General features: G+C 62.5%; 110 protein-coding genes (2 of these 110 only partly in view). 55 read left to right on the top strand and 55 right to left on the bottom strand.

Features of this window, described 5'->3' with window-relative positions; all coding sequences use genetic code 11:
• From proC to E4M07_RS20520, 3 genes are all read right to left on the bottom strand, one after another.
• A protein-coding gene (gene proC / locus E4M07_RS20530; RefSeq protein ID WP_136660261.1) for a pyrroline-5-carboxylate reductase crosses the window boundary here: on the bottom strand, positions 1-749 show its 5' portion. 67 nt of this gene lie to the left of the window's left edge; the window shows 749 of its 816 coding nt (coding positions 1-749); the start codon lies at positions 747-749; its stop codon lies off the left edge, out of view.
• A 28-nt stretch (positions 750-777) separates the two neighbouring features.
• The gene (locus E4M07_RS20525; protein ID WP_136660260.1) at positions 778-1,278 is read right to left on the bottom strand and encodes a YbjN domain-containing protein; all 501 of its coding nucleotides are present in this window, start codon (positions 1,276-1,278) and stop codon (positions 778-780) included.
• Positions 1,279-1,605: 327 nt separating this feature from the next.
• The gene (locus E4M07_RS20520; RefSeq protein WP_136660259.1) at positions 1,606-1,920 is read right to left on the bottom strand and encodes an accessory factor UbiK family protein; all 315 of its coding nucleotides are present in this window, start codon (positions 1,918-1,920) and stop codon (positions 1,606-1,608) included.
• 139 nt (positions 1,921-2,059) lie between these two features.
• Here E4M07_RS20520 and lgt point away from each other — a divergent pair, with 139 nt between their 5' ends.
• The 6 genes from lgt to E4M07_RS20490 all read left to right on the top strand — a co-directional run bounded on the left by lgt (position 2,060) and on the right by E4M07_RS20490 (position 7,798).
• Complete coding sequence (gene lgt / locus E4M07_RS20515; RefSeq protein ID WP_136660258.1) at positions 2,060-2,920, top strand: prolipoprotein diacylglyceryl transferase; 861 nt, start codon at positions 2,060-2,062, stop codon at positions 2,918-2,920.
• Complete coding sequence (locus E4M07_RS20510) at positions 2,917-4,029, top strand: class I SAM-dependent methyltransferase (RefSeq protein WP_136660257.1); 1,113 nt, start codon at positions 2,917-2,919, stop codon at positions 4,027-4,029. Before lgt ends, E4M07_RS20510 begins: the two co-directional genes overlap by 4 nt.
• Positions 4,030-4,107: 78 nt before the next feature.
• Positions 4,108-4,908 (top strand): peptidoglycan editing factor PgeF, encoded by an 801-nt coding sequence (gene pgeF, locus E4M07_RS20505; RefSeq protein WP_136660256.1) that lies wholly within the window; start codon positions 4,108-4,110, stop codon positions 4,906-4,908.
• 19 nt (positions 4,909-4,927) lie between these two features.
• A complete protein-coding gene (locus tag E4M07_RS20500; protein ID WP_136660326.1) occupies positions 4,928-6,061 on the top strand; it encodes a Xaa-Pro peptidase family protein in 1,134 nt (377 codons plus the stop codon).
• A 25-nt stretch (positions 6,062-6,086) separates the two neighbouring features.
• A complete protein-coding gene (locus E4M07_RS20495) occupies positions 6,087-6,731 on the top strand; it encodes a hypothetical protein (protein ID WP_136660255.1) in 645 nt (214 codons plus the stop codon).
• A 134-nt stretch (positions 6,732-6,865) separates the two neighbouring features.
• Positions 6,866-7,798: a ribose-phosphate pyrophosphokinase gene (locus tag E4M07_RS20490; RefSeq protein ID WP_136660254.1), complete on the top strand. Its 933-nt coding sequence runs from the start codon at positions 6,866-6,868 to the stop codon at positions 7,796-7,798.
• A 3-nt stretch (positions 7,799-7,801) separates the two neighbouring features.
• Here the strand turns inward: E4M07_RS20490 and E4M07_RS20485 are convergent, their stop codons facing one another.
• Entirely contained in the window at positions 7,802-8,359 is a 558-nt protein-coding gene (locus tag E4M07_RS20485) for a TetR/AcrR family transcriptional regulator (protein ID WP_169054318.1), read from the bottom strand.
• Positions 8,360-8,624: 265 nt separating this feature from the next.
• On the opposite strand from E4M07_RS20485, the gene E4M07_RS20480 reads away from it, so the two are divergent.
• The 7 genes from E4M07_RS20480 to E4M07_RS20450 all read left to right on the top strand — a co-directional run bounded on the left by E4M07_RS20480 (position 8,625) and on the right by E4M07_RS20450 (position 13,512).
• Complete coding sequence (locus E4M07_RS20480; RefSeq protein ID WP_136660252.1) at positions 8,625-9,104, top strand: YHS domain-containing (seleno)protein; 480 nt, start codon at positions 8,625-8,627, stop codon at positions 9,102-9,104.
• Between the two features lie 240 nt (positions 9,105-9,344).
• Positions 9,345-10,031, top strand: a complete 687-nt coding sequence (locus E4M07_RS20475) for a 50S ribosomal protein L25/general stress protein Ctc (RefSeq protein WP_136660251.1) — start codon at positions 9,345-9,347, stop codon at positions 10,029-10,031.
• A 33-nt stretch (positions 10,032-10,064) separates the two neighbouring features.
• Complete coding sequence (gene pth, locus E4M07_RS20470; protein WP_136660250.1) at positions 10,065-10,778, top strand: aminoacyl-tRNA hydrolase; 714 nt, start codon at positions 10,065-10,067, stop codon at positions 10,776-10,778.
• A 3-nt stretch (positions 10,779-10,781) separates the two neighbouring features.
• A complete protein-coding gene (gene ychF, locus E4M07_RS20465; RefSeq protein WP_136660249.1) occupies positions 10,782-11,885 on the top strand; it encodes a redox-regulated ATPase YchF in 1,104 nt (367 codons plus the stop codon).
• Positions 11,886-11,939: 54 nt separating this feature from the next.
• The gene (locus E4M07_RS20460) at positions 11,940-12,527 is read left to right on the top strand and encodes a hypothetical protein (RefSeq protein WP_136660248.1); all 588 of its coding nucleotides are present in this window, start codon (positions 11,940-11,942) and stop codon (positions 12,525-12,527) included.
• 38 nt (positions 12,528-12,565) lie between these two features.
• A complete protein-coding gene (locus E4M07_RS20455) occupies positions 12,566-13,048 on the top strand; it encodes a MaoC family dehydratase (RefSeq protein WP_136660247.1) in 483 nt (160 codons plus the stop codon).
• Positions 13,045-13,512, top strand: a complete 468-nt coding sequence (locus E4M07_RS20450) for a MaoC family dehydratase (RefSeq protein WP_136660246.1) — start codon at positions 13,045-13,047, stop codon at positions 13,510-13,512. Before E4M07_RS20455 ends, E4M07_RS20450 begins: the two co-directional genes overlap by 4 nt.
• A gap of 7 nt (positions 13,513-13,519) precedes the next feature.
• On the opposite strand, the gene E4M07_RS20445 is transcribed toward E4M07_RS20450, so the two are convergent.
• The 4 genes from E4M07_RS20445 to E4M07_RS20430 form a co-directional block, all read right to left on the bottom strand.
• Complete coding sequence (locus E4M07_RS20445) at positions 13,520-14,008, bottom strand: DUF2867 domain-containing protein (RefSeq protein WP_206057327.1); 489 nt, start codon at positions 14,006-14,008, stop codon at positions 13,520-13,522.
• Between the two features lie 101 nt (positions 14,009-14,109).
• Positions 14,110-15,171: a lipocalin-like domain-containing protein gene (locus tag E4M07_RS20440; RefSeq protein ID WP_136660245.1), complete on the bottom strand. Its 1,062-nt coding sequence runs from the start codon at positions 15,169-15,171 to the stop codon at positions 14,110-14,112.
• The gene (locus tag E4M07_RS20435) at positions 15,161-17,563 is read right to left on the bottom strand and encodes an ABC transporter permease (RefSeq protein ID WP_206057326.1); all 2,403 of its coding nucleotides are present in this window, start codon (positions 17,561-17,563) and stop codon (positions 15,161-15,163) included. The genes E4M07_RS20440 and E4M07_RS20435 overlap by 11 nt, the downstream gene beginning before the upstream one ends.
• On the bottom strand, positions 17,560-18,216 hold the full coding sequence (locus tag E4M07_RS20430; RefSeq protein ID WP_136660244.1) for an ABC transporter ATP-binding protein: 657 nt from the start codon (positions 18,214-18,216) through the stop codon (positions 17,560-17,562). The genes E4M07_RS20435 and E4M07_RS20430 overlap by 4 nt, the downstream gene beginning before the upstream one ends.
• 171 nt (positions 18,217-18,387) lie before the next feature.
• Here E4M07_RS20430 and E4M07_RS20425 point away from each other — a divergent pair, with 171 nt between their 5' ends.
• Entirely contained in the window at positions 18,388-19,167 is a 780-nt protein-coding gene (locus tag E4M07_RS20425) for a hypothetical protein (RefSeq protein WP_136660243.1), read from the top strand.
• 50 nt (positions 19,168-19,217) lie between these two features.
• On the opposite strand, the gene E4M07_RS20420 is transcribed toward E4M07_RS20425, so the two are convergent.
• From E4M07_RS20420 to E4M07_RS20385, 8 genes are all read right to left on the bottom strand, one after another.
• A complete protein-coding gene (locus E4M07_RS20420; protein WP_136660242.1) occupies positions 19,218-19,781 on the bottom strand; it encodes a septation protein IspZ in 564 nt (187 codons plus the stop codon).
• Between the two features lie 141 nt (positions 19,782-19,922).
• A complete protein-coding gene (locus E4M07_RS20415; protein WP_169054317.1) occupies positions 19,923-20,474 on the bottom strand; it encodes an adenine phosphoribosyltransferase in 552 nt (183 codons plus the stop codon).
• 98 nt (positions 20,475-20,572) lie between these two features.
• Positions 20,573-21,409 (bottom strand): cytochrome c1, encoded by an 837-nt coding sequence (locus E4M07_RS20410; RefSeq protein ID WP_136660241.1) that lies wholly within the window; start codon positions 21,407-21,409, stop codon positions 20,573-20,575.
• Positions 21,410-21,435: 26 nt separating this feature from the next.
• A complete protein-coding gene (locus tag E4M07_RS20405; protein ID WP_136660240.1) occupies positions 21,436-22,731 on the bottom strand; it encodes a cytochrome b/b6 in 1,296 nt (431 codons plus the stop codon).
• 15 nt (positions 22,732-22,746) lie between these two features.
• Positions 22,747-23,313, bottom strand: a complete 567-nt coding sequence (gene petA, locus E4M07_RS20400; RefSeq protein WP_136660239.1) for a ubiquinol-cytochrome c reductase iron-sulfur subunit — start codon at positions 23,311-23,313, stop codon at positions 22,747-22,749.
• A 196-nt stretch (positions 23,314-23,509) separates the two neighbouring features.
• Positions 23,510-25,381 (bottom strand): ABC transporter ATP-binding protein, encoded by a 1,872-nt coding sequence (locus E4M07_RS20395; RefSeq protein WP_136660322.1) that lies wholly within the window; start codon positions 25,379-25,381, stop codon positions 23,510-23,512.
• Between the two features lie 91 nt (positions 25,382-25,472).
• Positions 25,473-27,788, bottom strand: a complete 2,316-nt coding sequence (locus E4M07_RS20390) for a mechanosensitive ion channel family protein (RefSeq protein ID WP_169054316.1) — start codon at positions 27,786-27,788, stop codon at positions 25,473-25,475.
• A gap of 181 nt (positions 27,789-27,969) precedes the next feature.
• Positions 27,970-29,829, bottom strand: coding sequence for an ABC transporter ATP-binding protein (locus E4M07_RS20385; RefSeq protein ID WP_136660237.1), 1,860 nt, complete (start codon positions 29,827-29,829; stop codon positions 27,970-27,972).
• 466 nt (positions 29,830-30,295) lie between these two features.
• On the opposite strand from E4M07_RS20385, the gene E4M07_RS20380 reads away from it, so the two are divergent.
• The gene (locus tag E4M07_RS20380; RefSeq protein ID WP_169054315.1) at positions 30,296-30,760 is read left to right on the top strand and encodes a tRNA (cytidine(34)-2'-O)-methyltransferase; all 465 of its coding nucleotides are present in this window, start codon (positions 30,296-30,298) and stop codon (positions 30,758-30,760) included.
• A 15-nt stretch (positions 30,761-30,775) separates the two neighbouring features.
• On the opposite strand, the gene E4M07_RS20375 is transcribed toward E4M07_RS20380, so the two are convergent.
• Positions 30,776-31,036: a hypothetical protein gene (locus tag E4M07_RS20375; RefSeq protein ID WP_136660235.1), complete on the bottom strand. Its 261-nt coding sequence runs from the start codon at positions 31,034-31,036 to the stop codon at positions 30,776-30,778.
• 168 nt (positions 31,037-31,204) lie between these two features.
• Between E4M07_RS20375 and hemF the strand changes: the two genes are divergently transcribed.
• Positions 31,205-32,116 (top strand): oxygen-dependent coproporphyrinogen oxidase, encoded by a 912-nt coding sequence (gene hemF / locus E4M07_RS20370; RefSeq protein ID WP_136660234.1) that lies wholly within the window; start codon positions 31,205-31,207, stop codon positions 32,114-32,116.
• Positions 32,117-32,234: 118 nt separating this feature from the next.
• A complete protein-coding gene (locus tag E4M07_RS20365) occupies positions 32,235-33,392 on the top strand; it encodes an ABC transporter substrate-binding protein (RefSeq protein WP_246660530.1) in 1,158 nt (385 codons plus the stop codon).
• A 26-nt stretch (positions 33,393-33,418) separates the two neighbouring features.
• On the opposite strand, the gene E4M07_RS20360 is transcribed toward E4M07_RS20365, so the two are convergent.
• The 4 genes from E4M07_RS20360 to E4M07_RS20345 form a co-directional block, all read right to left on the bottom strand.
• The gene (locus E4M07_RS20360) at positions 33,419-36,223 is read right to left on the bottom strand and encodes an EAL domain-containing protein (RefSeq protein WP_136660232.1); all 2,805 of its coding nucleotides are present in this window, start codon (positions 36,221-36,223) and stop codon (positions 33,419-33,421) included.
• Positions 36,224-36,258: 35 nt separating this feature from the next.
• Positions 36,259-37,020 carry a FecR family protein gene (locus tag E4M07_RS20355; protein ID WP_246660529.1) on the bottom strand — a complete coding sequence of 254 codons (762 nt, stop codon included), beginning with the start codon at positions 37,018-37,020 and terminating at the stop codon, positions 36,259-36,261.
• Between the two features lie 154 nt (positions 37,021-37,174).
• Positions 37,175-39,013: an HTTM domain-containing protein gene (locus tag E4M07_RS20350; protein WP_169054314.1), complete on the bottom strand. Its 1,839-nt coding sequence runs from the start codon at positions 39,011-39,013 to the stop codon at positions 37,175-37,177.
• 81 nt (positions 39,014-39,094) lie between these two features.
• Positions 39,095-39,646, bottom strand: a complete 552-nt coding sequence (locus tag E4M07_RS20345) for a cysteine hydrolase family protein (RefSeq protein ID WP_136660229.1) — start codon at positions 39,644-39,646, stop codon at positions 39,095-39,097.
• A gap of 87 nt (positions 39,647-39,733) precedes the next feature.
• Here E4M07_RS20345 and E4M07_RS20340 point away from each other — a divergent pair, with 87 nt between their 5' ends.
• On the top strand, positions 39,734-40,666 hold the full coding sequence (locus E4M07_RS20340) for a GlxA family transcriptional regulator (RefSeq protein WP_136660228.1): 933 nt from the start codon (positions 39,734-39,736) through the stop codon (positions 40,664-40,666).
• A gap of 40 nt (positions 40,667-40,706) precedes the next feature.
• Here the strand turns inward: E4M07_RS20340 and E4M07_RS20335 are convergent, their stop codons facing one another.
• Complete coding sequence (locus E4M07_RS20335) at positions 40,707-41,234, bottom strand: dual specificity protein phosphatase family protein (RefSeq protein WP_206057325.1); 528 nt, start codon at positions 41,232-41,234, stop codon at positions 40,707-40,709.
• 105 nt (positions 41,235-41,339) lie between these two features.
• On the opposite strand from E4M07_RS20335, the gene E4M07_RS20330 reads away from it, so the two are divergent.
• From E4M07_RS20330 to E4M07_RS20315, 4 genes are read left to right on the top strand one after another with little or no spacing between them, the layout of a single operon-like run.
• On the top strand, positions 41,340-41,765 hold the full coding sequence (locus E4M07_RS20330; protein ID WP_246660526.1) for a PaaI family thioesterase: 426 nt from the start codon (positions 41,340-41,342) through the stop codon (positions 41,763-41,765).
• Between the two features lie 57 nt (positions 41,766-41,822).
• Positions 41,823-42,461 (top strand): TetR/AcrR family transcriptional regulator, encoded by a 639-nt coding sequence (locus tag E4M07_RS20325; protein ID WP_136660227.1) that lies wholly within the window; start codon positions 41,823-41,825, stop codon positions 42,459-42,461.
• 51 nt (positions 42,462-42,512) lie between these two features.
• Complete coding sequence (locus E4M07_RS20320; RefSeq protein WP_136660226.1) at positions 42,513-43,319, top strand: crotonase/enoyl-CoA hydratase family protein; 807 nt, start codon at positions 42,513-42,515, stop codon at positions 43,317-43,319.
• A gap of 43 nt (positions 43,320-43,362) precedes the next feature.
• A complete protein-coding gene (locus tag E4M07_RS20315; RefSeq protein WP_136660225.1) occupies positions 43,363-44,502 on the top strand; it encodes an SRPBCC family protein in 1,140 nt (379 codons plus the stop codon).
• Positions 44,503-44,532: 30 nt separating this feature from the next.
• Here the strand turns inward: E4M07_RS20315 and E4M07_RS20310 are convergent, their stop codons facing one another.
• Genes E4M07_RS20310 through E4M07_RS20295 form a run of 4 tightly spaced genes read right to left on the bottom strand, consistent with a single transcriptional unit; the run spans position 44,533 to position 47,691 of the window.
• Positions 44,533-45,195, bottom strand: a complete 663-nt coding sequence (locus E4M07_RS20310; RefSeq protein ID WP_136660224.1) for a DUF6348 family protein — start codon at positions 45,193-45,195, stop codon at positions 44,533-44,535.
• Positions 45,192-46,454, bottom strand: a complete 1,263-nt coding sequence (locus E4M07_RS20305) for a CCA tRNA nucleotidyltransferase (RefSeq protein ID WP_136660223.1) — start codon at positions 46,452-46,454, stop codon at positions 45,192-45,194. The genes E4M07_RS20310 and E4M07_RS20305 overlap by 4 nt, the downstream gene beginning before the upstream one ends.
• Positions 46,451-47,083 (bottom strand): CoA pyrophosphatase, encoded by a 633-nt coding sequence (locus tag E4M07_RS20300; RefSeq protein ID WP_136660222.1) that lies wholly within the window; start codon positions 47,081-47,083, stop codon positions 46,451-46,453. The genes E4M07_RS20305 and E4M07_RS20300 overlap by 4 nt, the downstream gene beginning before the upstream one ends.
• The gene (locus tag E4M07_RS20295) at positions 47,080-47,691 is read right to left on the bottom strand and encodes a DUF1285 domain-containing protein (RefSeq protein WP_136660221.1); all 612 of its coding nucleotides are present in this window, start codon (positions 47,689-47,691) and stop codon (positions 47,080-47,082) included. The genes E4M07_RS20300 and E4M07_RS20295 overlap by 4 nt, the downstream gene beginning before the upstream one ends.
• 180 nt (positions 47,692-47,871) lie before the next feature.
• Here E4M07_RS20295 and E4M07_RS20290 point away from each other — a divergent pair, with 180 nt between their 5' ends.
• From E4M07_RS20290 to E4M07_RS29575, 5 genes are all read left to right on the top strand, one after another.
• Positions 47,872-48,888: a MoxR family ATPase gene (locus E4M07_RS20290; protein WP_136660220.1), complete on the top strand. Its 1,017-nt coding sequence runs from the start codon at positions 47,872-47,874 to the stop codon at positions 48,886-48,888.
• Positions 48,889-48,894: 6 nt separating this feature from the next.
• Positions 48,895-49,815 (top strand): DUF58 domain-containing protein, encoded by a 921-nt coding sequence (locus E4M07_RS20285; RefSeq protein ID WP_136660219.1) that lies wholly within the window; start codon positions 48,895-48,897, stop codon positions 49,813-49,815.
• A complete protein-coding gene (locus E4M07_RS20280; RefSeq protein ID WP_136660218.1) occupies positions 49,809-52,625 on the top strand; it encodes a DUF4159 domain-containing protein in 2,817 nt (938 codons plus the stop codon). Before E4M07_RS20285 ends, E4M07_RS20280 begins: the two co-directional genes overlap by 7 nt.
• Complete coding sequence (locus tag E4M07_RS20275; RefSeq protein WP_136660217.1) at positions 52,626-54,692, top strand: hypothetical protein; 2,067 nt, start codon at positions 52,626-52,628, stop codon at positions 54,690-54,692.
• 279 nt (positions 54,693-54,971) lie between these two features.
• Positions 54,972-55,067 (top strand): SEC-C metal-binding domain-containing protein, encoded by a 96-nt coding sequence (locus E4M07_RS29575; protein WP_246660525.1) that lies wholly within the window; start codon positions 54,972-54,974, stop codon positions 55,065-55,067.
• A gap of 120 nt (positions 55,068-55,187) precedes the next feature.
• Here the strand turns inward: E4M07_RS29575 and E4M07_RS20265 are convergent, their stop codons facing one another.
• Positions 55,188-55,727, bottom strand: coding sequence for an N-acetyltransferase (locus E4M07_RS20265; RefSeq protein WP_136660216.1), 540 nt, complete (start codon positions 55,725-55,727; stop codon positions 55,188-55,190).
• 237 nt (positions 55,728-55,964) lie between these two features.
• Between E4M07_RS20265 and E4M07_RS20260 the strand changes: the two genes are divergently transcribed.
• The gene (locus tag E4M07_RS20260) at positions 55,965-56,948 is read left to right on the top strand and encodes a glutathione S-transferase family protein (protein WP_136660215.1); all 984 of its coding nucleotides are present in this window, start codon (positions 55,965-55,967) and stop codon (positions 56,946-56,948) included.
• Positions 56,949-56,954: 6 nt separating this feature from the next.
• On the opposite strand, the gene E4M07_RS20255 is transcribed toward E4M07_RS20260, so the two are convergent.
• The gene (locus E4M07_RS20255; RefSeq protein WP_246660524.1) at positions 56,955-57,455 is read right to left on the bottom strand and encodes an NUDIX domain-containing protein; all 501 of its coding nucleotides are present in this window, start codon (positions 57,453-57,455) and stop codon (positions 56,955-56,957) included.
• 51 nt (positions 57,456-57,506) lie between these two features.
• Between E4M07_RS20255 and E4M07_RS20250 the strand changes: the two genes are divergently transcribed.
• Positions 57,507-58,406 (top strand): metallophosphoesterase, encoded by a 900-nt coding sequence (locus E4M07_RS20250; RefSeq protein WP_136660318.1) that lies wholly within the window; start codon positions 57,507-57,509, stop codon positions 58,404-58,406.
• Positions 58,407-58,432: 26 nt separating this feature from the next.
• Here E4M07_RS20250 and E4M07_RS20245 read toward each other — a convergent pair whose 3' ends face one another.
• The 6 genes from E4M07_RS20245 to E4M07_RS20220 form a co-directional block, all read right to left on the bottom strand.
• Positions 58,433-59,062, bottom strand: a complete 630-nt coding sequence (locus tag E4M07_RS20245; RefSeq protein WP_136660213.1) for a hypothetical protein — start codon at positions 59,060-59,062, stop codon at positions 58,433-58,435.
• 133 nt (positions 59,063-59,195) lie between these two features.
• Positions 59,196-59,987, bottom strand: a complete 792-nt coding sequence (locus tag E4M07_RS20240) for an alpha/beta fold hydrolase (RefSeq protein ID WP_169054313.1) — start codon at positions 59,985-59,987, stop codon at positions 59,196-59,198.
• 45 nt (positions 59,988-60,032) lie between these two features.
• Positions 60,033-61,748, bottom strand: coding sequence for a 2-isopropylmalate synthase (gene leuA, locus E4M07_RS20235; RefSeq protein ID WP_136660211.1), 1,716 nt, complete (start codon positions 61,746-61,748; stop codon positions 60,033-60,035).
• A 138-nt stretch (positions 61,749-61,886) separates the two neighbouring features.
• Positions 61,887-62,099 (bottom strand): hypothetical protein, encoded by a 213-nt coding sequence (locus tag E4M07_RS20230; RefSeq protein ID WP_136660210.1) that lies wholly within the window; start codon positions 62,097-62,099, stop codon positions 61,887-61,889.
• Positions 62,065-64,242, bottom strand: coding sequence for an anthranilate synthase (locus E4M07_RS20225; protein WP_136660209.1), 2,178 nt, complete (start codon positions 64,240-64,242; stop codon positions 62,065-62,067). Before E4M07_RS20225 ends, E4M07_RS20230 begins: the two co-directional genes overlap by 35 nt.
• A 213-nt stretch (positions 64,243-64,455) precedes the next feature.
• Positions 64,456-64,914: a MarR family winged helix-turn-helix transcriptional regulator gene (locus E4M07_RS20220; RefSeq protein WP_169054312.1), complete on the bottom strand. Its 459-nt coding sequence runs from the start codon at positions 64,912-64,914 to the stop codon at positions 64,456-64,458.
• A gap of 179 nt (positions 64,915-65,093) precedes the next feature.
• On the opposite strand from E4M07_RS20220, the gene E4M07_RS20215 reads away from it, so the two are divergent.
• Both E4M07_RS20215 and E4M07_RS20210 read left to right on the top strand, forming a co-directional pair.
• Positions 65,094-65,411, top strand: a complete 318-nt coding sequence (locus E4M07_RS20215; RefSeq protein WP_136660207.1) for a hypothetical protein — start codon at positions 65,094-65,096, stop codon at positions 65,409-65,411.
• Between the two features lie 130 nt (positions 65,412-65,541).
• Entirely contained in the window at positions 65,542-66,705 is a 1,164-nt protein-coding gene (locus E4M07_RS20210) for an adenosylhomocysteinase (RefSeq protein ID WP_136660206.1), read from the top strand.
• Positions 66,706-66,711: 6 nt separating this feature from the next.
• On the opposite strand, the gene E4M07_RS20205 is transcribed toward E4M07_RS20210, so the two are convergent.
• Entirely contained in the window at positions 66,712-67,320 is a 609-nt protein-coding gene (locus E4M07_RS20205) for a TetR/AcrR family transcriptional regulator (RefSeq protein WP_246660523.1), read from the bottom strand.
• A 196-nt stretch (positions 67,321-67,516) separates the two neighbouring features.
• On the opposite strand from E4M07_RS20205, the gene E4M07_RS20200 reads away from it, so the two are divergent.
• Both E4M07_RS20200 and E4M07_RS20195 read left to right on the top strand, forming a co-directional pair.
• Positions 67,517-67,921 carry a hypothetical protein gene (locus E4M07_RS20200; protein ID WP_136660205.1) on the top strand — a complete coding sequence of 135 codons (405 nt, stop codon included), beginning with the start codon at positions 67,517-67,519 and terminating at the stop codon, positions 67,919-67,921.
• A gap of 29 nt (positions 67,922-67,950) precedes the next feature.
• Positions 67,951-68,397, top strand: coding sequence for a nuclear transport factor 2 family protein (locus E4M07_RS20195; protein ID WP_136660204.1), 447 nt, complete (start codon positions 67,951-67,953; stop codon positions 68,395-68,397).
• 61 nt (positions 68,398-68,458) lie between these two features.
• Here the strand turns inward: E4M07_RS20195 and E4M07_RS20190 are convergent, their stop codons facing one another.
• Both E4M07_RS20190 and putA read right to left on the bottom strand, forming a co-directional pair.
• Positions 68,459-70,138 carry a formate--tetrahydrofolate ligase gene (locus tag E4M07_RS20190; RefSeq protein ID WP_136660203.1) on the bottom strand — a complete coding sequence of 560 codons (1,680 nt, stop codon included), beginning with the start codon at positions 70,136-70,138 and terminating at the stop codon, positions 68,459-68,461.
• Between the two features lie 198 nt (positions 70,139-70,336).
• On the bottom strand, positions 70,337-73,444 hold the full coding sequence (gene putA, locus E4M07_RS20185; RefSeq protein ID WP_136660202.1) for a bifunctional proline dehydrogenase/L-glutamate gamma-semialdehyde dehydrogenase PutA: 3,108 nt from the start codon (positions 73,442-73,444) through the stop codon (positions 70,337-70,339).
• A gap of 112 nt (positions 73,445-73,556) precedes the next feature.
• Between putA and E4M07_RS20180 the strand changes: the two genes are divergently transcribed.
• Entirely contained in the window at positions 73,557-74,018 is a 462-nt protein-coding gene (locus E4M07_RS20180; RefSeq protein ID WP_136660201.1) for an Lrp/AsnC ligand binding domain-containing protein, read from the top strand.
• A gap of 42 nt (positions 74,019-74,060) precedes the next feature.
• On the opposite strand, the gene E4M07_RS20175 is transcribed toward E4M07_RS20180, so the two are convergent.
• The 8 genes from E4M07_RS20175 to E4M07_RS20140 form a co-directional block, all read right to left on the bottom strand.
• Positions 74,061-75,185 carry a DUF2333 family protein gene (locus E4M07_RS20175; RefSeq protein WP_136660200.1) on the bottom strand — a complete coding sequence of 375 codons (1,125 nt, stop codon included), beginning with the start codon at positions 75,183-75,185 and terminating at the stop codon, positions 74,061-74,063.
• Positions 75,178-76,479, bottom strand: a complete 1,302-nt coding sequence (locus E4M07_RS20170) for a DUF6638 family protein (protein WP_136660199.1) — start codon at positions 76,477-76,479, stop codon at positions 75,178-75,180. Before E4M07_RS20170 ends, E4M07_RS20175 begins: the two co-directional genes overlap by 8 nt.
• 11 nt (positions 76,480-76,490) lie before the next feature.
• Complete coding sequence (locus tag E4M07_RS20165; RefSeq protein WP_136660198.1) at positions 76,491-78,407, bottom strand: AAA family ATPase; 1,917 nt, start codon at positions 78,405-78,407, stop codon at positions 76,491-76,493.
• Between the two features lie 3 nt (positions 78,408-78,410).
• Positions 78,411-79,556, bottom strand: coding sequence for a hypothetical protein (locus E4M07_RS20160; protein WP_136660197.1), 1,146 nt, complete (start codon positions 79,554-79,556; stop codon positions 78,411-78,413).
• 2 nt (positions 79,557-79,558) lie between these two features.
• Entirely contained in the window at positions 79,559-80,647 is a 1,089-nt protein-coding gene (locus E4M07_RS20155) for a hypothetical protein (RefSeq protein WP_136660196.1), read from the bottom strand.
• 377 nt (positions 80,648-81,024) lie between these two features.
• Positions 81,025-81,414, bottom strand: coding sequence for a cytochrome c family protein (locus E4M07_RS20150; RefSeq protein ID WP_136660195.1), 390 nt, complete (start codon positions 81,412-81,414; stop codon positions 81,025-81,027).
• Between the two features lie 127 nt (positions 81,415-81,541).
• Positions 81,542-82,129 carry a thymidine kinase gene (locus E4M07_RS20145; protein ID WP_136660194.1) on the bottom strand — a complete coding sequence of 196 codons (588 nt, stop codon included), beginning with the start codon at positions 82,127-82,129 and terminating at the stop codon, positions 81,542-81,544.
• Between the two features lie 159 nt (positions 82,130-82,288).
• Positions 82,289-83,194 (bottom strand): LysR family transcriptional regulator, encoded by a 906-nt coding sequence (locus tag E4M07_RS20140; protein WP_169054311.1) that lies wholly within the window; start codon positions 83,192-83,194, stop codon positions 82,289-82,291.
• Between the two features lie 122 nt (positions 83,195-83,316).
• On the opposite strand from E4M07_RS20140, the gene E4M07_RS20135 reads away from it, so the two are divergent.
• From E4M07_RS20135 to add (E4M07_RS20110), 6 genes are read left to right on the top strand one after another with little or no spacing between them, the layout of a single operon-like run.
• Entirely contained in the window at positions 83,317-84,345 is a 1,029-nt protein-coding gene (locus tag E4M07_RS20135) for an extracellular solute-binding protein (protein WP_136660192.1), read from the top strand.
• A 15-nt stretch (positions 84,346-84,360) separates the two neighbouring features.
• Entirely contained in the window at positions 84,361-85,407 is a 1,047-nt protein-coding gene (locus E4M07_RS20130; RefSeq protein ID WP_136660191.1) for an ABC transporter ATP-binding protein, read from the top strand.
• Positions 85,404-86,252, top strand: a complete 849-nt coding sequence (locus tag E4M07_RS20125) for an ABC transporter permease (RefSeq protein ID WP_136660190.1) — start codon at positions 85,404-85,406, stop codon at positions 86,250-86,252. The genes E4M07_RS20130 and E4M07_RS20125 overlap by 4 nt, the downstream gene beginning before the upstream one ends.
• Positions 86,252-87,085, top strand: a complete 834-nt coding sequence (locus E4M07_RS20120; RefSeq protein ID WP_136660189.1) for an ABC transporter permease — start codon at positions 86,252-86,254, stop codon at positions 87,083-87,085. Before E4M07_RS20125 ends, E4M07_RS20120 begins: the two co-directional genes overlap by 1 nt.
• Positions 87,082-88,161 (top strand): adenosine deaminase, encoded by a 1,080-nt coding sequence (gene add / locus E4M07_RS20115; protein ID WP_136660188.1) that lies wholly within the window; start codon positions 87,082-87,084, stop codon positions 88,159-88,161. The genes E4M07_RS20120 and add (E4M07_RS20115) overlap by 4 nt, the downstream gene beginning before the upstream one ends.
• A complete protein-coding gene (gene add / locus E4M07_RS20110) occupies positions 88,154-89,209 on the top strand; it encodes an adenosine deaminase (RefSeq protein ID WP_169054310.1) in 1,056 nt (351 codons plus the stop codon). The genes add (E4M07_RS20115) and add (E4M07_RS20110) overlap by 8 nt, the downstream gene beginning before the upstream one ends.
• 68 nt (positions 89,210-89,277) lie before the next feature.
• Here add (E4M07_RS20110) and E4M07_RS20105 read toward each other — a convergent pair whose 3' ends face one another.
• The 4 genes from E4M07_RS20105 to betI form a co-directional block, all read right to left on the bottom strand.
• Entirely contained in the window at positions 89,278-92,355 is a 3,078-nt protein-coding gene (locus E4M07_RS20105; RefSeq protein ID WP_136660186.1) for a hypothetical protein, read from the bottom strand.
• Positions 92,352-93,686 (bottom strand): hypothetical protein, encoded by a 1,335-nt coding sequence (locus E4M07_RS20100; RefSeq protein ID WP_136660185.1) that lies wholly within the window; start codon positions 93,684-93,686, stop codon positions 92,352-92,354. The genes E4M07_RS20105 and E4M07_RS20100 overlap by 4 nt, the downstream gene beginning before the upstream one ends.
• 1 nt (position 93,687) lies before the next feature.
• Positions 93,688-95,055: a hypothetical protein gene (locus tag E4M07_RS20095; protein WP_136660184.1), complete on the bottom strand. Its 1,368-nt coding sequence runs from the start codon at positions 95,053-95,055 to the stop codon at positions 93,688-93,690.
• A gap of 183 nt (positions 95,056-95,238) precedes the next feature.
• A complete protein-coding gene (gene betI / locus E4M07_RS20090; RefSeq protein WP_136660183.1) occupies positions 95,239-95,829 on the bottom strand; it encodes a transcriptional regulator BetI in 591 nt (196 codons plus the stop codon).
• Positions 95,830-96,031: 202 nt separating this feature from the next.
• On the opposite strand from betI, the gene E4M07_RS20085 reads away from it, so the two are divergent.
• The 8 genes from E4M07_RS20085 (at position 96,032) to E4M07_RS20050 (ending at position 103,106) form a co-directional block, all read left to right on the top strand.
• Positions 96,032-96,955, top strand: a complete 924-nt coding sequence (locus tag E4M07_RS20085) for a choline ABC transporter substrate-binding protein (RefSeq protein ID WP_246660528.1) — start codon at positions 96,032-96,034, stop codon at positions 96,953-96,955.
• 122 nt (positions 96,956-97,077) lie between these two features.
• Positions 97,078-97,917 (top strand): choline ABC transporter permease subunit, encoded by an 840-nt coding sequence (gene choW, locus E4M07_RS20080; RefSeq protein ID WP_136660181.1) that lies wholly within the window; start codon positions 97,078-97,080, stop codon positions 97,915-97,917.
• Positions 97,914-98,969, top strand: a complete 1,056-nt coding sequence (choV, locus tag E4M07_RS20075; protein WP_136660180.1) for a choline ABC transporter ATP-binding protein — start codon at positions 97,914-97,916, stop codon at positions 98,967-98,969. Before choW ends, choV begins: the two co-directional genes overlap by 4 nt.
• 60 nt (positions 98,970-99,029) lie before the next feature.
• A complete protein-coding gene (locus E4M07_RS20070) occupies positions 99,030-99,791 on the top strand; it encodes an SDR family NAD(P)-dependent oxidoreductase (protein WP_136660179.1) in 762 nt (253 codons plus the stop codon).
• 3 nt (positions 99,792-99,794) lie between these two features.
• The gene (locus E4M07_RS20065) at positions 99,795-100,826 is read left to right on the top strand and encodes a CaiB/BaiF CoA-transferase family protein (RefSeq protein ID WP_136660178.1); all 1,032 of its coding nucleotides are present in this window, start codon (positions 99,795-99,797) and stop codon (positions 100,824-100,826) included.
• A 6-nt stretch (positions 100,827-100,832) separates the two neighbouring features.
• Positions 100,833-101,594, top strand: coding sequence for a DUF2470 domain-containing protein (locus tag E4M07_RS20060; protein WP_136660177.1), 762 nt, complete (start codon positions 100,833-100,835; stop codon positions 101,592-101,594).
• 64 nt (positions 101,595-101,658) lie between these two features.
• On the top strand, positions 101,659-101,991 hold the full coding sequence (locus E4M07_RS20055; protein WP_136660176.1) for a metalloregulator ArsR/SmtB family transcription factor: 333 nt from the start codon (positions 101,659-101,661) through the stop codon (positions 101,989-101,991).
• A gap of 29 nt (positions 101,992-102,020) precedes the next feature.
• A complete protein-coding gene (locus E4M07_RS20050; RefSeq protein WP_136660175.1) occupies positions 102,021-103,106 on the top strand; it encodes an FAD-binding oxidoreductase in 1,086 nt (361 codons plus the stop codon).
• On the opposite strand, the gene E4M07_RS20045 is transcribed toward E4M07_RS20050, so the two are convergent.
• A complete protein-coding gene (locus E4M07_RS20045) occupies positions 103,103-104,446 on the bottom strand; it encodes an MFS transporter (RefSeq protein ID WP_169054309.1) in 1,344 nt (447 codons plus the stop codon). The two genes, E4M07_RS20050 and E4M07_RS20045, sit on opposite strands and share 4 nt — an antisense overlap.
• Positions 104,447-104,561: 115 nt before the next feature.
• Between E4M07_RS20045 and E4M07_RS20040 the strand changes: the two genes are divergently transcribed.
• Positions 104,562-105,530, top strand: a complete 969-nt coding sequence (locus E4M07_RS20040; RefSeq protein WP_169054308.1) for a nucleoside hydrolase — start codon at positions 104,562-104,564, stop codon at positions 105,528-105,530.
• 6 nt (positions 105,531-105,536) lie between these two features.
• On the opposite strand, the gene E4M07_RS20035 is transcribed toward E4M07_RS20040, so the two are convergent.
• From E4M07_RS20035 to E4M07_RS20025, 3 genes are all read right to left on the bottom strand, one after another.
• Positions 105,537-106,331, bottom strand: coding sequence for an SDR family NAD(P)-dependent oxidoreductase (locus tag E4M07_RS20035; RefSeq protein ID WP_136660172.1), 795 nt, complete (start codon positions 106,329-106,331; stop codon positions 105,537-105,539).
• A 1-nt stretch (position 106,332) separates the two neighbouring features.
• Positions 106,333-107,364, bottom strand: a complete 1,032-nt coding sequence (locus tag E4M07_RS20030) for a phosphotransferase family protein (protein ID WP_136660171.1) — start codon at positions 107,362-107,364, stop codon at positions 106,333-106,335.
• 71 nt (positions 107,365-107,435) lie between these two features.
• Complete coding sequence (locus E4M07_RS20025; protein WP_136660170.1) at positions 107,436-108,260, bottom strand: SDR family oxidoreductase; 825 nt, start codon at positions 108,258-108,260, stop codon at positions 107,436-107,438.
• Positions 108,261-108,427: 167 nt separating this feature from the next.
• Between E4M07_RS20025 and E4M07_RS20020 the strand changes: the two genes are divergently transcribed.
• The 5 genes from E4M07_RS20020 (at position 108,428) to E4M07_RS29155 (ending at position 112,516) form a co-directional block, all read left to right on the top strand.
• Positions 108,428-109,762: an FAD-binding oxidoreductase gene (locus E4M07_RS20020; protein WP_206057324.1), complete on the top strand. Its 1,335-nt coding sequence runs from the start codon at positions 108,428-108,430 to the stop codon at positions 109,760-109,762.
• Positions 109,763-109,854: 92 nt separating this feature from the next.
• Entirely contained in the window at positions 109,855-110,709 is an 855-nt protein-coding gene (locus tag E4M07_RS20015; protein ID WP_136660169.1) for an AraC family transcriptional regulator, read from the top strand.
• A gap of 81 nt (positions 110,710-110,790) precedes the next feature.
• The gene (locus E4M07_RS20010; protein WP_136660168.1) at positions 110,791-111,216 is read left to right on the top strand and encodes an SRPBCC family protein; all 426 of its coding nucleotides are present in this window, start codon (positions 110,791-110,793) and stop codon (positions 111,214-111,216) included.
• Positions 111,217-111,218: 2 nt separating this feature from the next.
• On the top strand, positions 111,219-111,776 hold the full coding sequence (locus tag E4M07_RS20005) for a DUF4287 domain-containing protein (RefSeq protein WP_136660167.1): 558 nt from the start codon (positions 111,219-111,221) through the stop codon (positions 111,774-111,776).
• Positions 111,777-112,018: 242 nt separating this feature from the next.
• Positions 112,019-112,516 carry a cytochrome c gene (locus E4M07_RS29155; RefSeq protein ID WP_169054307.1) on the top strand — a complete coding sequence of 166 codons (498 nt, stop codon included), beginning with the start codon at positions 112,019-112,021 and terminating at the stop codon, positions 112,514-112,516.
• Between the two features lie 40 nt (positions 112,517-112,556).
• Here the strand turns inward: E4M07_RS29155 and E4M07_RS19995 are convergent, their stop codons facing one another.
• Positions 112,557-113,369, bottom strand: a complete 813-nt coding sequence (locus E4M07_RS19995) for an SDR family NAD(P)-dependent oxidoreductase (RefSeq protein ID WP_136660165.1) — start codon at positions 113,367-113,369, stop codon at positions 112,557-112,559.
• Positions 113,370-113,407: 38 nt separating this feature from the next.
• Entirely contained in the window at positions 113,408-113,710 is a 303-nt protein-coding gene (locus E4M07_RS19990) for a DUF1330 domain-containing protein (protein ID WP_136660164.1), read from the bottom strand.
• Between the two features lie 121 nt (positions 113,711-113,831).
• Between E4M07_RS19990 and E4M07_RS19985 the strand changes: the two genes are divergently transcribed.
• Positions 113,832-114,429, top strand: partial view of a LysR family transcriptional regulator gene (locus E4M07_RS19985; RefSeq protein ID WP_136660163.1) — the 5' portion only. It continues 308 nt past the right edge of the window; only the first 598 of its 906 coding nucleotides appear in the window; the start codon lies at positions 113,832-113,834; its stop codon lies off the right edge, out of view.

The following is a 114,429-nucleotide window of genomic DNA, read 5'->3' as shown; positions in this document are numbered from 1 at the left end:
TGCAGCCCGTCCTCGCGCATCAAAACATCGAGCGCCGCGGCGGTCGTGCCGCCGGGGGACGTGACGCTCTTTCGCAGGGCGGCGGCATCGTCATCCGATTGATGCAGCAATTCGCCGGCGCCGGCGACGGTCGCGCGTGCCAGTCGCATCGCCACATCAGCGTCAAGACCGGCCTTGCGGCCGGCCTCCGCCATGCATTCGACAAGGTGAAAGATATAGGCCGGGCCACTGCCCGAGAGGGCCGTCACGGCGTCGATCTGGTCCTCGGTCTCGACCCATTCGACCGGTCCCGTAACGAGAAGCAGCGCGTGTGCGGACGACCGCTGTTCGTCGCTGACCTTTTCATTGGCCACCGCAGCGGTGATCCCGCGGCCGATCATCGCCGCCATGTTCGGCATCGACCGCACCACCGCGACATCGCCGAGATGACGGGTCATCGTCCCGATCTTCGTTCCGGCGGCGATGGAGACGCAAACGGTGTCCGGCCCGATAAGCGGTTTCAGCCCCGGCAGGACGACGCCCATCAACTGCGGCTTGACCGCGACAATCAGCGCTCCGGCCGTGACGTCTTCCGGGACCGCCGGGCAGTGGCGGATCCCTTCCGAATTCAGGAGTTCGATCATCGCCGGCGGGGGCGACGGATCGACAACGATGATCGCGCCCGGTTCAATTCCGGACGCGAGCCATCCGCGCATCATCGCACCACCCATGTTGCCGGCGCCCACAAGGACGACGGGACCGGATGTCATGATATCGGACCTCCCTGGTCTGTGTCTGTCAGGCCTCTCCGACGGTCTCGAAAAGAACCGTTTCGGTGGCGCTTTTGGCGTCCATACCTGACCAGATCACAAACTGAAAGGCCTGAAAGTACAATTCGCAGGTTTCCAGCGCACTCGACAACAGCACCTCGACCTGCTGGTTGGTGGGCTCGGCGCCACCCGACAAGAGCAGCGATTGCCGGAAGATAACCACGTCCTCCTGCTGCCAGAAGTCGAAATGACCCATCAGGATCTGCCCGTTGAGCAGGTGCAGAAGCGTGACCACTTCGCTGACCCGGTTCTCCGGTACCTTGATGTCGAACGCACACGCCAGATGGAGGGCCTCGAAATCCTCCATCCAGGAAAAGGAAACGTGGTATTCCGACCAGCGCCCCTCCACGGTCATGGCGATCTCGTCTTCGCCCGACCGTTCGAAAGACCAGTCGTTGTTGGCCGCGACGTACTCAATCATGTCGACAGGATTGAGCTCGCGTTCATATTCAAATTCAATAAGGCTCATGCCGCACCTATTCTCCCCGAATCTCAATGTTCACAGGCGCAATAAATCCTCGCCGCGCCCACGCTGAACCCGGAAACAACTCACGCACTCTACAAACTAAAAACCGACCGCCTGCTACTCGCCCACTAAGGCAGTCAAATTCCGCTTCGAATCATCTTTTAAAATCAGTGTATAACGGCAGAGTCACAGCGCCACCCCTTAATTGGCGGCGCATTGAATTCCGATGTGGATACGCGGTGAATCATTTCCGCAGAACCCGAGTCTAAGGGATTCTGGGCAAAGGTTTTTTCGGATCGGGCTTTTTTGCGGCCGGCTACGGCAAAAAAGTTACGAAGCTTTGCCGGCGCCGGAGCTTTTTTTGCGTGTCGGCTTGGGTTTCGCGGTTCCCCCGAGTTCGGCCACGCGTTTTTCAAGGGCGTCGATCCGTGCCGAAAGCGCCTCGTTCTCGTCGCGCGCGCGGGCTGCCATTTCCCGCACGGCTTCGAATTCCTCGCGCTGGACGACATCCATGTTGTTTAGCACCCTTTCGGCCTGGGCGCGCAACGCCGTCTCGACCTCGTCGCGCAGGCCCTGGGCGGCGCCCGCCGCATCCGTCATGAGCCTGGCAAAGTCATCAAGAATTCGATTGGGGCCTGTGGTCATCTTGCTGTCTCGCTTTTGCTGGTAACGCAACATCCTTCATTGTAGTGAGTTAAGGATTCGAGCCGGGCGACGCAACCCTTGACCGCAGGAGCGGCCACCGGCATGTTCCGGCCCGTCCGCACACAGTTTTGGATCCGTCATGAACCCAGTCCACGCCGCACTACCGTTTCCCGATATAGACCCGGTGCTGTTTTCCATCGGCCCGTTGGCCGTTCACTGGTACGGCCTTGCCTATGTTGTGGGCATATTGCTGGGCTGGCGCTACGCGCGGACGCTGGCCGGCGCCGACAGGCTCTGGTTCAACGGGCAGCCGGCCATGCGCGTCGCCGACATTGACGACTTCCTGATCTGGGCGGCGGTCGGCATCGTCCTCGGCGGCCGGCTCGGCTACATATTTTTCTACGATTTCGCCGCGTTCTTGCAGAACCCGTTGCGCATGTTCGAGATCTGGAAGGGAGGCATGTCCTTCCATGGCGGGCTCCTGGGCACGATCATCGCCATGATCCTGTTCGCCCGCAACCGGGGCATATCGGTCTGGAGCCTGTTCGATGTCATCGCCGCCTCGGCGCCGATCGGGCTGTTCCTCGGGCGCCTGGCGAATTTCGTCAACGGGGAGCTCTGGGGCCGGGTCAGCGACGTTCCCTGGGCGGTCGTTTTTCCCACCGGCGGTCCCGATCCGCGGCATCCGAGCCAGCTCTACGAGGCGGTGCTCGAGGGCCCGGTGCTGTTCTTCGCGCTCTTCCTGCTGATGTTCCGCTTCGGCAAGCTCAAGCGCCCGCGCTATGTCGGCGGCGCATTTCTGCTTGGCTACGGCGCATCCCGCATCCTTGTCGAATTCTTCCGCGAGCCGGACGCCCATATCGGCTACCTGTTCGGAGGGTGGCTGACGATGGGCATGATCCTGTCGGTTCCCATGATTGCGGTCGGCCTCATCGCCATGGCCTATGCGAAACCGCCGGCGCAAGCGACTCCCGTTCGCGACAGCGGTAGCGGCCATTGACGACACCGCTTGCAAAGAAACTGCGACGCATGATCGCGGCCGCCGGTCCGATCAGCGTCGCGGACTACTTTTCCGCCTGTCTCGGCGATCCCGAATTCGGCTACTACCGGACCCGCGATCCCTTCGGAGCCGCCGGCGATTTCACCACGGCGCCGGAGATCAGCCAGCTGTTCGGCGAACTGATCGGCATTTTCCTGATTGAGGCCTGGAAGGCGCACGGCCGGCCGGCCGGGACCCGCCTCGTCGAAATCGGCCCCGGACGCGGAACACTGATGGCCGACGCCCAGCGCGTCATCGACAGGCTTGCACCGGAACTGGCGCAGTCGGCCACCGCGCACCTCGTCGAGACCAGCGAGAAGCTTGAGGCAATCCAGCGCGAGACGCTGGCCGGCGCTCAAATCAAGTGCCACTGGCATACCGCGGTCACGGATGTCGCGGATGGCTTTACGCTGCTTTTCTGCAACGAGCTGTTCGACGCACTGCCGATCCGCCAGTTTGTCAACACTGAGGACGGCTTCCGCGAACGGCTCGTCACCGTCGGCGACGACGGTGCCCTCGCCTTTTGCGCAGGCGCCGCGACCATCGATCGCGACACGCTGCCGGGGCACGCCGTTGCCGGCGACATATTCGAGATCGCACCGGCGCGCGAAGCCGTCATGGCCGAGATTGCCGCACGCCTGAGACGCTGCGATGGCACCGCTCTCGTTATCGACTACGGCCATCTGGAAAGCGGCTATGGCGACACCTTGCAGGCGGTCAGAAAACAGGAATATGCCGGCGTACTCGACGCGCCGGGAGAATGCGACCTGACAAGCCATGTGGATTTCCAGGCCCTTGGCACCGCCGCCGCCGCCGAGGGCGCTAAAGTCTGGCCGCCCATGAACCAGGGCGGTTTCCTCCTGGCTCTCGGCCTGCTTGAACGGGCCGGTTCGCTCGGTGCCGGCAAGAGCCCCGACGTTCAGCAGGAAATACGCCGCTCGGTCGAACGTCTGGCCGGCACGGGACAGGGGCAGATGGGTAACCTTTTCAAAGTGTTGTGCATAAGCGGCGCAGACGTCGCCATCGCACCTTTCAACAGCCTCGCCGGCCCGTCCGGCGGCCTGTCTTAAAAGCACTCGATTCCTATGATTGACAGACAAGTCCAGTTTGATCACCATCCCGCCGGATGAAAAGCCGTGAGGCCCGCCATGCTCGACCGTGAGCGACCCGAACCGATCACCAGCCCGCTTTTGGACGAAAGCTGTGCCGGTACAGACATCCGCCACGGGTTTTTCACGCGGCGCGGCGGCGTATCCCGGGGCATCTACGAGGGCCTGAATGTCGGACTGGGTTCCGGCGACGAACGGGCCCATGTTGTGGAAAACCGCACCCGTGTCTGCAACTGGTTTCCGCTTCCGCCGGAGCGGCTGGCGACGCCGCACCAGGTCCATTCATCCGACGTCGTCATCGTCGACAAGTCCTATGATGGCGCTCGGCCGAAAGCCGACGCCATGGTGACGGCCGCTCCCGGCATCCTTGTCGGCGTTCTTACCGCCGATTGCGGTCCCGTCCTGATGGCCGATCCGCAGGCGGGCGTGGTCGCCGCGGCCCACGCCGGCTGGCGCGGCGCCTTCAACGGGATCATCGAGAACACCGCTACCGCAATGGAACAATGCGGCGCCCGGCGCGAGCGCATCGCCGCCTGCATAGGTCCGAGCATCAGCGGCCCGAACTACGAGGTCGGCCCCGAATTCGTCGACCGTTTCGTTCGGGAAAACACGGACAACGGCGCTTATTTCACTCCCTCGACACGAGAAAACCACAGTTTTTTCGACCTGCAGTCCTTCATCCTCGACCGTCTGGCTGCGGCCGGAATTGCCGCGCAGCCGAGCGGTCACTGCACCTATGCGGATGAGGGCATGTTTTTTTCATTCCGCCGCACCACCCACCGCGGCGAGCCCGACTACGGGCGCCAGATTTCAGCAATTGGCATTGTCGATGGAGGATGAATTGACCCAGCACTTTGACATGGAAGAATTCCGCTGGCGAAAACGCCGCCTACTCGACGCCATGCAGGACAACGAGCTCGACGCCATGCTGCTTTTCGCCCAGGAAAGCATGTATTGGCTGACCGGATACGACACGTTCGGCTTCTGTTTCTTCCAGACATTGATTGTTAAGTCGGACGGATCGATGCATTTGCTGACCCGTTCGGCCGATTTGCGCCAGGCGCGCCATACATCGATCATCGAGAACATCTCGGTCTGGACCGACCGCGCCAATGCCGATCCGACCATGGAGTTGAAAAACCTTCTGAACGACATGGATCTGCTCGGCTGTCGCATCGGCGTGGAGTACGACACACACGGGCTGACCGGCGCCAATGGCCGCAAGCTCGACAACCAGCTGCAGTCCTTCGGCGACCTGGTTGACGCATCCGGTGTGGTTTCCCGGCTGCGGCTGATCAAGAGCCCGGCGGAAATCGATCACATCAAGACCGCAGCAGGCCTTGCCGACGCGGCACTGGACGCGGCGCTGCCGCTGATAAAGCCCGGTGCCGACGAAGCCGACATCCTGGCCGCCATGCAGGGCGCGGTCTTTTCCGGAGGCGGCGACTATCCCGGCAATGAGTTCATCATCGGCTCGGGCCGTGACGCGCTGCTGTGCCGCTACAAGTCCGGCCGCCGCACGCTCGATGAAAACGACCAGCTCACCCTGGAATGGGCCGGTGTCTTTGCGCACTACCATGTCGCCATGATGCGCACGGTCATCATCGGAAAACCGACGGAACGGCATCTCGAACTCTATGACGTTTGTCGCGAGGCGCTCGAGGAAATTGAACAGGTTCTGCGTCCGGGCCACAATTTCGGCGATGTGTTCGCTACCCATGCGAAGGTCATGGAGGACCGTGGTCTGACCCGGCACCGGCTCAATGCGTGCGGCTATTCACTGGGCGCCCGTTTCACGCCAAGCTGGATGGAACGCGAAATGTTCTTTTCCGGAAACGAACAAAACATCAGGGCGGATATGTCATTGTTTGTGCATATGATTATTATGGACTCTGAATCCGGCACAGCCATGACGCTCGGACACACCTATTTGACCACAGAAGAGGACCCGGCGGCGCTTTCAGCCCACAGCCTGGATCTGATTGTCAAATAGCTGATCGGTCGGAAGAGGTTGTAACTTGCGTAGGAAAACTGTTGGCATAGTTCTGGTTACCCTGTTTGCGCTGCAGCTCGCCGGCTGCACGACGAGCGGGCTGACGGATGCCTCCTGGCTGCGCCCGAAGGCCGATGTGGGAACCCAGGACCCGCTGACTCCTGTCAATCCTGACGATCCGGCCCAGCCGGTCGAGCCGATCGGGTCCGACCAGCCGGCCATTCCGACGGAACAGACAACGACGAACTCGACGCCGGTCCCGTCCACGTCGACGGCAAACCTTGCAAGGCAGAACAGCGCCTCGACCATCAGTTTCACGCCCGTCATCGGCGCGCCGGTCGGCGCCGTGCAGCCGCTGTCGCGGCAGCTCGGCTCGGAGGCCCGCGCCCGCGGCCTGGTCATCCTCAATTCCGGCGACGGCAACAGCAATCACATCCTGAAAGGGTACTTTTCAGCCTTCACCGACGGCGACAAGACGACCGTCGCCTTCGTCTGGGACGTTCTCGACCGCAGCGGCACCCGTCTCCACCGTATACGCGGCCAGGAGGTCGCGCAGGGCACGGCGGCGGATCCGTGGGACGTCGTCCAGGACGCCACGATGGAGGCGATAGCCGCCCGCACCATCGCCGACTATGTCGCCTGGAGCATCCAGCCCGGTTCCGGCGGATAGCCGCCGCGGTGCCGGAGCGCACAAGAAGTCGCTGATTTCTGGGTAAAATTCACGAATGAACCGGATCGCCCTTGCAATCGTGCGCGGGACCGCTAAAACGCCGGCCATCGGGGTACCAGCACAGGCAGCGCGCCATGAAGCTTTTTTCGGGCAATTCGAACAGGGTCCTCGCAGAAGCCATCTGCAATTATCTCAACATTCCTCTCGGCAACGCGACGGTCAGGCGGTTCGCCGACCAGGAGATTTTTGTCGAGATCAAGGAGAATGTTCGCGGCGAGGACGTCTTCATAATCCAGTCGACCGCATACCCTGCGAACGACCACCTGATGGAACTGCTGATCATGACGGATGCGGCCCGGCGCGCATCGGCCAGGCGCATCACCGCGGTGCTTCCCTATTTCGGCTATGCGCGACAGGACCGCAAGCCCGGCGCGCGCACGCCGATTTCGGCCAAGCTGGTCGCCAACCTGATCACCGAGGCCGGAGCCAACCGCGTTTTGACGCTCGACCTGCATGCCGGCCAGATCCAGGGATTCTTTGACATCCCGACGGACAATCTCTTCGCAGTCCCGATTCTCGCCCGCGACATCAAGGAAAACTACGACGTCTCGAACATCATGGTCGTCTCGCCCGACACCGGCGGCGTTGTGCGCGCGCGTGCCCTGGCAAAACGGCTCGATTCGCTTCTTGCGATCGTCGACAAGCGCCGTGACCGGCCGGGCGAGTCGGAAGTCATGAACGTTATCGGCGATGTTTCCGGCAAGGACTGCATCCTGATCGACGATATCGTCGATTCCGGCGGCACGCTCTGCAATGCGGCGGAGGCCCTGCTGGAAAACAATGCGACGAGCGTCACCGCCTATATCACGCACGGCGTCCTGTCCGGCGGCGCGGTTGCACGGGTCACGGCCTCTAAGCTAACGGAACTGGTGATCACCGACTCCATCCAGCCGACAACGGCGGTTCAGAACGCCCACAACATCCGCGTCATCACCACCGCCAACCTCATCGGCGAGGCGATCAGCAGGACGGCTGCGGAGGAATCGGTCTCCAGCCTGTTCGACTGATCGTCAGGCGATCCGGCGGTTGAGCAACTCGCCGAGCAGGTTTTTCCAGTCGGCGTTGCGGTCGCCCGTCTTGCTCATGGCCTGAGCGCCGAGATAGAGCCTCGTGATAATCGCCGCCTTGCGATGCCTGGATTCCGTGTCATACGGGTTGAGTCCCGGGACATCGCCGAGCGCATCGTAGATTGCCGCCTGCAACCTGTTCGACATGGCGGCCGTCTTCTTTGCCACGGCAGGATCGTGCGGCCCGAGTTCAACCATGGCATTGCAGACGAAACATCCGCGCGGCGCGACGCTCTCGCCGCATCCGGTCTGCTCGAAAAGGCGCAAGATGCGCGCCGCACCGTCGCCGATCGAGCGGTCGCACAACAGTTTGACGGCGGAACCGATACAGGTACGGTCATAGTGGTCAAGCGCCGCGAGATAGGCTGAGTGCTTGTCTCCGAACGCCTTGTAGAAGGATCCCCTGGAGACGCCCATCGCATGCAGCAGCTCGGGCAGGTTGGTCGCCGCATATCCCAGCCGCCAGAATATCTGCATTGCGCCGTCTACGGCGGTGTCCATGTCGAATTCACGTGGGCGGGCCATGGTCGCGCAGTTCTGCTGTTACCTGTCGTAATTAGGGCTTTCTATCAGTCATAAGAGCGCAGCACGATTTTTCAATCAAGTTCCGCTCACATTCATTTGTTTTGTACCAATTGGTTCCTAATTATACAACTCCCCTCAGCCGGAACCCGTCCAACCCTTTCCGGTCCCGAAACCGGCCTTGGCGGCGATCCGCCGATGCCGGTTTCGAACCCGCCGAAAACCACGAACCGAGGAGATCGACATGTTCAAAGTCCTGAAAACCACCCTGGCCGGCGTCGCCCTTTCCGCCGCGCTCCTGACATCCGCGCTCGCCGCAGGCGTCGACGTCAACGCCACCACGACGGGCCTTGCCCTGCGCGGCTATGACCCGGTTGCCTATTTCACAAAAGGCGCGCCGACACCGGGCGACTTCCAGATCACCGCCGAGCACAACGGCGCCACCTACCGCTTCGCAAATGAAGAGAACAAGGCGCTCTTCGTCGCCAATCCGGATGCCTATGCGCCTGCCTATGGCGGCTACTGCGCTTTCGGCACGGCGATGGGCTTCAAGTTCGACGGCGATCCCGAACTGTGGCGCATTGTCGACAACAAGCTTTACCTGAACCTGGCACCCGGCATCCAGGAGCGCTGGGAAGCCGACCGCGCCAACCTGATCACCGCGGCCAACGAGAAGTGGGACACGATCTCGGACAAGACTCCCGAGGAACTGCAGACGCAGTAAACGGTCCTCACCGGCACAACACGGTCCGCGGTGTTCCTCCCTCCGCCCGGACCAAAGCGAGCGGCGCCTTTTCGGCGCCGCTTTGCGCTTGCATCGCACAAAACCCTCCGCTATATAGCGCGCGTCCGCGTAGACACCCTTGGAGGCAACGCGGACGGGGCGGCCTGTGGCCGCTCGATGTTTTTGCGGACAGTAAAAGTGTCCGGGAAACACTCCAGATGTACCTCGAAAGGACAAGCCATGAGCAATTATGAGCTCGTTGCCGAGGCGCGCGATCGGGTTGGTAAGGGGTCCGCCCGCGAACTTCGCCGCAACGGTAAGATTCCCGCTGTTATCTACGGCGGCAAGGAACCCCCGGTTTCCATCGCCCTTCCCTACAAGGAAGTGACGATGAAGATCCACAGCGGTGGCTTTCTGACCACCATCGCCACGATCGATATCGACGGCAAGAAGATCCAGGTCCTGCCGAAGGACTATCAGCTCGATCCGGTCCGCGATTTCACCATGCATGTCGATTTCCTGCGCATTTCGAAGGACACTGTTGTCACCGTCGAAGTGCCGATGCAGTTCATCAACGAGGAAGAGTCGCCCGGTCTCAAGCGCGGTGGCGTTCTCAACGTCGTCCGTCACGCGGTCGAAGTTGTCTGCCCGGCCAACAACATTCCGGAGAACTTCATCGGCGACCTGACTGACCTTGATCTTGGTGACGGCATCCACATCTCGAACATCACCCTGCCCGACGATGTCGAACTGACGATCACCGACCGCGACTTCACCATCGCGACAATCGCTGCACCTGCCGGCCTCAAGAGTGAGGAAGAAGAGGAACAGGAAGGCGAAGAGGCGCTCGAGGGCGAAGGCGAAGAGGGCGTCGAAGGCGAAGGCGACGGCGAAGAGGCTGCCGAAGGAGGCGACGGCGAGGAATAATCGCCGCCTGCCGCATTACGGAGACCGGTGCAAATGCTGCTCGTCGCAGGCCTTGGCAACCCCGGCTCCCGTCATGCCAAGAATCGCCACAATATCGGTTACATGGCGGCGGACGCGATTGCCCGCCGCCATTCCTTTTCGAACTGGTCGAAAAAGTTCCGCGGCGAGATCGCCGAGGGTCAATTGGCCGGCGAAAAGGTGCTTCTCATCAAGCCGCAGACCTATATGAACCTCTCGGGCGAGAGCGTCGGCGAAGCGATGCGGTTCTACAAGCTGACGCCGTCGGATCTCATTGTCATTTACGATGAGCTGGACCTGCAGCCCGGCAAGGTGCGGATCAAGACTGGCGGCGGCCATGGCGGCCACAACGGTATCAGGTCCATCGACTCCCACTGCGGCAAGGATTACCGGCGCCTGCGGCTCGGCATCGGCCATCCCGGCCACAAGGAACGCGTCAACAGCCATGTGCTCGGCGATTTCGCCAAGGCCGACGGTGAGTGGGTCGAGCAACTGCTGGACGCTGTCGCCGACAATTTTCCGATGCTCGTCACCGGGGATGAATCGGGATTCTTGAACAAGATCGCGGTGGCGCTCGGAAACGGGACCCGGCAGGACGGCAAGGCCAAGGCGAAACCGCAAAAGGGCCAGTCGCATATTCGCGCCGCGCGGCAAAACGCGCCGGCCGAGGCTCCGAAGACGGGACCGATGGCGGATATGCTGAAAAAACTCTTCGGTAACAAGGAATAGGAAATGGGTTTCAAATGCGGCATCGTCGGCCTGCCCAATGTGGGCAAGTCCACACTGTTCAACGCCCTGACCAAGACGGCCGCTGCCCAGGCCGCCAATTATCCGTTCTGCACGATCGAGCCCAATACGGGCGAGGTCGCGGTTCCCGATGCGCGCCTCCGTGCCATCGCCGAGATCGCCAAATCGAAAGAGGTCATTCCGACCCGGATCTCCTTTGTGGATATTGCCGGCCTCGTGCGCGGCGCCTCCAAGGGCGAGGGCCTCGGCAACCAGTTCCTCGCCAATATCCGCGAGGTTGATGCGATCGTTCACGTGCTGCGCTGTTTCGACGATGACGACATCACCCATGTCGAGGGCAGGATCGATCCGGTCGCCGATGCCGATACGATCGAAACCGAACTGATGCTCGCCGACCTCGAAAGCCTGGAACGGCGCACCGAGCAGACGCGCAAGCGCGCGACCGGCAGGGAAAAGGACGCGCTTCTCATCCTGCCGATGATGGAAAAGGCCCTCGAACTGCTGCAGAACGGCAAGCCGGTGCGCCTGCTGCTCGACGGCATCGCGGCTGAGGATCTGCGGCTGCTTCAATCACTCAATCTTCTGACCTCCAAGCCGGTACTTTACGTGTGCAATGTCGACGAGGCGCATGCGGCCGGCGGCAACGGGCAGACCGAGGCGGTCGCCCGCATGGCCGCCGAGCAGAACGCACAGATCGTCATCATTTCGGCGGAAATCGAGTCCCAGCTCGCACAGCTCGATTCCGAGGAAGCGACCGAGTTCCTGTCGGAACTGGGCCTTGAGGAGCCCGGCCTCGACCGACTGATCCGCGCCGGATACACGTTGCTCGACCTGATCACCTTCTTCACCGCAGGCCCGAAGGAAGCGCGCGCGTGGACCGTCAAGCGCGGTGCCAAGGCGCCGCAGTCGGCCGGTGTCATCCACACCGATTTCGAGCGCGGCTTCATTCGCGCCCAGACCATCGCCTACGACGATTTTGTCGCCTATGGCGGCGAGGTCGGCGCCCGCGACGCCGGAAAGGCCCGCGACGAGGGCAAGGAATATGTCGTCCAGGACGGCGACGTGATGCTCTTCAAGTTCAACACGTAAAGTCGCGTCAACACCTGTTGCAACGCCAGCACCGGCGTTGCAATGTTGCCATCCATGAACACCCAGACCCATGTGCTGCTGGCCGCCGCCATCCTGGCGAAACCCGGCGAGCCGGCCCGCAACACGGCGGTCATTGCCGGCGCGCTGGTGCCCGATCTCGCCATTTACACGCTGTTTGTGTGGTCGAAATTCGCCGGCGTCCCCGAGCGCACCGTGTGGTCCGAGCTTTACTTTCAGCCGCCCTGGTCGGACGCGGTCACCGTCGGCAATTCCGCGCCGCTTTATGTTCTCGTACTTCTGATCGGCCTTGTCGCATCGAGATGGCTGCGCCCGGCGGCGCTTCTGACATTCTTCGCCCTCGCCGCGCTCATTCACCTGGCCACCGACCTGCCCGTCCATGTCAACGACGCCCACGCCCATTTCTGGCCGTTCTCCGACTGGCGCTTCCGTTCGCCGGTTTCCTACTGGAACCCGAGCCACAACGGCAATCTCTTCGCGCTGGTCGAGATCGGCATCGGCATCCTGTTGAGCTTCATCCTTTGGCGGCGTTTCCACGCGCTATGGGTCCGCGCGCTGCTGGTGCTCGCAGTCATCGCATATCTCGGCCCGCCGCTCTATTTCGGCGTGATCGCGCAACTTTGAGGCTGACAAACCGCACGGATCGCGGCATAAGGTCAACCATGAACAATCAACAGGACCCAGCGAAGAAACTCGCCTTCGAGGACTTCAAGCCCGGAAGCCGGTTCGAACTCGGCCCCTATCCGGTCAGCGCCGGGGAAATTATCGCCTTTGCCAGCGAATTCGACCCACAGCCCATGCATCTCGACGAGGCCGCCGGAAAGGCGAGCATCCTTGGCGGCCTGTCGGCCTCCGGCTGGCACACCTGTTCGATGATCATGCGCATGTTCATCGACGGTTATATCGGCAATTCCACGTCCCAGGGCGCGCCGGGTGTCGACAGCTGCGAATGGAAGCGTCCGGTGCTCGCCGGCGACACGCTGCGCGGCACGTCAACGGTCCAGTCTTCGAGGCGCCTTGAGTCGCGCCCTGGTATCGGCGCCGTCGCCTTTCGCCACGAGATCTACAACCAGCGCGGCGAGCTGGTCTGTGCGTCGGAGAACTCCGGTTTCTTTGCCTGTCGGGACGAAGGGGAAAGCCGATGAGCGGTCTCGACGCATTCGAAATCGGCCGGCGTGCGGACCTGGGCACCTACACCTTCACCCCGGAAGCGATTATCGCATTTGCAAAAAAATTCGATCCGCAGCCCTTCCATCTGGACGAAGAGGCGGCCCGACATTCGTTGCTTGGCGCCCTGTGCGCCTCGGGCTGGCACACGACGGCGGTGTGGATGAAGAAGAACATCGAATACCGCGACCGCTGGCTGGCAGACCTGAAGGCCGCAGGCAGGCAGGTACCGGTCATGGGCCCCTCCCCCGGCTTCCGCAACCTGAAATGGCTGAGGCCCGTCTATGCCGGCGACACGATCCGGTACTTCAACACCTTCCTGTCGGCCAGGCAGCGCAAGACAAAGCCCGAATGGGGCATCGTCGAGCTGAAATCCGAGGGCTTCAACCAGGACGGCGATGAGGTGATCGCCTTCGACAGCGCGGTGCTGGTGCGAATCTAGATCGAGATCAGATTTGCGGCTTTGACGTTGACCCAACGCGCGCCAGCGCGTTCCGGGCAATCAGGATGTGAAACGGCAGGATGACCGCAAGGTAAAGCCGGCCGCCGATATTGTGCGGATGCACCCAGGTCGCCAGCGAGACACGGCCGCCGTCGGAAAAAACCGATACGCGGAAATCGAGGTGCTTGTCGTTTAACCCGGCGATCAGTTCCGATTCCGTTTCCGCTTCCACCGGGAATGGACCGATTTTGTCGCGCGCCTGCGGTCCGTCATTGGACAATCCGAAGGGTGCTGTCACGACGCGTCGCACGAGAACGAGAAACCGGGCCCATCCCGGAAATTCGGTTATGATTTCGGCAGCCTGCCTCGGCGTCATTGCGGATTCGACACTGTAGCAATCAAGGAAATCGCCGCGCGCCATGTGGCCGTGCAAGTGGCTTTCGCTCGGCAGAGCCGAGGCCTTGACCTCGGGTCCGGCATTCATGGTTCCAAACATCTTTGTCGGCACCGGATTGGCTCATATGGGTTTAACCCGGAGATAGGACACGGCCGTCAACGGACAACGCGTCAAAACGACCCACTGGGACCGTCGTGGCGTCATTCATAGCCGGTCATCTCGAGATAACCCCGGCCGTTGCGGCTGCCCTGCGCCGTGACGGGTCCTTCCCAATAGGGAACCAGTGTGTGCATCCAGCTATTCGGATTGATGGCTTCGACGGTGATATCGAGATCGTGCTCGGCAAGTTGCAGCCGCCATTCGACGGGCACTTCGCGGCCCGCCACCTTCTGCAGCCGCCCCGGCGTCATCTTCAGCGCACCGTCGCCATAGGAGGTGGTTTTTCCGTTCGGACCGATCCAGGTGGCCGAGGTGAAGGCCTCGGCACTGCGGCTGCGCAGCCGGAATCCCATCAGTTTCGCGCCGTCATCGAAATGCAGTGAAAGCCAGTCCCAGCCTGTCTGGTCCGGGTCGAGCGGTTGCGATGACCACTCGCGGTCGAGCCAGGCCTGGCCGCTGACCTGAAGCCGGCCGGTCGGCAGGTCGATCGTGCCCCTGACCGAGTAGAAGGGCTGCGAATAATAGTGGCTCGCCTGACCGGACGCCGATTTGACCGAGAAGCCGTTTTCGCCATGCAGAACCAGCGGACCCGACGCGGTCAATGCGATGTCATAGGTAAAGTCCGGACCCCGCGCGAAAACCTCAAGCGCCGCGAGCGGGTCTTCGCCGGGTGCCGCCCGGCTGGTCATCCGCCAGTCATCGATCCAAGCCGAGAACGGCTCGGCCCTTACGCCGGCCTGTCCGATACCGCCACGGGCAAAGCGTTCGGTTGAAAAATGGCTATTGTCCGTCGTCACGGCGGCGTGCGCCATCCATGTCTGGGACGCGGACCAGCCTTCACCCGCCTCCGGCCGCAGGGCGGAGCGGAACAACGTCCATTGCAGCCCGTAATCGGCGCCGTTTTCGCCTTTCAGATTGGCGGTCAGGTACCACCATTCGATGCGAAAATCGGGATGTGGCCCGTGATCGCGCGGAAAGGACAGTTCCCGCCCTGCTTCAGGCACCGAGAATCCCTCCGCATCCGTTCCAAGACCTGCAAAGCCCTGTGCAAGCGCACCGTAGGTCAACAGGACAAGCGGCAGTGCGAGGAGCTTAGCGTTCATGGACGAAGACCTTGAGAAAGTTGGCGGGCTGGGCCCGCGCAAGGCGCCACGCCGGGATGGCTGCCGCGATACCAGCCGCCAAAACCGCCAGCACCAGGAGCCGGAACCAGTCGACAGGAAACAGGTGCATCGGAAGGCGCCAGCCGAACGCCTCGACATTGACGACGGCCAGCAACACCCATGCAAGCAGCAGCCCGACGGGCAGCGCCAGGAGCCAGGTCAGAACCGCAAGGCCGAGCGTTCGGAGCAATTCAAGCTGGGCGAGCCGGGCCCGCGTCGTGCCGACTGCCCAGACCGGCGCAAGCTGCATCAGCCGCATAGAGGACAGCGTCAGCAGATTGGCGAGAATGGCGAACGTGGCAATGCCGAGCGTCAGCGTGTTGAGCGCGCCCGTGACCACGAATGTACGGTCGAACACACGCAACGAAAACCGCTTCAGGTCGGCCTGGTTGAGAATATTGCCGGGGGACAGACCAAATTCGCGGACCAGCGCATCGGCCAGCATATCGGCATCTTCCGGTGGCACGCGGACGGCATGGCGCAGTTTCGGAACGTCCGGAAAATAATCCATGAACCGGTCATGGTTGACGATCATCTGTCCGGTCGGATTGCCGTAGTCGGAATAGATTCCGACGACCTCCTCCGTCCAGTCCGGCGCTATCCGGACACGATTGCCCAATCGGAAGCCGCCGCGCCGGAACAGCTGTTCGTTGATCAATGCGCCATTGCCCGCGGCCACCCGGTCCCAGACGTCCCCCGTGCTTTCCAGCAGCGGCCAGTGATCCCGGTAGGTGGCATGATCGGCAATGCCGTAGAGAAATACCGGCGTCCCGCCGATTTCGATCTCGATCGTCCGGATCGGCAGCACCGCATCCGCGCGTTCGGCAAGAAACGCCCGCAACGCCTCGGCCTCGGCTTCATCGCCGGCCGAAACATAAAGCTCGGAAGCGAGGCGCTGGTCGAGCCAGCCCGTAAAGGTGTACCGGAACGATGCAACCATGGTGCTGACGCCGACATTTGCGGCCAGTGCGATCATCAGCGCAATCAGCGCCAGCGACAGGCCCGGCACCTGCTGTCGCATGTCCGCCCACACCCACTCGGCCATCGCCGAGCGGGATGTGCGTGCACCGAGCCCGAGAACCAGGGTCAGAAACCCGGGCAACAGCAACCCGGCGCCGAGAAGCAACGCACCGAGCGTTAGGAAGCCCGACGCCAGACCGCGCCCGAACCAGGCCAATACCAGCGCCGCCAGCAGAAGGACCGCTCCGCTCAGCGCGGTCCAACCGACGTTCCTCCGGCTTGCCATTGCCCAGGCACGGGGTTGGGCTGGCGCGAGGAGCGGCAGGCGCGCGATGCGCCACAGGCCCTGCCCGACAGCGAGAAAGGCGCCGGCGAAGGCAATCGCCAGGCCGGTCAGTATCCAGTCCGGTCGCAAGGTGAGCGATCCGGGCACGGATGCACCGTAGAGGCCGGCAAGGGTCGCCGCGACGTCCGGCAGCAGCATCGCCGCGATGCCGTAGCCGAGCACCACGCCGAGCAGGCCGGCGATCAACGCCAGCAAAACGGTTTCGGCAAGCAACAGCTGGACGATGGCGCGGTTGGGCATTCCCAGCGCCCGCAGCGTGCGGATCACGGCGCGCCGCTGCTCGAAGGCAAGGCCGATGGTTGCATGGACGATGAACAGCCCAACGGCAAATGACAAAAAGCCGAAGGCGGTCAGGTTGAGGTGAAAACTGTCCGTCAGCCGGGCAATGTCCCCCTGCGGGTCCGGTTGAACACGCCGCAGGTCGGGGGCGATTTCGGAAAGCGGCGCAAGTCCGGCGGGCTGGTCCGGTGCCAGCAGCATGTAGTCGAAATCGTGCCGCTTGAGCAACGACCACGCGGTCGGGATATCGGCCATCAGCGTCCCCGGCGCCACTTGCAGCGAAGTGCGCAGATTGAGGCCGCTGTCGCCAAGCGCCGCGGCGGTTTCGGGGTGGACGAGGATGAGGCCGTCGACCGCGACGAAGCCGGCAACGTCGCCGCCGCCCGAAAGCCCGAGCGGAGCGGCCCCCCGCGGCAGGGTAAAGACGTCTATACCCATCACCCGCACGCGGGTCCGCCCCAGGCGCAGGGTTCCTTCGACGACGGGGGAGACCAACCAGCCGGCGCGCCTTAATGCGACGAAGCGCTCTGCGGCGATCGGTCCGCCGCTTTCGGACTGCAGTTGCTGCAACGTGTCCTGCCCAAGAACGGACGCTGCCCGGCTGTAACTCGACCGCGCCTCGCTGTTGATCGCCTGCACGCCCGTCCACAGGCCCGTCGCCAGCGCCAGTCCGCAGATCAGGATCGCAAGCTGCAGCGGCCGGTAGCGCCAGTGCGACAAAAGGGCTGCGAATCCCGCGGCGATCATTGAAGCCGACCGTGCGTCAGGTGCAGGCGCCGCTGCAGAAATCCGGCAAGGCGGGTCGAATGGGTAACGAGTATGAAGCCGGCATTCACGTCGCTCACAAGCTCCAGCATCAGCTCGATGACCACATCGCCCGTGTCCTCGTCGAGATTGCCGGTCGGCTCGTCGGCGAGGATCAGCCCCGGCCTGGCGGCAAGTGTGCGGCCGATCGCAACCCGCTGCTGCTGCCCGCCGGAAAGCTGTTCGGGATAACGTCCGAGGCATTCGGTGAGGCCGAGCCGCTCGGTCAGCCGCGCGTTCCATTCGGAATCGAGCCTGCCGGCCAGCCGGGCATGGAAGGAAAGGTTCTGGGCAACCGTCATCGAAGGAATGAGGTTGAACTGCTGGAAAACCAGCCCGATCTTTCCACGCCGGACCGCGGCGAGCTGAGGATCGTCCATGCGGGCAATATCGGCTCCCGCCAGTTTGACCTCGCCGCTGTCGGGCATGTCCAGACCCGCGATCAGGTGCAAAAGCGTGCTTTTGCCGGAGCCCGACTCTCCGGTCAGCGCCAGATGTTGCCCGGCATCGAGCTCGAATGATACGCCTTTGAGGACTTCAAGCGGGCCTCCCTCGGTATTGAACGATTTCCTGACATCGCGCAGGGCAAGCAGCATGGCGGACCCGGTGTTGGATTTTGGTTTGGATTATAGGGTTTGCGGCCCGGATGAAAATGCCCGGTCGCGCCAGGATCGCCGGGACATACGCAACCGTGCGTACGACAATACGCATCTGTGCGTATTGGTCGATGAGACCCGGCAACATATACTGCAGCCGAAGGGGCAGGATTGCTGTTCTGCGCCAGACTTTCGGCAAAACGGATCGCAAGCGCCGGTTTTTTGCTTGTTGCGGGAAGCAACAATTCGCGATTTAAAAGAAAATCGATTGCGACGTTACATTGGAAACAGAGGGCAGAACGAGGCCGGTTGGTGCGAAAGGCCAGGCCGCACTTCCGGTTGCTGCGAGGAATGGCATCGATGGGGCAGGAAAGTTCGATTGCATTTGATATAGAATCGGAATGGATGCTCGATGCGCGAGAGGACGAGATCCTCGACATCCTTGACGATCCCATGTCGCTCACCAGATGGTGGTCGCCCGTTTTCATGCGCGGCGAACTCATTTCCGCAGGCGATCGCAACAAGGTTGGCCTGACAGCGCGCTTCTATACCAAGGGCCTGCTGCCGCACACGTTTCAATTCACGGCACGTATCGATCGCCTGGACGAAAGGCGCGAGATGCGCATTTTCACATGGGGTGATTTCGACGGACGGGGCGACATCAGGTTGTGCGGGGCGGGAGAACGCACGCTTGTGCGTATTCGCTGGCGCACATCGGTTTATCAACCCTATATCCGCAGTCTGATCAGGCTGTTCAAGCCGGTTTTCACGGCAAATCACCGCTGGGCGATGCGCCGCGGCCGCGAGGGTCTGCAGGCCGAAATCCGGAGGCGCAGGAGAGCGGGCAAAATGGCTCAACAGGCCGCAAAACCCACCTTCCCGCACAATCTCGGCCTTGTACAGAAACGCTTCAACTGGACCCGCGAGTCCATGAGCTGGCAAGGAAAATAGTTGTTTTCCGACCGTCTTCGGCAATCTCGTCTGCGAATCATGCCTTGAAGTTATATCCGCAAGCCGAGCCGGTTGGATTCACCCCGGATCCGCATGCGGGCCGAGAGCGTGAACTGGTAACAGCCGAAGGCGAGTATGGCGATGGTGGAGATGAGCTTGAATTGGGCCCATACATCCACGGAAAATCCCTGCCGGAAGAACTCGTTGAGGAAGGCGAGCACAAGGAACAGCAGGCCCCACCGCAGGGATAAGATTCGCCACGCCTCGTCGGTAATGGCGAAGACGCGCTCAAACAGGAATTTCAGCAGCGGCAAGCGAAGCGCCCAGCTCCCGAGAAGCAGGACCGCGAAGATGCCGTCGAGGATCGTATCGGAGACCTGAAAATAGGCACTGTCCCCGGTCAGGATGCTCGGGACCGAAAAGAGCAGGAACACGGCCGTGCTGATCACCGCGAAACGCGGCACCGCCCTTCCCAGCCCGAATGACAAAGCAAGGAGCAAGACCACCAGCAGCGTCATCGCCACCAGCCCGGCGGCAAAGCCGAAATATTGCTGCACCAGAAAGAACACCAGGACCGGAGCCAGTTCTTCAATGGCGCTGAACAACCAGAGCATGCGCCCCTTCACCAGCCAATCTTCCGCATGCAGGATCGACGGGCAAAAATGCTCATGCCCTGCACGGGTCGCAAATAGGGAAATTCGAACGGCCGGCAAGGGTGGCCGATTCCGTTACGGGCGTTCGGCCCGGTCGAATCGTTAGTCGCCCTCGAACTCGACCAGGGTGCGCACCGTCACGCCGAGGTCCTCGAGTTTCTGGCGACCGCCGAGATCCGGCAGGTCGATGACAAAACAGGCGGCGACGATGTCCGCGCCCATGCGCCTCAGGAGCTTGACGGCGCCCTCGGCCGTACCCCCGGTGGCAATGAGGTCGTCGACAAGAATAACCTTCTCGCCCTCGGAAACGGCGTCCTTGTGCATTTCCATCTCGTCGACGCCGTATTCGAGACTGTACGCGATCCGTACGGTTTCGTAGGGAAGCTTGCCCTTCTTGCGGATCGGCACGAAGCCGGCGGAAAGCTGGTGGGCGACGGCGCCGCCAAGGATGAAGCCGCGCGCCTCGATGCCGGCGATCTGGTCGATCTTGGTGCCCGCATAGGGATGTACCAGCTCGTCGACGGATCGCCGGAAGGCCTTCGGATTGCCGAGCAGCGTCGTGATGTCGCGGAACATGATGCCCGGTTTCGGGTAGTCCGGTATGGTTCGGATGGAATCCAGCAAGGTTTCCTTCAGCGTTTGATCAACCATCATCGCGCTTTCCCCCATGCCTGTTTTCCGGCGACGCCGCCGGACATGCAAAAGGCGGCTCAAGGCCGCCTTAGGAAGTTCTATCTGTTATGACGCCAAGGTCAATGGTCGACGCGCGACCAGACCGATTTCTTGCTGAGGTAAAGAAGGCAGCAGAAGACCAGGATGAAGACCAGGACCTTGAAGCCGAGCGACTTGCGCTGTTCCAGCTTCGGTTCGGCCGCCCACATCAGGAAGGCCGAGACGTCCTTGGCATACTGGTCCACCGTCTCCGGCGCGCCATCGTCATAGGTGACGATTTCGTCCGACAGCGGCGGCGCCATGGCCAGCGACAGGCCGCTCAGGAAATACGGGTTGTAGTAGGTGCCCTCCGTGATCTCCACGTCGTGCGGCGCTTCCTCGTAACCGGTCAGCAGTGAGTAGAGATAGTCCGGCCCGCCCTCGGTATACATGGTGAAAATATCGAAGACGAACTGCGGAAATCCGCGGGTCGCCGCGCGCGCCTTGGCGATCAGCGAAAGGTCCGGCGGCGCGGCGCCGTTATTGGCGTAGGCAGCGGCCTCGACATTGGGGAACGGGTTGGGGAAATAGTCCGCCAGGATCGCCGGGCGCTCGAACATTTCGCCTTCTTCGTTCGGCCCGTCCGTTACATCGTATTCGGAAGCCAGCGTCTTCACCTGGTCCTCGCTGTAGCCGAGCTCGGTGAAGTTGCGGAAGGCAATGCGATCGAGCCCGTGGCAGGCCGCGCAGACCTCGACATAGACTTTCAGGCCGCGTTGCAGCTGCCCCTTGTCGTAGAGGCCGAACGGGCCGGAAAAGGACCATTTCTGCTCTTCAGGCGCCTTGCTGTGCTCGCTGTCGCCGGCGGCCAGGACAGCACCGGTGCCGAAGCTTGCGGCCACGATCAGCGACAGAAGTGTCGAGACGAGTTTTTTCATCTTATCTGTACCTTTCTGACGCTTCTCTAACCGCGGTCTTCCGGCGCGGCGGTTGCCGTTTCCGGCTTGCCGCCGCCATTCTTATCAAGCACAGCTTCGGTTATCGAATTGGGCACCTGCCGGGGTTTCTCGACAAGGCCGAGCAGCGGCAGAATCGGGAAGAAGAAGAGGAAGTAATAGGCCGTCCCGAGCTGTGCCATAGCGACATAGGCACCCTCCGCCGGCTTGGAGCCGAGCCAGCCGAGGAAGATGCAATTGGCAACGAACAGCCAGAAGAACATTTTGAACCAGGGCCGGTAGACCGCCGAGCGCACCTTGGAGGTGTCGAGCCAGGGCAACAGGAAGAGGATCAGGATCGAGGCGAACATGGCAAGCACGCCGCCGAGCTTCGAATCGATCGGGCCGATGTTGAAGGTGATCGCCCGCAGGATCGCGTAGAACGGCAGGTAGTACCATTCCGGCACGATGTGTGCGGGCGTGACCAGCGGATTGGCCTCGATATAGTTGTCGGGGTGGCCGAGATAGTTCGGCAGGTAGAAGATGAAATAGGCGAAGACCAGCAGGAACACCATGGTGGCAAAGGCGTCCTTGATCGTCGCATAGGGCGTGAACGGAACCGTGTCTGTCTTCGACTTGACCTCGACGCCGGTCGGGTTCGTCTGGCCGGTCACATGCAGCGCCCATACGTGCAGGACCACAACGCCTGCGATCATGAACGGCAGCAGATAGTGCAGCGAGAAGAACCGGTTGAGCGTCGGATTGTCGACGGCAAAACCGCCCAGAAGCCATTGCTGCACCGGCTCGCCGATCAGCGGGAAGGCGCTGAAGAAACCGGTGATAACGGTGGCGCCCCAGAAGGACATCTGGCCCCAGGGCAGCACGTAGCCCATGAAGCCGGTCGCCATCATCAGCAGGTAGATGATCACGCCGAGGATCCACAGGATCTCGCGCGGCGCCTTGTAGGAGCCGTAATACATGCCGCGGAAAATGTGGATGTAGACCGCAATGAAGAAGAACGACGCGCCGTTGGAATGCATGTAGCGCAGCAGCCAGCCCGAATTGACGTCGCGCATGATGTTCTCGACGGACGTGAAGGCGCCGGCAGTCGACGACACATAGTGCATCGCCAGCACGATCCCGGTCAGGATCTGAGCGACCAGCATCACGGACAGGATCGCGCCGAACGTATAGGCGTAATTCAGGTTGCGCGGCGTCGGATAGGCGACGAAGGAATCATACACCAGCCGCGGAAGCGGCAGGCGTGAATCGACCCATTTCTCAAAACCGGTTTTCGGTTCGTATGTTGAATGTCCACCACTCATGGAACAGTCCCCTGCTTAGCCGATCTTGATTCTTGTATCGGAGATGAACTCGAACGGCGGAATCGCCAGGTTCTCCGGTGCCGGACCGGTGCGGATCCGGCCTGCGGTGTCGTAGTGCGAACCGTGGCACGGGCAGAACCAACCGCCATAATCGCCGGCCTGGCCGAGCGGAACGCAGCCCAGATGGGTGCACACGCCAACCATGACGATCCAGTTTTCCCGGCCTTCGCCCGCCGAGCGGTCGATATCGAGCGCCGGCGCGTCCGGTGCGAGATTCGCGTTGCGCGCGGCCTGGTCCTTGAGGTCCTCGAGCGGAACGACGCTCGCTTCCTCGATTTCCTTCTCGGTGCGGTTGCGGATAAACACCGCTTTGCCGCGCCATTTGACCGTGATCGACATGCCTTCTTCGAGGCTCGAGACGTCGACTTCGATGGTTGAAAGGGCGAGCGTTGTGGCATCGGGCCGCATCTGGTCGATGAAAGGCCATGCCAGTGCGCCGGCTCCGATGACGCCGGCCATGCCGGTTGTCAGATAAAGGAAATCGCGGCGGGTCGGCTCGGCAGTTGTATCGTGTTCGCTCACGGTATTAACCATCCTCTGCGCATACTCATTTGCACGGGGACAGACCGCCGCGTTTTCCGCAACCCCTCAGACACGGCAGAGTCCCCTTAATTGGCCGGTTTCTAGGCTGCTTCTTAGAATATGTCCAGCCTGCTTCACTGACCAGAGGCACATTGCCGCAAGTTTTTGCGGGATGAAGACGACACGGCGACCGGAATTACCGCTGCGCGACCATGGAATTGCTGATAAAGCCGCCCGACTGGCGCGCCCAAAGACGGGCATAAAGTCCGTTGCGTTCCAGCAGCTCGTGATGGCTTCCGTCCTCGACGATGCGGCCGTCGTGCATGACGATGAGACGGTTCATGCGGGCAATGGTCGACAGCCTGTGGGCAATGGCGATGACCGTCTTGCCTTCCATCAGTTTGGTGAGGTTTTCCTGGATTGCCGCTTCGATCTCGGAATCGAGCGCCGACGTCGCCTCGTCAAGTACCAGAATGGGCGCGTTTTTCAGCATGACGCGGGCAATGGCGATGCGCTGGCGTTGGCCGCCGGAGAGCTTGACCCCGCGTTCGCCGACATGGGCGTCAAGACCTGTCCTGCCGTGCTGGTCGCGCAGGTCCTTGATGAAATGCCAGGCCTCAGCCCGCTCGGCGGCCCGGACGATATCCTGCTCCTGCGCTCCGATGCGGCCCAGGACGATGTTGTCGCGCACCGACCGGTGCATCAGGGAGGTATCCTGCGTCACCACGCTGATCTGGGCGCGCAGGGAGCTCTGGGTCACCGCCGCGATGTCCTGTCCGTCAATGGTGATCCGTCCGGATTCCAGGTCGAAGAACCGCAACAGCAGATTGACCAGCGTCGATTTTCCGGCCCCGGAAAGTCCTACAAGCCCGACCTTCTGTCCGGGTTCCACGGTCAGGGACACATCGTCGATCACCGCGCTGCGGCCACTGTAGCGGAAGCAGACATTCTCGAAGTGTATGCGGCTTTGCGTCACCTGCAGCTCACCGGCATCCGGCCTGTCCCGGAGCAGGATAGGCTTGTTGAGCATCTCCATCGAATTCTGGATGGTGCCGTAATTGCGCATCAGGCCGTTGAGCTGCGTCATCATGCGTCCCAGGAGCAGGCTGAGGCGCAGCACCAGCGACAGGGTGAAGGCGACCGCCCCGACGCTGATCTGCCCGCGCAGCCACAGGTCGATGGAAATATAGGCGATCGTGCAGATCATGATCCCCGACAGGACGGCCAGCGACACCCGAACGCCCGTCAGGTTGCGGGTAAACGGAATGACCGCGGCGATGAACTGGTCGAAGCCTTCCTTGATATAGCGGTCGTTCTCGTCTTCGCGCCCGAACAGTTTCAGCGTCTGGATGTTGGAATAGCTGTCGACCAGCCGGCCGTTCAGCATCGAAGCCGCTTCGGCGGTCGTCTTGGACATGTGCCTGATGCGCGGCACGAAATGCCGGGCAACGACCGCGAATGCGGCGATCCACAGCGCCACGACCGCGGCGAGCCGCCAGTCGAGCTGAGCCACCAGCACCAGTGTCGTCACCGCGTAGATGGCGATGAACCACACCACCTGCAGCAGCGAGACCATGAAATCGCCCACCGCCTGGCCCGATTGCCAGACTTTGGCCACCACCCGGCCGGCGAAATCGTCCTGGAAGAAGGAAAGGCTCTGGCGGGAAATGCGCGAATAGGCCTGCCAGCGCACCAGGTTGAAGAATCCGGGCACCACGGTCTGCTCTTCGACCAGTGTCACCAGCGGCGCGACGACGAATCGCCCGACGAGCACGACCAGCAGCATGAAAACGAGTTCCGGGCCGTGCTGATCGGACAGTCCCTGCCAGCCTGCTTGCGGATCGGCGCTTTCAAGCAGGTCGACCAGCCGCCCGACGAAATAGAATAGTGCCACTTCCAGCAGCGCCACCGCGCCGCCGAGCGCGAGCATGGCGACAAACGGCCATTTGGCCTGGCGCACGAACTGCCACAGGAACCCGACCGCTCCGGAGCCCGGCTGCGGCCAGCGCTGGTTTGCGAACGGATCGATCCAGCGTTCGAACAGGGAAAATAAACGGCGAACGACCATGGCGTGGAAAATAGGCCCGCACCGCGTGGGCCACAATGGTTCATTTCCACAAAGCCGTTACTCGCCGGCCTCGCAGACCTGGCTTGGGCGGTCAGCCCGGCTTTCCGGTCGACGCCTCCATTTCCTGCTCCACCTGTTCCTGGATTGCAGCCTGGGCCGCCGCGGCGGCGCCGGTTGTGCCGGTGCTGTCCTGCCCCTCCTCCGCATCGGGCATCTTGACCCGGACTTCGCGCCGCGCGAACTCGATGCCGTTCTCGGCGAAGATCTTCTGCACCCGGGCGTAGACATCCTTGCGGATCATCCACTGTTTTCCGGGCTTGGCCATGAATTTGCCGCGCACGATAATGCCGACATCGTTGACGTCATAGACACCCTGCGACTTGAAGGTCTGGATGATGTCCTCGGCGTAGGGCGCCTCCATGATGTCCTTGCCGATCTGCTTGAACAGCTTCTTGACCTTGTTGACATCGGTATCGAAGGGCACGGTGAACTTGAGTTTCACGATCACCCAGTCGCGCGAATTGTTGGTCACTTTCGGGATCTCGCCATAGGGAATGGTGTGGACCGGACCCTGGTGATGGCGCAGCTGCAGCGAACGGATCGAAATCCGCTCGACGGTGCCGACCGTGCCGTCGATTTCCAGATATTCGCCAACGCGGAACGCATCGTCGAACAGGAAGAACAGGCCCGACACGATATCGCGCACCAGCGTCTGCGCACCGAAACCGATCGCCAGGCCGATGATACCGGCACCGGCGAGCAGCGGTGTGATGTCGACGCCGAGATTTCCGAGCACGATCAGCACCGTCAGCGTGATGATCGCGACTTGCGACGCCACCTTGATCAGCGGCAATACGGTCGAAAGGCGCGAGCCGCCGACGCCGCCGCCCTCCCCGCCGCCAGGCTCCTCGGCCTCCAGATCGATGCCGGCGGCCGTCTGTTCGTCCGCCAGTTTGCGGTTGAGCCACAGCGACACCAGTTCCCAGATCAGGTAACCGCAGGCGAGTATGAACAGGATTTCGACAAAATTCGCCGCGATGCGGGCACCCAGATTCGCATGCGCGAGGTCGGTGAAATCGATCTGCCAGATATCCGCCAGAACGACAATGGTCGCGACGATCACGACCGCCCTACCGATGCGCACATAGCTGCGCTTCGTTGACTGGTAGGCCGCCTCGGCGACGATGCCCTGGCCGCGCATCGGCGGCACGAGATGCCGCACGAGACCCCTGACCAATGTGTCGAGCACGGGAATGGCGAGCAGCAATCCGAGGGTTGTGTAATGCTGGGCGTCGCTCAGGAGATCGAAGCGGCCCTGCGCGATGATCATCTGGACCAGCACCCAGGTCAGCAGAACGAGGACGACCGCGAACCAGGGATAGGCCTGCGCAACGATCTTTTCGGTCGGTGTGACCTCGTTTTCCTCGGCACCGATGAGCATCGAGGTCAAACCGTGGCGCGCTCGATAGAGCACATAGGCGATCCAGACGAATATCGCCACTTCAAGCCAGAAGCTGACCGTGGCATCGTCGAGGGAAACGCCGTGCATCATCTGAAATTTGAATGTGACGATGGACACGCCGGCGAGAACGACGATGTAGAGCTGGTTCCTGAACAGGAATCTCGCTGTCCAGTCGTCCGTCTGCACCAGCCGGAACTCCGGACGGCTGGGCGCCAGCAGGAAGCGCGATATCGCCGCAAACAGGCGCGGCACGACAACCAGGTTGACCATCAGGACCGGCACCAGCTGCCGGTCCTCGGCCGGCACGAGAAGCTCGATCATAATGCGCGTGACGATGAAGAAAGCAAACAGGCCAACCAGTTCAAGAATCAGCCTTTTTCCCAATACTTCAAGTGTTTCCTTAAGCCCCTCCGGGGCCTTGGCCTCCTCGATCTGCCGGCGCCATTTCGTGGCCAGGCGGGTGACGATTATTTCGACGACCAGCCCCACCGCGATCGCCACCGCCATCATGGCGAACATGGTCAGCACACCATTGAGGCCGCGTGGTTCCGCAAAGGAGCCGACCGCCTGGTGCATCCCGGTGAAAACCCGCGGCAGATCCATCACGATATCCGCCAGTAGGAGGCCCACCAGGACGAAACTCTCGCCCAGGAAGTCAAGAGCCGCCCGCCCCTCCGATTCCTGCGGAACAGAGGATTGATTGGCAACCGCATCGAGGCGCTGGAGCAGCAACTCCCGCACCTGCTGATCGCTCAGCCGCGAGACCAGTTCGCGCACGGTTTCGGGGGTCAGGTTTTCCGGCATCTCGACCGTGGTGGTTTCTTCGCCTTCCGAACTATCCGAAAGGGTCGTCAGGCCCATCTGGGCGCTGGCCCCGGCGGTGCCGAATACCAGGGCAAGCGCCAGGATGATAAACCTCAGGATCGAGACTGAACTATTCGCCATACCATCGTTTGCGGTCAGACCGCTCCCCCAATTGACTGCCCCGGACCCCATTCATACCCGCAAACAGGGAACCCGCAAACCGCCAGACCAATATCGGGGAGTGTGGCGTCGATCGGCGGCAAACCGGCGATTCCACCCCGGACAATCTTACCGGGGTGGAAATCTGGCAGTGCCCTGCCGGTTACTCGGCGGCCGCGGCGTCCTCGCCCTCCGGTTCGCTGTCGATGAAGCCGCCCGACTGCCGCGACCAGAGATCCGCGTAAAGGCCCTTGTCGCGGACCAACTCGGCATGGGTGCCGGTCTGCACGATATCGCCGGCATCGAGCACCACGAGCCGGTCCATCTCGGCAATGGTCGACAGGCGGTGGGCGATGGCGATCACCGTCTTGCCTTCCATCAGGGCGAACAGGTTTTCCTGGATCGCCGCCTCGACCTCCGAATCGAGCGCCGATGTCGCCTCGTCCAGAACCAGGATCGGCGCGTCCTTCAGGAACACCCGCGCGATGGCGATGCGCTGGCGCTGACCGCCGGACAGCTTGACGCCGCGCTCGCCCACATGGGCGTCGAGACCGGTCCGCCCTTTCTGGTCCAAGAGTTCGGGAACGAAGTCCCAGGCGTTGGCGCGCTTTGCCGCGTCGATGATCTCCGCATCGGTCGCATCCGGCTTGCTGTAGCCGATATTGTCGCGGATCGACCGGTGCAGCAGCGAGGTGTCCTGCGTGACGACGCCGATCTTGGCGCGCAGGCTGTCCTGCGTCACGCCGCAAATGTCCTGTCCGTCGATCAGGATACGGCCGGCTTCCAGATCGTAGAACCGCAGCAGCACATTTGTCAGCGTCGTCTTGCCGGCGCCGGACCGGCCGACAAGCCCGATCTTCTCGCCCGGCTCGATGGTCAGCGACAGATCGTTGATAACGCCGCCGTCCTTGCCGTAGTGGAAGCGGATGTGCTCGAAGTCGATCTTTCCCTTCGACGCTTCCAGCAAGGTCTCGGGTCGCGCATCGGTCACCTCGTGCCCCTTCGACAGCATGGACATGCCGTCGATGACGACGCCGATATTCTCGAACAGCGCCGAAACCTCCCACATGATCCAGTGCGACATGCTCGACACCCGGAGCGCCAGCGCCATGGACGCGGCGATCGCGCCGACGGAGACGGCATCGGCCAGCCAGAAATTGATCGACATTGTGGCCAAGACGAACAGCAGCAGTGCATTGTTCGTGTAGACGATGCCGTGGAACAGCGTCACCAGCCGCATCTGGCGGTAGACGGTCTCCAGGAAGTCGGACATGGCGGACTGCGCATAACCCTCTTCCCGCCCGGCATGGGAGAACAGCTTCACGGTCGCGATGTTCGTGTAGCTGTCGACCACGCGGCCGGTCATCATCGAGCGTGCATCGGCCTGTTCGCGCGAGATGCGCTTCATGCGCGGCACGAAGTAGATGACCATGCCGACATAGACGGCACTCCAAACGACGAGCGGTATCGCCAGGCGGATGTCGGTGGCCGCGACCATGATCAGCATGGTGATGAAGAAGACGACGACGAAGACGAGCACGTCGAGCACCTTCATCACCGCCTCGCGCACCGCGAGCGAGGTCTGCATGACCCGTGTCGCGACGCGGCCGGCGAATTCGTCGGCAAAGAACGACAGGCTGTGACGCAGCAGATAGCGGTGCATCTGCCACCGGCCGATCATCGGATAGTTGCCGAGCAGTGTCTGGTGCATCAGGAACGATTGCAGCCAGACCACCAGCGGCAGCCCGACCAGCACCAGCGCGCCCATCCAAAACAGCCGCGTCCCCTCCTCGGCGAGGAAGGTCTCGCGCGAAGAATGCGACAGCCAGTTGACGATATCGCCGAGGAAGGCGAACAGGAAAACCTCGCCGATCGCGATCAGTGCGGTCAGAACCGACATCACCGCCAGCCACGGGGCAGCTTCCTTGGAATAGTGCCAGCAAAACGCCAGCATTTTCTGCGGCGGCTGCCCTGAGGGTGCCGCGGGATAGGGATTCAGTCGTCTTTCAAACCAGCCAAACATGAGTCAGCCTCTTTGAAACTGGGCGGAGATCGCTTTGCGCGGGGGCCGTTGAGTGAACCCGAAAGCCTCGGCATTCATATGGCGCAATGAAATCGTAAAGCGAACGGTCGCTGCCCGATGGGAATCGATCCGGACCGGGCGTGACGATGCGCCTCGGATGCCTGGATCAGCGATTTTTTGAGATTCGGTTTGCGCTCAGTTCAGGGAAACACGCAACCGGACCGCAATGCTGCCACCGCGCGGCATTCGCGCCGGTGGAAGGAGATGTCGAAACTGATCTATCATTGACCCCTCCTCTTTAGAATTCGGTCCACGGTGCAACCGTTTATATCGATTCGACTTCGAATTCCACCGTCGATGTGCGGTCAGTGCAATCGGAATCCTCCAACAACGCATTGTGTTGCAGATTGGCCACGGTGGCGGAGGCGGATTTGCGTTTCATGAACCGTCGATTAAGAGAATGGTCATGAAATACGATCTCAGAATTGCGCTCTTCCAGCCCGATATACCCGGCAACACGGGAACCATATTGCGCATGGCCGCCTGCCTGGGCATTGCTGTCGACGTGATCGAGCCGGCCGGCTTCGACATGTCCGACCGCGCCCTCAAACGGGCCGGCATGGACTACCTCGAGCAGGCGGCCCTCACCCGGCACCAGAGCTGGAGGCGCTTCCTGGAGTGGCGGCATTCGCAGGACCGCAGGTTGATCCTGGCGACGACGAAGGCCGAACAGTCCTACCGGCGATTCGCGTTCCTGCCCGGCGACGTGCTGCTTTTCGGGCGCGAGAGTTCCGGTGTCCCCGACCAGGTCCACAAGGAGGCGGACGAGCGGCTGGTGGTTCCGATGGTGGAAGGCCGTCGTTCGCTCAACCTGGCGGTCTCGGCCGCGCTGATCGCAGGCGAGGCGATCCGGCAGCTCGAACTGATATAGGAAGAGCCGATCCGTTCAATCGGCGCTCGGCAGCCGCCGCATGGTGAATTCGATCTCGTCGCCCGGCAGTTGGCGCCAGCTTTCGACCTCCGTCCAGTAGGCCGCCTTGGGCCACGAACGGAACCATTCCTGCGCCTTGGCGCGGGCGGCGGTGCGCGGCAGCCGAAAGGTCTCGCGGATGAACGAATCGCTGCCCGACTTGCCCTTTTCAGACCGGCTTTTGCGGATCTGGCGGCGCAGCCCCTCCATGGGCGGAACTTTAGGAACTCGCTTCATATACAGCACCCTAACCCCGATAATAGGGTCGAACCGGCCGCTTGGCGAGTCCGTGTATACGCAACAAAACACGCGCTACACTAACTGTGTAATTTAACCGCCATATCTATGGTGTCGGATTGTTGGACCTGCTAAGGAGAGCCGGGGACAAACTGGGGACATTTGTAGATGGAAAGGCCGAACCTTCCACTCGGGCATCCGGCTGAGCTGGAAGAAAAAAAAGGCAAGGCGCGCATCTGGTTCGAGACGCTTCGCGACGCCATCTGCTCGACCTTCGAGCAGCTCGAGGACGAGGTTACCGGTCCGCTCGCCGACGATCCGCCGGGCCGGTTCGTCCGCACCGACTGGCTGCGCGAGGAAGGCAAGGGCGGCGGCGGCACGATGTCGATGATGGGCGGCCGCGTCTTCGAGAAGGTCGGCGTTCACACCTCGACCGTACATGGCGAGTTCTCCTCAGAATTCCGCCAGCAGATTCCGGGCGCGGAGATCGATCCGCGTTTCTGGGCATCGGGCATCTCGCTGATCGCCCATCCGGTCAATCCGAACGTCCCGGCCGTGCACATGAACACCCGCATGGTGGTCACGTCCACGCAATGGTTCGGCGGCGGCGCCGATCTGACACCTGTTCTCGATCGCCGGCGCCTTCAGGACGATCCCGACACCCAGCTCTTCCACAAGGCCATGGAGGTCGCCTGCACACGCCACGGCGTCGCCGACTACCCGCGTTACAAGAAATGGTGCGACGACTATTTTTTCCTCAAGCACCGCGACGAGCCGCGCGGCGTCGGCGGCATATTCTTCGACTGGCTGCGCTCCCGTGACGCCGATGGCGGCTGGGACGCCGATTTTGCCTTCGTGCAGGATGTCGGGCGCGCCTTCACGGTTGCCTATCCGAAGCTCGTGCGGCGCAACTTCAACACCCATTGGGACGAGAACGACCGAAACGAGCAACTGATCCGGCGCGGCCGCTATGTCGAGTTCAACCTGCTCTACGACCGCGGCACGATCTTCGGCCTCAAGACCGGCGGCAATGTCGAATCGATCCTGTCGTCCATGCCGCCCGCCGTGCGCTGGCCATAGCCAGTCCCTGGCCCTCGGGGACTCGAACCCCTTCATTTGTGCCGACACAAGGCGGTCATAGTGTTGCTGCACAACGCTCCGTTGTGATTAGATCACCCGTCAGGACAGGGATTTGTCGATGCGCTTTGCCGGTTTTGCCGCTCTATTCATCGCCGCTGGCCTTTTCATAGCCGTGTCGTCTTCCGCGATGCAGGGGCCGATCCGCTTCGGTGCCGTCTACAACCTGACGGGCGACTGGAGCACCTATGGCATCCCCTCCTCGCGCGGCGCGAAACTGTACGTGGACCAGGTCAACGGCAAGGGCGGCATTCTCAGCCGGCCCGTCGAACTGATCATCAAGGATGCGAGCGGCAGTCCGGAGGGCGCCGCCGCGGCCGCCGACGAAATCCTGGCGGAAGCACCGGATGTGCCCGCCCTGTTCGGCCTTTCGAGCAGCGACCAGGCGCGCGCCGCCGGCGAGGTGTCCGCCCGGGCGGGCCGCGTTTTCGTCACATCGGGCGCAACGTCCCCGCAGCTGCCGCTGCAGGTGCCGGAGTTCCTGTTCCTCGCCTGTTTCGGCGACAATGTGCAGGCGGCGGCCGCCGCGCAATTCGCCTATGACACGCTGAAGGCGCGTTCGGTCACCGTCCTCTACGACTCCAGCCACACCTACACTCGGCTTCTCCAGGAGTATTTCAGTCGCAGTTTCGAGGCGCTTGGCGGCAAGGTCACCTCGGCGATCAAGTTCCAGGGTGCCGAAAAGTTTGCCAATGCAATGATCCGTGCCGCCGCGGCCGACATCATTTTTGTCGCCGCGGAAACGCCGGCCGGCGCCCTTTCATTTGCCAGGACACTGCGTGAGAACGGCTTCGAGCAGCCGATCCTCGGCGGCGACGGATATGACGGTGATTCGGTCTGGGGCGCCGACCCGTCCCTCAAGGACATCTACTTCACCACCCATGCCTTCTTTGGCGGCGACAATCCGTCTGCGCACGCCCGTACATTCGCCGACGCCTATGCCGCCGCCCATGACGGCGCTGTGCCGGACGGCTTTGCTGGGCTCGGCTACGACACGGTCGGCCTGTTGATCGCGGCGGTCGAAAAGGCCGGCTCGTCCGAGCCGGACAAACTGCTTGAGGCGCTCGGCACCATCGAGAACTACGAAGGCGTGACCGGCACGATCAGTTTCGTCGGCGGTGACCACGTGCCGAAAAAATCCGTGACGATCCTCGAAATCGCCAACGGCAAGCGCAACTTCGTCGCCGAGATCATGCCGACGCAAATCCCCAAGCCATGAAATAGCTGCTGGTCACACCCGAAGCGCTACACCGCGTCCTTGATTGCGGGAACGCCGCGATCTTCAAACCAGTTGCGGATTTCCGCCGCCGATTGCGGTTTGCCGAAATAGTATCCCTGAATCTTATGGCAGCCGATGCTGCGCACCAGCTGATACTGTTCTTCCGTTTCAACACCTTCGCACAGGACTTCCATACCGAGCCCCTCACCCAGCACCTGTGCCGCGAAGATAACGGATTGGTCTCTTGCCGACTGCGGCAAACCCCGCATGAACATCTGATCGACTTTGATCTTGTCGACAGGAAAGCTCGCGACATAACCGAGCGAGGAGTAGCCTGTTCCAAAATCGTCAAGCGCCAGGGATACACCGAGCGCCTTCAATTCCTCTAACTGGGAAAGCAGATCCTTTGTCGCCGTCAGGAAGTTCGACTCGGTGATCTCAAGCTCTAGGCGTTTCGGCGGCAGACCACTGTCGGCCAGAGCTTCGCGCACATCGTTGACGACACCGCCCCGCAAAAGCTGGGTCGCGGACACATTGACGGAAACCGTGACATCATCCGGCCAGTTGCGAGCCTCCCTGCACGCTTCGTTCAGGATCCACCGCCCGAGTTGGACGATGATGCCGTTCGCTTCTGCGATTTCGATAAACTCCCCTGGCGATATCACGCCCAAATAGGGGTGCGTCCAGCGCAAAAGCGCTTCCGCGCCAGCGGGTGTGCGGTCCTTCGTGTGCACCTGCGGCTGATAGGCCACATGAAACTGATCTTTGCCGCTTTTCAATGCATTCTGCATTTCCCGCTCGATCAGCCGCGCACGCTGCAACTGCTGTGCGTGCGTGGGATCGTAATAGGCGATACCGCCGCCGCCTTGCCTGCGGGCCGTGTCCAATGCCAGTTCGGCATTGCTTATGAGATCGTCAGCAGTCTGCGACGGGAGGTCAACCGCCTCGGAAAGGCCGGCATAGAAATCGGCCGAGACCTGCATACCGCTCAAGTTGTACGGCTTGCTCAATTCGCGAATAACCGCGTCCGCCAGGTATCGACCGCCTGATTTGCTGAGTTCCGAATCATTGTGAAAAGCAAATGTATCGGCATCCAGGCGCGACGCCGGCGAAACCGGCAGATCGATATCAGCCAATCTCCTTGCCACGGCCTGAAGCAGGGCGTCGCCGATTGAACGGCCCAGTGTTCCGTTCAGCGCCTTGAAGCGGTGAATGTTGACCACAACAACGGTAACCTTGCGACCGTGACCGCTCAGTGTCTCAAGATGCCGGTCGAGATTCTCAACATATGCGCGCCGGCGCATAGCCCCTGTCAGGTCGTCATATCGCGAAAGATACTCGAGCTCTTTTCGTTGCGCCCTCTCAACACTGACATCCCGTGCCGCGACCGACGCGATAATCGGACATTCGCCGTCTTTTTCCGATTCTCCGGGTCCAGTCACTTTTGAAAGTGTGATGGTGTAATCGACAACCCGCCTGCCTTCGGTTTTGCTATCACGGACCTCAAATTCAATTTCTCCCGTGACATGCCTCTCACCCGTATGCGCAAGCGTCATTTTCAGGTCGCGTGCCATCGGGTCGGGGAGCGCATCGACGATATGCTCTTCCTCGTGCTTTCCATGGCCAATGCCAAAAAGCACACGAAAATTCTCATTGATCTCGAGAACACGTCCTTCGCCATCCACGACAAGAAAACCGTCTGCGCTGTCCGAGAAGACCTGGCTGAGTACGCGCTTTGTATTAAGGCTCTCCATGCGGGACAGGCGCAGAAGGAGCGACGTGACGTTGATTTCGCTCGCAACGGCCAGCAGTGCAAGCCCGGCTACGGCGGCATGAACCTGTGCCGTCGCCAGCAAAATCCCGGAATCCATCTGCAGTAGGACACCACCCCCCTCAATCAGTGCGGAAAGTGCCGCAAGAACAAACAGGCGCATGGGCAGGCCGAGACGCGCGGTCAGGAGCGCGGCGGCCAGAATGAGCACTACAAGCGCACCGTTCAGCCATTGTCCCGTCGGTATCAGAATACGGTTCTGAACCAGCGTTTCCGCCGCCAGGACCTGCAGCAACGGACCGGATATCAGCGTATGGACCGGAACGGCGAACGTGTCCCTGAGTTCGATCGCATGCGCGCCGACGATCACGGATTTGTCACGCAATGCACCAGCCGGGATGTCGCCGGACAGGAGATCGACAACGGAATAGGTGGGAACGCTATTCGGGTCGATCGAGAAATCAATTCCGAAATAACCGGTCGCTAGTTGTGGTATGCCGGCCAGGATCGCCGCCGCAGAGGGAATGATTTCACCGTCCACACGGGTTCCGAAAGCGTATCTGCGAACCGCGCCATCCGCATCGGGCACTACCTGTACACTGGCGAGCCAGGTATCGTCCCGGAACAGTTCATTGGGCAGCGAGCGAACAAGTCGGGCTGCGCCGGAGGCGACCGTGTCGGGCTGCGCAAACGTCGGGAATACCACGGACCCGCCAGCATCCCGTAACGCATCCAGCAGCCGCTTGTCTTCCTGTGGAGAGGAGCGGCTGCTGAAATCGACATCAAACACGATATCAGCGACTTCGGCTTCGACAAGTTTGTCGATCAGGCGGGCGTGAACCGATCGCGGCCACGGCCACACACCAATCTGGCTCAGGCTCCCGTGATCAATAGCGACAAACGCAATGTCGCCGGTCGCCGTTCTCGTAGCGAATTGCGCTCGTATTTCATCGATGCTGTGCTGCGCACCATTGAAAGCTCCCAGTGTCTGGAGCCAGATCACGCCCAGACACAGGACCGCCTGCGCGGCGACCCGCGCGGTGTTGGGCGTGATGTTCATGATCACCGTCTGCAATTGTCCCCTGGCGACTGGAACTAGCCGCCGTTGCCGTTGCCGTTGCCGTTTCCGTTCCCGTTTCCGTTCCCGTTGCCGTTTCCGTTCCCGTTTCCGTTGCCGTTCCCGTTGCCGTTGCCGTTTCCGTTCCCGTTTCCGTTGCCGTTTCCGTTCCCGTTTCCGTTTCCGTTGGCATTTCCATTGCTGCTACCGTTGCCGTTTCCGTTGGCATTTCCAACGGAAGCAAGGTTGCCGAAGATTGCCGCTAGAACGGATTCATTGGTTTTACTCACGGATACGTCTGTTGCGGCTGCACCGGAGACGCTGGCGCTCTGGCCGGCGCCGACATCCAGGGTCTCGCCGCCACTGTTCGCCGTCACTCCGACGACACCACGCTGAACCGAGACTTCCGCCGCATGCTGGTTGACCTTTACCGTAAACCGTGTGCCTTTCACGACGGCCGCCAGGAAAGGCGTTTTGACGCGCAGGTGTTTCTTGTTCCGAGTTTCAACATCAAGCAGCAGGCTGCCGAATTGTTGGCGAAGCTCTGTCTTCTGCCCGTGCCTGCCATGGCTGATCAGCGCTGCAAGCGTGTTGGGCCGGTAGAGGATCATCTCCTCGCCGCGGCTGAGCTGCACCCGGCCGCGCCGGCCCGTGTGTATCCAGCTTGCTTCCGGTATCTGCATGCCGCGGGTAATCGGATGCCAGTTCTCGCTGTCAATCGTGTAATAGGCTGGTCTGCTGACCTTGGACACGACCCAGTCGCCCGCAAACGCAGCCGCCATGAAGCCAAATACAAGCACAGCAGACAAAGCAAACGCCTTTGGGAATTGGCGTATAGTTTGTGTAATTGCCATGTCACTACCCCCTAACCTGGGACGCAGGATGGAGTATCTAAGCTAATAATTAATTGAATTTGTTGATTTACGTAAAGTTGACGGCAACCAATCTCAAGTATTAGCCGAAACAATCATGCAACCACACGTCCCTTTCCTGAACAACCCGGGGGACGTCCGGTGGAGGCGTGAATTCCACCTTAAAAACAATAGTGAATGTCGCGAGTTCCGAACCACCTGGGTGGGACTTATTCCAGGCCCTGCACAAATAGCGAGCGTAGTTCAGGGCAAGAAACTGCCGGGCCGAAAAATAGGACTGGTCTTCGAGATTGGACAAGAACTTGCGCCAACGGTAATTCCCATAGACTTCGGAGACGACATCCGGTCTTGATCTGTCGGCATTTCCGACCCTTCCGCCATAGACATCGACGGTAGTCCCGTCCGTCAGTTTTCCCTCAATAACCGGCCACGGACTCGTCAGTTCGGGGTGCGGTGCGAACATTGTCCAGAACTGGTAAAGGCCAAGTGCCTGGCGCGTGATGACGAAGCTGTCCGGCAACGTCCATTTTGCTGCCGGAAGGGTCGAGACGTTCTGAATTGTAACGAAAACCAGGAACAAGCCGGCAAGTCCGTTGGTCATCCAGCCGGCACGCAGCGGTATCGGCCGCCAGGGCAGCAGCCGGTCCGAGATACTCGCAAGCCGAACGCGGTTGGCGGCAACGCAATCGTAGGACCGGTCTCCCAGCCACACGACAGGCCGTGCTCCCATCACGAAAGCAAGGGGCCCAAACACCGGCGAGCCGCGAACCAGCAGGCGCATGGCATTCCATTTCAGGCCAGTTTCGCCATCGCATGTCACAACCCAGGAATTGCTTTCCGCAAGCAACGGACCCGCCTTGGGGTCGTCCTGTGCCGGTCTGATCGGCGTATCACCCAGGAAAAGGAACATCCGCAGAGCCCGGCAGGCCTTCAGACAAAACATGCATTCGCGATCATACCAGACCGCCAATCGCGCGGGTCGCCGCCGCGCTGCCCGTTCCGCCAACCGGTCCCAGGTCCGACCGGGCAGAAAAGTCAGGTTCATGATGATCGAGATGACAGGGAAAAGCCCGATCTCCAGGCACAACATGAAGCCCAGATGCATTGTGATGAAAGCGCACATCAGAATGACACGCAGGGTCCGGTGGAAGAACGGTGAGAAGATCAGGATCGGTCCGACCAGTTCCAGCCAGAACACGTAATAGGTCAAGATCTTCAGCAGCGGCTCGAACTGGCGGAACCACAATCCGAAGGGCGTCACCATATAATCGAGGTTCAGCGCATAGTAGACGGCGGTACCGTCGGACATCCAGCGCGCATCGGATTTGAGCAGCGCGCTGAAGAAATACATCGACATGCCCTGGACGAGCAGTGCAAGCGTCGCGATCGAGAAGTAGCGGTTGCTCGTATTGTCCGTGCTCGGATCGAGCGCGGCATCCACCGAGTAGCGCGCGCCCAGAGGCAGGAACATTGCCCAGAAGGTTAAGAGCACCGCCAGATTGTCTTCGCCGGAGAGGATGAACGTATTGCGGTTCTGGACCGAAATCAGCAGGATCCAGCTTGCGATGACCGCAAGGCGCGTCTTCCACCCAAAAATCATCAACAGTGCAGCAACCGCCGCTACTGCAAAGAGAAGCCCTTGGTAGAACGCCGATCCGTTTGCAAGGTGCAGCGAATAGGACCCCAGCGAAAGGTAGTCCATCTGCACGGCGCGCGGCATGACACCCTGATCGGTGTAGTGCGCCGAAAGGTCCCGCAGCCTCAGACAAATGTCAGCCAGCAGATATGTGCCCAGCAGGATGCGGAACAACGCAAGCGTTCTCAGGTCAACACCGAATATGGTGCGAATTCCGGCCGGCCGGAACCAGCCGGCTTTCGCGTTGCCAGAGGAGATGGCTGCCTTGTCTGATTCGGTCTGCAAGCGTCGCCCCGACTCGCGCATGGTTTCGCGCGAGCATGGCACACGGTCTTTTACCACATGTTAACGCTGTCTGCCGTCCGATCAGCCTTCCGCCAGGAACGCATCCGCCGTAACGACCTTCGCGTAGCTCATGGCCAGGGGCGCCATGAATGCGGCGTGAACCTGTTGGGCGTCCAGGTCGACCCCGCCGAAGGAAGCCTCCTTCGCGCCGCAGGCATCTTCAACCACGGTGACGGCATAGCCGAAGTCCGCGGCCGCCCGCGTCGTGGCGTCGATGCACATCTGGCTCATCGCGCCGCAGATGACAACATCGGTGACGCCGGCGGCATCGAGATCCTCTTTAAGCGATGTGTCCTGAAAGCTGTTGGCCTTGTGCTTCAGGATGACGGATTCGCCTGCCTGTGGCGCAACCGAGCGATGGTGCTGAGCGCCGTCGGATCCCGGCCTGAAGAAAGGCGCGTCCTGTGACGGAATTTCGTGGCGGACATGGACGACCAGTTCGCCATTGGCGCGGGCGGCTTCCAGAAGCCGTGCCGCGTTGGCCGCAGCATCTTCCATCTTGTGGACGGGCCAGTCGCCGCCTTCAAAATAATCGTTCTGTATATCGACGAGGACAAGTGCTCTTTTTGACATGGGGTTTCTCCTTCCGGAGACGTTCTGCCGCAACCGGGATCGAATGAGAACTGGCGTAAATGACATTTGATATGCCATATTCGCCAAATGACAGGAAAACACGCCAATGCGTCCATTGCCGTCCTGGCCTATCCGGGCGTTCAGATGTCCGCGGTCCTCGGCCTAGCCGATCTGTTTGCCATCGCCAGCGACAGCAGCAGCCGCGACGGTGGCCCCCGATTGCAGGTTTCACAGATTGAGCGGCCCTGTCCGATTGAAAGCGGCGCCTTTGACGCGGTCATACTGCCTCCGAACCTCACCGGTGCGCGCGGCGAGGATGCCGGTGACATCATGGAGTGGCTCCGCGCCCAGCATGGCGCCGGCACCATCATGTGCTCGGTCTGCGCCGGCGCCTTCTTCCTCGGCCACGCGGGCCTGCTTGCGGGCCGGCCCGCCACCACGCACTGGGCGCTCGAGGACGAGTTCCGCACGGCATTCCCCGAAGTGCAGCTTGCCGCCGAACTTCTGATTGTCGACGACAACGACATCGTCACCGCCGGCGGGCTGATGGCCTGGCTGGACCTCGGTCTTTTTATCGTCAACCGGTTTCTCGGCCCGCAGGCGGTCTCGCAGACGGCACGCCATCTCCTCGTCGATCCCGGCGGGCGCGAACAGCGCAACTACCGCAGTTTCCGGCCGCCGCTTGCCCATGGAGACGCGGCCGTTCTGAGGGTGCAGCACTGGCTCGAGGCCCATTGCGAGGCGGCGATTTCGGTCGCCGACATGGCAGCGCGGTCGCGGCTCTCGCCGCGCACCTTCCTGCGCCGGTTCAAATCCGCGACCGGTCACACGCCGACCTCCTATCTGCAGAACCTGCGGATCGAGAAAGCGCGCGGCCTGCTTGAGCGGACACTGACGCCGGTCGGTGAAATCGGCTGGCGCGCTGGCTATGCGGACGCATCCGCCTTCGGCCGGCTCTTCCGCCAGACGACGGGCCTGACGCCCGGGGAGTATCGCAGTCGATTCGGCATTTCCAGGTAATTTTCTACTGAATTCAAGTTACAAATTAACTAAAATCATATTAATTCCGATTGTTTCGGGCCGCCATCGCCCAGGCCATCTGAGCCGGCGCCTCGACGGCGCCCGGCCGCACGTAACGGAGCCGTTCCAGCGCCGTGTCGGCGTCCTCGCCGCGCTCGATGAGCAGCCGCAGCGCGATCATGCCGGACCGTCCGTGACCGCCGCGGCAGTGGACAAGCACGCCCTCCCCGCGGTCGAGTGCGCCGTGCAGGTGCTGCGAAAGGTCCGGCCACAGCACGGCGTTTTCGCTCGAAAGCCCGTTCCAGTCACGGATAGGAAGGTGTCGCCAGTCGATGCCGTGGCTGGCGAGCAGCGTCCCCATCTCCCCGCTGCCGAATTCGTCCATCTCCGCCTGTTCGGTCAGGCTCAGCACGACTGCCGGGACCCAGTCGCAGACCGTTTGCAGATCGGATGGAAGACCGCCGAAACGCCCGGGCAGCGGGCTGACGCCGATCCGCCCTCCGTTTTCGAGGAACAGCGTTGCAATCGGAAAAAGTCCGGCACCGGCCGGTTTGTTCCGCGTCATCATCGAATTTCCCGTATCGCCGTGCTATCGGTTGCCGGTCAACTATAGCGCATGAGCGGCGGCGTGGCATTGTCATGCGGACGCCGGGATCGCAGGAGGGAGAACACCGTGACGGAAGACAACGCCGCAGTCGCGCGGATGAAGGCTTTTCTTTCCGAGGCTTTCGCACCATGGGTGCAGCAACTGAACATCGAACCGGTGCAGGTCACCGAAACGGGCGCCGTCTTCAACGTGCCCGCCAGCGACGCGCTGGCGCGCACCGGCGGCATCGTCTGCGGCCAGGCCTTGTCGGCGATCGCCGACACCATCGGCGTTCTCACCCTGATCGGTCACAACAACGACGACCGGATCATGACCACGGTCGACATGACCACCCATTTCATGCGGCCGGTCATGACCGGCGATGTCGAGGCGACGGTCACGGTGCTGTCCAACGGCAGGCGCATGGCGACCGCCAGGGTCGACATCCGCCAGGCCGGCAGCCCGAAGGTCTGCGCCGGCGCAACCTGTGCCTACGCCTATGTCGGCGGATAGGTGAAGCAGGCAAACCACCCGGCTTGACACTAAATATAACACTGTTATCATCTCTCCATGACTCCATCGGCGAGACAGAAACCGCGCGACCATAAAGCGCGCCGGGAACGGATACTTGCGGCCGCGCGGACGGTCTTCGAGGCCAAGGGCGGGCTCGGCGCGGGGCTGCGGCCGATCGCCGCCGAGGCCGGCTGCACAACCGGTGCGATCTATGCAGTCTTCTCCAGCAAGGAGGACATCTACGCCGCGTTGCTTGAGGACAGCCTGCGCGAACTGGCTCAGAAGGTTGCCGGCGCTGCCGGCCGCGAAGCCGCGCCGGACCGCGCGCTGCGCGCGGCGATAACGGCTTTTTATGAGTATTATCAATCGCATATATTCGAGTACAGTCTCGGTCTTTATCTTTTCGAGAAGGACGGCCGCAAGGGCCTCGGTGCTGAACGGGACGCCGAACTGAATGCGCTGCTGTCCGAGTCGATCGATGTGCTCAGGGTCTGCTTCGAGCGCCTGGGCGCGCCGGCCGGCGACGGAACGCAAAGCGCAAGGGCGCTGGCCAATGCCCTCTTTACCAGCCTTATCGGCGTCATGGCCATGATCGTTTCGGGACGCGACCGGTCGCTTCAGACCGACGCCCGGGAGATCCTTGAAACAACGCTCGATACCTATATCGCATCGCTGAAATGTAACACTGTTACGTAAGCGACACGCGCAAAAGTCAATGAAGCGCACCAGGAAACAGGGAGACTTCAAATGGCAGTTGAAATCGAAAAGGACGGTCCGGTCTGGACCATCATCCACAACCGGCCGGAAGCGCGGAACGCTGTTGACCCGGACGCGGCGGACGCCCTGGTTGCCGCTTTCGAAGAATTCGACCGGAGCGACGCACGCATCGGCGTATTCTGGGGCGCGGGCGGCGCCTTCTGCGCCGGATGGGACCTCAAATACGCCGCCACCCTGGCCGACCCGCAGACATTCGAGAAGGACATGGACGAACTGGCGTTCCCCGTCGGTGCGGCGCCTGCGCCGCGCGGTCCGCTCGGCCCCTCGCGCATGGAGCTGTCCAAGCCGGTGATCGGGGCCATCGAGGGACCTGCCGTCGCCGGCGGCATGGAACTGGCGCTGTGGTGCGATGTCCGGGTCATGGCCGAAACGGCGTACCTGGGCGTCTATTGCCGCCGCTGGGGCATTACCCTCATGGATGGCGGCACTGTCCGCCTGCCGCGTCTTGTCGGCCAGGGAAAGGCGCTGGAGATCGCCATGACCGGGCGCAAGGTGCCCGCCGACGAGTGCTATCGTATCGGGCTGTGCGAAAAGGTCGTGCCGGCAGGGCACGCCCGTGACGCCGCCGAGGAGATGGCCCGCGAGATCGCCCGTTTCCCGCAGGAGGCTGTGCTTGCCGACCGCCGCTCGATCATCGAGACCCGCGGCATGCCGGTCCGCGAGGCGTTGAAACTGGAATGGGCCAATGGCCTCGCGGCCGTGCGCAGGGAAGGCGCAACCGGCGCCGGCCGGTTCCGCGACGGCGCGGGTCGGCATGGCGATTTTTCGCGCATCTGACATCCGGTTGGAGCAATTCTGAGTTAGATCGGGAGAAGCGATCATGAAACACGAGGAACAGGTCGGCCTGCTGGACGAGTTGCTGGGACTGCGCAAGCAGAAATCCGCCTTTCTGGACGAAGCCGTCACGTTCTCGCCGGTTGACCGCTATCTGGACGAGGCGCGGTTTCTCAAGGAGCGCCAGCAACTGTTCCGCCGCAGGCCCGTTCTCATCGCGCATGTCAGCGAACTGGCCGAGGACGGCGCGTTCCTGCGGCGCAGCGCCGGGGACCTGTCGCTTCTTGTTACCCGAGACCGCGACGGCGAAATCCGGGTCTTCTACAATGTCTGCCGGCACCGCGGTGCCCGCCTCGTCGACGCCGAAGCCGGATGCCGGCACCGCTTCACCTGCCCCTATCACGCCTGGACGTGGGACAATGCGGGCCGGCTGATCGGCGTGCCCCACCAGGCGCAGGGTTTTCCCGATCTGGACAAGGAAAGCCACGCGTTGAAACAGGTTCCCAGCGCCGTCCGTTCCGGTTTCGTCTGGGTCTCTCTGGACGGCGGGGTCGATGTCGACATCGACGCGCACCTCGCCCCTATCGCCGACGATCTCGACTGGCTGGGGCTTGAGGATCTAGAGGTGTTCTCCACCGACGAGCGGGTCTGGAACTGCAACTGGAAGATTGTCGTCGAAGGCGGGCTCGAATCCTACCATTTCCGGGTCGCGCACGCCCAGACCATTGCCGGCCTGTTTCATGACAACCTGTCGAGCTACCAGCAGTTCGGACCGCATTTCCGCTCGATCCTGGCGCGCCGCTCGATCGACGAGCTGGTCGAGCTGCCGCGCAAGTCCTGGGACATCCGCCGGCACGCGAATGTCCTTTACAACATCTACCCGGCAAGCGCACTCCTCGTGCAGGAGGACCACGTCGTGCTCATCCACTTCGACCCGCTGGCCGTCGACAGGACGCTGATCCGCTGCGTGACGCTGATCCCCGGGACCGACGGGCCACTGACTGACAAGTCCGCCGCCTACTGGGAGCGCAACCACCAACTGACCGTGACGACGCTGAACGAGGATTTCGCGCTCGGCGAGAGCATTCAATCCGGGCTTCACCTGGGCGTCAACGAGGCCATGACCTTCGGCCGCTTCGAAGGCGCGCTCAACGCGGTCAACCGGCAGATCGAAGCTGATCTCTGAGGCGCTCCGAAAGGAACAGCCGTCGCGCTGTTAGACCTGCGGCACCAGGATCAGGAAGTTGCGCAGACTGTAGTAGTAATCGCTGGCCGGCCAGTGCGCCTGCGAGACCGCCTGCTCGCCCTCCGCCCATTCCGCATTGTCGAGCAGAACCTCGACGACCGTGTCGCCGCCGCCGGGCTTGCAATAGAAGGTTCGAAGCCAGTGCACTTCGGGCGTTAGGTCGGCACGCAGCAGGGCGTTCTTGATGACATCCAGCAGGTCCGGCGGAAAATCGACTTCATCCGGACCGAGGCAGCGCGAGACGAATTCGCCGATATGCACGGTCCACCGGCCGCTTGGAAACTGCCAGTCCTGAACAACCACGCTGTCATGCGGCTGCGCCCACAGCGCGGAAAGCAGCACGTGCAGGGATCCCAGCTGGAAATTCTGCAGCGCATCCCCGTAACGCTCGCCGTCCGAACCCACGCCGGCAAACGACTCGTTGATCACCCGGTCCCGGTCCGGCAGCACGTGGATGTCCAGCCGGCCGATCTCCTGGTTTCCGATCTGGTGGATCCAGTTCCCGCGCATCGCCGGCAGTTCCTCGCCGGTGACGAGCCAGTCCTTGTAGTCCGACAGCGCGACACCGTGCGCCGCCATGAGGGCCTTCAGGTGTTCGCGCACCTCGTCCGTCGACGGCGCCGCTTTGCTCATGTCGCGACCCTTTCCAGGAGTTCCTTGCGGGTCAGCGTGAAATTGCTGTCGATCCAGGCCTCCTCGAGCGCATTCATGGCCGCCCCGACATCCGGTCCGGGAGACAGGCCGGCCTTCAGAAGGTCCCCGCCGGTAACAGGAAAGCTCGGCGCCGACCAGTCGGCGGCGACCTTGAGCAGCCGCGACAGCGCCGCGGCAGCCTTGAGGGCGTCGTCATCCTGTTCGGCCGCCTTGCGCCGTGCGCAGAGTTGCAGCCGGATCCTGTCGGTGACCGCCTGCGCATCGCCGCGATAGAGCATCCGCCGAAGTGCGAGATCGGCAAGGCCCTCGTCGATCGCCGCCTGGTGCGCCCACTGCACCAGCCGCTTGCGCTCGCTGTTCGACATGCGCAGCCGGCTCGCCATGGCGTCGACGCGCTCCGCATCCTGCGGCACAATGGCCATCAGCCGCATCAGCGGATCGGCCGGCCATTGCAGCGTGGCGCCGGTCTCGATCACGCCGAAGACCGCATCGATCCCCCATTTCTCCGATTCCGGCAGGATTTCCGACAGCACGCCGCTCTGGCGCATCCAAAGCAGTGCCCGTGACGGATCCGGCGCGGCGAGCAGGCGCTTGAGCTCCGACCACACGCGCTCGGCGGAAAGGTCGGCCAGCCCCGACTTCAGCCGCGCGCAGGCCCTGAGACCGTCCGCGTCGGGGCGTCCGTCGCCATACCAGGCGAAAAACCGGAAGAACCGCAGAATGCGCAGGTAATCTTCCTTGATGCGCGTCGCGGCATCGCCGATGAAGCGCACCGTCCGGCTGTCGATATCCGTCAGCCCGCCGACCAGGTCGATCACGTTGCCGTCCCGGTCCGCATAGAGCCCGTTGATGGTCAGGTCGCGGCGATGCGCGTCCACGGACCAGTCCGCGCCATAGGCGACGGTCGCGTGGCGGCCGTGCGATTCGACATCGGCACGCAGCGTCGTTACCTCGAACGGCACGCTTTCGACGATCAGCGTGACGGTTCCGTGATCGATCCCTGTCGGCACTGCCTTGATGCGCGCCTTACGCGCCCGTTCCACGACCTCCGCCGGATGCAACGTCGTGGCGATATCGACATCGCCGACACCGAGGCCCATCAGCGTGTTGCGCACGGCGCCGCCGACGACCCGTGCCTCGCCGCCTTCCGCGTTCAGGAGATCAAGGACGCGATGCAGCCTGCGCGCCTTGAACCAGCCGGCATCGGCAATGGAATCCCGCCTGTCATCGCCGCTCATGCATAAAGCCTTTCATAGAGCGTGCGCAGAATCCCCGCAGTCACGCCCCAGATATACCGCTCGCCATAGGGCATCGTGTAGAAATGGCGCTCCTTGCCTTCCCAGACCCGGCTTTCGCGGATGTGGTTCGCCGGATCCATCAGGAAGGAAAACGGCACCTCGAAGGCATCCTCGACCTCGTGCCTGTTGATATCCATCGGATAATTGTCGCGCACGACGGCAAGCACCGGGGTAATGCGGAAGCCCGACACCGTCAGATATTGCGGCAGCCGGCCGACCGGCTCGACAAAGGAGCGCGGCAAACCGATCTCCTCCTCCGCCTCACGCATGGCGGCGACTTCCGCCGATCCGTCCTCCGGATCGATGGCTCCGCCCGGAAACGCGACCTGGCCCGAATGGGTCCGCATGTTTGCCGTGCGCAGCGTCAGGAGAATGTCGGTGTGGGTGCCGTGATCGACCAGCGGCACCAGCACGGCCGCGTCGCGCAGGCGCGTTCCGGCCAGGCGGTCTATGATGTCGGCGTTCAGCACATGATCGCCATAGCCGCGCTGGTCGCCCTCGCCGCTCTCGCGCGCCGCCCGTTCGCGAAAACTCGCAGCGCTGAACTCTTCGCCTGTCTTCACGTTCATTGCGACATCGCCTCGAGCCGGTCCATCGGCATGATCGCGAAGTCGGCCCCGGCGGAGCTGACAGTGAACATTTCAACGCCGTCCACGGTCCTGCTTTGTCCGAGGTCGACAAGGTCGTACATTAACGGGCGGCTGACCAGCGCCTCCAGCCGGCCGCGCACGTGCAGATAGGGTTTGAGCTGGTTGTTCTTGCCGGCGATTTCGAAGCGCAGCGGATGGTCACGGCCGGCCTCGACGACATCGCCGACGTTGGTGCGGAATGTCAGCACCTGCTCGCCGTCGCGATCGTCGGCGCTCATCTCGACGGCAATGAACGGCGCGTCCTCGACGCTGATACCGACCTTCTCGACCGGGGTCACGAGATAGGTCCTGCCATCCGCATCCTTGCGCAGGACGGTCGAAAACAGCCGCACAAGCGGCGCGCGCGCAATCGGCGTTCCCATGTAGAACCAGGTGCCGTCGGCGCGGATTTCCATGTCGAGATCGCCGCTGAATTCCGGGTTCCATCGCTCGACGGGCGGCAGGCCCTTGTCGGTCGGCGCAGCCCGTGAGATCAGCGATTCGAGATTCGTCGCGTCGCGGGCCGCGGCGATTTCACCTTCTGCCATTGTCTGGTCCAGCTTCCCATCTAATCACAACAATATCACTTAAGATGCTCGGCTAATCATGCGATTCATAGGGATAAAGCACAGTATTTTCCATTGATGGTTATCCGATCCGCACCAAATAGTGGATAATGAGTGATATATGGGAAGTGAGTCCGGAAACAAAGAGACGGAGATTTCTGTATGGGTGTCGTTGAGAATACCGATCCCTCCCTGGACGAAAAAGCGGTCATCGAAACGGCGGAGGCAGCCCTTGATGACATCGCCGCGATCAGACGCGAAATCGGTACGGTTATCTTCGGACAGCAGAACGTGGTCGAACAGACCATATTGGCGGTGCTTTCCGGCGGACACGCCCTGCTTGTCGGCGTTCCCGGCCTGGCCAAGACCAAGCTTGTCGGCACGCTGGGCACGGTGCTCGGCCTGACCGACAACCGCATCCAGTTCACGCCGGACCTGATGCCCTCCGATATCCTCGGCTCGGAAGTGATGGACCAGGACGCCGACGGCAAACGCTCGTTCCGCTTCGTCGCCGGCCCGATCTTTACCCAGCTTCTGATGGCGGACGAGATCAACCGCGCCTCGCCGCGCACCCAGTCGGCGCTGCTGCAGGCCATGCAGGAATACCATGTGACGGTTGCCGGCACGCATCACGACCTACCCGAACCCTTCCATGTCCTTGCGACCCAGAACCCGCTGGAACAGGAAGGAACCTATCCGCTGCCCGAAGCCCAGCTCGACCGCTTCCTGATGCAGGTCGACGTGCTCTATCCGGAGCTCGAGGCGGAGCGGCGCATCCTGCTGGAGACGACCGGGCTTGAGGAGAAACAGGCCGCACCTGTTATCAGCGCCAAGCGGCTCCAGGAAATCCAGGCGCTGGTGCGGCGCATGCCGGTCAGCGAAAACGTGATCGACACCATCCTCAGGCTGGTCCGGTCCGCACGGCCCGGCAGCGGCAACGGCGAAACCGACCGCCATGTGGCCTGGGGTCCCGGCCCGCGCGCCGGACAGGCGATGATGCTTTGCGTGCGCGCCAGGGCACTTTACGACGGCAGGCTGGCACCCTCCGTCGACGACGTGCGCGCGCTGGCCGAGCCTGTGCTGCAGCATCGCATGGCGCTGACCTTTGCGGCCCGCGCCGAGGGCATGCATGTCCGCGATGTCATCGCAGGCCTGGTCAACGGGTTGAACGGGGACTGACGGACCTTGGCCGCGATCGGACAGGCGACGGAGGCCGTTGAGACCACCCCCGCACTGGCTCGGGCGCGACAACGGGCCGCCTATGTCCCCGATCTCCTGGTGGAGGCGCACCGGGTCGCCAACACGGTGATTGCCGGATGGCACGGCCGGCGCAAACGCGGCATCGGCGAAAATTTCTGGCAATTCCGTCCCTATGTGGAAGGCGAGAGCCTGTCTCGCATCGACTGGCGTCGGTCCGCCCGCGACGACAACACCTATGTGCGCGACAGGGAGTGGGAAGCCGCCCATACCGTCTGGCTGTGGTGCGATTCATCGGCATCGATGCTGTTCAAGTCGACCCTCGCGCCGGTATCCAAGCAGAGCCGCGCCATGGTGATCCTCCTCGCGGTTGCTGAAATCCTCGCACGCTCCGGAGAGCGTATCGCCTCGCCCGGCGTGCTGGAACCGGTTGCCGCCCGTAACGCCGCCGAGCGTCTGGCCGCTGCCATCGATCTGCGCCCCGACAAGGCGCAGTTCCCGGACGTGTCTCAGATCAACCGCCACAGCGATCTCGTCCTGATATCCGACTTCCTCGATCCCGCCGAGGAGGTCATCGACAAGCTCGCCCCGATCGCCAGGCGCGGTATTCGCGGCCATGTGCTTGAGATCTGCGATCCCGTCGAGGAGGTTTTCCCCTATCGCGGCCGCACCGAGTTCGTCGATCCGGAGACCGGCCGAAAGCTGACGGCCGGCCGCGCCGAAACGCTGAATGAGGAATACCGGCAAACCTATCTCGCCCGCCGCGAGGGCATATCCGAAAGTCTCCGCCGTCTCGGCTGGAACTTCATCACCCATCACACCGATCAGCCGGCTTCGACCGCGCTGGTCGCGCTGCACACGCATCTGTCGGGCGAGCCGGGCGGCGGTGTTCGTGAGGTGGCATCGTGAGCGCGTTGTCCATCGTCTTCGGGGCACCCGCGGTCCTCTTCGGCCTGGCCCTGCTGCCGATCATATGGTGGCTGCTGCGCCTGACGCCGCCGCGTCCGAGGACCGAACTGTTCCCGCCGCTTCGCATCCTCGCGAAGGTTCTGAAGAAGGAAGAGACGCCTGCCAAGAGCCCCTGGTGGCTGACGGTTCTGCGGTTGCTGATCGCCGCGCTGATTGTGCTGGCGCTGGCTCAGCCGGTGATGAACCCGCGCGAGGTCCAGATCAGCGCCGAAGGGCCGCTGGTCATCGTCATGGACAACAGCTGGTCGACGGCGAACAACTGGCCGGAACGCATTTCCGTCGCCGGAGAACTGATTGACGATGCCGAGGCGGAAAACCTGCCTGTATCCATCGTCTTCACCGCGGAGGATACGCACAATGCAACGCCGGACACCGCGGCACGGGCGCGCGAGCGCCTGCAGGCGGCCGTCCCACGCCCGCTGCACGGCAACCAGCAAGGTGCCGTTTCAGCCGTCCTGACCGCCCTGGAAAGCAGCGGTATCGGAACACTCGCCGTGCTTTCGTCCGGTTTGACGGCGAATGACGCGACTGAAAGCTGGCAAAGTCTTCTGGACCGCGCGCCGCGGGATGTGATGGTTTTCCAGAACACCACCGACGGCACGCTCGCACTCGTGGCCGCGAGCAACGAGGCAAACGGATTTGCGGTCACTGCGGAACGGCTCGATTCCGATCACACTGAAATCCATGCGGTGACCGCCAACGACAGCCAGGGCCGCCCGATTGCCGCCGGTGAACTTCGCTTCGAGGAGGGCGCGACCACCGGAACGGCGCTGCTGACCGTGCCATTCGAGCTGCGCAACGATTTCGCCAACATATCGGTCGACGGATTGTCCAATGCCGGGGCGCGCTACCTGCTGGACGAGAGCGCCCGGCGCCGGCGCGTCGGTCTGCTGTCTGCCGAGCCGCTCGATCTGTCGCAGCCGCTGCTGTCGCCGCTTTATTATCTGACACGCGCACTCGAGCCCTTTGCCGACCTGATCGTGCCCGAAGATTCCGAACTCGGCGGCGCAATCGCCGAACTGGTCGAACAGCGCCCCTCCGTGATCGTCATGGCCGATGTCGGGACGGTTCCCGACGAGGTCGAGGACCTGCTTCTGGAATGGATCACGCAGGGCGGACTGCTGCTGCGCTTCGCCGGCCCGAGGCTCGCCGGCGGCGATGACAGCGATCCCTTCGTCCCGGTCGATCTGCGGCGCGGCGAACGGGCGCTTGGCGGAGCGCTTTCCTGGAGCGAGCCGCAACCCCTTGCGGCATTTTCCGAACAGGGGGCCTTTGCGGGCATGAGCCGGCCCGACGATGTCACCGTCAACCGGCAGGTGCTCGCCGAACCGTCTCCGGATCTCGGTGCGCGGACCTGGGCAAGCCTTGCCGACGGAACGCCCCTGGTCACCAGCAGGGCCTTCGGGGACGGCCGGATCATCCTGTTCCATGTCACCGCGGAGGCGACCTGGTCGAACCTGCCCATATCCGGGCATTTCGTGGAAATGTTGCGCCGGTCCATCCTGCTTTCGCGCTCGACCATCGGCGCCCAGGGCGTCGTCGAGGAGGTGATCCTGCCGCCCTACCGGCTGCTGTCGGCGAGCGGGGCGGTCACGACCCCGTCGGGCGCGGTGCAGCCGCTCAAGGTCCGGTCCGGTTCGCTTCCACCTGTCAGTTTCGACAATCCGCCGGGACTATACGGAACCGAGAGCGGATTCGTCGCGCTTAACCTCATGCGCGACGCCGATGTCCTGTTTGCGTTCGAGCTCCCGGACTACCCGGGACCGGTGACGCATTCCGAATACATGCGCGCCGCCAGCGTCGACCTCGCGCCCTACCTGCTGACCGCCGCGCTGCTGCTGCTCATTGCCGACACGCTCATCGTCTTGTTCATGTCCGGCGCCTTCTCGCGACTGACCATGCGCAAGGTTCAGGCGACGGCCGGCGCAGGCCTGCTTGTCATCGGCGTCGGCCTTGCCGGAGCGGACAATCCCGCAATTGCCGCAGACGAAAGGCCGGGCGACGCCGAGATCCTGGCATCGCTCGACCGCACGCATCTCGCCTATGTCATAACCGGCGACCGGCGTACAGACAGGACAAGCCGCCTCGGCCTCAACGGCATGACGCGTTTCCTGACCTACCGCACTTCCCTGGAGCCGGGAGAGCCGGTCGGAGTCGATATCGAGCGCGATCCGCTGGAGCTCTATTCGATGCTCTACTGGCCGATCACGGTCGATGCCGACCCGCCGTCACGCGAGGCGATCAGCCGTGTCGACACCTTCATGAAGAACGGCGGCACCGTGCTCTTCGATACCCGTGACGCGCTGGCCGGCCTGAGTTCCGCCGGTGTCGTTTCGCCGGAGACAGCGCGCCTGCGCGCCATATTGGCCGAGCTCGACATCCCTGCGCTGGAGCCGGTGCCGCAGGACCACGTGCTGACCAAGGCATTCTACATCCTGAACGAGTTTCCGGGCCGCTACCGCGGCAGCCCGCTCTGGGTGGAGGCGCTACTCGATACAGACAATCCCGACAACCGGCCGGCCCGCGGCGGCGACGGCGTGTCCTCGATCATCATCACGGGCAACGACCTTGCCGGTGCCTGGGCGATCGACGAGAACAACATTCCGGTCTACCCGACCGTCCCGCCGGACCCGGTGCAGCGCGAGCACGCCTACCGGTCCGGCGTCAACATCATGATGTATATGCTGACCGGGAACTACAAGGCCGACCAGGTCCATGTTCCCGCGCTGCTTGAGAGACTGGGGCAATAGATGTCGATAGAATTCGCCCCCCTCATACCTCTTGTGTACATCGCCGTTCTCGCGGCCCTCGCGGCCGTGCTGGCTTTCTTCAGCGTCTGGCAGAAGGTCCGCGGCGCGCTCTTCCGTATTTGCGCCCTGGCGGCGCTGTGTCTGGCGCTGCTGAACCCGGTTGTGCTGCAGACAGAGCGCGAACCGCTCGACAGCGTCGTCGCGGTCATCGTCGACCGCAGTCAGAGCCAGGCATCGGCCGAACGCACCGCTGCCACGGATGCGGCGCTCGAACGGCTGCAGGACCAGCTGGCGCGGTTCCAGCGGCTCGACGTGCGGGTCGTCGAAGTGGGCGATGACAGTTTCACCGAGACCCCGTCGACACGGCTGTTCGAGGCGCTTTCCTCTGCGATGGAGGATGTTCCTACATCGCGCATCGCCGGCGCCATCATGATCACCGACGGTCAGGTGCACGATATCCCGGATTCCGCTGCTGAACTCGGTTTTGACGCCCCGCTGCACGGCCTCATCACCGGTTCGAATGGCGAGGTCGACCGCCGCATCGAACTGGTCAATGCGCCGCGCTTCGGCATCGTCGGCGAGCCGCAGGAAATCAGCTACCGGGTTCTTGAGGAAGGCACCGCCTCGCGGCAGGTCACTGAGGTGACCGTGCGCGTCAACGGCGAAGTCTACAGTACGGAACTGGCACCCGTGGGCGAGACGATGCCGCTCTACATCGAGGTCGAACGGGCCGGCGACAACATCATTGAACTGGAAGTCGCGCCGCTGCCGGATGAAATCACCACGGCAAACAACCGGGCCGTCGCCGTTCTGGACGGCATTCGCGAGAACCTGCGCGTGCTGCTCGTATCGGGCGAACCGCATAGCGGCGAGCGCGCCTGGCGCAACCTGCTCAAATCAGACACCGCCGTCGACCTCGTGCATTTCACCATCCTGAGGCCGCCGGAAAAGCAGGACGGAACGCCGATCGACGAATTGTCGCTGATCGCCTTTCCGACCCGCGAGCTGTTTGTCGAGAAGATCAACGAATTCGACCTGATCGTTTTTGACCGCTACCAGCGGCGCGGCGTCCTGCCGGTGCTCTACTACGACTACATTTCGCAATATGTCGACGGCGGCGGCGCCTTGCTGATTGCCGCGGGCCCCGAACATGCGGGCCGCGATTCCATCGCCACGACACCGCTCGCGCCCGTCCTGCCGGCGGTGCCGACCGGAGACATCGCCGAGGTCGGCTTCTATCCGCGCCTGAGCGACGCCGGCAAGCGCCATCCGGTAACCCGCGACCTGCCCGGATCTGCCGAGGAGCCGCCGCACTGGGGCCGCTGGTTCCGGGCGATTTCCGTCGACGCGCCGGAGGACGACACGATCCTCGAGGGCCCGGACGGCGCGCCGCTGCTGATCCTCAACCGGGTCGGCGAGGGCCGCGTTGCCATGCTGATGTCCGACCACGGGTGGCTTTGGGCGCGCGGCTTCGAGGGCGGCGGGCCGCATGTGGCGCTCTACCGGCGCATCGCCCACTGGCTTATGAAGGAGCCAACGCTCGAGGAAGAGTCGCTGCGGGCCAATGCACGCGGCAACCTATTGACGATCACGCGCCAGACCATGGCGGAAGAAGTCCCGCCGGCGACCGTGACCACGCCGACCGGGGACACCTTGACGGTGCCGCTCGGCAAATCCGCCGAGGGTCTTTTCGAGGCTGAACTGCCGGTCGAGGAAAGCGGCCTGTTCGATGTCGAAAACGGCGACATGCGGGCCCTGGTCCATGTCGGCGCGGTCAACGCGCCGGAATTCACGGCAACCATTTCAACGACCGAACTCCTGCGGCCGCTGGCGCAAGCCACCGGTGGGACGGTCCAACGGGTTTCCGCCGACGGCTCGAGTGTCACGCTTCCCTCGATCCTGCCCATCAAGGGCAGCGTGCGCACGTCGGGCGACAGGCTGGTTCTGAAAGTGACCGGCGAAACGGAGCTGAAGGGCGTCAACCGCCTGCAGCTCTTCGCCGGTTTCTTCGGCCTGGCCTTGTTGTTCCTGGCGCTCGGCAGCACCTGGTACCGTGAAGGACGGTAGGCCGTTTCGCGCAAAGCTGATTGCCTAATTGCAAACCAGCGCCCCGTCTGCTGGATGCAACATCAGTTGCCGATACGCGCTTTTCTTCGGGCAACAATTGTGCAAGAAGCGCAGCGCCGGTTCTTCCGGACAATCGACCAGCAGAAATTCGGGAGGCTGATATGACCCGTTATCGCGACTTCGACCGCCTACCCTCCTTTTGAGGTTACCAGCAAACGTCGAAAATCATTCCCGTCGGAAACCAACGTCAAACGCGGTGAACGTTATGTTCACGGCGAGGTGGAGCTTGTTGAGAAACTCGGCCGCAAAGATCTGTGTCCGTGTGGATCAGGGCGCAGATTTCAAGCGGTGCTGCATGAAATCAAAACGGTTTGACGGATCACACAGGCACCACTACTTCCGCGATCGCGAATGAATCCGGATCAGGGTGCCGCGTGCACCCTGATCACGGCAAGGAACGCTGCGCTTGCGACCTCTGTGGCGGTTTCCGGGGAACTAGATACCGCCGACTTCACGCACTTCTACGGCAGTCGCGCTCTCGCCCCGCCAGACAATGTCTCCGTCCAACCGATCATGGATGTCGCCTCCCTTCGGAGCAACCAGGATCCGGTTCGGATCGACCGGGCCAGGAAAAATCAGCCGCGCCCGCACCGGCTCGAACCCCAGCGGGCTGTAATAGGGCGGATCGCCGACAAGGATCACCCCTTCACTGCCCGCGTCGAGAGCCGCTGCGACCGCGATCCTGACCAGTTGCTTGCCGATGCCGAGGTTCTTGAAGCTGGGGCGCACGGCCAGCGGTCCGAGAAGATGCCCGGCGACGCTGCCGGCGGTGATCGCCGTCATGCGCACGGAACCGACGATTTCGTCATCCACTGCCGCGACGAAGGAAAGGTCCGCGTCATGCGGCCCCTGCTCGCGCACCCGCTCGGCGGCGCGCACGAAGCGGCCCGGCCCGAAGGCTTCATCGTTGATGGCTTCGATGATCGGATGATGCGAGAGGATCTCGTTCAGATAGACAGGCTTGATCGCAGACATGGTTGAACCCGGTTTCCTTGCAGCTGGACACGACGATACACGCCCGAGGGGCGCACAAAAGTCAGCGTCGTCGCAGCTGTCCGGTATGGTTCATGGTCCTGCCTTTCATTCGTTCAGCGCGGATAACACAAAGGCCGGTGCAATTGCAATGCAAAACACACTGTTCAATCAATCCATCTTCGCTTGCGCGCCGCGGCACCCTATCTTGCATCACAACGCGCTCTAGGGAGAAAGACCATGGGAATGCTCGTCGACGGCGTCTGGCAGGATGTTTGGTACGATACCAGGAAAAGCCAGGGGCGCTTCAAACGCGCCGATTCGCAGTTCCGCAACTGGGTCACCGCCGACGGCAGCGCCGGCCCCAGCGGGCGTGAGGGGTTCAAGGCCGAATCCGGGCGTTATCACCTCTATATTTCCTACGCCTGCCCCTGGGCGCACCGCACGCTCATCGTGCGCAAACTGAAAGGCCTGAAAGACCATATCTCGCTTTCGATCGTCCACTTCTTCATGGGCAGCGGCGGCTGGGAATTCAGCGAAAGAGACGGTGCCACGGCCGACCCGATCAACGGTGCCGACAACATGTGGCAGGTCTATACGGCCGCAGACCCGACCTACACGGGCCGGGTGACCGTGCCGGTCCTGTGGGACAAGAAGCAGGGAACGATCGTCTCCAACGAATCGTCGGAAATCATCCGCATGTTCAACAGCGCCTTCGACGGCCTGGAGGGGGTCGATGCCGGCCTGGATCTTTACCCGCAGGAACTGCGCGCCGACATCGACGCGATCAACGAGCCGATCTACCACAACGTCAACAACGGCGTTTACAAATGCGGCTTCGCCACCAAGCAGGAAGCCTACGAGGAGGCGTTCGACGCCCTGTTCGAGACGCTCGACATGGTCGAGGAGCGCCTTTCGGAGCGGCGCTATCTGATGGGCGACCGGGTCACGGAGGCCGACTGGCGCCTGTTCACGACGCTGGTGCGGTTCGATCCAGTCTATGTCGGCCATTTCAAGTGCAACAAGCGCCGCATCCAGGACTATCCGGCGCTGTCCGGCTATCTGCGCGAGCTCTACCAGATACCGGGCATTGCCGACACGGTGAACATGCTGCACATCAAGAACCACTATTACATGAGCCATGAGACGGTGAACCCGACGCGCATCGTGCCGAAGGGTCCCGATATCGACCTATTGGCGCCCCACGGCCGGGACGCGCTTTAGGCGGCATCACCAGCGACTGTCGGGTCGCACCGTGCCGGCGAGTTCAGCCAGCCGCCTCCGGGTGGCACCGGTCACACCCTCCGGCAGCGCATCAAGTGCGAAGAAACCGGATTCGGCGATCTCCATGTCGGGGCGCCGGATTTCGCTCTGGGCGACATTCCGGCAAACGAACAACACCACGTGATCGCGGCGGCTTGAGCGGTTGTTGTGATAGACCGCAAACAGCTCCGGCCGCTCGACCATGGCGAGGTTCCCCTCTTCCGCCAGCTCGCGCTCCAGCGCGTCGTAGACGGTTTCCCCGACCTCGACACCGCCGCCCGGCAGGTACCAGCCCCGGACATAGGTGTGGCGGACGAGGAAGATCCGCCCGGCCCGGTCGAAGGCCGCGGCGCGCACGCCGAGCGTCAGCGGCCGCTGAAGGGCGAAGAGCCGGTTGAGCAGCCACTGGTAGATTTTGCGCGCCGGACCGCGCCGGTCCTGATTGGAGATGGCGGAAGTTGACGGCACGCCGTCGGCCGTTCCTTGCTCAATCTTCGCCGGACGGCTATGTCCAGCCCCATGTTCCGCCTTGCCCATATATCCGATATCCATCTCGGCCCGCTGCCGCGCCTGACGCCGCGCGAGCTCGCGTCGAAACGCATCACGGGTTACATCAACTGGCATCGAAACCGGCGCAAGCGCCTGTTCGGCAATATTCTCGAATCGCTGCTCGCCGATATCAAGTCGGCCGCGCCGGATCACGTGGCAATCACCGGCGATCTCGTCAATCTCGGCGCAAAGGCGGAGATAGCCGCTGTTGCCGACTGGCTCCCGGACGTCGGCGAGCCGGATTTCGTTTCCGTCGTGCCCGGCAATCACGACGCCTATGTGCCGGGTTCCTTCAAGCTCGCCTGCCGTGCCTGGCGGCCCTACATGCTCGGCGACGACAAGCCGGCCTCGTCCGCCGGCGAGAACCTGTTTCCCTTTCTGCGCGTGCGCGGTCAATTAGCTCTCATCGGCGTCTCAACCGCCCACGCCACACCGCCCTTCATGGCGAGCGGCATCTTCGACCGGCGCCAGGCGCACCTGCTCAGCGATATTTTGAGGCAAGCCGAGGATGACGGGCTGTTCCGCATCGTCCTGATCCATCACCCGCCCGTGCGCGGCGCCACCAGCATGCACAAGCGCATGCTCGGCATCGGCCTGTTCTCAAGGGTGCTCGAGAAGGCCGGCGCGGAACTGGTCCTGCACGGTCATACGCACCTCGACACGCTTTACCGCCTTCCCGGCAGGGGCGGAGACGTTCCGGTCGTGTGCGTACCATCAGCAAGCGAAGCCCCCGGCGGCAACCGGCCTGCGTCAGGATACAACCTCATTTCTGTCGACGGCGGTCCGGGTGCATGGACAAGCCGGCTCGAGCGCCACGGTCTCGTCGCCCGAAGCGGCCGGTTTGAACTGGTTCATTCACAAGAGCTTTGACCGGGTATCGAGCCCCGGGGGCGAAACTAGCCGGCGCCGAGGACCGGCGCGAGCTGTTCCCAAAAAGCCGTCGCGATCACCAGACCGGCGACAATCAGACCGAGAATGAACCAGAACAGGGCCTGCAGTGCGCCGAGGCCTCCCGATCTGGATGATTCCCGCCCCCCTTGCTTATCGACTGCGTCGTTCCGGCCTGTTTCGCCGCCGACGCCGGACGGATTCTCCTCCTGCGTCGCCGAATCCGTGGAAAACCGCATATCGCTCGCCAGATACCGTTGGCGCTGGACCATGCGCTCCGCCACATAGTGGGTCACGCTGTCGGCGATGCTCATCAGGTCGGCGCTCTCGGCCATGACAACCCGGCCGTAGCGCGTGTCGCGCACGAAGCGGTAGGTACGCCGGTCCGGCCCCATCTGCACCTGGGCGATGGCATCGATCCAGAGCCGCGGTTGCTCTCCGGATGAAAGGTAGAAGTCGAACTGGTCGTCCTCCGCCGGCACTTCCTTGAAAACAGGCTCCAGTTCCTCGGCCAGCAGTTCGAGGCGCGCGTGAACCGCCTCCCGCATCTCGACCACCACGTCCTCGCGTTCCGCCGCCGCGATCCGCGCCTGGCGCACGACGTCGGAAAGGCGTCTGCTTCCCGTGGCCTTTTTCATTCGAGCGATCCGCCGTCAACTATGGTTAATCGAGCCTTAACATAGTGTATCTGCGTGGAAAATTAAATCGGCCATCGCCCCGGTTTGCCGGCCGGACAGGCGGCCCGGCCGGGGCACGAACACCGCAATTTCGTCAGGCCGCCCGCATGTTCTGTTCGATCAGCCGTATCACCGCGTCCGTGCGTTCCTCGATCAGCATGTGGCCGGTGTTTTCGAACACATGGGCTGCGAACATCGGCGGCAGGCGGTGCGCCTGGCGGGTCGGCAGCACCCGGTCCTGCGTGCCCCAGAGCACCTTCACCGGCATCGGCAATGTGGCAAGTTCGCTGCGGCTGAACATGCCCTGATAGAAATCGTCGCCCTCGCGCCGCAACATGCTGTCGAGAATGGAATTCAGCCCGTCGATCGCGCCCGGCGCACCGCGCCTTGCGAAAAGATCATCCACCAGGTTTTCCGGCACCTTGCTGTTCCAGCCGAACATGTTTTCGAGCGCCGCCAGTATTTCGGCAGGCGTTTTCGCGGACGCGTAGCGGCGCAGCAGCCGGTGGTTGATCTCCGGTCCGTAGCCGCCGGGCGCAAGCAGTGTCATCGACGCGATCAGGTGCGGTGTGCGCAGGGCGATCAGCGTCGCGACGGCGCCACCCATCGAGTGACCGACCAGATGCACCTTGTCGAAACCCCGCCGCGTGATATCCGCGGTGATCGCGCCCGCCATCTTACCGGTCCGCGCCAGGTTTGCTCCGAGCGCCGAACCCCCGTGGCCGGGAAGATCATAGGCGATGGTCGCGTTGTTGCCGGCAAGACTGCGCTGAATATCCGACCAGACGCCGGCACTGGCGCCGAAGCCGTGCAGGAAAACGAGCGGCGCTCCGTCGCGCCGCCCGTCCTCGATTGCATTGAGTTGCAAATCCGCTGCGGGTTCCAAGATATTGTTTTCCTTTCCTGAGACCGGCAGCGGACGCCGGCGCGCTTACTTGTTATCGATCAATCGGTTGGCGGCCGAAACGACGGCTTCGAGTGAGGCAGCGACGATATTGGTGCTGATACCGACCCCGAACAGCTTGCCGCCCGGATGCTCCATTTCCATGTAGCAGATCGCCGCGGCATTGGCGCCGTGCTGAAGCGAGTGCTCCGAATAGTCGGCGACCGTGATATCGATACCGATATGCTGCGAGAGCGCATGGACGAACCCGTCGATCGGACCGGTGCCCTGCCCGGTGATCTTGATTTCCTCGCCTTTGTCGCGGATCAGCGCCTCGACCTCACGCACACCCTTCGTCTCGAGTGACGGGAAGGTGTGGTGATCCACATAGGAAAGCCGTGCACCCGGCTGCTCGACATAGCGCTCCAGGAACCGGTCGTAGATCTCCTTCGACGGCAGTTCGCGACCGACATCGTCGGTGATGCGCTGGATATCGCCCTGGAACTCGATCTGCAGGCCGCGCGGCAGGTTTAGCCCGTAGTCCTCATGCAGCACGTAAGCGATTCCGCCCTTTCCCGACTGCGAGTTGATGCGGATGATCGCCTCGTAGGTACGGCCGACATCCTGCGGATCGATCGGCAGGTAGGGCACCTCCCAGATTTCCGTGTTGGCGGCGCGGATCGCCTTCATGCCCTTGTTGATGGCGTCCTGGTGGGAGCCTGAAAAGGCTGTGTAAACCAGTTCGCCCACGTAAGGGTGGCGTTCAGGGATCACCATCTGGTTGGAGTACTCGTAGACCGCCTTGATCCGCTCGATATCGGTGCAGTCAAGCTGCGGATCGACCCCTTGCGTGTACATGTTCAGCGCCAGCGTCACCACGTCGACATTGCCGGTGCGCTCGCCATTGCCGAACAGCGTGCCCTCGACCCGGTCGGCGCCGGCCATCAGGCCGAGCTCGGTCGCGGCGATGCCGGTTCCCCGGTCGTTGTGCGGATGCAGCGAGACAATCAGGTTCTCGCGGTTGTCGAGGTTGCGGCACATCCACTCGATCTGGTCCGCGTAGATGTTGGGCGTCGACATCTCGACGGTCGACGGCAGGTTGATGATCAGCTTGTTGTCCGCCGTCGGCTGCACCACTTCGATGACCGCGTTGCAGATTTCAAGCGCCACCTCCAGCTCGGTGCCGGTGAAGCTTTCCGGCGAATACTGGAAGCGGTAGCCGCCGCCGGCCTTCTCAGCCATGTCGGTGACCATCTTGGCGGCATCCACTGCGATCTGCTTGATGCCGGCAACGTCCTTGGCGAACACCACGCGGCGCTGCAATTCGCTCGTCGAGTTGTAGAAATGGACGATCGGCCGATGCGCACCGTCCAGCGCCTCGAAGGTCCGCGTGATCAGTTCCGGACGGCACTGCACCAGCACCTGCAGGGACACATCCTCGGGCACATCGTGGTCTTCGATGCACCAGCGGGCAAAATCGAAATCCGTCTGCGAGGCGGACGGGAAGCCGATCTCGATTTCCTTGAAACCCATGTCAAGCAGCAACTGGAACATGCGCGACTTGCGCTCGTGCCCCATCGGGTTGACCAGCGACTGGTTGCCGTCGCGCAGGTCGACGGAGCACCAGACGGGCGCCGTCTCGATGCGCCTGGACGGCCATGTACGGTCATCTAGGCCGGTCAGCGGATAGGGCTGATACTTGCGCGCGGCATGCGGCATACCGCCGTTTTTCTTCGACTCGGGATACGGGTCAGTGGTTGTCATTTTCTCTCTCGTTCGTCTCTGAGCCGTGCCGCTCGCCAGGATGCGAATAGGGCCGGCTTAGCCTGTAGGGCCTTTGGTCTTGGTCTGTAAAGGAGAAAGGAGCACATGCCAGCGGCGAACCGATCGCCGGACGCTCCTCTAACGGGCCCGACGATCGCCAGTAAGGTCGAGAAGAAGAAGCGACAGGTCAAGCGCGACCGCGGTCCGCGCGTCGGCGCGTACCCGATAGTCTTCGATCGCTGCGTTGACCGTGTTGATCATCATGGCGGAGTTATAACCGCGACTTGGATCAACGGCAACTGTCTTGTCCGCTTCGCTATTTTTGCTTGCGCACGAGATGGGCGACGACATTCTCGATCATCCGCATGCCGGCATCCTGTCCCAGCGACATGATCGACTCGGGATGGAACTGCACCGCGGCAACCGGGTCCTTGGTGTGCTCGATGCCCATGATCGTGCCGTCTTCGCTCTCCGCCGTGATCGTGAAATCTTTCGAAAGGGTGGCCGGATCGGCGAAGATCGAATGGTAACGCCCGACCGTGACCTCATTGCCAAGCCCGGAAAAAACGATGCCCGGATCGTTGATCCTTATCCGGGACGGCTTGCCGTGCATGGGAACCGCCAGCGTGCGCAATTCGCCGCCATAGGCCTCGGTGATGGCCTGCAGCCCCAGGCACACACCAAACAGCGGGATGCCGCGCTTGCGCACCTTCTTGATCGTCGCCTTCGTATCGAAATCCTTCGGGCTGCCCGGTCCCGGTGACAGCACCACCAGGTCCGGGTCGAGATCGTCGAAGACCGCCTCGTCGACCGGCGTGCGTACCGTGGTCACCTGTGCGCCCGTCTGCCGGAAATAGTTGGCCAGCGTGTGCACGAAGGAATCCTCGTGGTCCACAAGCAGGATGCTGACACCGTCGCCGACCCTGGCGGCGCTGCGCGATGAGGCGGCCTCGTTGGTCTGGCCGGCGTCGCGGATCGCCGCCAGCATGGCCGACGCCTTCAGCTCCGTTTCCGCCTCCTCGTCCTCGGGCACCGAATCGAACAGGAGGGTCGCCCCGGCCCTGACTTCCGAAATCCCGTCCTTCACGCGGATGGTCCGCAGCGTCAGCCCGGTGTTCATGTCGCCGTTGAAATTGACCATGCCGATGGCGCCGCCATACCAGGCCCGCGGGCTCTTTTCGTGCTCCTCGATGAAGCGCATGGCCCACAGCTTCGGCGCGCCCGTCACGGTCACCGCCCAGGCGTGGCTCAGGAAGGCGTCGAAGGCATCCATGCCATCGCGCAGCCGGCCCTCGACATGATCGACCGTGTGGATGAGGCGCGAATACATCTCGATCTGGCGGCGGCCGATCACCCGCACTGAGCCCGGCACGCACACCCGGCTCTTGTCGTTGCGGTCGACGTCGGAACACATGGTGAGTTCCGATTCGTCCTTCTTGGAATTCAGCAGTTTGAGAATCTGCTCGGAATCGGAGATCGCGTCGTCGCCACGCTTGATGGTGCCGGAGATCGGGCAGGTCTCGACCCGGCGGCCGCTGACACGCACGAACATTTCCGGCGATGCGCCGATGAGATATTCGCCCTGCCCGAGATTGATGAAGAACGAATAGGGCGAGGGATTGGTCGCCTTGAGCCGGCGCGAAATCGCCGATGGCGGGCTGACGCAGCGCTCGAAGAACATCTGCCCCGGAACCACCTCGAAAAGATCGCCCTTCTTGAAGCTCTCCTTGGCCTTGTTGACCAGATCGGCGTACTCACCGGGCCGGTGGTCCGCCCGCGGCGGCGTCTCTTCGGTTTCGGTGAACGGTTCCGGCTCGGTCTCACGCGACTTGCCCTCCGTCGTGAACCCGCGGCGGGAATAGTCGTACCGGTCGATCCAGGCGCGCGCCGAATAGTGGTCGACCACCAGGATCTCGTCGGGCAGGAACAGAACCATGTCGCGCTGGTCCTCCGGACGGTCCAGATGTTGCGGCACGCTGTCGAACTGGAAGGCAAGATCGTAGCCGAACGCCCCGTAAAGGCCGAGATTGCTGTCCTCCTCCGTATGGAACAGGTCCATGATCGCGCGCAGCACCGTGAAGACGGTCGGGACACGCGAGCGTTCCTCCTCGGTGAAGGTCCGCTTCGGACCGGTCACGGAGAGCGGTATGCAACGCCGCGTGCGCTTGCCGACCGTGACCTCGGAAAGCCGGCCAAGCCGCCGTTCCACCATGTCGAGCAGCGCCTCGCCGCGTTCATTGTGCGCCTCGAAGCGCATGTCGCGCCCGCGCGAGGTGATCGAGAGCGGCGGATCGATGATGGCCGTGTCCCAGCGCGTGTAGCGGCCCGGATACTCGTAGTTGGAGGAAAAGACAGCGCCGCGGCGGCTGTCGAGCCCGTCCACATAGGCCTCGATCGCATCGGCATAGGGTGTGTCCGCGCGGGTCCGGGTGATCTCCACGCCGCCGCGCGTGACAATGATTTCCGTGTTTTCGTCTGTTTTTGTCGCCGTCATTCCTCAAATCCTCAAAATCCGAAACCCGGCACAAAAAAACCGCCGGGATGGTCCTCAGCGGCTTAGCAAGTTCCACGCACAGCTGGCTGCGGCCGCCTTTAGCGGGCCCACCACCAGATCGTGTTGATGTCGTGCGCGTCAATCATGCCTATCTGTTAACGCCCCACGGAAGGGAGCGCAAGGTGCGATCGACAAATCCGGCGCCAATGCCCGTCAGGGGTCCGGATTTTCGGCAATGCGCTTGAGCAGCCGGCGCAATTGCGCGAATTCCTCGTCGCTGTAGTGGCGTGCGAATTCGCGTTCGACCGAATTCTTGACCGCATCCGCGTCCCGCATGGCGCTGCGGCCCGCTTCTGTCAGGCGCACGATCCTTGCCCTCGCGTCGGACGGATCGCGCTCGCGCTCAAGGATGCCTTCATCGACGAGGCTGTCGACGAACTGCTGGACCGCCTGCTTGGTGAGGCCCGTTCGGGCAACAAGATCCGATTGCTTGAGCCCCCGGCGCGGCAGTTGGCCCAGTATGTTGGCCCTGGCCTCGGTAAACCAGCCATGGCCCATCTCCTGCATGCCGCTGACGAACCGATGTTTCCAGCGGTCGCGAGCCCGCCACAGATCCCATCCGATATGATCCGGAAGCGGACTGTCCTGCGTCTGGCTGCGTTTTTTCGTCACGTCGTTGCCGCCATTAGTCAAGCTACTTGACCTTTTCATTCTTCATCCATATAGTCAAGTTGCTTGACTATATATTCCGAAACCGGATCACCGTGCCCGCAAGCGCCGGTGCGCATGGTTATGCCGTGCACGGTTTCATAGCGAAGTGGTCGGCATATGAAAACCAAAGGGAGCTGTTCATGGCCATACTTGAAAAAGCGGTGCTCGCAATATTGACCATCGGATCCACACATTATGTCGATATCGGGCAGGATACCGACGCCGTCATCTACTACGCCGACGAAAGCCGGGTGCACATGGTGCTGCCGGGCGGACCGCAGATGAACGGGAACTGGCACCTTCTGCCGAACGGATATCGTGTCAAATGGGAAAATGGGCCGGAAGGCGACTGGCAGATTTCCCACAAGCCGGGCGTGCTGACCTATATCGACGGCGACGGAAAGTCGGTCGGCACCGTCACGCGCCTGGTGCCGGGCAATCCGGAGAACTTTCGCTAGAAACCACGGCGAAGCCCGCCTTTGCGGGCTTCCCTCCCCGCCACTGCCACCCGGCGGATTTGTTTCGTCCCCTCATTCGGCTAAACTGCCCGTTTTGGCGCGGGCAACACGCATTCACGAGGCGCACCGGATGACGGACAGGCACACAAAATCGCGGATCGACTGGGTTTCGGAGAGCTGCAGGCTGCTGGCGCAGATCGAAGCCGAGTTCGCCCGCACCAAACCGTTCCAGGACCTGACCATCGGGACCGGCATTCACCTCGAACCAAAGACGGCCGTCCTGCTGCGCACGCTGCATTCCGGCGGCGCGCGCATCGTTGCCACCGGCAATCTCAACAGTACCCAGCCCGAAACCGTCAGATATCTCCTAGAACACGGCGTCGAGGTGACGGCAGAACAGACGATCGACCATGAGGTACACGATCTGTCGCTCAACCAGATCATCGCCGAACAGCCGGACCTGTTGCTCGACAATGGCGGCGACCTGTTCGCCGTCTACGCCGAAAGCCCCTATCCCGGCCTCATCGGCGGCACGGAAGAGACCACCTCCGGCCGCATGCGGCTGGAGCCGATGCGCGCCGAGCTGCAACGGCCGATCCTGGTCATAAACGACAGTCCCATCAAGCAATTCGCTGAAAACCGGCACGCCGTCGGCCAGAGCATGTTCGAAAGCTACATGCGCGTGACCAACCGCTCGACCAACGGAAAGCGCGTCACGGTCTTTGGCTACGGCGCCTGCGGCCGCGGTGTCGCCGCCTGCTTTCGCAACGCCCACAGCGTTGTCAGCGTCGTCGACGCCGATCCCGTCAAGGCGCTGGAGGCGCATCTCGACGGTTTCAGCACGCCGCTACGCCCGGATGCCATTCGCAGTGCCGATGTCATCGTCACCGAAACCGGCGCCGTCAACGTGATCGCCGCCGGCGATATTGAGCATTTCAAGGACGGTGTAATCCTGATGAATGGCGGCCATTTTCCGACGGAGATCGCCGTCGGCGACCTGACGGACAGCGCGATGGTCGTCCGCCGCGATCAGTTCGAGGAGCTCGAGATTGAATCCTTACGCCTGAAGGATGGCCGCGCCGTTCACATCGTCAGCGGCGGACATATGGCCAATCTCGCCGGCCCCCGGCCCCTCGGCAATTCGATCGAGTCGATGGATCTCGGCTTCGCGCTGCAGGCCCGCTGCCTTGAATACATTGCCCAGGGCCGGGCCACGAAAGCGGATTGCGTCGTGCCTGTTCCGAACGCGATCGATGCGGATATCGCCAACGCCTATCTCGCGCTCAACCGGTAAATCGGCTCAATGCGCGAGAATCATCTGCACACGGTGGTCCAGGTCACGCCGCAGCTTCCCTGCTGTCCAGCCTGCCCGGCCCCTGAACATATATCCCTGGCGGATATCGTAGAGCAGCGCCGCCCGTTCCAGCGACGGGAAATCGGCCGGCAGATTGCCTTTCGCGATCTCCTTATCGAAACGGGCCGCCAGCCGCCGGTCGGTGTCTTCGATCGCGCACTCGACACGCTCGGCCACCCCGTCGACCTGGCCGATATTGGTCGAAACACTTGACGCCAGGAAGCAGCCTTTGGCGCCGCTGTCATTGTCCGTCGCGTGATCGATGACCGACTCCAGGAATCCGCGCACCGCCTTCTCGATATCGGGCTCGGCCTCGAAGGTGACCACGGGTTCACAGCCGTCGACATCGGCATAGCGGTCGATGGTCTTCAGGTAGAGCTCGCGCTTGTCGCCGAAGGCCGCGTACATGCTCGGACCGGTGATCCCCATGGCCTTGGTCAGGTCGCGCAGGGACGCGCCGTCATAGCCCTTTGCCCAAAAGACGTTCATCGCCTGCAGAAGCGCCGCGTCGTAATCGAATGTCCGGGGCCGCCCTAATTTTTTTGTATCGCTCAATATATATTCCTTGACCGAGCCACGAATCGATGCTTTATGTATCGAACAATATATAAATCAGAGTAAAACCGATGACCAGCCCTGAATAACCGGACGGAAGCGTTTTCCGGACGCCGGACCATCATTGCCCGATGTTAACGAGACACCGGATCGGCCCGGCAATTCCCAGGCAAATTCCCACCAGCGAGCGATACAAATGACCGACGCAAGACAAGCAGAAATTCGGGCGACGATCGACGCCCTGATCATAGCCGGCACGACCTCCGACCTCGGCGGGCTGGACCGGATCTATCACGACAACATGAACATCGTCATGATCGACACGGACGGCAACCTGACGCGGGCCGACAAGCCCACCTTCATCGCGATGTTGAAGGAAATGGTCGATCAAAGCGACGGCGCGGCGAATGACTGGGCCGAATACAATGTGGTGGAAGCGTCGGGCGACGCCGGCCACGTCCTCATCACGCGCAAAGTCAACCTCGGCGGTGACGACCGGATCCTCGTTCTCAGCATCGACCTCGTCTTCGAGAACGATCGCTGGCAGGTCACCCGCGAAGTGATCTTCGCGCGGCCAAATCCCGACCCGACACCGACATGACCCCTTAACCGATAAAGGAGAACCATTCCATGCGGTTAGTACTTGCATTCGCCCTGTTTTGGGTTTCCGTCAACCTTGCAAACGCCGACTCGCCCCGGGGCGATGCCATCGCCGATCTGATCGCCGTCAACGACCGGTTCAATGCCGCAGCCGCCGCGCACGACGCCGATGCGCTGGTCGGGCTTTATGCCGACGAGACGCTCTGGATCGCCGAAGGCGAACCGGTTTCAGTGGGTCTGAAGGGACCGCGGGAACTGTTTGAATTTGTCACTGCGAACAAGGGAGACGTGACGCACACCATCGACCATCTGTTCGTTTCCGACGATGCGTCCCTGGCCGTGATGATCGGTTCTGTCGATGCCAGGATCGAAACGATGGGCATGGACGCGACGGGCACCTATCTCTTCGTTCTGCGGCCGGACGACGACGGTTGGGAGATCGTCACCGACATGTGGCACCAGCACAAGGCGCAATAAACCATCTCGAAGGGCCGGCTTTTCGAAGCCGGCCCTTGTCATCGAAATTCCTGCGTGCTGCCTAAAACAGGCCTTCGATATGGCCCTGTTCGTTGAGATGGATCTTTTCCGACGACGGCACCTTCGGAAGGCCGGGCATGGTCATGATCTGGCCGCAGATGACGACGATGAAGCCGGCGCCGGCCGAGAGCCGCACCTCGCGGATCGGCACGGCATGGTCGCTCGGCGCGCCGCGCAGGTTCGGATCGGTCGAGAAGGAGTACTGGGTCTTGGCCATGCAGACCGGCAGATTGCCATAACCCTGCTCTTCCCACTGGCGCAACTGGTCGCGGACCGACTTGTCGGCGATAACCTCCGAGGCGTGATAGATGCCTTTGGCGATTGTCTCGATCTTCTCGAACAGCGGCATGTCGTCGGCGTAGAGCGGTGCGAATTGCGAGGCACCGGATTCGGCGAGTTCCACCACCTTGCGCGACAGTTCTTCGATCCCGGCCGAACCCTCGGCCCAGTGCCTGCACAGGATCGCCTCGGTGCCCAGTGTCTCGACATAGTCCTGGACCGCGCGGATTTCCGCATCGGAGTCGGAGATGAAATGGTTGACGGCGACGACGACCGGCACCCCGAACTTCTTGACGTTCTGGATGTGCCGACCGAGATTGGCGCAGCCCTGCACCACGGCCTCAACGTTCTCCGCGCCGAGGTCTTCCTTCTTGACCCCGCCGTTCATCTTCATGGCACGCACGGTGGCCACGATCACCGCCACGTCCGGTTTCAGATCGGCCTTGCGGCACTTGATGTCGAAGAACTTCTCGGCGCCGAGATCGGCGCCGAAACCCGCTTCCGTTACGACATAATCGCCAAGCTTGAGCGCCGTCGTAGTCGCGACGACCGAGTTGCAGCCATGGGCGATGTTGGCGAACGGACCGCCATGGACGAAGGCCGGGTTGTTCTCCAGCGTCTGAACGAGATTCGGCTGCATTGCGTCCTTCAGCAGCACCGCCATGGCGCCGTCCGCCTTGATGTCGCGGCAGAACACCGGGGTTTTGTCGCGGCGGTAGCCGATGATGATGTTGCCGAGGCGCTTCTCGAGGTCCTCGAGGTCCGTCGCCAGGCACAGGATCGCCATGACCTCGGAGGCGACGGTGATGTCGAAGCCCGCCTCGCGCGGGAAGCCGTTGGCGACGCCGCCGAGCGAACAGACAATCTCGCGCAGCGCCCGGTCGTTCATGTCCATGACGCGCCGCCAGGCTACCCGGCGGATATCGATGTTGAGCGCATTGCCCCAATAGATGTGGTTGTCGATCATCGCCGACAGGAGGTTGTGCGCCGAGGTGATGGCGTGGAAATCGCCGGTGAAGTGCAGGTTCATGTCCTCCATCGGCACGACCTGCGCGTAGCCGCCGCCGGCAGCGCCGCCCTTGACGCCGAAACAGGGGCCGAGCGAGGCCTCGCGGATGCAGATGACGGCCTTCCTGCCGATACTGTTGAGGCCGTCGCCGAGGCCGACGGTGGTCGTCGTCTTGCCTTCGCCGGCGGGCGTCGGGTTGATGGCTGTCACGAGGATCAGCTTGCCGTCGTCCTTGCCCTTCTGGGCGGCGATGAAGTCGGCGGAAATCTTCGCCTTGTCGTGGCCGTAGGGAAGCAGGCTCTCGTTCGGGATGCCGAGTTTCGCGCCGATCTCCTGGATCGGCTTCTTGTTAGCTGCGCGGGCAATCTCAATATCGGTCTTGACGTCGGCCATCGTTCCCATTCCTCTTCTGGCGCTTGCAACCGGGCGGTTGCCCGCGCACATAAACGCATGATGCGCGCCACCGGACGGTTCAAAACTGCCGAAAATTGAAACAAAAACGACACGGCCCGACACCGCGCCGGTGGGACGCGGCGTTCGGGTTCTGTCATGCTCCCGTGAAAATTACAAGGAAATTTTCACGGGAATTCGTCAGTCGTCGCCGATGGCCATCAGGCTCGCGTTGCCGCCGGCGGCCGCGGTGTTGATCGACACCACCTGTTCCTGGGCGAAGCGGCAAAGATAGGTCGGGCCGCCGGCCTTGAAGCCGGTGCCCGAGAGCCCCGATCCGCCGAAGGGCTGGGTTCCGACGACGGCGCCGATCGTATTGCGGTTGACATAGATGTTGCCGGTGTCGAGACGGCCGAGGACCTTTGCGATGCGCGATTCGATGCGCGTGTGCAGCCCGAGAGTCAGGCCGTAGCCGCTGGCGTCGATATCGTTCAGCACCTGGTCGAGCGTCCCGGCCTTCCAGCGCACCACGTGAAGGATCGGCCCGAACACCTCTTCCTTCAGCGCCGACGGCCGGTCGAGCTCGACGATGTGCGGCGCGAAGAACGTACCTTCCTTCGGCGCTTCACCGGCGAAACGCACCGTCTGCGATTTCTCCATCTCGGCGATATGCGCGGCCAGCATCGAACGCTGCCCCTCGTCGATGATCGGCCCGACATCGGTATCGGCCTTTTGCGGCAGCCCGAGATGCAGTTCGCGCGTCGCGCCCTCGATCATCGTCAGCATCCGGTCGGCCACGTCATCCTGCAGGAACAGGATGCGCAGCGCCGAGCAGCGCTGGCCGGCGGATCGGAATGCCGACATGATAACGTCGTCGGCAACCTGTTCCGGCAGAGCCGTCGCATCGACGATCATGGCGTTGAGCCCGCCGGTCTCGGCAATCAGCGGAACGATCGGTCCGTCCTTGGCGGCAAGCGTCCGGTTGATCGCGCGTGCAGTGCCGGTCGAGCCGGTGAAGGCAACACCGTCGATCTTAGGGTGCGCGACCAGCGCGGCCCCGGTCTCGCCGTCGCCCGGAAGATAGATCAGCACGTCCTCCGGCACGCCAGCCTTGTGCAGCAGCCGCACCGCCTCGAAGGCGATCAGCGGCGTCTGCTCCGCAGGCTTCGCGATGACCGCGTTGCCGGCAGCCAGCGCCGCCGTTACCTGGCCGAGGAAGATAGCCAGCGGGAAGTTCCACGGGCTGATGCAGGCAAAGACGCCGCGTCCGCGCCAGCCGTAGCGGTTCTCTTCGCCTGTCGGGCCCGGCATCGTCTGCGGCTCGTCGAACAGTTTTTGCGCCTGGATCCCGTAATAGCGCAGGAAATCGACCGCCTCGCGGATCTCGGCAATGCCGTCATCCAGCGTCTTGCCCGCCTCAAGCGATAGCAGCGACATGAAACGGTCGCGGTCGGCCTCGAGCATGTCGGCAGCGCGCGACAGTGCCGCCGCGCGTTTGGCGGCGGGAAGCCGGGACCAGCGGCCGAAGCCGGCGCGCGCCGCTTTCATTGCGGCCGCGATATCGTCGGCGCCCGCCTGGGCGATCGTTCCCACAACCCGGCCCGGTTCCGCCGGCGCGTGCACTTCGACGCCGCCCCGGTGGACCTTGACGCCCGGAATCAGCGGATGCGCCTTGACCGCGGTCACCGCATTTTCCATTCCGCCCGTCAGGTCCCTCACTGCTTCGCGGTCGCCGAATTCGACACCGGCGCTGTTCTGCCGGTCGCCGTAGATCCGCAGCGGCAGCGGAATGCCGCTGTGGCGCGCGCTTTTGCCGTCCCTGAAGCCGAGCTGGTCGAGCGGCCGCTCAAGCAGCTCGCTGATCGGCACATTGACGTCGCCGGCAACGGCCACGAAGGAGGAATTGGCACCGTTTTCGAGCAGCCGGCGCACGAGATAGGCAAGCAGGTCGCGATAGCCGCCGACGGGCGCATAGATGCGGCACGGGACCGGGACGTTGTTTTCCGATACGGCGTCGTAGAGCGACTCGCCCATGCCGTGCAGGCGCTGGAACTCGAAGCCGCCGCGGTCGTCGCCCGCCATTTCAAGGATCATCGCAACGGTCAGCGCATTGTGCGTGGCGAACTGCGCGTAGATGCGCGAGCGCATGTCGAGCATCTTGCGCGCGCAGGCGAGATAGGAGACATCGGTGGCCGCCTTGCGCGTGTAGACCGGGTAGTCGGCAAGGCCCCGCTCCTGCGCCAGCTTGACTTCCGTATCCCAGTAGGCGCCCTTGACGAGGCGCACCATCATGCGCCGTCCCGCATGGCGGCACAGGGCGTCGACATAGTCGAGCACCTGCGGCGCGCGCTTCTGATAGGCCTGGACCGCCAGCCCGAAACCGTCCCAGCCCTCCAGCGACGGGTCGCAGAAGACGGCGGCCATGACCTCCAGCGAAAGTTCCAGCCGGTCGGCCTCCTCCGCGTCGATGGTAAAGTTCAGGTCGTGTGCCTTGGCTCGCTGCGCGAGTTTGAGGACACTCGGCACCAGCTCCTCGACCACCCTTTCCCGGTGCGTTGCGTGATAGCGCGGGTGCAGGGCCGAGAGCTTCACGGAAATGCCCATCCGGTCCGGCAGCTTCGTTTTGCCCGCCGCCTTGCCGATCGCGTCGATGGCATCGGCATAGGACTGCCAGTAGCGCTCAGCGTCGGCCGCCGTCCGGGCGCCTTCGCCGAGCATGTCGAAGGAATGCCGGTATCCGCGCTCCTCGCTTTTGGCGGCCCGCGTCAGCGCGGCGGAAATCGTCTCGCCAAGCACGAAATGGTGCCCGAGAAAGCGCATTGCCTGTTTGGTCGCCGTGCGCACCGTCGGCAGGCCGAGCCGCTTGACCAGCCCCTGCAGCAGCGATTCCGGCGTCTCGCCGGGCTTGATGACCCGCGCCGTAATGCCGAGTGCCCAGGCGGAGGCGGCGACGAACCAGGTATCGCCGTGGCCGTCCTGGGCGCTCCAGTTGCCCTCTTTCAGCTTGTCCTCGATGAGCTTGTCCTGTGTTCCCGCATCGGGCACCCGCAGCAGCGCCTCCGCCAGCACCATCATCGCCAGCCCCTCGGGCGTCGAAAGCCCGTATTCGCGCAGGAAATCCTCGACACCGCCGATCGATCCTGAGCGGTTGCGGATAACCTTGATATAGCGTGTGGCGCGCTCGTCGATGGCGGCATTCTGCCTGTCGTCGAGCTGCAGTTGCATGGCGAAATCGGCGATCAGGGCATCGTCATCGGCGGCATAGGGCGCCGCGAACTGCGGCACGACCGTGGAAAGCGGGGCGTTCATTCAATATCTCCCGTGTTTTCCTCATTATATCGCGAATGCAATGGGGTTTTTCACTATATTTCGATAAAAATTTTTGCTAATCATCTAGGAATAACAATATTCATGGTGAAATATGAAAGATATCGACCAGACTGATCGCAAGATCCTCCGGCTGCTTCAGCGGGACGGAAGGCTGACGAATATCGAGCTCGCCGACCGCATCAACCTGTCCGCCACGGCAACGGCCGAGCGGGTCAAGCGCCTGATGCGCGAGGGCTTCGTGGAGGGATTCTCGGCGCGGCTATCGCCTTCAAGACTCGGACGCGACATGCTGGTTTTCGTCGAGGTCAAGCTGGATCGCACCACGGCCGACGTGTTCGAGGCCTTCGCCGAGGCGGTCCGCCGATCCGACGACGTCATGGAGTGCCACATGGTCGCCGGCGGCTTCGATTACCTGGTCAAGGCCCGGGTGCAGGGCATGGCGGCCTATCGCGCCTTTCTTTCCGATGTCATCCTGCCCCTGCCCGGCGTGCGCGAAACGCACACCTACGCGGTAATGGAGGAAGTCAAGAGCACGTCCTATCTGCCGGTCTGATCGCCGGGCCGTTTCAAGGTTGGATAGAAACTGTCCAAAAAATCAGCGGTCGAGGATCGAGCGGACCTCGACGAGGTTCGAACGCACGCGCAACAGGTAGAAGCCGACCGTAGCCAGATGCGACGGCATGATCCAGCCGTCCTCGCGGCCGTTCGAGACGATCACCGGGTTGAGATCAAGCGTCAATCTCAGTTGCTCTTCCATCGTGTTCCAGACGTCCTCGAGCTGGCGCCGTTCGATGATCTCGCCGAAATCCGCATGCGCGGCCTTGAGGATGCCGTAATAGGCGTAGAGCTGGCCATAGGTGAACCAGAACTGGTTGTCGGCGCGGGTATCGAACCAGCCGGCATTGCTGAAATCCGACCGATCGCGCAACATTTGCGAGGTGGAGCCGATGTCGGCCGCGATCCGGTCGACGAAGCGGATCAGGTTGTCGGCGCGCGCATCGAAGACGGCATCGCAGCTTTCCAGGCGGTCATTGAAGGCGCGCAGCCTGTCCCGCCCTTCCCGGTAGGCGGCCGGAGACGGCGCGATCGGGCCGAACGGCGACAGGCTGAAATACCAGGTGTACTGATCGTACTGGATGCGCCCGCGCGCCCGGTCAAGATCGGCATCGGCGGCAGATGTGCCGCGCACCCGGCCGAGCGCGTCGACAAGTTCGATGGCGGTGCGCTGGACCGCCTGGTGCACGCCGCGCTGGAACGAGGCCTTGTTGTCGAGGAACGGTGTTGCGTCCCAGGGAATGCCGAAGAAACCGGCCTTGTAGAGCAGCGTCGATGAAATCCACGCATTCTGGTCGACCGTGAAGTCGATCAGATCGGCCGTCACGTCAACAATCGCAGAGCGGCTGCAGGTCCGCGTCGTCGCATCGCTGTTTTCGACCGATGGCTGGTCACCGGCATTCACGCCGCGATCCTCGAGATTGTAGGCAGCGACGTAGTCGGGATCGAAATTGCGGATCCAAAGCGCCCGCCAGATGAATATGGCGTAGAGAACGACCAGCGCCAGCACCAGGCCGCCGACGACCGCCTTGAGCATGAAACCCTTGCTGCGATACCAGCGCCCGGCGGCCAGGAACGGCCACAGGATCCAGGCGATCACCACGCCGATGCCGTGGCCGATCCAGTGGAAGACACGCTCGAAGAACGCAATGATCGGATCAAGCATGAATTCTGTCCTCCTGAAAACCGTATAGGCGGTGCCGGAACGCGCGCTTGTTGCGCAGGTAGGTGTCCAATAGCGTCTTCACCGCGTGGGCGCGATAGGCTTTGTCGTAGGTCTCGTAGCTGGCGTGGAATCCCTGCTTGTCGAAGACGAAGCGGGAGACGAAATCCGCCGGCACGAGGACGCTGATCAGCCGGCTGACCAGCCAGCAGTCCTCATGATCGGGTTTCGCGCGCACCAGCAGGAACCGGTGCGCCGCATCGGCCTCGTCGAGCGGAAACTCGCCGTCGGCGGCGATCCTGCGCGCGGCGGCCTGCAGGAACGGATAGACGCCATCCTCGGCAACGGCCTTGGCATTGCGGTGGATCCAGGTCTGTAGCCAGATGGCATCCAGCCGGTCGAACGGCGCCTCGGGGTCGAGCCTGCGGATCAGGTCGAAGAGCACCATGTCGGTCCGGTGATCGAGATAGCCCGACCGCTCGATCCAGGAGGCGCGCGGCAGTTCGACCCGTCCGGTTCTCTGCAGGAACTCCAGGATGCGGTCATGATCGTCGAGCGCGATGTAGCTCACCTGCCACGGACGCGAACGACGGAAACCGGGCGCCTTCGGATCGCAAATGACGGTTGTGGTGCGGTCGTCGATAAAGACGAATATGCCGCCGAAATGACCCGACCAGAACGCCTCGTGGCGGAACACCACCTGGTCGGGCACCAGCGCGTTCTTGCGGATGTCGCCGGTCTGCTGTGCAAGATCCACCATCCGCTCGATCATGGCGTCGTCGCGCCAGGCACCGGGCACGCCGGTCAGCCGGTCGCACAGTCCGCGCAGTTCGTCCGCCTTGCCCAGCATGTCGTCGGCGGAAAGCACGTTGAACGTGACCTCCTGGATTGACAGCAGGTCATCGATATCCGCCACCCGCACCACATCCTCCGCGATCTCGCCATAGAGCACGTCGCGGATCGTGACCGCGTGGATGGCGCGCCGGTTGGCGTCGAAGAACGCATGCATGAGGGAGCCGGTGTTGGAAAAACTGGTATGCACGACCGGCAGCCCCTCCTGGGCCGGGGACAGGATAATGAAGCGCCGGTTGACGGCATTGGGGTCGAGATATTGCGGATCCTCCAGCTCCTCCGCGATCTCCGGTGAAAATCCGGTCATGTCGATGCGGAACCGGTCAAGCGCGGTGCGCGGCAATCCGAACGCCTCCAGCGCCCGGTTGTAGCGCTCGATCAGGTGCGGCTCGGTGACTTCGAGCAACTGTCCGTAGATCAGGTCGTGTTCGGCAAGGAGTTCCATTCGGTCTTGCTCTAGCTGTCCCAACGGCCGTCGCGCTTCATGGCCTCGATCTCGCGCACCGCCTTTTCCCGTCGACGCTCGCGGCGGATGATGTCCTCGACCGCCGCGTCGTCGGACTTGTCCGTGTAGCGGAACTCGGAATCGGCATAGCGGTTGATCTCCTGCAGCACCATGTCGATAGTGAAGGGCCCGCGCAGTTCCTCGATCATCGCCGTCTTTTCCTCGTAGGGCTTGTGCATGAAGGCGTCCGGCGTCTCGAACCAGTCGTCCGGCAATTCGATGTCCATCGCACGCATCTTGATGGCGTCGGTGATGTTCTTGATCGCCCGCCCGGTGAAGCGTGGCTCGGCCAGCTTGATCCGGTGAAGATAGTCGCCCACATCCGCCATGGTCTTGATGCCGCCGCGTTCCTTGCGGAAGACCTCCCAGACAGCCGCAAGCCCGTCCTCCTGCGGCCGGTCGTGACCCGCATAGGAGGCGGCGACCGCCTTCTTGATCTGCTGGCCGGCATAAAGGTTGTGCTTGCCGAGCGGGATGTCGTGATTGCCGCCCGCCAGCAGCACGAAGATGTCGATATAGTCCTCGCGGCTTTGCGGTCCGTCCACCAGCCAGCGGGCGCCGGCCCTCTGGCGCAGGGCGTCGTCGACATTCTCCGGATAGTTGGAGAACATGCCGAAGGTGCAATTGCCACGCACCACCGTCGTCGCGCCGGCGAAGCTCTCCATCAGCACCGCCGTCACCTCGTGCTGCCCGGCCGAGGCGCGGTCGTCCGAGCGCCGCGCCGCCACCTGGTCGATATCGTCCACCGTACCGAAGCCGATCGCCCGCGGATTGACGACATTGTCGACAAACGCCTTGCAGTTCTGCCCGGATTTTCCCTGGTAGGAGGAGATCTGGTCGACCCCGAAATTCTCGTAGTGGAACGGATAGCCGGCGATCTGGCAGTAATCGTTGATCATGCCGGCGATCATCTGGATGAGGATCGTCTTGCCGGTGCCCGGCATGCCGTCGCCGATGAAGGTGAACAGGAAACCGCCGAGCTCGACGAAAGGGTTGAGCTGCCTGTCGAAATCGTAAGCGACGAGCATCTTGGCCAGCTTCATCGCCTGGTACTTGGCGATGTGGTTGCCGATGATCTCCTCGGGTTGCTTGAAGGTCATCGCCAGCGGCTTGCGCCGCTCGCCGGGCGCGACCTCGAAGCCGTCGAGGGTGAAATCGTCCTGTTCGATGCGGATATGCGCATCGGCGAAGGCGGCAAGGCCGGTGAAGCGCGAGCGGCGTTGCAGCAGGCCCTCGAGCGCCGTGCGGGCGAACGCCTTGGCCCGGGCGACGAGCGCCGTTTCATCGGCAACGCCGGCGATCGCGCCGTCGAGCCCCGCAAGCATGGATTTCAAGGCGTCCTGGGGCGTGTCGAACAGGAAATCCGGCTCGTCCACGTCGTTGACCGGCTCGCCTTCCGTGCCCAGAAGCTGCAGCAGATAGGCGGCGAAGGTGAAAGCCGCGACATAGGCGCTCGCCGAAAGCAGCGCCTTGAACTGAACGGCCGCGTCCCCCGACAGCGGCGCGCCGGCATTTTCGGCCTGCAGCCGCTCCAGATCCGTCTGCCGGGCGAACGTATCCGCAAGCGCCAGCGCGACGGCCAGTCCGCGCCGGGCACGGTAAAGCACGTTGTGTTGCGCGATCGACAGCATCTGATCGTCGGGGCGGACCGCGGCGACCGTCTTGACCAGTTCGATCTCGCGCGTGCGCCGCACCGACCCGGTCGATACGGTCGAGACAAACCGCCGGCCGGTGCCGGCAAGGCCGGTTTTCGAGCGTCTGTCGCCGCGCTCCAGGATCACCAGCCGGGTCACCAGGCTTTGCGCCGTGCTGAGGTGCTTGGCGATGTCGTCCTCATGCACCGTGGTCAGACCTGTGTTCTGGCTCATCGGTTAGACCCCGCTTGTTATCTGGTTGCCGGAGATGACGTGCACCTTGAAGCCGCCGAAAACCGTCTCCGCGTCGCCGCTCGCGAATAATGCCTGGTATGCGTCGTGCGGCACGAGCGCGTGTTTCTCGTAGAAACTGACCCCCTGACGCGCTGCCTCCAGATCACTGGTGTCGATGTGGAACTCCTGACGCGCCGGGGTCGAACGCCACAGGCCGCGCTCGGCCGCGCGTTCGCCCGTCGCGGCGATTTCCTGGATCGTCCAAGTCAGCATCCAGGCGTTTTCGGGCTTGCGCACCTTGGCGAGGATCTCCGTCACCGTGTTGTTGTGCTCGGTCACGCCGGCCGAATAGAACGGCCCGAGCACGAACCGCTGCAGCCGTTTCGGATGCAGCGTCTCGAAATCCTGGTCGAGGTTGCCCGCGATCGTTGCCGGCGTCAGCGAATAGGCGCTGTTTTTTTCCGCGAAATCGTCAAAGCGGTGGGCAAGGTCCGGGTTGAGCAGTCCTTCGACCGGCAGCGGGACGGTGATCTTGGGATTCATCTTGCCGTTCGGCAGCACCAGCATGTCGCAAAGCTCGCGGCTGGAGTCCTCGATGGTCGCCATATAGACCATCGGCAGCGACTGGCTGCCGTCGAAAAGACCCCAATGCACGACATAATAGGGCCGGCGCGTCTTGGGATTGACCGAAACCCGCACCGTTTGCGGCAGCACGAAGGGTGAGAAAACCGCGCCCCTTTCGATCGTTTCCAGGTAGGCGCGCTCCGCCATGCGCGCCTGCAGGGCCTTGGGGAAGGCCTTCTGCCGCAATATGAAGTCCACCATCTCACGCCGCAGTTCGTCGCCGGAGGGCAGCGATTCCAGCCGGGACTTCGCCTTCTTGCGGTCGTTGTCGAGTTCCAGAACGTTCTGGAAGGCGGGAAAGCCGCTTTCTGCGCGCAGGATGCGGAAGGACTCTGTAAAGCCGATACGGTTGCGCCAGCAGGCGAATGTCTGCATCAGCCTGTCGACATAGGGCGTGACGACCTGGCCGACCAGCTGGTGCCTGTATAGCGGGGACTGCGCGTCCGCCAGGAACGACTCGAGCCCGCCCAGCGCGTCCTCGATCGCGCCGAAATAGCGTGCCGCCTGCGCGTTGGGCCCGTTCATGCTCAGGCCTGGACGTAGTCGGCCGCGTTGTGTTTTTCCATCACTTCGGCGAAGCGGCGCGCGAAGGCATCATCGGCGAGCTTCTTGCGGCGCTGGATATCCTGCGTCGCAAGCATGTTCTTCTCGTGCATCTCCAGGAGATCGGCGATGTGCCGCTGGGACGCGGAGCCGATGCCGGCCATGGTTTCCTCGGCCGCCGTATCGACCTGGCTGCCGAGCGTGTTGATCTTGTGCGCGACGTCCTGCTGGGCCGCTGTTTTCAGCGAATCCTCCAGCGCCTTGTAAAGGACGATGCGCTGTTCGGTGTCGATATTGAGCTTGTTGATCAGCGTGTTCTGCGCCGCGATCTGGTTGTTGAGGGAATCGACGAAGGTCTGGAACATCGAGGTGTAGCGCTCGAGTGTCTGGCTCTCGGCGAGCAGTTCCTGCTCCTTTGCCTGTGCCGCGTTGTACTCGTTCGCCAGCGCCGAGCGTTCGCCTTCGAGCTGAGTGCGCTCCTGCTGGTCGGTCGAGGCAGCGATACGGTTTTCGAGGTCCATGAGCTGCGGGTTGAGCTCATCGATGCGTTTTTGCACCTCCTCGATCGCCGAGACTGTGCCCTTGCGCCGTTCGATAACGCTGACAAGGCTTTCCTCGGATGTCTTGTAGCGTTCGTCGAGGATGCTCTTCTGTTCCTTGAGGATGCCCACGATGGCGTCCGATTTCGACAGCAGCTCCTGCAGGTTACCGGCGAGCGACATGTTGCGGACACGGTCCGTGCGCATGCGCTGCATGCGCTGTTTGGAAAAGACGCCGACGAATTTTTCCCAGCCGGAGAAATTCTTCATGCTCTCGAACTCGGCGCCGAACACATTGGTGGCGTCCTCCAGCCCGATGATCAGGTCGGCGATGTTCGCTTCCATGGTTTTCTGCTGGCGCAGGACATCCTCGATGCGGGCGTTTTCGATATCGAACTCCGCGTCTCCGAGCTTCGTTTCCGCCTTCGAAAACTTTTCAAGGACTTCGCCGGACTGCGCGATCTTGGAGCGCATCTCCTCAACAATGCCTCTTGTCTTTTCGATTTCCGAGTCGAGATTCTGCAACGTCGCCATAAAATTCCCCCGTTAAGAGTCGGCCCGTAAAGGCCGCCATGGATCCATGCGCGCACTGATAGCTCCGGCTCGCATTTGACAGCAATTCGTCTGCCACGGCAACGGCTGTCGTTAGCCGCCGTTTTGCGTTTGTCGTTCGGTTTTATGTTGGTATTGGACCATGCGACTGCAAGTCTGCAGGACAATGGTCACAGTATGAGGAACCGCTCGGAATAGCTGAACCATAAGGCGCGGGCCACCTGAAGCCCTTCAATTAACTTGCTGAAAAGGCTGAAAATATTTATGGGACTCGCTGAACGGATACGGTGCCGGCGGCAAACGGAATCAAAAAACGCGCCGTTCGGGCGCGTTTTTGAGACGATATGGCTGCGGCGACCCTAGTCCGCGGCGGACGGATCCTGCAGATAGGCGAGCAGGTTTTCTATGTCCGCGTCTTTCCTGACGCCGGCGAATGCCATACTGGTTTTCTTGACAAGATCCTTCGGCTTTTTGAGATAAACCGTCAGCGTCTCGACATCCCAGACCTTGTCGTCGGACCCGAATTCGACCATGGCCTTGGAGTATTTGAATCCTTCGATCGACGCGACCGGTCTGTCGATGATTCCGACAAGATGCGGCCCTACCTTGTTCTTCTCTTCCTCAACCACATGGCAGGCCTTGCATTTCCTGAAGACCTTGGCGCCCTTTTTTGCGTCGCCCTCGGCAAGGGCGGGTGCGGCGAGAACGGCAAAACCCACAGTGACAGCCGCAAAAACTCCAAATCGCATTGATCCCTCCTTCGTCGTGATCGGGCAAATGAATAGCCCTGAAGCCGATCCTATAGCAATGGTCGGCCCCCTAAAATTATTCTAATTGGCAATATGCCGCACCGTTCCTAGAGCAATTGCGGCCAATTCACGGTTCGATCCGGCCCATCACCTCTTCCCAGTGGCGCCGGCAAAGCGACACATAGGTCTCGTTTCCGCCGACCACGATCTGCGCGCCGTCCTTGAGCGGCTTGCCGTCCGCGCCGAGGCGCACCACCATTGTCGCCTTGCGGCCGCATTTGCAGATCGTGCGGATCTCGCGCAGCGAATCCGCGATGGCCAGCAGCGCCTTCGAGCCCGGAAAAAGCTGTCCCTGGAAATCCGTCCGCAGGCCGTAGGTCATGACCGGGATGTTGAGCCGGTCGGCGGTGCGGGCCAGTTGCCAGACCTGCTCCTCGGTCATGAACTGCGCCTCGTCGACGAAGACGCAGGCAATGTCGCCGCGGGTCTTTTCCTCGGCGATGTGCGCATAAAGGTCGTCGCTCGTCGAAAACGGGATGGCCTCGCATTCGAGGCCGATGCGCGAGCCGATCTTGCCCTTGCCCGCGCGATCGTCCAGCGCGGCGATGAAGAGCAGCGTGCGCATGCCGCGTTCGCGGTAATTGTAGGATGCCTGCAGGAGCAGCGTCGACTTGCCCGCATTCATCGCCGAATAGCTGAAATAGAGTTTTGCCACGGCCCGGCCCGTTCCCTGTCGGTCTTGAGCGGACCATAGCGCCGCGCACCGGCATTCAAAACACGGGCAGCGCTTTATCCCCGGACTTCTGGGCATCAAGTCTCAGCCACGCAACGGTGCAGGGCTGCGCCTGGGTTGTGCCGCCTCTTCGGGGACTGATCACTCTTCACACCGGCGCGATAGGTAGGCACTGGCAAACTCTGCAAACCAGGTCACCATCTCGCCAGGGTCGGCATCCTTCCTGATCGCAACGATCAGCAGGTCTTTCGGAAATTCAATGTCCGTTACGGGAATCCATGCCGTCTTGATCTTCGAATTGTCGAAACCCAGTGCAAACAGCCGGGTGCGCAGGGATATGAATTTGCCCGTCTCCACCAGGGACTTGATCAGGGAAAGCGAATTGGTGGTTACCCACGGTGCATATCGGCTTGAGCTGTCGTTGACCAGTTTGCGCACTTTGTTGAAGAACGGAACGTCAAGATCCGGATCAACGATCGGATATTCCAGCATCTCGTCCAATGTCACCGATGTCTTCTTGCCGAGGGGGTGATCGACTGTGCAAAGCAGTCCCACCGACAGTTCGAGAGCCCGTACCACCTGCAGGTTCGGATGATCGACCTGTGCGAAGTTCAGGCCGACATCCGCCTCGCCCTCAGCAACCTGCCGCCAGATCTCCGGGGACGCAGCGACATTCACTCCGAATTTCAGGGCCGGATGTTCCTCCAGCGCTTCGGAGAGGATATTGGGCAGGAAGGTGCTCGCCGCGCTGTCGGTTGTCGCGATCTTCAGGTGCTGCGTGTGCACCTCTGTCATGCCCTCGATCTGCAGCCGCATGCGATCGAAATCGCGCATGGTCCGGTTGATATGTTCAAGAACAACCTGGCCCGGCGGCGTCAGTTTCGCGCCATCGAGACCGCGCTTGAAGATCTGAAACCCGAATTGCTGTTCGGCCGTCTGTATTTGCCGTGTGACCGAGGATGACGACACGTTCAGATGGCGCGCCGCCGACCGTACCGACCCCAGTTTCGCGACGGCATCCAGATATCTGAGTCTCACACTGTGCATCGGACCCTCCCGGGGACAGTGTTTCATGGTGATGCAAAAAACGCAACAACACGTTGGTTATTTTGGCGCTTGGCGCAACGCCTCGCCTGTGCCAGTGTTTCCTGAACACGGAGGAAGGCACCATGAAAAATACATTGCACGGAACGACCCTGGCCATGGCTGTGGTTCTTGGCTGTGGCCTGGCGGCACCGGTTGCCGCCCAGGCAGAAGAGCTGACCATTTCCGTTTGGGGCGGCTTTTACGGCGAGAACTGGGAAAAGGATGTCGTCATTCCCTGGGAGGAAAAGACCGGTGTCGAGGTGACAATGGACTTCGGCCAGTCCGCCACGCGTCTTTCCAAGGCGTTGGCGACGCGCGGACGTAGCGCCGACCTGCTTTTCATCACCGACCACCAGATGGCAATCCTGAAGGAACGGGGACTGCTGGATACGGTTGACCCTGCAAATGTGCCCAACCTGGCCAATCTTCATGAATTCGCCAAGGATCCGCTGGGAAGCGGTCAGTGCCCGGCAGTGACCCTGCTGGGTGTGGGCTTGGCCTACAACAAGGACCATTTCGACACGCCGCCGACCTCGTGGCTGGACGTGCAGCGAGAGGATTTGGAAACCCGGCCCGCCTTTATGGACATGGGCTGGTCCGTGGCTCCATCGGTCATGACGCATTTCGCGACCCTTCAGGGCGGCGGGCTGGACAATATGGACCCGGCCTTCAACCTGATCGACGCCGAGAAGGAAGATGCCCGGTTTTTCAACCTGTTCGAGGTTGTCGACTGGATCAACCAGGGCGAAGTCTCGATCGCGCCGTTCCTGAACATCTTTGCCCGGCAAGACCCGAACCTGCCGATGCGGTTCGTCTATCCCGAGGACGGAACTCTGGGTGTCGTCAACATGGCGTGCATTTTGAAGGATTCGCCCAACAAGGCGACGGCCGAGCGGTTCCTGAACGACTATCTCACCATCGAGACACAGGAGATGCAGGCCAAGATCTGGGGCGAAGGACCGGTGGTGAAGGGGGCAAAGATCCCGGAGGACTCCCCCTACGTGATGGTGGATCCGTCGAAGGTCGACGAAGTCATCATCTATGATGCCAACGAAATCGCCTCCAAGCGCGAAGAATGGATTTCGCGGTTTCAGGACATCGTCGCTCAATAGGTTGCCGGTATAAAAATGGCCGAAGTCAAGCTAACGGGTCTTAGCAAGTACTACGGAGACTTTGCCGCCGCGTCGAACGTCTCGTTTGACGTCGAATCGGGAAGTTTCCTGAGCTTGCTGGGCCCATCCGGATGCGGAAAAACCACGACCTTGCGGATGATCATCGGCTTCGAAGAGCCGACCGCAGGCGACATTTTCATCGACGGTGCACGCATCAATGACGTCAAACCGTGGCTTCGGGATCTGGGTGTGGTCTTTCAGAACTACGCGCTGTTTCCCTACATGACGGTGGCGGAGAACGTTGCGTTCGGGCTCAGGCGCAGAGGCATGGAGCCGGCGGACATTCGGCGGCGGACATCGGAGTTCCTGGAACTTGTCGGCCTCCCGGGCAAGGAGGACAGGTTCCCGCGCCAGCTCAGCGGCGGACAACAGCAGCGGGTTGCGCTGGCGCGGGCGCTGGTGATCGAACCGCGCGTTCTCCTGCTGGATGAACCCCTTTCGAACCTCGACGCGAAACTTCGGGCGGAGATGCGCTTCGAGTTGAAGCGCATTCAAAACGAGACCGGGGTGACCTCGGTTTTCGTGACCCATGACCAGGAAGAAGCACTGACCCTGTCGGACCGCATCGTCGTCATGAACCAGGGCGAGGTGGTCACCGTCGGCAAGCCGAAGGAAATCTGGGAGCGGCCGACATCCGCCTTTGTCGCCGACTTTCTCGGCGTCGAGAACATTTTTGCACCGGACGGGGCCGAACCGGGTGCTGTCGTCATCAACGGCAAACGCTTTGCCGCCGAACATGACGGGCGAAGCAGTCGACTGGTGGGGCTCCGGTCGACGGATATCGAGTTCGGCGGAGACGGCGACACCGGCCTGGCCGGCCGCGTCCGGCAGACCAGCTATCGTGGGGCGATCAACACCTATGTCGTCGATGTGCCCGGGATCCCGCGACCGCTCTATGTCAGCACCGCCGCCGATCTGCCGATCGGTTCCGACGTCGCGGTGAAGCCGCGAGACGGCGCAATCCTGGTCCTCGAGCCCGACATGGAGATCGCAACCGAATGAGCACCGGGGCCAAACGCGAGACCTACATCATCGGCGCGCCGGCTTCCGTGTGGCTCGTCGTGCTGCTCGTCATACCGTGTCTGTATCTGCTGTTTCAAAGCCTGACGCCGCTCAGCGGAGCTGGCCTGTCGCTGGAAAACTACGAGAATCTTGTCGAAAGCGGCACATTTCGAAAGGCGCTCAGGCGATCGATAATCGTCAGCGTCTGGGTGACGGCCCTGACCGTGCTGGCGGGCTACCCCATCGCGCTTGTCGCGTCGCGGGCGTCATCCCGTGCGCGCACTGTCGTGATGGTGATCGTGATTTTCCCGTTCCTGCTGTCCGCCGTTGTGCGCGCCTATGGATGGACCGTCATCCTGGGTGAAAACGGGGTGGTCAATGACTTTCTGGTCGGTATCGGCCTGATCGACGAACCGCTGAGACTGATACAGAACACCTTTGCCATCGTTGTCGGCGAGACCCATGTGCTGCTGCCCTACATGGTTCTGTCGCTGCTGACCGTGATCCAGCGGATTGACCGGAACCTCGAAGCCGCGGCAATGAGCCTGGGCGCCTCGCCGCCGGTGATTTTCTTCAAGGTGGTCGTTCCGCTCACGCTGCCCGGCCTGCTGACCGGCATGCTTCTCGTCTTCAGTCTGTCGATGACGGCCTTTGCGACACCGTTTCTGCTGGGCGGTCCGCGATCGCCGATCCTGACGGTATTGATGTACCAGTATGCCTATACGCTCTTCGACTGGTCGAAGGCGACAGCGGTGGCCGGCGTGCTGCTGGTCCTCGGGCTCGGATTCGTGATCCTGCACCGCTTCGTCAGCCGCCGCCTGATGCGCGATGTGGAGGCCGGCTGATGTCGTATCAGGTCACCGAGAAGATCTGGGAGAAGCCGCTTGTCGAGCTCGGACGCGTCTTTTTATGGGGCAGCGTCTGCTTCTGGCTGGTCTTCGTTCTGGCGCCGGTGGTGGTCACCGTGGTGTCGTCCTTTACCGCCGCGGAATTCCTGACCTTTCCGCCGAAAGGATTTTCACTGCGATGGTATTTCCGCGTCATGGAACTGGACTGGTTCCTGACGTCCATGCGGACCAGCCTGATCGTGGCTACGGTATCCACGCTGATCGCAACGGTCTTTGCGGTCATGGCGGCAAGGGTGCTGACACGCCATCGGTTCCGGGCCAAGGGCGCGTTCGAAATCCTGATGCTGTCGCCGCTGATCATTCCCGGAGTGGTGTTCGGTTTCGCATTCTTCAATGTCGTCCTGCAGTTTCGGCTGGAGGGGCTCAGCCTTCTCAATCTCTTTGTGGCCCACTCCGTCGTGACGATCCCGCTCATGCTGCGCCCGATATGGTCGAGCATGGCCGGAACCGATTTGTCGCTGGAGGAAGCCGCGCAATGCCTCGGCGCCACGCCCTGGGTGACGTTCTGGAAGATAACCTTCCCCATGATCCTGCCGGGCATCGTTGCCGGCGCCATTATCGCTTTCACGTTTTCGTTCAATGACATCACGATAGCGATCTTCCTGGTCGGGCCGGAAACCCAGACCCTGCCCGTCCAGTTGATGTCACAGATCGAATACACCCCCGACGCGTCCCCGGCCGCGATCACATCAATCATCATCTTCTTCACGCTGATCCTGTTCTTCATCATCGACAGGACGGTGGGTATGGACGTTTTTGCGCAAAAATGACCGAGCTTTATGAATTCTTCCGGGCGGTGCCCAAGCCAGAATTGCACCTGCATCTCCACGGTGCGGTGACGCCGGATACATTGGTCGCGCTGGCGACAAAGAACGGCGTTGCGCTTCCCGAAGGCGATATCCACAACACCCTGTATGCGCGAAAATCCGGAGGCGAGGTCCAGTCCATCCTTCCAACGCTCAAGATCATCTGCCGGTCGATGGTTACCCGGGATGATTTTGCGCGTGTCGCCTACGACATTCAAAGGTCAGCCGCCGAATGCGGCGTACGGTACCGGGAGATCTTCTGGAACCCGACCGACCACGCCACGATCGCCAAGGTCTCCTATGAAACCGCCGTCGACGGGCTGATCGACGGTCTGGTCGCCGCTGAAGCGGATTTTGGCATCATCGGACGGTTGATCCCGTCCATCGACCGGGAGGGAACGCCGGAAGCCGCCTATGAGATGGTCCAGTGGGTCGTCGATAGTCCGCGCGACGAAGTGATCGGCCTTGGCATGGACTACCTTGAAACCGGTCATCCGCCGGAAAAGTTCTGGAAGTCCTATCGCCTTGCCGGCGAACACGGGCTGCGCCGCACGGCCCACGCCGGTGAATTTCTGGAGCCGGCGCGCAATATCGAGACATGCCTGGATCTGCTGGGCTGCGAGCGCATCGACCACGGATACACGATTACCGATGCGCCGGAGCTCGCGGCCCGCTGCATCGACGCGGGAGTTCCGTTTTCCATCGTTCCCACCAATACCACCTACATCAAAACGCTCGCGGGCGACGCGTTTCGCACGCAGCACCCGATCCGCAAGATGGGTCAGATGGGTTTGCGCATCTTTCCCAACAGTGACGACCCTCCCCTGCACCATACCGATCCGGCGCGTGCCTTTGCCGACATGATCGACGAGTTCGGATTCACGCTGGCCGACACAAGGGACTTCCTTTGCAACGCGATTGATGCGGCGTGGATCGATGAAGCGACCAAGAGAGACTGGAAACAGGCCTGGCTCGCAGAGTTTGACGCGCAGGCCGCGAAGCTGCCGGCACACAGCGAAAATGGAACCGAACATGGCTGAAGTAAGCGCATTCATCCGCAACATGCCAAAGGCCGAACTTCACGTTCACCTGGAAGGGACGCTCGAAGGCGATCTGCTCCTGGTCATCGCGGAGCGCAACAATATTTCCCTGCCGTTCGATGATCCCGATGGCATCCGCCGCATGCAAAATGAAACCAAGACCGGTTTGACCAACAATCTGGTCAATTTCCTGAGGTGCCTGGACATCTGCCGGGAAGCGATGCGAACGGCCCAGGACTACTACGACACGGCAATGGCTTTCGTTCGCAAATCGGCCGCAGAAAACGTTGTCTATCTGGAAGTGACATTCGATGTGCAACAAGCCATTCGCCAAGGCGTTCCGCTTGCCGAATGCATTGAAGCGTTGAGCCGTGTGCGGCGAGAAGCAAAGCGCGATTACGATATCGAAATCCGGTGGATCGCTTGTTTCCAACGCGATCACCCGGTTCAAAACGCAATGGAAACGCTCAACCTGCTTGATCCGCATCGCGACGAGATCGTCGGGATCGGGCTGGACAATTTCGAAACACCCAACTTCCCTGCCCTGTTCGCGCCGGTCATGGCAGCGGCGCGCGACCGCGGCTATCGCCTGACATCCCACTGCGACGTCAATCAACCGGAATCGCTCGCCCACATCCGTGATTGCGTTGACCTGTTGGGCGTGGAACGCATCGACCATGGTCTGAACACCGCACAGGACATCACTCTTGTCAAAAAGATCGTCAGCCAGCGTATTGCCTTGACGGGCTGCCCGACATTTCACGTCTCCATGACATCGGCCCCGTCCGACAGGGTCGAAATGATCAGGACGCTGTTCGATGCCGGTGCGCTGATATCGCTGAACACCGATGACCCGGCCCAGTTCGGGAGCGGCTACCTGAACCGGACGCTGGCGGCGTGCCAGGCGGCCGCAGGCTTCACCGACGAAGACATGATACGCTTCATGCGCAACACATTTGAAAGCGCGTGGATCGATGACCGGGCCAGGTCAGGCTATCTGGAGAGACTTGACCGTTTCCGCGACACGTCGGCACGGGCCGTTTCTTGAGCAGGCCATGGTGCCCCGTGGCGGCATGAAGGACACGGGCCGCGCTTTACCCCGACCGGATCGACCCCTCAGAGATCCCTCAGCACGAACGCGTATGCCGCCGGCGAGCGGGCGTTGGAGGAACCGTCGCGGACCTCCAGAACATACCGTCCGGGGCCGGGAAGCTCGGCCTTTCCTGCAAATAGCTGGCCTGCGGTGCTCGCCCCCTGCCATCCGACAACCTGGCTGCCGCCGGGGTCCAGGACACGAAACGCCATGTTCAGGTTCGTGGGGCTCTCGACGAACTCGACGCTGACCGTGCCCGTCTGCGATGCGAACGCGTAGAAATCCTGGTCGCCCCGCGGCAGGATGCTTCCCCGCGCGATGTTGCCCGATGCAATCGGCGTCGCGGTTGCGACCGAACCGTTCGGCTCGGCGGCATCGTCGGCCGCCGCGTCCAGCGTCACTTTCACCTCGTAGGGCGCAATTGCGCGCGCGTTTGACGATCCGTCGCGAACCTCGACGATATAGGTGCCCGCCGAGCTCAAGTCGGCCCAGCCGCGGAACAGCTCGCCAGCGCTCGATGCGCCCTGCCAGCCCCAGACCTGACTTCCATCGGCGTTCAGGACCCTGAACGTCATGTTCAATTCCGGCGGGGAAACCGGGAAATCGACATTGAGCTGTCCTAGGGCCGGCACGTTGACACTGTAGTGATCCCAGTCGCCACGCGGCAGAATATTCGATTGTATCTTGTCGCCAAGTGCCAGCGGTGTCGCGTCGGCGTGCACATCGTTCGGCTCAGCCGTGTCTGCGGTCGGAAGGAAAGAGATAACCACGCCATAGGGCTGGTGCGAACGCGCGTTCGACGAGCCGTCGCGCACCTCGACCACGTACTGTCCCGGCGACTTGAGGTCGGCCCAGCCGCGGAACAGCTCGCCGGCGGTTGATGCGCCCTGCCAGCCCCAGACCTGACCGCCCTCGGAATCGAGCACGCGGAAAGCCATGTTCAGCTCGTCCGGCGCGGCGTTGAAATCGACCGTCAGCTCGCCCTGATGCGGGGCGTCGATAAGGTAGTGGTCCCAGTCGCCGCGCGGCAGAATGTTCGCCCAGACCTGGGTGCCGAAGCCAACGGGCGTTGCGGTGTTGTGATCGTTGTTCGGCTCGCCGGCGTCATACGCCGGGTCGAACGAGGCCACCATTTCGTAGGGCACCGCGGAACGCGCATTGCTGGAGCCGTCACGCACCTCGATAACGTAGGTGCCCGGCTTCGGCAGGTCCGCGGTGCCCTTGTAGGTCTCACCGGCGGTCGACGCGCCTTGCCAGCCCCAGACCTGGCCGCCGTTCGCGTCGAGCACGCGGAAAGCCATGTTCACCTCGTCGGGAACACCGCGGAAATCGACGGTGATCTGTCCCAGCCGGTCCGCTTCGACACGGTAGTGGTCCCAGTCGCCCCGGGGCAGAATATTGGCACGGATGGCATGGTTCCACTCCAGGGGCTTCGCATCCTGGAACGTGTCGTTGGGCTCTCCGGTATCGGCGGTCGGTATGAAACTGGTCACGAGTGTATAGGGCGAAGCGGAGAAGGCGTTGCTCGATCCGTCGCGCACCTCGATGAGGTAGTCGCCGGGCACTTTCAGATCGACCCAGCCTGAAAACGGAACACCGGTGTCCGTTGCGCCCTGCCAGCCCCAGACCTGGGAGCCATTCGAGTCCAGGACCCGGAACGCGATGTTGATCCCGGGCGGGACCTGCGGGAATGCCACGGTCAGTTCGCCCTGGTGCGCCAGGGAAACTGCGTAGAAATCCCAATCGCCCCGCTCGCCGATTGTGCCGGTGACGGTGTCGCCGGGATTGATCGGCGTCGCGCTGGCGGGATCGTTGTTCGTCTCGGCCTCGCCGACGGCAACGCCCGACGGGGCAATGGCGTTCGGAGGCGGCGCGGCGGGCACCACCGGCTGCCCGGCCGCCGTCGGAACAGTCGTCCCGGGCGTCAGCTGTCCGCCAGGCCCGCCTACTCCGGGCTGCCCGCCCGCGACCGCAGTCCCGGTCCCCGGCCCGGTGGCGCCGCCCGTATTGATCGCATTGCCCTGGCCATCTGCGGTGACTTCCGATTCCAGCGGGCATTCGAAGGTGAAACTCCAGGCGGTCCCGCTGGTATCCTCGCAATTCGGCGTGACCTTGACGCGCGCGGTGCGCGCGCCGGGCTGGACGTCAAACTCGAACGTTCCGGTCCCGCTGACACATCCGGTCGTCTTCGAAACGCTGCCGACCGTGACGTCCATCTGATCCTTGATGTCGTGCATTTGCCAGCTGAACCCGGCCTTGCCGGTGAAGCCGCCGAGATCAACCTCGACACCGCCGCCTTCGTCACCACCGGAATCCACCGCCGAATTGCAGGAGGCGATCTCTTCCCCCTCATCGATCGTGGCAATCAAACGATACCGGGGGATCGGAATTTGCGAATCCGAGCGGGTGTCGAAGTGGAAGCCGACGACATCTTCTTCGCCCACATCGGCATCCGGTCGAACCGAAAACGCGGCAGTGATCTCGACGGTCTCCCCGGGTTCCAGGTCGATATCCTGCGGATCGATGCTGTCCAGTGTCAGATACTGTGCGGGCAGTTCAGGACGCAGGTTCAGTCCCGTCACCGGGAATGCCGTGGTGTTTTCAACGCGGAAAACGACTGCGTTGCCGGTCGATCCGGCCTTGAAACTGTCGTGTATCTCGACGTCTTCCAAGTCCGGCAGTTCCACATCCGCCGTACCTTCGATACGCTCGACAAAATCGGCGACGAGATCGAACCGCGCCGACGGTATCGCCACGCCCATGTTGAAGAATATCGAGACCGCTTCACTCGACCCCGGGGGCGCGTCGGCCGCAATGTCGAAGGTCAACAGAAAATCCTGGAAGGCGCCCGGTGCCAACTGCGCCATCGGCGGGTCGATCGATGTCACGGCAACCCATTTCGGTTCGCCCTGGACCTGGGGGGCAAAGTCCGGGCTGGGTGCCGCGCCGAGATTTTGAATCCGCACGATCACCTGGTTGCCGGACGTTCCGGGGACAAACGTGTCCCTCAGCCGAAACAACTGGCCATCGGACTGCGCGGTTGCCGGAAAGGAAACAAGCAACAGCGTCAGGAAAACAACAACTGAGCGCAGCCGGGTCATTCGGTTGCCTTCCGAACGGTCGCGGCCGAGACGCCGACCATGGGGTCACACCCCTGACGCTGCCACTCGTACAGATTGTCCACGACGTAGCTGACGCCTTCGGGCACCGACCAGAACTCCAGTGGTTCGAGCGCAAAGAAACCGTGCCTGAAGAAAGTGTCTTCCGGCTGTTCGGATTTCGCAACATACCAGACGACGACAGGCTTTATCACGTCCCGAAGCTTGGTGTTGGAAACCCCGTCGAGCGCCTCGGCAAACCGGCTCTTGCAAACCTCGGCCGTCGCCAGAACCTCGGCGTTGACCAGCGATCGCGGATCGCCGACGTCGCCTTCTCCGTTGTCGGCCGTCACGAAGACTTCGATCGTCTGTCCCTTGACCAGATAGGGCACCCCCGGCTTGGCACCGGAAGCCTTTCGCTCCGTGAACGGCTCCTCCAGAGGATCCAGCGGAGGAACGTCGGCCCCGCCCCAACGCCAGTGCAGGTGGGTGCAGTCATAGCCGTAGGAACGGCACCCGGGTACCACAACCGTCCGCCGGCCGTTCATCGGATAGGCTGTATGGATATTGTCGTACTGCCCCTTCTTTCCGTCGCTCACGGCGACAAACGACGTTTCGTGGATGACCATCGGATGCACACCGGCCGCCATTCCGGCCGGCACCGCACTGTCGGGATCGCTGACAAGCGTGATCGCGGCGCGGCCATAGTCGAGCCGGTAGAATGCCGTGACCGACTTCAGGCGAGCGCCGGTGGAAGAGTCAGCCAGCCATTCGTAACTCACCTTCGGAACCCACCGGGCGCAATTTCGTGTGAACGAGCTTGACATGAAACCGTCGCGTCCGGCGCAAGGCTTGCCGAGCGTTCCGTATTTCGTCTCGTAGGTAACGGTGAAGTCACCGGCGATGCCGCGCTCCCGGATTCCGTGCCCGTAATACCAGGTGAAAACGGCGCGGTCCTTGTCCCAATCGCTGTTGGTCCATTGGTCGTCGCCGCTGCAATAGCGGACCGTCCGCCGGACCGACTGGCCATTCACATCGAATGTCAAAACAAAATGGGAGATGTAGAACGAGCGCAAAAACGGCCAGCCGCCCGCCTTGATATCGCGAAAGACCAGTCCGCGATGGTGCTCGATGCTCACCGCATGCCTCCAGGGACCGTGCCCCGAGTCATCGTCCCCTCTGGCCTGGCTTGCGGGCGGTTTCAGACAGGGATCCTCCGGCGCGTCGGCCCAGCCGATACCGGGCAATGCGGCGATCGCGAAAAGCACCGATCCGAGGAACCGTGCAATGCCGAAAAGACTCGATCTTGTTCGGATGTGTGGGTGTTTTGTCACATCAGTTGTCCCCGGATGTTTCGCCCTGCTTCACGGTCTTCGGCGCCACGGCCAGGCCTGCCCCGCATCCGCACTTGTCCGCGAGCGGCAGGATCTGGTCGAGGACCGTTTCGCGCAACGCCGCCATCTGCGCCCGGACCTTGAGTTCGTCCGACATCGTCGCATAGCTCGAAAGGGCGCCATAGCCTGCATTTGCAAGTATCGAGACGACCTGCGCCGTGCCGCCTCCACCCAGCGCCATGGCCCCGAACAATACGTTGATGACGGTGGATTCGATCAACGCGCGAGGCATTCCCGACTGCAGCGCCTTGATCTGTTCTTCCTCCAGTTGCTCCAGGTCGACGAGGAGGCTCCGCATGTAGGAGGCATAGCGCAGCGGCTCGCCACTTCGCATCTTCCGGACGGCCGCCAGTTCGTTGCCGAGGAACGCCTGTGCCTGCGCCCCGGACATGACGTTCAGGATCGTTGTATTCGGCGGTGTGAGTTGCACCGAAAGCAGGAAACCCAGCCGGGTGCGGTAGGAGTCCGTGGGGCCCAGAACGGCGACCACCGCGTCAGGCGGACGATGGGTCTTGTTGTCCAGCACGCAGGCACAGCCATAGGCCGCGACGTCCATGACCTTCTGCCGCCGCAGCACGTCCATCAACCGTTCCGGCGACTGGCTGAATTCCGCGATGGTCTGACCGACCGCCGCGGAGATCACGGATTCCGACATCAGATCGCGCAGCTCGGACGCGGTCACCTGCTGCCCGAGCTTTTGCCTGACACTGTTCATGTAGGACTGGCCCAGCAATTCGCTATAGCGAATCTCCAGATCCGCAAACGCGTAGCGCGCGGCAATATTCTGTTCTGTTCCCGGCGTCAGATATTGCGAGTCGAGCGCCAGGACGCCTTGCCGCTGCGCCGGCAATATGTGCTTTATCCCGGAATTCAGCGCCATCGCCGAGATATCCGCCAGCAATGCCGCCGGCACCGTGCTCAGCGCCAGGCTCAGCCGATCGTTCTCAAGCGTCATGATCTGAAGGCGGGCAAGGTCGCGGACCAGCGCCTCGCTGTACCGGTAATAGGCCATGCCCTGCAGGCCGCGATAATGATTCAGTTCCGCCCTGACCGAATCCTGGTACTTTCCGGGCACCACCGGCGCGAAAAAGCTGAATTTGTCGAAAAAACCCATGTTGTCATAGGTGATCATCGAACCGATCAGCCAACCCAACCGGGTTCTGTACTGGCCCGCCGGCGCGACCAGGAACGGGCCGGGCGCACCCGAGTAAAACTGACCCGGTCGCGTGACACCGGCGTCGCCGGCGCGCAGCGTGACACCAAGAAAAATCAAGAATACCGAAATGAACAGGGAAACGCCTCTGATCATTGTCAGCCCCCCTCCGCCCCTGATCCTAGAGGAAAATCGCGCAATTTGAAACGCGGGGTGTTGGGACAGAGGTCGCAGATCGGGAACCGTAATTTCCGGCCTGCGCGCCGAGGGCGTCAAGCGCAGACGCAGCGAAGCCGCACTTCGACGGCTTTTGCCGTCATGCGCAGCTATTCTCACATGTCATACTTCGTTGTTGTGCCCGCCCTGCAATTGCCGCTCCACATAGTCCTCGACGAGCTTTTCCGCGGTCACGTCCCTGTCGAGGCTGCCGAGCGCCTTGCGGATGTAAAGACCGTCGATCATGGACGCGACGCCCTCGGCGACGGCCCGGGCTTGAGGCCCGACAAGCGGTTTCAGGTTGTAGACGAGGTTGGAGCACAGCCGGCGCGCATAGATCGAAAGCAGGGCATGGGCCTCCTTCGATTCCTGTGCGTGCACGTAGAATACCAGCCAGACTGAAACGGTTTCCGGCTTGAACTGCTCGCGCCCGAGGCTCGCCCGGATGATTGCCGAAATTCGCGCGCGCGGCGTGTCCGCCTTCTTCATTTCGAGCCGCACCTGTCGGCCGTACTCGGTCAAAAGGTGGCGCATGGCGGAAACGATCAGCGCATCCTTGCTGCCGAAATAGTGGTGGGCAAGCCCTTGCGACACGCCTGCACGCCGGGCAATGTCACGGATGGTGATGTCGAGCGAACCGCGCGCGTGAATGGCCGAAATGGCCGCTTCGACCAATGACCGGCGCCGTATCGGCTCCATCCCTACCTTGGGCATGCGGCTCCCCTCGCCTCGTGTTGATGGCCCGCATTATGAGCGACTTGCCGCCAAAAACCAATTTATTTTGAACCATCATTCAATAAAAGCTTGCAAAACGCCGGACTTTGTGGCGCGATGCGCCCGGAAAAAACCGAAACGACAATTGGCACACCTGAAACAACAAAATGGGGGGTCCGACATGACAACCATCAAAACCTCTATGCTGGCGCTGGCGTTCACCGCCGCGGTCTCCGCGCAGGCGCTCGCCGCCGAGCCGGAAAGCTGCAAGACAGTGCGCTTCTCCGACGTCGGATGGACGGATATCACGGCGACCACGGCCGCAACGACCGCCGTCCTCGACGCGCTTGGCTATGAGACGGACATCAAGGTCCTTTCCGTCCCGGTGACCTACACGTCGCTGAAGAACGGCGATATCGACATCTTCCTGGGCAACTGGATGCCGACCATGGAGGCCGATCTCGCGCCCTACCGCGACGACGGATCGGTCGAAACCGTGCGCGAGAACCTGGAAGGCGCGAAATACACGCTGGCGACCAATGCGGCCGGCGCCAAATTGGGCATCGACGATTTCAGCAAGATCGCCGCGCAGAAGGACGCCCTCGACGGCAAGATCTACGGCATCGAGCCCGGCAATGACGGCAACCGGATCATCCTCGACATGATCTCGTCCGACGCCTTCGGCCTCAACGGTTTCGAACTGGCTGAATCTTCCGAGCAGGGCATGCTGGCGCAGGTCGCCCGCAAGGACAAGCGCGACGAGCCGATCGTCTTCCTCGGCTGGGCGCCGCATCCGATGAACGCCAATTTCGAATTGACATATCTGTCGGGCGGCGACGACTACTTCGGACCCGATTTCGGCGGCGCCACGGTCTACACCAATGTGCGCAAGGGCTATGTCGACGAATGCGCCAATGTCGGCGCCATGCTCAAGAACCTCAAATTCTCCCTCGAAATGGAGAACGAGATCATGGGCGCCATCCTCGACGACGGCGAGGATCCCTCCGATGCCGCCAAGGCATGGCTGAAGGGCCATCCGGAAATGGTCGAGGCCTGGCTGGCCGGTGTGACCACGGTCGATGGCGGTGACGGCGTCGCCGCCGTCAAGTCCAGCCTCGGAAACTAAGACTGTTTTGCAATCAACCGCCCCGTATCGATCGGGGCGGTTTTTTGTTGCCGTAATTAGACCTTGCGAAGAGTGCGCACGGCATTCCAAACTAAAAGACTAAATCGCGCGGGGGAGCCGGGATGGAATGGCTGACGGAGTACAAGATACCGATTGGCGACTGGTCAGAGGCCGTCGTTGACTGGCTGATCGACTACGGCAGCTGGTTCTTCGACGGGCTCGCCAATGTCCTGGAAACCGCCATCGACGCGATATTGTGGCTTCTGCAGACACCGCCGCCGCTGCTGGCGATCGCCGCCTTCGTGGCGCTCGCCTACGGCCTGCGCCGCTCTGTCTCGACCGCGGCTTTCGTGGCCGTCGGCTTTCTGTTCATCGTCAACCAGGGCTACTGGGAGGAGACCACCGAGACGCTGACGCTGGTGCTATCGGCCTGCCTCGTGTGCATGGCGGTCGGCGTTCCCATCGGCATTGCCGCCGCCCACCGGCCGCGCCTCTATACGACAATCCGCCCCATTCTGGACCTGATGCAGACCCTGCCGACCTTCGTCTATCTCATACCGGCGATCGTCTTTTTCGGCATCGGCATGGTGCCGGGCCTCATCGCAACGGCGATCTTCGTCGTCCCGGCACCGATCCGGCTGACGCATCTCGGCATTTCATCGACACCCAAGGCACTGCTCGAGGCCGGCCAGGCATTCGGCGCCACGAAACAGCAGCTCCTGTGGAAGGTCGAACTGCCCTATGCCATGCCGCAGATCATGGCGGGTCTGACCCAGACCATCATGCTGTCGCTGTCGATGGTTGTGATCGCCGCGCTGGTCGGGGCCGACGGGCTCGGCGTTCCGGTGGTGCGCGCGCTCAACTCGGTCAACACCGCGCTCGGCTTCGAGGCCGGCTTCGTCATCGTCGTCGTCGCCATCATTCTCGACCGCATGTTCCGCGCCGGGGAGGAGCAGAAATGAGCAAGCCGGTCGTTCGTTTCAAGGATGTGGACATCATTTTCGGCGAGGATCCGCAATCCGCCCTCGCCCTGGTCGACCGCGGCGAAAGCCGCGAGGCCATCCAGAAGGAAACCGGCCAGGTGCTGGGCGTCGCCGGCGCCAATCTCGATGTCGAGAAGGGCGAGATCATCGTGCTGATGGGGCTCTCCGGCTCCGGCAAGTCGACCCTGCTGCGCGCCGTCAACGGGCTCAACCCCGTGATCCGCGGCGAGACGCTCGTCGACAATGGCGACGGCTATGTCGATCCGCAGCGCTGCACGCCGGGCGAATTGCGCCATTTGCGCATGGAGCGCGTCGCCATGGTGTTCCAGCAGTTCGGCCTTCTGCCCTGGCGCACGGTCGCCGACAATGTCGGATTCGGGCTGGAGCTTTCGGGCATGGCGACATCCGAGCGCAAGGCCAAGGTTGCCGAGCAGCTTGAGCTTGTCGGCCTCTCTCAGTGGGCGGGCCGCAGGGTCAACGAGCTGTCCGGCGGCATGCAGCAGCGCGTCGGCCTTGCGCGTGCCTTCGCCACCGGCGCGCCGATCCTTCTTATGGACGAGCCCTTCTCGGCGCTCGATCCGCTGATCCGCACGCGCCTGCAGGACGAATTGCTGCAGTTGCAGGAACAACTGCACAAGACCATCATCTTCGTCAGTCACGATCTCGATGAGGCTTTCCGGATCGGCAATCGCATCGCCATCATGGAAGGCGGCCGCATCGTCCAGTGCGGCACGCCGCAGGAGATCGTCCAGAATCCGGCAAATGAGTATGTCGCCGATTTCGTCGCCAACATGAACCCGCTCTCGATGCTCGTGGCCGGCGATGTCATGACCGGCGACGGTGCGGGCACAATCTCGGGCGAGTTTGCCGGGACGGCAAGCCCGGAGACGCCTTTGACCGAAATTCTGGACACGCTGGCGAACAGTCCCGGCACCGTGGGCGTCATGGACGACGGAGCGCTGGTCGGGACAATCACCGCGCAGGATATCGTCAGGGGCTTGACCAGCCACAAACAGTCTGCCACCCAGTGACCCAATTGCTGCACCAAACAGGTGTTAGGCAAATTTGTCTACTCAGTACGGGAGGTATCCATGAAGGTTAACGGACAGGCTGCAATCGTCACCGGCGGCGGATCGGGACTGGGCGCCGGGACGGCCCGGGCGCTGGCCGCCGCGGGGGCGAAGGTCGCGGTCCTCGACATCAACGAGGAACAGGCAAAATCCGTCGCCGACGAGATCGGCGGCATCGCGCTCGGTTGCGACGTCTCCAGCGCCAAAGCCGCCGAGGAAGCCGTTGCCGCGGCCGCCGACGCCCATGGCGAGGCGCGCGTCCTCATCAACTGCGCCGGCATCGCCAATGCGAGCCGCATCGTCGGCCGCGAGGGCCCGCACGATCTCGAGCTGTTCTCGCGGGTGATCAACGTCAACCTCATCGGCTCCTTCAACCTCCTGAGACTGGTTGCCGACCGGGCGTCCAGGCTGGACCCGATGGATGACAACGAACGCGCGGTCATCATCTCCACCGCTTCGGTCGCAGCCTTCGACGGACAGATCGGCCAGGCCGCCTACGCGGCGTCGAAAGGCGGCATCCATTCATTGGCGCTTCCGGCGGCGCGCGAACTTGCCCGTTTCGGCATCCGCGTCATGACGATTGCACCCGGCATTTTCGGAACGCCCATGCTGATGGGCATGCCGCAGGAGGTTCAGGACAGCCTCGCGGCCTCCGTGCCGTACCCCTCCAGGCTCGGAACGCCGGAGGATTTCGCCGCGCTTGTCATGCACATCCTCGACAACACCATGCTCAACGGCGAGACGATACGTCTTGACGGCGCCATCCGCCTGGCGCCGAAATAGTCCATGGCAAGGCCGCTCAACGGATTGAAGATCATCGAGATGGCGGGGCTCGGCCCCGCCCCCTTCGCATGCTACATCCTCGCCAGCCTCGGCGCGAACGTCACCCGTATCGAGGCCAAGGGGCGCTCGGCGGTCTTTCTGCCGCTGGACCCTCAGACCAATCCGGACGTGCTTTACCGGCGGATCGTGCAGCTCGATCTCAAGACCGAGGAGGACCGCCTCGAAGCGGTGGAACTGATCGACGATGCCGATGTGCTGATCGAGGGGTTCAGGCCGGGCGTCATGGAGCGGCTGGGCTTTTCGCCCGACGCGATGATCGCCCGCAACCCGGGACTGATTTATGCGCGCATGACCGGCTACGGGCAGCAGGGTCCGATGTCCGACAGGGCCGGCCACGATCTCAACTACATCTCGATGGCCGGCGTTCTGTCGATGATCGGCCACCATGACGACCGCCCGGTTCCCCCGCTCAACCTGATCGGCGACTACGGCGGCGGTACCATGGTCCTCATCATGGGCGTCCTTTCGGCGCTCTATGCGCGCGCGCAGACCGGCAAGGGACAGGTTGTCGATGCCGCAATGGTGGATGGCGCCGCGATGCTGGCGACACCGATCTTCTCCTTCATGGCATCTGGCCTGTGGGATGGCGACAAGCGCGGCATGAACCTGCTGGATTCCGGATGCCCGTTTTACGATACCTACGAGACCGCGGATGGCGGATATGTGGCCGTCGCGCCGCTGGAACCCCAGTTCTTTGCCGCACTGGTGGACGGGCTCGGGCTCGATCCGGTCTGGCTGGAGCGCCAATACAACCGGTCGCACTGGGATGAACTGAGGGCGCAGCTCACCGCCGTTTTCCGCAGGCGAAGCCGGGACGAATGGACCGAGATCTTCGCGCAAAGCGATGCCTGCGTCACACCCGTGCTGACGCCCCGCGAGGCGGCCGAGCACCCGCACAACAAGACCCGCCGCAGCTTCGACACGGTTGCCGGCCAGGTCATGCCGGCCATCGCACCCAGATTTTCGTCCGAGTAATGTGTCATGGCGCAAAAGAAACAGACAATCCGCGAGACCGATGACGAGGCTCGGGCGCTCGCCCGGCGCCTTGTCAGCAGTGCGCGCTGCGGGTCGCTGGCCGTCCTGCTTCCGGATGGCGGGCACCCCTTTGCCAGCCGCACCGCTGTCGCGAACGACATTGACAGGGCGCCGGTCATTCTGGTTTCCGACCTGTCCGGCCACACATCCGGCCTGAAGAACGATCCGCGCGTCTCGCTGCTGCTCGGCGCGCCCGGCAAGGGCGACCCGCTGGCGCATCCGCGCATCACGCTGCAGTGCATCGCGGAGAGGATCGGACGCGACGAGGAGCGGCATGCGAGGATCCGCGCGCGTTTCCTGCGCCGCCACCCGAAATCGGCCCTCTATGCCGATTTCGCCGATTTCTCGTTCTACCGACTGGATCCGGCCTCCGCGAGCCTCAATGGCGGGTTCGGCAAGGCCTATCAGCTTGTGCCCGGGGATTTTCTGATCGCGTCCCCGGCCCTCGAGTCGCTCGCCGAAATGGAGGAGAGCGCGATCGAACACATGAACGGCGACCACGCCGATGCCGTCGAGGTCTATGCCCGCGTCCTTGCCGGCGAGAAAACCGGAAAATGGCAGATCAGCGGCATCGATGCCGCCGGCTTCGAACTGGTCAGCGGCGACCGGCTGGTACGTGTCGAATTCGATGCGGTGCTGGAGGATTCCGGCCGGCTTGCGCCGGTGCTCGCGGAAATGGCCAGGTCGGCACGTGCACGCCGGGGATAGATTTATTTTCGAATTTGCTTATATAAGAATGTGAGGATTGACAAAGGAAAGGCTGAGAAGACCCATGGCGCCGATCGTGCAGGATAGAGCCGGCCAGGCGGATTTGTCCGGCAATGCCGAACAGGCCGCGCAGCTGCTTGCCGCGATGGCCAATCCGAAGCGTCTTCTCATTTTGTGCAATCTCGTCGGCGGCGAGATGGCCGTCGGGGCACTGGCGACCACCGTGGACCTCAGCCAGTCCGCGCTGTCGCAGCACCTGGCGAAACTGCGCGCCCTGAAGCTGGTGAAGACGCGGCGCGACGCGCAGACGATCTATTATTCGCTGGCTTCCGAGGAGGTCCAGGCGGTCCTCGAAACGCTTTACGGACTGTATTGCGAGCCGCCTGCGAAGGATTGAACACCCGGTAAACAAGCGGAAAACCGCCGATGAGCAATGCCAAACCCAGGGTCGCGATTGTCGGCGGCGGTATTGTCGGCGCATCGATCGCCTACCACCTGGCACGGCGCGGTGCTGCCGTGACCCTGATCGACCGCGGCGATCCGGCCGAGGGCGCCACCGGCAGGTCCTTCGCATGGATCAACGCCTGGAGTGGCACGACCGAGCCCTATGCGCGGCTACGGCACCACGCCCTCGGCGAATACCGAAGGCTCCAGCAGGAACTCGGCGGCGCGCTGCCTCTCAAGTGGACCGGGACGCTGATCTGCCGGCACGACCGGGCCGAAACCGAGCGCCGCGCGGGCATCCAGGCCGCCGCCGGCTACGACGTGCGGCTGCTTGATGCCGCTGAGATCGCGCGCCTCGAACCCCGGCTGAAGAAACCGCCCGCGCTCGCGGCCTTTGCCGCCGGCGAAGGCGCGGCCGAGCCGGTCGAGACGACCCGGCTGCTGTTGCGCGCCGCAAGGGATGCCGGTGCCGGGGTCCGCTGTCCCGAAACGGCATCGGCGCTTGTCGTCGATGGCGAGCGGGTCGCCGGCGTGCGCCTTTCTTCCGGAGCCGTACTGGAGGCGGACGTCGTCGTCGTGGCTTCGGGAACCGGATCCGCGGATCTGACCGCGCCTTTGGGCATAAATCTTCCCGTCGAGGCCTCGCCCGCCATCATCGCCCATTACCGGTGCGATGCGCCGCTGGTGAATACGGTGTTGATCCACCCGGCGCTGGAAATCCGCCAGGTCTCAACAAACCTGGTCGCCGGCGCCGCCGAATATATCGATGCAACCGGTGAAAACGGCCCGGAAGCCGTGGCGCAGCGGATGCTGCTGGATATCAGGAACGGTTTTACCGACACGGCGTCCGTGACGTTGGACCGGGTGGCGGTCGGCGTGCGGCCGATCCCCGAGGACGGGCTGCCGATTGTCGGCTTCGCGCCGCAGGTGAAGGGCCTCTACCTTTCCGTCATGCATTCGGGAGTAACCCTGGCCCCCGCCGTCGGCCGTTTCGCGGCGGTCGAGATACTCGACGGCACCGCGGTTCGCCTTCTCGACATCTGCCGACCCGAGCGGTTTGCGGTCTAATCCCGCTCAACCATTGACCAGATTACGAAAATTGTCGCCAGAACGAGACACCCGGTAATCAGGAAGACGAGCTGATAACTGCCGGTCGCCGCAAGGATCGAACCGCACAGCGCCATGCCGATCGTGCCGCCAAGCATCTGTACGGTCAGGTTGATACCGCTTGCCTGGCCGTGCTTGTCCTTGGGCACCGCACCCATCAGTGCCTGCCGGGCCGGGATCGACGATGGCGGAAGCGTGGCGCCCCAGATGATCAGCGGCAAAAGGACCAGCCAGTAACTCTCAAAGACACTGAGCAGGCCTATGGCCACGACAGCTGCGCCGTTGAGCGCATAGCCGAAAATCAACGGAACGCGGGCGCCGAGCCGATCGGTCATGCGACCGGTGATCAGCGACGTTACCAGTGTCGGCAGGATGGCGATCATCACGGCAAGACCCGCCGCCACCGGCGAACGTCCGAGCTTCTCCTGGAAGTACATGGCGAGAAACACGAAGATCGCGATCTTGTTGAACTGGAATACAAAGAAGGAAATCGTGCCGCCGGTAAATGTCCGGATGGCGAGAAGGTCGAGCTCGATCAGCGGATCGGGCCGTCGCCGCTCAACCGTGAAGAACACGATCATCAGCACGATGCCGAAAACAAGCAGCATCAGGAGCGTCGGGCTCGTCCATCCCCAATCGGCCCCCTGCATGAGAAAGACGACAAGTGCCACGAGGCCGAGAAAGAGCGTCGCAAAGCCGCTCAGGTCGAAGCGTCCCCGGCTATCTCTCATTTGCTGATCCGACGGCCGCCAGGTGGCGAGCACCACGAGTGCGATTGCCAGGACAATCGGCAGGTTGATCAGAAATATCCAGCGCCACGAAAGCACCTGGGAGAACAACCCTCCGAGCAACGGTCCGCTCGACATGAAAACGCCGCCGACCGTCGTCTGCATGCCAAAGGCGGTGCCGCGTTTCTCGGGCGGGAAGCTGGCCGTCACCATGGCCATGGAGGCCGGGAAAATTACGGCGGCACCGATTCCCTGCACGGCCGTTGCCGCGATCAGAATGCCTCCGGACGGCGCCAGTCCCGCGGCAAGCGATGCCACCGCAAACAGGGCGGCGCCGGATTGGAATACAAGACCGTGGCCGAGCTTGTCGCCCAATCGGCCTCCGAGCGCCACAAAGCATGTAAAGGTCAGCAGATAGGCGTTGACCACCCAGTGCGAGGCAATCTGGGTCATGCCGAGATCCGTTCGGATCGTCGGTAAGGCCACGCCGACAATCGTCTCGCCAAGCACGGTCAGGCCGAGCACGCCGCTCAGCGCGCAAAGCAGCCACCACTGCCGGTTCCGGTCGAACATGAAGGCCCCTCTGTCCCCGATTGCGATCCGATGTGCAAATTCGCTTGACTTCGCTCCGGCAATATACGCACGGTCTGCGCCACTTCGCACAATCAAAAACAAGAAACGGACGGATATGACACACAAGATTATCATCGACACGGATCCCGGCATCGACGACACGATGGCCATCGCCTACGCCATCGCCCACCCGGACATCGACCTCATCGCCCTGACCACCATCTTCGGCAATGTGTCGGTTACTGAAGCGACCGACAACGCGCTCGCACTGCTCGATTATTTCGGCCACGCAGGCGACGTCGCGCGTGGCGACAGCCGGCCGCTGGTCATGGAACCGAAGCCCCACAGCTATTTCGTGCACGGTCGGAACGGTCTGGGCGAAGTTGAAATTCCCGCCTCGGCAAGGTCCGTCGTTGCGCTGGACGCGGCGGATTATCTGATTGAAAAAACGAAAGAAATGCCCGGCGAGATCGACATCTGCGCCGTCGGGCCGCTGACCAACCTCGCGCGCGCACTGGAGCGCGATCCATCGATCGCGGAACGCGTCAAATCCGTCTGTATCATGGGCGGCGCGGTCTACCGGCCCGGCAATGTCTCACCGGTCGCGGAGGCCAATATCTGGAACGACCCGCACGCGGCCGAACGGGTCTTCGCCGCAGACTGGCCGGTGGTGCTGGCGCCGCTCGACGTGACCACCAAGGTGGTCCTGTCGCCGCATTTCTTCGCCGATCTCGAGGAGGCCGACCCGAAAGTCGGCAAGCTGCTTTCGGACATGGCACGGTTTTACGCACGCTTCTATCGCAGCCATTCGGGTATCAACGGCTGCATCCCGCACGACGTCATGGCGCTCGCCTACCTGACGATCCCGGGCGTATACATGCAAAAGCGCGGCGCGCTGGCCGCCGTGACCGAAGGCCCCGGCATCGGCCAGACGATCTTCAACCCGGCCGGCAAGCCGACCGTTGATCCGAGCTGGGGCGAGCGCCCGCAGCATACCGCGTTGCTCGACATCGACGCCGGATTTTTCGCCGCCCACTATTTCGACACGATCGCCAGGCGGCCGACCGACGAGATCGGCGACTGATACAAATCAGTAGCCGGTCAGGCCGCCATCCACGTGCAGCGTCTGGCCCGTCATGAACGAGTTGCTTGGCGAGGACGCGAAGATGAACGCTTCGACCACCTCCTCGACCTCGGCGAGACGGCCCATCGGAATGCCGCGCACCAGTTGCTCTTCGGTGATCACCTTGCCGCGCACCTCGACGCCCAGCATTTCGGTCGCCATGGGCGTGCGCGCGAAGGACGGGCACACGGCGTTGATCCGCACGCCGAGCCGCGCATATTCCTGCGCCACCGAGCGGGTCAGGCCGACGACCCCGTGCTTGGCGGCGGCGTAGACGGCGAGGCCCGACGCTCCGGTGACACCGGCAACGGAGGCCACATTAACGATCGCCCCGCCGGATCCGCTGCTGCGGAACTGCCTCTCCATGACCGGCAACTGATGCTTGAGCGCATAGAACATGCCGACGAGATCGATATCGAAGATCCGCCGCGCTTCCGCCGAATCCGTCTTCGGCAGCTTTGTGAATGCCTCCTGGGCGATGCCGGCATTGTTCAGCGCAACGTCGAGGCGGTCGAAACGGTCGACCGCGAGCGCCACAAGCCGCTCCGAGAGGCTCTCATCGGCAATATCGCCGGCCAGCGCCGCGATATCGCAGCCGTGATTGTTGCTGATCGCTCCGGCAATATCGTCGAGCGCCTTCTCATCGTAGTCCGAAAGCACGAGCCGGGCGCCCTCCGCCGCATAACGGCGGGCGGCGGCACTGCCAAACCCGCCCGACGCACCGGTGATCAATACGGTCGCCCCTTCAAAAAGACCCGCCATCTCAGTGGCCTCCCCTTGTGATTTCCATGGCCATGTGCGCCATCACCGGGACGGCGACACTCATTTCCTTTGCCCGTTTCGGGTTGGATGCGTTCCCGTCCAGCGCGCGCTTGAGCACCCCTTGCAGGATTGCCGCAAGCCGGAAGAACGAAAACGCCAGGTAAAACGGCCAGTTCTCGATCGCGTCGATGTTCCTGCGCCGGCAATAGGCGGCGACATAGTCCTCCTCGGTCGGAAGGCCCGCGGCGGTGCGGTCCAATCCGCCGAGACCGCGAAATCCGGAATCATGCGGCAATCGCCACTGCATGCACTGATAGGCGAGATCCGCCAGCGGGTGGCCGAGGGTGGACAGTTCCCAGTCCAGCACCGCGCGGATCTCCGGGCGGTCGGGTGCGAAGATCATGTTGTCGATCCGGTAGTCGCCATGCACCAGGGAAACCGCGCCGTCATCGGGCGGCATGTTGGCCTCCAGCCACGGGATCAGCGCGTCCATGTCGCTGATGGTCTGCGTCTCGCTTGACCGGTACTGCTTCGTCCAGCGGCTGAGCTGACGCTCGAAGTAGTTTCCGGGCTTGCCGAATTCGGCCAGCCCCACGGCTGCCGGATCGACGTCGTGCAGGGATGCCAGCGCCGCGTTCATGGCGTCGTAAATCGGTCCGCGTTCCGCCCGGTCGCATTCGGGAAGGTCCGGCTGCCAGAAAATCCGGCCGTCCAGATAGTCCATGACGAAGAACATACGTCCGATCGACGAGTCCTCCTCGGAAAGATAGAGCATGTCCGGCACGGGAACGCCGCTGCCCTTGAGCGCCCGCATCACGCGGAACTCGCGATCCACCTGATGCGCCGATTTCAGCAACTGCCCGGGCGGTTTCGCCCGCAGCACATACTGGCCGCTGTCGGCATCGATCAGATAGGTCGGATTGGACTGGCCGGTATTGAATTTCGTTGCCGCGCGCAGCCCGGAAAAACCCGCGATGCCGGCTTCCAGCTCGGCACCCAGGGTTTGGATATCAAGATCGTTGCTGTTGCTCATGGCGGCAGATCCTCCCGCTCAATGGGAACACGGCATGCGCGCAATTGACAAGCGTCGTTTCCGGCCGGGCCCTATTCGAGCGCATGGGCGAAGAGACCCATGGAGCTGTAGACGGAAAGCCCGCCGTCCAGCGGCAGGATGGCGCCTGAAATGTAGGAGCCGCCCTTTCCGCAAAGGTAAAGCGTCGCCCCGGCGACATCGTCCGGCGAGCCGATGCGGCCGAGCGGGACCCCCATGCCGACCTTGGCAGCCTGTTCGTCGGAACCCGTGGCGAAGGCCGTCATCTTGCTCTGGAACGGACCGGGCGCGAACGCGTTGACCGTGATCCGGCGCCTGGCGAACTCGTTGGCGAGGATCCGGGTCAGATGATGAACCGCCGCTTTCGAAGCCGAATAGGAGTAAGCTCCCTCGGCGACCGGCTGTGTGCCCATCACCGAACCGAGATTGATGATCCGCGCCGGATCGGTGTCCGAAGCGGCGGCGTCGAGCAGCGGCAGCAATTCGCGCGTCAGGGTGAAGAGCCCGCCGACATTGATGTTCATCACCTTGTGCCACGCCATGTGCGGGAAGGTGTCGAGCGGCTCGCCCCAGGTAACGCCGGCATTGTTGACCAGGATGTGGAGCGCATCCGTTCGCGCCTTGACGTCGGCGACCAGTGCCGCGATCCCCTCCTCGGTCCCGACATCACCGGCGAAGCCGACCGCCGAGCCGGGTGCCCCCAGCGCATTGAGTTCCTCCGCGACGGCGACGCAGGCTTCGCCTTTCCGCGATGCGATCAGGACGGTGGCGCCGCCGTTTATCAGTGCGGTCGCGACCATTTTTCCGATGCCCGTCGCACCGCCCGTGACGAGCGCGGTCTTGCCTTTCACGGAAAACAGGTTTTCCAGATAATCCAACTCAGCCTCCCCGTTGCGCCGTCTTTCGCGGCGCTGGTTCTGTCGTTTACAACATACCGAGTAGTATGTCCTGCCCATGATGGGATTGTAAAGCCCCGTGGCGAACAAATCGCGTAACACAAACGGCAAATTCTGTGTCGACGCACCGGCAATTTGCGCTAAGAGGCATGAAACGACGGACCAGCATCGAAGGAGCGGCATTGGATCTTCTCAACGCCAATGACAGACCGGGGCAATATCCCGAGAGCTACTATGCGGCGACTGCGAACCGCGTGGACGCCTGTCCCGAGCTCGACGCCGATACCGACTGCGATGTGTGCATCGTCGGCGCCGGGTATACCGGCCTGTCGGCCGCGCTGCACTGCGCCGAACAGGGCCTCGACACCGTGCTGCTCGACGCCCACCGGATCGGCTGGGGCGCCTCCGGCCGAAATGGCGGACAGCTCGGTTCCGGGCAGCGGCGCGACCAGGAAGACCTGGAAGCGATGGTCGGCGCCGACAAGGCGCACCGGCTCTGGGATCTGGCCGAGGAATCCAAGCAGCTCGTTCACGCGCTGATCGACCGGCACCAGATCGATTGCGATATCAGGCCGGGCATCCTCTACGCCGATCACCGCGCCCGCTTCGTTGCCGGAACGCGGGACTACGTAAACAAACTGCGCAGTGACTACGGGTATGAAAAGCTGCGCTTCGTCGGCAGCGAGGAAATCCGCTCGATCCTCGGAACGGACGCCTATTTCGGCGGCATGCTGGACGAAGGCGCCGGCCACCTGCATCCGCTCAACCTTGCGCTCGGCCTCGGCCGCGCTGCCGCCGCGGCGGGCGTGCGCATTTTCGAGAAGACCGAGGTCACCGGCCTCGAACCCGGCGAAAAAGCCCGCATCAACACCCGGAAGGGCAGTGTTCGGGCGCGCTTCGCGCTGCTCGCGTGCAACGGCTATATCGGTGCCCTTGATGCCGACGTCTCCGGCCATGTCATGCCGATCAACAATTTCATCATCGCCACCGCGCCGCTGCCGTCCGACCTCGCCCGCTCGCTGATATCCAACAACGCGGCGGTCGCCGATTCCCGCAACGTCATCAACTATTACCGCCTGTCGGCCGACAACCGGCTCCTCTTCGGCGGCGGCGAGAATTACGGCTACCGCTTTCCGCCCGACATTCCCGCATTCGTGCGCAAATACATGCTGCGGATCTATCCGCAGCTCGAAGACACGGCGATCGATTTCGGCTGGGGCGGGACGCTCGGCATCACCGTCAACCGGATGCCGCATCTCGCGCGCCTTGCACCGAACATCCTGTCGGCGTCCGGCTACTCCGGTCATGGTGTCGGCATGGCGACCCTTTGCGGAAAGCTTGCCGCCGAGGCGATCGGCGGCACCGCCGCCCGTTTCGACCTGATGGCCTCCATACCGACGCCGCGCTTTCCCGGCGGCGGCGCGCTGCGCACGCCCCTGCTTGCCCTGGCGATGGTCTACTACGCGCTGAAGGACCGGCTATAGACGCCCCCGGGCATCAATCAACCATTGTTCGGTAGTTACTCGGCAATTTCGCTCGTGTGCGATAGGTTTACTCCGTTGGGAGCCTGAACAGATTGACCGCCGAAACAAACGAGTTCGATTTCCGCAACCGCGTCGCCGAGGGGCCTTTGTCGCGCCTGGTTTCGTCGATCTGGTACGCGCGGGGCCAGATCGGCTACAAGCGGGAGAAAATCGCGCCGACGGGTTCAACCGTCGCTGTCATCGTTCTCGGCGCTCCGATCCTGCAGACACCCGATGACGGCATGGGCGTAACCTGTTCGGCCAGGCACGGATTGCTCATCGGGCCGCATGTCAGGCCGATCGTCAACGAGCCGACAGCCGAAACATTCGCGATCGGCATTGTTGCGACGCCCGTCGGCTGCAAGGCGCTTTTCGGGGTCGAGCCGTCGCACATTCGCGGCCGTGTGGTGGACCTTGAGGCGTCGTGGGACGAGGCAGCGGCCCTTCGAACCGATCTGCTTTCCTGCGGGCAACCGGACGATATCCTGAACCTCCTCGAAGCCGGACTCCACCAGAAGCCGGTGCCGGAAGATCCGGCCTTCCGGCGCTGCGAGCAGGCGGTGGCCCTGTTGGAAGGCGAACCGACACGACCCATTGCCGATATCGCCGCCGAACTTGGCATTTCGCACGCGCATCTCGATCGGGAACTGGCAAGGATCGTCGGCCTGAGCCCGCGCGCGCTGGCGCGGCTTCTGCGATTGCGCCGTCTGCTCGACGGGCTTGACGTCAATACACCGATCGATTGGGCGGACCTGGCAAACCGTTTCGGCTGGTTCGATCAAGCCCACTTCATCAGGGATTTCAGGCGCCATACCGGGGTCTCGCCGTCCCGTTACGTCGCCGCGCAGCGGGCGACTTACACGGCCCGGGAAGCCGAAACCGCCGCCGGCTTTGTACCGGAATCGTAAGCCGTTCGGTTCCAGATCAAATTCATACAATACGCTCAGGGGCGTTCGCGCCTATACGGGCATTGCGTATGGAGACAGCAAATGGCGCCCGTATTCACAGCCAGGGAACACATCGACAGATCGGTTGCGGACGTCTGGGCGGCGCTCACCGACTGGAACAACGCACCGCGATGGATGCCGGGCGTCGAAAACCTGCAGGCGCACGGAGAAACGGCAAACGGAACCCTGTTGACATTTCGCGCCCGCGGCAAGGAGCGCCCGGCATCTATCGCCGCATATGAGCCCGGTCGATCGCTGGTGTTGCGGTCGGTCCAGGGCAAGGTCACGGCCGACTACACCTATGTGCTGCAGGAATGCCCGGGCGGGCGCACGCTTGTAACCCTCGTCGCCGAATGCAGGGCTGGCGGCCTGCTCTGGCGTGCCGCCTTTCCGCTGCTGCGTTTTGCGATGAAGCGTGTGGACGGCAACCAGCTTTCAAACCTGAAGAACTATATGGAGGCGCGGTAGCGATGACCGATCCAAAACAACAGGCGAACGCGCAGCTCAAATCGATCGAAAGCCTGACCGGCCAAGACCTTGACCACTTCACCGGGGCGGTCGAAGCAAAGGGGCTGGAAAGGCACGGCGACATGCTGCGCTTCTTCAAGACCGAATATGGCCTGACCCACGGCCACGCCAATCTGCTGGCCCTGAAGGTGCGCGAAAAACTGGCAGGCGGTCCAGCCAGCGCCGACTCGCTGCTTGCTGCGCAATATGCCGGCGCCAAATCCGCGCTGCGTCCGATATGCGACGAAATCCTGGCCACGGCTGCCGGTCTTGGAGACGATGTGGAGGTCTTGATACAGAAGACAGGCGTATCATTGCGTCGAAGGAAGCAATTCGGCCTGGTCCAGGTTCCGTCGGCAAAAAGGGTCACACTCGGCCTCAGCCTGAAACACGCGGCGGATGACGCTCGCCTTTTGCCGGCATCCGGCATGTGCACGCACAAGATCAATCTGACCGACCCCGGCGCTGTCGATGATGACGTCGCAAGATGGCTGCACGACGCTTATATGGAGGCCGGGTAGCGAGTATCATACGATCCGGGCGGACCGGCTGTAGGCTCTCCTTCCGTCATGGCCTTCACGTTGCGAATTTTCCGCTTGAGCTTCCAGCCACTGGAACCTTTATGGTTTCAGCATGGAGAAGAAGCGATGATGCACGATGTATGGGTTGGCGGTCCGTTCGGCATGGGCCTTGGAATGCTGTTGACGGTCGCCCTGATATTCCTGGCCGGTTTCGCAGCCGGGTATCTTGCCGGAAAGGCGCGATGACCCGGTCCGCGTTTCCGGCTCTTCGGTGGTCCGGCCGCGGTCGCCGGCCGGCAACCGTCGCGGCCGCCTTGGCGCTCACTGCCATCAGTGGCTTAGCACTGGCCCATTCGGGGGCCACCGGCATCGTCAAGCAGCGGATGGAAGCCATGAAGGATATCGCGGCGCAAATGAAGCAGATCGGCGCGATGATCAAGGGTGAGCGGGATTACGACTCCGCGGCAGCTTCACTGGCCGCCGGCGCGATCGTACAGCACGCCGGTAACATGCTGTCGCTGTTTCCAGAGGGCGCGAATGAAAGCCCGAGCGAGGCATTGACGGTCATCTGGACCGACTGGGACGGTTTTTCAGAATCTGCCGAGGAACTTGAGGCGAACGCTGTCGTTTTGTCCGAGGTCGCCGGCAACGCCACCAGCGCGGCGGAGATCAGAGCCGCCTTCGCCGCGGTCGGCAAGACCTGTTCCTCATGCCACGAGGATTACCGCAAACCCAAATGAGCCGATTGGCGGCGCGCCTGCCTCGCGCGGCGGATCGTCGTCACGCCTGTCCGACGCCGGCCAGGACGGCTTCGATTCGGTCGACGACTTCCCGGCTTTTCCGGTCATCGAGGGCGTCCGGATGGGGTTGCCCGAACTGGCCGGCGTCATTGTCGAAATAGGCACCCGACGCGGTTGCGAATGAGTCGTCGAGCGCCGCGCGGACAAGGATTTCCGCGCCGATACGGATATCGCCGCCGGCGACGCCGAAGCCCTGCCGGACCATCTTGCTGCCGAGCATCGACCCCGGGTTGACGGCGACGATCACCGGGCCGCCATCGTCCTGCGCTTGCGCCAGATGACGCGACCACATGGTCAGCGCCAGCTTGCTCTGAGCGTAGGCCTCCATGTCGGACTGGCCGGCACGCACCGCGAGTGCCTGCAGATCGACCGGGGACTGCGCCGCGGAGGAAACATTGACGATACGGCCCGACGGGCCGATCAGCGGCAGCAGTCTTTTCGTCAGGAGATAGGGCGCGATGGCGTTGACCGCGAACCGCACGTCGAGACCGTCCGGCGTTTCGGCGCGGGACGTGCGCAGTATCCCCGCATTGTTGATCAGCACGTCGAGCCCGGCCTGCTTCCCGGCCACGGCGGCTGCGAACGATTCCACTTCGGACAGTTTCGAAAGGTCGGCGGCAAAGCTTTCCACCCGGCCGCCGCCCGGCAACTGCGAAAGCGCTTTCTCGGCATCCGCCAGCTTTGCCGGGTTGCGCCCGTGCAGCAACACGCCGTGCCCCTGCGCAACCAGCATCTTGGCCGTCTCCAGGCCGATCCCGTCGGTCGATCCGGTAATCAGGATGGTCTTCTGCATCGTGTTGTCTTTCCCTTTGCGGTTCCGCAGCGGATCACTCAGGCAAGGTCGTCCTTGCCTTCGATGAGGAAGTGATGGCTGTCCGAACCTTCCGTCCTCGCCTTCAGGTGCGGGACGTATTCCGGATCGCCCATGAACGCCTTGGCGGCCTCTTTCGAAGGCCATTCTATGATGATGCGCAGTGCCGCGTCCTCGCCTTCCCCCTCGAGGCGTTCATGGCTGGACGTGCGGGCAATATAACGGCCGCCGTGCTTGGCGACCAGCGCGTTCGCCGGCCCGATATAAGCCGGGATCCAGTCCTCGGTGGTGGGCGTGACGGCCAATACGGAATAATAAGCCATGGCAGATATCTCCCTTGATTGCTTGGATGACGCGTTCGTCGCCGCAATCGAAATACTACTTGCAAAAAACATATAAACAGCTCAGATTTGAGTTCATAATTCGTATTTTGGATATAATCATATGGACACCGGAGCCGTAAGGCTGTTCGTGCTCGCGGCGGAAAAGCGCAACATCAGCGCCGCCGGCCGAGCGCTCGACATGGCGCCCGCCGTTGCCAGTGCCAGGCTGGCGAAGCTGGAAAGGACCCTCGGGGCGGATCTGTTGCACCGCTCGACCCGCAAGGTGGCGCTGTCGCAGGAAGGCGCCGATTTTCTGCCCTACGCGCGGGAAATCCTCGCCCAGGAAAGCGCTGCCCGTGCCGCGCTGGGGCTCGGCAGCGCCGCGGCGACGGGCACCTTGCGCTTCACTGCGCCGAGCACCTTCGCCCAGCTCTACATCGCACCGGTCCTGCCGGAATTCCTGCAGATGCATCCGGGCATCCGGCTCGATCTTCGACTGTCCGACACGCAATACGACCTGATCGAAGGCAGTTTCGATCTGGCCCTGCGCAATTCGCCGCTCGAGGACACCAGCCTGAAGGGCCGCAAGCTTGCCGACGACACCCGCATCCTGTGTGCGTCGCCCGGATATGTTGAGCGCCATGGCATGCCGGGGGAGCCGCGCGAATTGGACGCGCATCATCTGATATCGTTCGGCGAACCGTCACCGAAACAACTGG

It is taken from the genome of Nitratireductor sp. XY-223, from assembly GCF_004959855.1.
In the GTDB taxonomy this organism is placed as follows: Bacteria; Pseudomonadota; Alphaproteobacteria; order Rhizobiales; family Rhizobiaceae; genus Hoeflea_A.
This window is presented reverse-complemented; position numbering and strand designations above follow the sequence as displayed.

Bases quoted from the DNA above. Each gene is read 5' to 3' on its own strand.
- E4M07_RS20065 (WP_136660178.1), top strand. From the start codon at position 99,795: ATGGCAAGGCCGCTCAACGGATTGAAGATCATCGAGATGGCGGGGCTC.
- E4M07_RS20365 (WP_246660530.1), top strand. From the start codon at position 32,235: ATGCGCTTTGCCGGTTTTGCCGCTCTATTCATCGCCGCTGGCCTTTTC.
- choV (WP_136660180.1), top strand. From the start codon at position 97,914: ATGAGCAAGCCGGTCGTTCGTTTCAAGGATGTGGACATCATTTTCGGC.
- E4M07_RS20170 (WP_136660199.1), bottom strand. From the start codon at position 76,479: ATGGAACTCCTTGCCGAACACGACCTGATCTACGGACAGTTGCTCGAA.
- E4M07_RS20435 (WP_206057326.1), bottom strand. From the start codon at position 17,563: ATGATCGCCGCGGGATTCGCAGCCCTTTTGTCGCACTGGCGCTACCGG.
- E4M07_RS20310 (WP_136660224.1), bottom strand. From the start codon at position 45,195: ATGAGCAAAGCGGCGCCGTCGACGGACGAGGTGCGCGAACACCTGAAG.
- E4M07_RS20195 (WP_136660204.1), top strand. From the start codon at position 67,951: ATGCGGTTAGTACTTGCATTCGCCCTGTTTTGGGTTTCCGTCAACCTT.
- betI (WP_136660183.1), bottom strand. From the start codon at position 95,829: ATGCCCAAGGTAGGGATGGAGCCGATACGGCGCCGGTCATTGGTCGAA.
- E4M07_RS20390 (WP_169054316.1), bottom strand. From the start codon at position 27,788: ATGGCGAATAGTTCAGTCTCGATCCTGAGGTTTATCATCCTGGCGCTT.
- E4M07_RS20155 (WP_136660196.1), bottom strand. From the start codon at position 80,647: ATGGCGACGTTGCAGAATCTCGACTCGGAAATCGAAAAGACAAGAGGC.
- E4M07_RS20335 (WP_206057325.1), bottom strand. From the start codon at position 41,234: ATGATGACGCGGAACAAACCGGCCGGTGCCGGACTTTTTCCGATTGCA.
- E4M07_RS20385 (WP_136660237.1), bottom strand. From the start codon at position 29,829: ATGTTTGGCTGGTTTGAAAGACGACTGAATCCCTATCCCGCGGCACCC.
- E4M07_RS20010 (WP_136660168.1), top strand. From the start codon at position 110,791: ATGGCGCCCGTATTCACAGCCAGGGAACACATCGACAGATCGGTTGCG.
- E4M07_RS20375 (WP_136660235.1), bottom strand. From the start codon at position 31,036: ATGAAGCGAGTTCCTAAAGTTCCGCCCATGGAGGGGCTGCGCCGCCAG.
- E4M07_RS20325 (WP_136660227.1), top strand. From the start codon at position 41,823: ATGACTCCATCGGCGAGACAGAAACCGCGCGACCATAAAGCGCGCCGG.
- E4M07_RS20200 (WP_136660205.1), top strand. From the start codon at position 67,517: ATGACCGACGCAAGACAAGCAGAAATTCGGGCGACGATCGACGCCCTG.
- pgeF (WP_136660256.1), top strand. From the start codon at position 4,108: ATGCTCGACCGTGAGCGACCCGAACCGATCACCAGCCCGCTTTTGGAC.
- E4M07_RS20120 (WP_136660189.1), top strand. From the start codon at position 86,252: ATGTCGTATCAGGTCACCGAGAAGATCTGGGAGAAGCCGCTTGTCGAG.
- E4M07_RS20020 (WP_206057324.1), top strand. From the start codon at position 108,428: ATGAAACGACGGACCAGCATCGAAGGAGCGGCATTGGATCTTCTCAAC.
- E4M07_RS20275 (WP_136660217.1), top strand. From the start codon at position 52,626: ATGTCGATAGAATTCGCCCCCCTCATACCTCTTGTGTACATCGCCGTT.
- add (WP_169054310.1), top strand. From the start codon at position 88,154: ATGGCTGAAGTAAGCGCATTCATCCGCAACATGCCAAAGGCCGAACTT.
- E4M07_RS20500 (WP_136660326.1), top strand. From the start codon at position 4,928: ATGGAAGAATTCCGCTGGCGAAAACGCCGCCTACTCGACGCCATGCAG.
- E4M07_RS20445 (WP_206057327.1), bottom strand. From the start codon at position 14,008: ATGTTTGGAACCATGAATGCCGGACCCGAGGTCAAGGCCTCGGCTCTG.
- E4M07_RS20125 (WP_136660190.1), top strand. From the start codon at position 85,404: ATGAGCACCGGGGCCAAACGCGAGACCTACATCATCGGCGCGCCGGCT.
- E4M07_RS20525 (WP_136660260.1), bottom strand. From the start codon at position 1,278: ATGAGCCTTATTGAATTTGAATATGAACGCGAGCTCAATCCTGTCGAC.
- E4M07_RS20035 (WP_136660172.1), bottom strand. From the start codon at position 106,331: ATGGCGGGTCTTTTTGAAGGGGCGACCGTATTGATCACCGGTGCGTCG.
- E4M07_RS20440 (WP_136660245.1), bottom strand. From the start codon at position 15,171: ATGAACGCTAAGCTCCTCGCACTGCCGCTTGTCCTGTTGACCTACGGT.
- E4M07_RS20290 (WP_136660220.1), top strand. From the start codon at position 47,872: ATGGGTGTCGTTGAGAATACCGATCCCTCCCTGGACGAAAAAGCGGTC.
- E4M07_RS20230 (WP_136660210.1), bottom strand. From the start codon at position 62,099: ATGTCGTCGCCCATCTCGTGCGCAAGCAAAAATAGCGAAGCGGACAAG.
- E4M07_RS20265 (WP_136660216.1), bottom strand. From the start codon at position 55,727: ATGTCTGCGATCAAGCCTGTCTATCTGAACGAGATCCTCTCGCATCAT.
- E4M07_RS20380 (WP_169054315.1), top strand. From the start codon at position 30,296: ATGAAATACGATCTCAGAATTGCGCTCTTCCAGCCCGATATACCCGGC.
- E4M07_RS20190 (WP_136660203.1), bottom strand. From the start codon at position 70,138: ATGGCCGACGTCAAGACCGATATTGAGATTGCCCGCGCAGCTAACAAG.
- E4M07_RS20130 (WP_136660191.1), top strand. From the start codon at position 84,361: ATGGCCGAAGTCAAGCTAACGGGTCTTAGCAAGTACTACGGAGACTTT.
- E4M07_RS20050 (WP_136660175.1), top strand. From the start codon at position 102,021: ATGAGCAATGCCAAACCCAGGGTCGCGATTGTCGGCGGCGGTATTGTC.
- E4M07_RS20245 (WP_136660213.1), bottom strand. From the start codon at position 59,062: ATGAAAAAGGCCACGGGAAGCAGACGCCTTTCCGACGTCGTGCGCCAG.
- E4M07_RS20250 (WP_136660318.1), top strand. From the start codon at position 57,507: ATGTTCCGCCTTGCCCATATATCCGATATCCATCTCGGCCCGCTGCCG.
- E4M07_RS20180 (WP_136660201.1), top strand. From the start codon at position 73,557: ATGAAAGATATCGACCAGACTGATCGCAAGATCCTCCGGCTGCTTCAG.
- E4M07_RS20485 (WP_169054318.1), bottom strand. From the start codon at position 8,359: ATGGACACCGCCGTAGACGGCGCAATGCAGATATTCTGGCGGCTGGGA.
- E4M07_RS20040 (WP_169054308.1), top strand. From the start codon at position 104,562: ATGACACACAAGATTATCATCGACACGGATCCCGGCATCGACGACACG.
- E4M07_RS20160 (WP_136660197.1), bottom strand. From the start codon at position 79,556: ATGAACGGGCCCAACGCGCAGGCGGCACGCTATTTCGGCGCGATCGAG.
- E4M07_RS20060 (WP_136660177.1), top strand. From the start codon at position 100,833: ATGGCGCAAAAGAAACAGACAATCCGCGAGACCGATGACGAGGCTCGG.
- E4M07_RS20475 (WP_136660251.1), top strand. From the start codon at position 9,345: ATGAGCAATTATGAGCTCGTTGCCGAGGCGCGCGATCGGGTTGGTAAG.
- E4M07_RS20305 (WP_136660223.1), bottom strand. From the start codon at position 46,454: ATGAGCGGCGATGACAGGCGGGATTCCATTGCCGATGCCGGCTGGTTC.
- E4M07_RS20480 (WP_136660252.1), top strand. From the start codon at position 8,625: ATGTTCAAAGTCCTGAAAACCACCCTGGCCGGCGTCGCCCTTTCCGCC.
- E4M07_RS20420 (WP_136660242.1), bottom strand. From the start codon at position 19,781: ATGCTCTGGTTGTTCAGCGCCATTGAAGAACTGGCTCCGGTCCTGGTG.
- E4M07_RS20105 (WP_136660186.1), bottom strand. From the start codon at position 92,355: ATGACCCGGCTGCGCTCAGTTGTTGTTTTCCTGACGCTGTTGCTTGTT.
- E4M07_RS20490 (WP_136660254.1), top strand. From the start codon at position 6,866: ATGAAGCTTTTTTCGGGCAATTCGAACAGGGTCCTCGCAGAAGCCATC.
- E4M07_RS20085 (WP_246660528.1), top strand. From the start codon at position 96,032: ATGCTGGCGCTGGCGTTCACCGCCGCGGTCTCCGCGCAGGCGCTCGCC.
- E4M07_RS20300 (WP_136660222.1), bottom strand. From the start codon at position 47,083: ATGAACGTGAAGACAGGCGAAGAGTTCAGCGCTGCGAGTTTTCGCGAA.
- E4M07_RS20070 (WP_136660179.1), top strand. From the start codon at position 99,030: ATGAAGGTTAACGGACAGGCTGCAATCGTCACCGGCGGCGGATCGGGA.
- E4M07_RS20295 (WP_136660221.1), bottom strand. From the start codon at position 47,691: ATGGCAGAAGGTGAAATCGCCGCGGCCCGCGACGCGACGAATCTCGAA.
- leuA (WP_136660211.1), bottom strand. From the start codon at position 61,748: ATGACAACCACTGACCCGTATCCCGAGTCGAAGAAAAACGGCGGTATG.
- E4M07_RS20045 (WP_169054309.1), bottom strand. From the start codon at position 104,446: ATGTTCGACCGGAACCGGCAGTGGTGGCTGCTTTGCGCGCTGAGCGGC.
- E4M07_RS20315 (WP_136660225.1), top strand. From the start codon at position 43,363: ATGAAACACGAGGAACAGGTCGGCCTGCTGGACGAGTTGCTGGGACTG.
- E4M07_RS20320 (WP_136660226.1), top strand. From the start codon at position 42,513: ATGGCAGTTGAAATCGAAAAGGACGGTCCGGTCTGGACCATCATCCAC.
- pth (WP_136660250.1), top strand. From the start codon at position 10,065: ATGCTGCTCGTCGCAGGCCTTGGCAACCCCGGCTCCCGTCATGCCAAG.
- E4M07_RS20460 (WP_136660248.1), top strand. From the start codon at position 11,940: ATGAACACCCAGACCCATGTGCTGCTGGCCGCCGCCATCCTGGCGAAA.
- E4M07_RS20055 (WP_136660176.1), top strand. From the start codon at position 101,659: ATGGCGCCGATCGTGCAGGATAGAGCCGGCCAGGCGGATTTGTCCGGC.
- E4M07_RS20210 (WP_136660206.1), top strand. From the start codon at position 65,542: ATGACGGACAGGCACACAAAATCGCGGATCGACTGGGTTTCGGAGAGC.
- E4M07_RS29155 (WP_169054307.1), top strand. From the start codon at position 112,019: ATGACCCGGTCCGCGTTTCCGGCTCTTCGGTGGTCCGGCCGCGGTCGC.
- choW (WP_136660181.1), top strand. From the start codon at position 97,078: ATGGAATGGCTGACGGAGTACAAGATACCGATTGGCGACTGGTCAGAG.
- hemF (WP_136660234.1), top strand. From the start codon at position 31,205: ATGGAAAGGCCGAACCTTCCACTCGGGCATCCGGCTGAGCTGGAAGAA.
- E4M07_RS20520 (WP_136660259.1), bottom strand. From the start codon at position 1,920: ATGACCACAGGCCCCAATCGAATTCTTGATGACTTTGCCAGGCTCATG.
- E4M07_RS20405 (WP_136660240.1), bottom strand. From the start codon at position 22,731: ATGAGTGGTGGACATTCAACATACGAACCGAAAACCGGTTTTGAGAAA.
- E4M07_RS20140 (WP_169054311.1), bottom strand. From the start codon at position 83,194: ATGCACAGTGTGAGACTCAGATATCTGGATGCCGTCGCGAAACTGGGG.
- lgt (WP_136660258.1), top strand. From the start codon at position 2,060: ATGAACCCAGTCCACGCCGCACTACCGTTTCCCGATATAGACCCGGTG.
- putA (WP_136660202.1), bottom strand. From the start codon at position 73,444: ATGAACGCCCCGCTTTCCACGGTCGTGCCGCAGTTCGCGGCGCCCTAT.
- E4M07_RS20215 (WP_136660207.1), top strand. From the start codon at position 65,094: ATGGCCATACTTGAAAAAGCGGTGCTCGCAATATTGACCATCGGATCC.
- E4M07_RS20360 (WP_136660232.1), bottom strand. From the start codon at position 36,223: ATGAACATCACGCCCAACACCGCGCGGGTCGCCGCGCAGGCGGTCCTG.
- add (WP_136660188.1), top strand. From the start codon at position 87,082: ATGACCGAGCTTTATGAATTCTTCCGGGCGGTGCCCAAGCCAGAATTG.
- E4M07_RS20430 (WP_136660244.1), bottom strand. From the start codon at position 18,216: ATGCTGCTTGCCCTGCGCGATGTCAGGAAATCGTTCAATACCGAGGGA.
- E4M07_RS20340 (WP_136660228.1), top strand. From the start codon at position 39,734: ATGACAGGAAAACACGCCAATGCGTCCATTGCCGTCCTGGCCTATCCG.
- E4M07_RS20165 (WP_136660198.1), bottom strand. From the start codon at position 78,407: ATGAGCCAGAACACAGGTCTGACCACGGTGCATGAGGACGACATCGCC.
- E4M07_RS20450 (WP_136660246.1), top strand. From the start codon at position 13,045: ATGAGCGGTCTCGACGCATTCGAAATCGGCCGGCGTGCGGACCTGGGC.
- E4M07_RS20150 (WP_136660195.1), bottom strand. From the start codon at position 81,414: ATGCGATTTGGAGTTTTTGCGGCTGTCACTGTGGGTTTTGCCGTTCTC.
- ychF (WP_136660249.1), top strand. From the start codon at position 10,782: ATGGGTTTCAAATGCGGCATCGTCGGCCTGCCCAATGTGGGCAAGTCC.
- E4M07_RS20030 (WP_136660171.1), bottom strand. From the start codon at position 107,364: ATGAGCAACAGCAACGATCTTGATATCCAAACCCTGGGTGCCGAGCTG.
- E4M07_RS20455 (WP_136660247.1), top strand. From the start codon at position 12,566: ATGAACAATCAACAGGACCCAGCGAAGAAACTCGCCTTCGAGGACTTC.
- E4M07_RS20395 (WP_136660322.1), bottom strand. From the start codon at position 25,381: ATGGTCGTTCGCCGTTTATTTTCCCTGTTCGAACGCTGGATCGATCCG.
- E4M07_RS20410 (WP_136660241.1), bottom strand. From the start codon at position 21,409: ATGAAAAAACTCGTCTCGACACTTCTGTCGCTGATCGTGGCCGCAAGC.
- E4M07_RS20415 (WP_169054317.1), bottom strand. From the start codon at position 20,474: ATGATGGTTGATCAAACGCTGAAGGAAACCTTGCTGGATTCCATCCGA.
- E4M07_RS20135 (WP_136660192.1), top strand. From the start codon at position 83,317: ATGAAAAATACATTGCACGGAACGACCCTGGCCATGGCTGTGGTTCTT.
- E4M07_RS19995 (WP_136660165.1), bottom strand. From the start codon at position 113,369: ATGCAGAAGACCATCCTGATTACCGGATCGACCGACGGGATCGGCCTG.
- E4M07_RS20005 (WP_136660167.1), top strand. From the start codon at position 111,219: ATGACCGATCCAAAACAACAGGCGAACGCGCAGCTCAAATCGATCGAA.
- E4M07_RS20175 (WP_136660200.1), bottom strand. From the start codon at position 75,185: ATGCTTGATCCGATCATTGCGTTCTTCGAGCGTGTCTTCCACTGGATC.
- E4M07_RS20260 (WP_136660215.1), top strand. From the start codon at position 55,965: ATGGGAATGCTCGTCGACGGCGTCTGGCAGGATGTTTGGTACGATACC.
- E4M07_RS20345 (WP_136660229.1), bottom strand. From the start codon at position 39,646: ATGTCAAAAAGAGCACTTGTCCTCGTCGATATACAGAACGATTATTTT.
- E4M07_RS20225 (WP_136660209.1), bottom strand. From the start codon at position 64,242: ATGACGGCGACAAAAACAGACGAAAACACGGAAATCATTGTCACGCGC.
- E4M07_RS20095 (WP_136660184.1), bottom strand. From the start codon at position 95,055: ATGATCAGAGGCGTTTCCCTGTTCATTTCGGTATTCTTGATTTTTCTT.
- E4M07_RS19990 (WP_136660164.1), bottom strand. From the start codon at position 113,710: ATGGCTTATTATTCCGTATTGGCCGTCACGCCCACCACCGAGGACTGG.